Annotated in this window: 97 protein-coding genes, 1 tRNA gene and 15 pseudogenes (1 of these 113 cut by a window edge); 50 read left to right on the forward strand and 63 right to left on the reverse strand. The window is 36.9% G+C overall.

The genetic code is table 11. The annotated features are described in order from the left end of the window. Positions 1-1,087, forward strand: partial view of a glycoside hydrolase family 30 protein gene (locus H3Z85_17485; GenBank protein ID QPQ51119.1) — the 3' portion only. 353 nt of this gene lie to the left of the window's left edge; 1,087 of the gene's 1,440 nt are visible here — the last part of the coding sequence; the start codon falls outside the window, past its left edge; it ends in the stop codon at positions 1,085-1,087. Positions 1,088-1,285: 198 nt separating this feature from the next. Here H3Z85_17485 and H3Z85_17490 read toward each other — a convergent pair whose 3' ends face one another. Both H3Z85_17490 and H3Z85_17495 read right to left on the reverse strand, forming a co-directional pair. After that, complete coding sequence (locus H3Z85_17490) at positions 1,286-2,098, reverse strand: SDR family oxidoreductase (protein QPQ51120.1); 813 nt, start codon at positions 2,096-2,098, stop codon at positions 1,286-1,288. A gap of 120 nt (positions 2,099-2,218) precedes the next feature. Next, positions 2,219-2,518: a hypothetical protein gene (locus H3Z85_17495; GenBank protein QPQ51121.1), complete on the reverse strand. Its 300-nt coding sequence runs from the start codon at positions 2,516-2,518 to the stop codon at positions 2,219-2,221. 136 nt (positions 2,519-2,654) lie between these two features. On the opposite strand from H3Z85_17495, the gene H3Z85_17500 reads away from it, so the two are divergent. Together H3Z85_17500 and H3Z85_17505 are read left to right on the forward strand one after the other, a co-directional pair. Beyond that, complete coding sequence (locus H3Z85_17500; protein QPQ51122.1) at positions 2,655-3,212, forward strand: DNA-3-methyladenine glycosylase I; 558 nt, start codon at positions 2,655-2,657, stop codon at positions 3,210-3,212. Between the two features lie 253 nt (positions 3,213-3,465). Beyond that, entirely contained in the window at positions 3,466-4,743 is a 1,278-nt protein-coding gene (locus tag H3Z85_17505) for a hypothetical protein (GenBank protein ID QPQ51123.1), read from the forward strand. A gap of 82 nt (positions 4,744-4,825) precedes the next feature. Here H3Z85_17505 and H3Z85_17510 read toward each other — a convergent pair whose 3' ends face one another. From H3Z85_17510 to H3Z85_17520, 3 genes and pseudogenes are all read right to left on the reverse strand, one after another. Further along, a complete protein-coding gene (locus H3Z85_17510; protein QPQ51124.1) occupies positions 4,826-5,074 on the reverse strand; it encodes a hypothetical protein in 249 nt (82 codons plus the stop codon). A gap of 202 nt (positions 5,075-5,276) precedes the next feature. Continuing rightward, positions 5,277-6,130, reverse strand: a pseudogene (locus H3Z85_17515) (nucleoside phosphorylase). A gap of 22 nt (positions 6,131-6,152) precedes the next feature. Then, entirely contained in the window at positions 6,153-6,638 is a 486-nt protein-coding gene (locus H3Z85_17520; GenBank protein ID QPQ51125.1) for a hypothetical protein, read from the reverse strand. A gap of 230 nt (positions 6,639-6,868) precedes the next feature. On the opposite strand from H3Z85_17520, the gene H3Z85_17525 reads away from it, so the two are divergent. From H3Z85_17525 to H3Z85_17535, 3 genes and pseudogenes are all read left to right on the forward strand, one after another. Beyond that, positions 6,869-8,698 carry a cytochrome-c peroxidase gene (locus H3Z85_17525; protein QPQ51126.1) on the forward strand — a complete coding sequence of 610 codons (1,830 nt, stop codon included), beginning with the start codon at positions 6,869-6,871 and terminating at the stop codon, positions 8,696-8,698. A 149-nt stretch (positions 8,699-8,847) separates the two neighbouring features. Continuing rightward, positions 8,848-11,002, forward strand: a pseudogene (locus tag H3Z85_17530) (DUF839 domain-containing protein). Between the two features lie 52 nt (positions 11,003-11,054). Continuing rightward, a complete protein-coding gene (locus tag H3Z85_17535) occupies positions 11,055-11,954 on the forward strand; it encodes a leucine-rich repeat domain-containing protein (GenBank protein QPQ53934.1) in 900 nt (299 codons plus the stop codon). Between the two features lie 2 nt (positions 11,955-11,956). On the opposite strand, the gene H3Z85_17540 is transcribed toward H3Z85_17535, so the two are convergent. After that, entirely contained in the window at positions 11,957-12,280 is a 324-nt protein-coding gene (locus tag H3Z85_17540) for a translation initiation factor (protein ID QPQ51127.1), read from the reverse strand. 194 nt (positions 12,281-12,474) lie between these two features. On the opposite strand from H3Z85_17540, the gene H3Z85_17545 reads away from it, so the two are divergent. The 5 genes from H3Z85_17545 (at position 12,475) to H3Z85_17565 (ending at position 17,331) form a co-directional block, all read left to right on the forward strand. Continuing rightward, positions 12,475-14,016 (forward strand): 2,3-bisphosphoglycerate-independent phosphoglycerate mutase, encoded by a 1,542-nt coding sequence (locus H3Z85_17545; GenBank protein ID QPQ51128.1) that lies wholly within the window; start codon positions 12,475-12,477, stop codon positions 14,014-14,016. A 149-nt stretch (positions 14,017-14,165) separates the two neighbouring features. Beyond that, positions 14,166-15,143, forward strand: a complete 978-nt coding sequence (locus tag H3Z85_17550; GenBank protein ID QPQ51129.1) for an acyl-ACP desaturase — start codon at positions 14,166-14,168, stop codon at positions 15,141-15,143. A gap of 97 nt (positions 15,144-15,240) precedes the next feature. Continuing rightward, the gene (locus H3Z85_17555; GenBank protein ID QPQ51130.1) at positions 15,241-15,681 is read left to right on the forward strand and encodes a hypothetical protein; all 441 of its coding nucleotides are present in this window, start codon (positions 15,241-15,243) and stop codon (positions 15,679-15,681) included. Between the two features lie 73 nt (positions 15,682-15,754). Beyond that, positions 15,755-16,564, forward strand: a complete 810-nt coding sequence (map, locus tag H3Z85_17560; protein QPQ51131.1) for a type I methionyl aminopeptidase — start codon at positions 15,755-15,757, stop codon at positions 16,562-16,564. Then, positions 16,564-17,331 (forward strand): methyltransferase domain-containing protein, encoded by a 768-nt coding sequence (locus H3Z85_17565; protein ID QPQ51132.1) that lies wholly within the window; start codon positions 16,564-16,566, stop codon positions 17,329-17,331. Before map ends, H3Z85_17565 begins: the two co-directional genes overlap by 1 nt. Positions 17,332-17,371: 40 nt before the next feature. Here H3Z85_17565 and H3Z85_17570 read toward each other — a convergent pair whose 3' ends face one another. The 3 genes from H3Z85_17570 to H3Z85_17580 form a co-directional block, all read right to left on the reverse strand. After that, on the reverse strand, positions 17,372-18,079 hold the full coding sequence (locus H3Z85_17570; GenBank protein QPQ51133.1) for a T9SS type A sorting domain-containing protein: 708 nt from the start codon (positions 18,077-18,079) through the stop codon (positions 17,372-17,374). 123 nt (positions 18,080-18,202) lie between these two features. After that, entirely contained in the window at positions 18,203-18,535 is a 333-nt protein-coding gene (locus H3Z85_17575) for a multidrug efflux SMR transporter (protein QPQ51134.1), read from the reverse strand. A 332-nt stretch (positions 18,536-18,867) separates the two neighbouring features. Further along, positions 18,868-19,431, reverse strand: a complete 564-nt coding sequence (locus H3Z85_17580; protein QPQ51135.1) for a Crp/Fnr family transcriptional regulator — start codon at positions 19,429-19,431, stop codon at positions 18,868-18,870. 307 nt (positions 19,432-19,738) lie between these two features. On the opposite strand from H3Z85_17580, the pseudogene era reads away from it, so the two are divergent. The 3 genes and pseudogenes from era (at position 19,739) to H3Z85_17595 (ending at position 23,674) form a co-directional block, all read left to right on the forward strand. Beyond that, positions 19,739-20,613: pseudogene (era, locus tag H3Z85_17585) on the forward strand (GTPase Era). Positions 20,614-20,680: 67 nt separating this feature from the next. Continuing rightward, on the forward strand, positions 20,681-21,109 hold the full coding sequence (locus H3Z85_17590) for a DoxX family protein (protein QPQ51136.1): 429 nt from the start codon (positions 20,681-20,683) through the stop codon (positions 21,107-21,109). Positions 21,110-21,271: 162 nt separating this feature from the next. Further along, on the forward strand, positions 21,272-23,674 hold the full coding sequence (locus H3Z85_17595; GenBank protein ID QPQ51137.1) for a S9 family peptidase: 2,403 nt from the start codon (positions 21,272-21,274) through the stop codon (positions 23,672-23,674). An 89-nt stretch (positions 23,675-23,763) separates the two neighbouring features. Here H3Z85_17595 and H3Z85_17600 read toward each other — a convergent pair whose 3' ends face one another. Continuing rightward, positions 23,764-24,453: an HAD family hydrolase gene (locus H3Z85_17600; protein ID QPQ51138.1), complete on the reverse strand. Its 690-nt coding sequence runs from the start codon at positions 24,451-24,453 to the stop codon at positions 23,764-23,766. A 76-nt stretch (positions 24,454-24,529) separates the two neighbouring features. Here H3Z85_17600 and H3Z85_17605 point away from each other — a divergent pair, with 76 nt between their 5' ends. Together H3Z85_17605 and H3Z85_17610 are read left to right on the forward strand one after the other, a co-directional pair. Beyond that, entirely contained in the window at positions 24,530-25,093 is a 564-nt protein-coding gene (locus H3Z85_17605; GenBank protein QPQ51139.1) for a Crp/Fnr family transcriptional regulator, read from the forward strand. A gap of 136 nt (positions 25,094-25,229) precedes the next feature. Continuing rightward, entirely contained in the window at positions 25,230-25,733 is a 504-nt protein-coding gene (locus H3Z85_17610; GenBank protein ID QPQ53935.1) for an N-acetyltransferase family protein, read from the forward strand. Between the two features lie 46 nt (positions 25,734-25,779). On the opposite strand, the gene H3Z85_17615 is transcribed toward H3Z85_17610, so the two are convergent. The 12 genes and pseudogenes from H3Z85_17615 to H3Z85_17670 form a co-directional block, all read right to left on the reverse strand. After that, positions 25,780-26,601: a GLPGLI family protein gene (locus H3Z85_17615; GenBank protein QPQ51140.1), complete on the reverse strand. Its 822-nt coding sequence runs from the start codon at positions 26,599-26,601 to the stop codon at positions 25,780-25,782. 65 nt (positions 26,602-26,666) lie between these two features. Beyond that, complete coding sequence (locus H3Z85_17620; protein ID QPQ53936.1) at positions 26,667-27,986, reverse strand: MATE family efflux transporter; 1,320 nt, start codon at positions 27,984-27,986, stop codon at positions 26,667-26,669. 157 nt (positions 27,987-28,143) lie between these two features. Continuing rightward, entirely contained in the window at positions 28,144-29,328 is a 1,185-nt protein-coding gene (locus H3Z85_17625) for a sigma-54-dependent Fis family transcriptional regulator (GenBank protein ID QPQ51141.1), read from the reverse strand. 56 nt (positions 29,329-29,384) lie between these two features. Further along, positions 29,385-30,044, reverse strand: coding sequence for a YggS family pyridoxal phosphate-dependent enzyme (locus H3Z85_17630; GenBank protein QPQ51142.1), 660 nt, complete (start codon positions 30,042-30,044; stop codon positions 29,385-29,387). Positions 30,045-30,107: 63 nt separating this feature from the next. Further along, positions 30,108-30,920 carry a polysaccharide deacetylase family protein gene (locus tag H3Z85_17635; GenBank protein ID QPQ51143.1) on the reverse strand — a complete coding sequence of 271 codons (813 nt, stop codon included), beginning with the start codon at positions 30,918-30,920 and terminating at the stop codon, positions 30,108-30,110. Positions 30,921-31,256: 336 nt separating this feature from the next. After that, complete coding sequence (locus H3Z85_17640) at positions 31,257-31,985, reverse strand: DUF72 domain-containing protein (protein QPQ51144.1); 729 nt, start codon at positions 31,983-31,985, stop codon at positions 31,257-31,259. A 4-nt stretch (positions 31,986-31,989) separates the two neighbouring features. Continuing rightward, positions 31,990-34,838 (reverse strand): annotated as a pseudogene (locus H3Z85_17645) (copper-translocating P-type ATPase). A gap of 168 nt (positions 34,839-35,006) precedes the next feature. Next, positions 35,007-35,567, reverse strand: coding sequence for a helix-turn-helix transcriptional regulator (locus H3Z85_17650; GenBank protein QPQ51145.1), 561 nt, complete (start codon positions 35,565-35,567; stop codon positions 35,007-35,009). Then, positions 35,564-35,959 carry an acyl-CoA thioesterase gene (locus H3Z85_17655; GenBank protein QPQ51146.1) on the reverse strand — a complete coding sequence of 132 codons (396 nt, stop codon included), beginning with the start codon at positions 35,957-35,959 and terminating at the stop codon, positions 35,564-35,566. The genes H3Z85_17650 and H3Z85_17655 overlap by 4 nt, the downstream gene beginning before the upstream one ends. A gap of 97 nt (positions 35,960-36,056) precedes the next feature. Beyond that, positions 36,057-36,470: a hypothetical protein gene (locus tag H3Z85_17660; GenBank protein ID QPQ51147.1), complete on the reverse strand. Its 414-nt coding sequence runs from the start codon at positions 36,468-36,470 to the stop codon at positions 36,057-36,059. Positions 36,471-36,531: 61 nt separating this feature from the next. Further along, a pseudogene (locus tag H3Z85_17665) lies at positions 36,532-36,734 on the reverse strand (helix-turn-helix transcriptional regulator). Between the two features lie 3 nt (positions 36,735-36,737). Next, a complete protein-coding gene (locus H3Z85_17670; GenBank protein QPQ51148.1) occupies positions 36,738-37,268 on the reverse strand; it encodes a DUF2975 domain-containing protein in 531 nt (176 codons plus the stop codon). 248 nt (positions 37,269-37,516) lie between these two features. Between H3Z85_17670 and H3Z85_17675 the strand changes: the two genes are divergently transcribed. Continuing rightward, positions 37,517-37,870 carry an RNA-binding protein gene (locus H3Z85_17675; GenBank protein QPQ51149.1) on the forward strand — a complete coding sequence of 118 codons (354 nt, stop codon included), beginning with the start codon at positions 37,517-37,519 and terminating at the stop codon, positions 37,868-37,870. A gap of 159 nt (positions 37,871-38,029) precedes the next feature. Here the strand turns inward: H3Z85_17675 and H3Z85_17680 are convergent, their stop codons facing one another. From H3Z85_17680 to H3Z85_17690, 3 genes are read right to left on the reverse strand one after another with little or no spacing between them, the layout of a single operon-like run. Beyond that, on the reverse strand, positions 38,030-39,820 hold the full coding sequence (locus H3Z85_17680) for a DUF4153 domain-containing protein (protein ID QPQ51150.1): 1,791 nt from the start codon (positions 39,818-39,820) through the stop codon (positions 38,030-38,032). Positions 39,821-39,839: 19 nt separating this feature from the next. Then, entirely contained in the window at positions 39,840-40,340 is a 501-nt protein-coding gene (locus H3Z85_17685) for a BlaI/MecI/CopY family transcriptional regulator (GenBank protein QPQ51151.1), read from the reverse strand. A gap of 8 nt (positions 40,341-40,348) precedes the next feature. Then, on the reverse strand, positions 40,349-40,951 hold the full coding sequence (locus H3Z85_17690; protein ID QPQ51152.1) for an ABC transporter permease: 603 nt from the start codon (positions 40,949-40,951) through the stop codon (positions 40,349-40,351). 517 nt (positions 40,952-41,468) lie between these two features. Here H3Z85_17690 and pdhA point away from each other — a divergent pair. The 9 genes and pseudogenes from pdhA (at position 41,469) to H3Z85_17735 (ending at position 49,585) form a co-directional block, all read left to right on the forward strand. Then, positions 41,469-42,470, forward strand: a complete 1,002-nt coding sequence (pdhA, locus tag H3Z85_17695; GenBank protein QPQ51153.1) for a pyruvate dehydrogenase (acetyl-transferring) E1 component subunit alpha — start codon at positions 41,469-41,471, stop codon at positions 42,468-42,470. Positions 42,471-42,554: 84 nt separating this feature from the next. Continuing rightward, positions 42,555-44,161: pseudogene (locus H3Z85_17700) on the forward strand (2-oxo acid dehydrogenase subunit E2). A gap of 113 nt (positions 44,162-44,274) precedes the next feature. Further along, positions 44,275-44,942 (forward strand): annotated as a pseudogene (locus tag H3Z85_17705) (ABC transporter ATP-binding protein). Positions 44,943-44,960: 18 nt separating this feature from the next. Beyond that, positions 44,961-45,536 carry a murein L,D-transpeptidase catalytic domain family protein gene (locus tag H3Z85_17710; GenBank protein QPQ51154.1) on the forward strand — a complete coding sequence of 192 codons (576 nt, stop codon included), beginning with the start codon at positions 44,961-44,963 and terminating at the stop codon, positions 45,534-45,536. Positions 45,537-45,566: 30 nt separating this feature from the next. Continuing rightward, positions 45,567-46,244, forward strand: a complete 678-nt coding sequence (gene radC / locus H3Z85_17715) for a DNA repair protein RadC (protein ID QPQ51155.1) — start codon at positions 45,567-45,569, stop codon at positions 46,242-46,244. Continuing rightward, positions 46,241-47,152 (forward strand): hypothetical protein, encoded by a 912-nt coding sequence (locus H3Z85_17720; GenBank protein ID QPQ51156.1) that lies wholly within the window; start codon positions 46,241-46,243, stop codon positions 47,150-47,152. Before radC ends, H3Z85_17720 begins: the two co-directional genes overlap by 4 nt. Before the next feature lie 91 nt (positions 47,153-47,243). Then, entirely contained in the window at positions 47,244-48,419 is a 1,176-nt protein-coding gene (locus tag H3Z85_17725) for a hypothetical protein (protein QPQ51157.1), read from the forward strand. 24 nt (positions 48,420-48,443) lie between these two features. Beyond that, on the forward strand, positions 48,444-48,956 hold the full coding sequence (locus tag H3Z85_17730; GenBank protein ID QPQ51158.1) for a hypothetical protein: 513 nt from the start codon (positions 48,444-48,446) through the stop codon (positions 48,954-48,956). Positions 48,957-48,973: 17 nt separating this feature from the next. Next, the gene (locus H3Z85_17735; protein ID QPQ51159.1) at positions 48,974-49,585 is read left to right on the forward strand and encodes an inorganic pyrophosphatase; all 612 of its coding nucleotides are present in this window, start codon (positions 48,974-48,976) and stop codon (positions 49,583-49,585) included. Between the two features lie 84 nt (positions 49,586-49,669). On the opposite strand, the gene H3Z85_17740 is transcribed toward H3Z85_17735, so the two are convergent. Continuing rightward, positions 49,670-51,391: an amidohydrolase gene (locus H3Z85_17740; protein ID QPQ51160.1), complete on the reverse strand. Its 1,722-nt coding sequence runs from the start codon at positions 51,389-51,391 to the stop codon at positions 49,670-49,672. A gap of 135 nt (positions 51,392-51,526) precedes the next feature. Between H3Z85_17740 and H3Z85_17745 the strand changes: the two genes are divergently transcribed. Further along, the gene (locus H3Z85_17745) at positions 51,527-54,262 is read left to right on the forward strand and encodes a sodium-translocating pyrophosphatase (GenBank protein QPQ51161.1); all 2,736 of its coding nucleotides are present in this window, start codon (positions 51,527-51,529) and stop codon (positions 54,260-54,262) included. Between the two features lie 131 nt (positions 54,263-54,393). On the opposite strand, the gene H3Z85_17750 is transcribed toward H3Z85_17745, so the two are convergent. Continuing rightward, positions 54,394-55,533 (reverse strand): aminotransferase class I/II-fold pyridoxal phosphate-dependent enzyme, encoded by a 1,140-nt coding sequence (locus tag H3Z85_17750; protein QPQ51162.1) that lies wholly within the window; start codon positions 55,531-55,533, stop codon positions 54,394-54,396. Between the two features lie 85 nt (positions 55,534-55,618). On the opposite strand from H3Z85_17750, the pseudogene H3Z85_17755 reads away from it, so the two are divergent. The 5 genes and pseudogenes from H3Z85_17755 (at position 55,619) to H3Z85_17775 (ending at position 60,400) form a co-directional block, all read left to right on the forward strand. Beyond that, positions 55,619-56,658: pseudogene (locus H3Z85_17755) on the forward strand (M28 family peptidase). Between the two features lie 23 nt (positions 56,659-56,681). Further along, positions 56,682-57,044, forward strand: a complete 363-nt coding sequence (locus H3Z85_17760; GenBank protein ID QPQ51163.1) for a glyoxalase — start codon at positions 56,682-56,684, stop codon at positions 57,042-57,044. A 12-nt stretch (positions 57,045-57,056) separates the two neighbouring features. After that, on the forward strand, positions 57,057-57,557 hold the full coding sequence (locus H3Z85_17765; protein ID QPQ51164.1) for an endonuclease V: 501 nt from the start codon (positions 57,057-57,059) through the stop codon (positions 57,555-57,557). A gap of 152 nt (positions 57,558-57,709) precedes the next feature. Then, positions 57,710-58,891 (forward strand): acetyl-CoA C-acyltransferase, encoded by a 1,182-nt coding sequence (locus tag H3Z85_17770; GenBank protein ID QPQ51165.1) that lies wholly within the window; start codon positions 57,710-57,712, stop codon positions 58,889-58,891. A 210-nt stretch (positions 58,892-59,101) separates the two neighbouring features. Next, the gene (locus tag H3Z85_17775) at positions 59,102-60,400 is read left to right on the forward strand and encodes a T9SS type A sorting domain-containing protein (protein ID QPQ51166.1); all 1,299 of its coding nucleotides are present in this window, start codon (positions 59,102-59,104) and stop codon (positions 60,398-60,400) included. A gap of 268 nt (positions 60,401-60,668) precedes the next feature. Here the strand turns inward: H3Z85_17775 and H3Z85_17780 are convergent. After that, a pseudogene (locus H3Z85_17780) lies at positions 60,669-64,003 on the reverse strand (DEAD/DEAH box helicase family protein). Positions 64,004-64,149: 146 nt separating this feature from the next. Here H3Z85_17780 and H3Z85_17785 point away from each other — a divergent pair. From H3Z85_17785 to H3Z85_17795, 3 genes are all read left to right on the forward strand, one after another. After that, positions 64,150-64,947, forward strand: coding sequence for an SDR family oxidoreductase (locus H3Z85_17785; GenBank protein ID QPQ51167.1), 798 nt, complete (start codon positions 64,150-64,152; stop codon positions 64,945-64,947). Between the two features lie 71 nt (positions 64,948-65,018). Further along, complete coding sequence (locus H3Z85_17790; protein QPQ51168.1) at positions 65,019-65,933, forward strand: helix-turn-helix transcriptional regulator; 915 nt, start codon at positions 65,019-65,021, stop codon at positions 65,931-65,933. 192 nt (positions 65,934-66,125) lie between these two features. Beyond that, the gene (locus H3Z85_17795; GenBank protein QPQ51169.1) at positions 66,126-67,112 is read left to right on the forward strand and encodes a T9SS type A sorting domain-containing protein; all 987 of its coding nucleotides are present in this window, start codon (positions 66,126-66,128) and stop codon (positions 67,110-67,112) included. Between the two features lie 158 nt (positions 67,113-67,270). On the opposite strand, the gene H3Z85_17800 is transcribed toward H3Z85_17795, so the two are convergent. From H3Z85_17800 to H3Z85_17810, 3 genes and pseudogenes are all read right to left on the reverse strand, one after another. Beyond that, on the reverse strand, positions 67,271-67,723 hold the full coding sequence (locus tag H3Z85_17800; GenBank protein ID QPQ51170.1) for a DUF1569 domain-containing protein: 453 nt from the start codon (positions 67,721-67,723) through the stop codon (positions 67,271-67,273). Between the two features lie 30 nt (positions 67,724-67,753). Beyond that, complete coding sequence (locus H3Z85_17805; GenBank protein ID QPQ51171.1) at positions 67,754-68,374, reverse strand: GNAT family N-acetyltransferase; 621 nt, start codon at positions 68,372-68,374, stop codon at positions 67,754-67,756. Between the two features lie 45 nt (positions 68,375-68,419). Further along, positions 68,420-69,264 (reverse strand): annotated as a pseudogene (locus H3Z85_17810) (helix-turn-helix transcriptional regulator). A 209-nt stretch (positions 69,265-69,473) separates the two neighbouring features. On the opposite strand from H3Z85_17810, the gene H3Z85_17815 reads away from it, so the two are divergent. Beyond that, a complete protein-coding gene (locus H3Z85_17815; protein ID QPQ53937.1) occupies positions 69,474-70,619 on the forward strand; it encodes an MFS transporter in 1,146 nt (381 codons plus the stop codon). Positions 70,620-70,685: 66 nt separating this feature from the next. Here the strand turns inward: H3Z85_17815 and H3Z85_17820 are convergent, their stop codons facing one another. Together H3Z85_17820 and H3Z85_17825 are read right to left on the reverse strand one after the other, a co-directional pair. Further along, positions 70,686-71,075 (reverse strand): hypothetical protein, encoded by a 390-nt coding sequence (locus tag H3Z85_17820; protein QPQ51172.1) that lies wholly within the window; start codon positions 71,073-71,075, stop codon positions 70,686-70,688. Between the two features lie 21 nt (positions 71,076-71,096). After that, positions 71,097-72,491, reverse strand: a pseudogene (locus H3Z85_17825) (MFS transporter). A gap of 70 nt (positions 72,492-72,561) precedes the next feature. Here H3Z85_17825 and H3Z85_17830 point away from each other — a divergent pair. The 3 genes and pseudogenes from H3Z85_17830 to H3Z85_17840 all read left to right on the forward strand — a co-directional run bounded on the left by H3Z85_17830 (position 72,562) and on the right by H3Z85_17840 (position 74,838). Beyond that, a complete protein-coding gene (locus tag H3Z85_17830) occupies positions 72,562-73,410 on the forward strand; it encodes a helix-turn-helix transcriptional regulator (protein QPQ51173.1) in 849 nt (282 codons plus the stop codon). 173 nt (positions 73,411-73,583) lie between these two features. Beyond that, positions 73,584-74,078: a MarR family transcriptional regulator gene (locus H3Z85_17835; protein QPQ51174.1), complete on the forward strand. Its 495-nt coding sequence runs from the start codon at positions 73,584-73,586 to the stop codon at positions 74,076-74,078. Continuing rightward, positions 74,075-74,838, forward strand: a pseudogene (locus tag H3Z85_17840) (hypothetical protein). The gene H3Z85_17835 and the pseudogene H3Z85_17840 overlap by 4 nt, the downstream one beginning before the upstream one ends. A gap of 50 nt (positions 74,839-74,888) precedes the next feature. Here H3Z85_17840 and H3Z85_17845 read toward each other — a convergent pair. The 4 genes from H3Z85_17845 to H3Z85_17860 all read right to left on the reverse strand — a co-directional run bounded on the left by H3Z85_17845 (position 74,889) and on the right by H3Z85_17860 (position 78,247). Beyond that, the gene (locus H3Z85_17845) at positions 74,889-75,122 is read right to left on the reverse strand and encodes a hypothetical protein (protein QPQ51175.1); all 234 of its coding nucleotides are present in this window, start codon (positions 75,120-75,122) and stop codon (positions 74,889-74,891) included. Between the two features lie 121 nt (positions 75,123-75,243). Further along, entirely contained in the window at positions 75,244-76,299 is a 1,056-nt protein-coding gene (locus H3Z85_17850; protein ID QPQ51176.1) for a hypothetical protein, read from the reverse strand. 157 nt (positions 76,300-76,456) lie between these two features. After that, positions 76,457-76,915: an organic hydroperoxide resistance protein gene (locus H3Z85_17855; GenBank protein QPQ51177.1), complete on the reverse strand. Its 459-nt coding sequence runs from the start codon at positions 76,913-76,915 to the stop codon at positions 76,457-76,459. 42 nt (positions 76,916-76,957) lie between these two features. Continuing rightward, positions 76,958-78,247 (reverse strand): epoxide hydrolase, encoded by a 1,290-nt coding sequence (locus H3Z85_17860; protein ID QPQ51178.1) that lies wholly within the window; start codon positions 78,245-78,247, stop codon positions 76,958-76,960. Between the two features lie 297 nt (positions 78,248-78,544). Between H3Z85_17860 and H3Z85_17865 the strand changes: the two are divergent. The 4 genes and pseudogenes from H3Z85_17865 to H3Z85_17880 all read left to right on the forward strand — a co-directional run bounded on the left by H3Z85_17865 (position 78,545) and on the right by H3Z85_17880 (position 87,316). Then, positions 78,545-82,441 (forward strand): annotated as a pseudogene (locus H3Z85_17865) (response regulator). Positions 82,442-82,453: 12 nt separating this feature from the next. Continuing rightward, complete coding sequence (locus H3Z85_17870; protein QPQ51179.1) at positions 82,454-82,810, forward strand: response regulator; 357 nt, start codon at positions 82,454-82,456, stop codon at positions 82,808-82,810. Positions 82,811-82,817: 7 nt separating this feature from the next. After that, the gene (locus H3Z85_17875) at positions 82,818-83,813 is read left to right on the forward strand and encodes a HEAT repeat domain-containing protein (GenBank protein ID QPQ51180.1); all 996 of its coding nucleotides are present in this window, start codon (positions 82,818-82,820) and stop codon (positions 83,811-83,813) included. A gap of 64 nt (positions 83,814-83,877) precedes the next feature. Further along, positions 83,878-87,316: pseudogene (locus tag H3Z85_17880) on the forward strand (sulfatase-like hydrolase/transferase). A gap of 4 nt (positions 87,317-87,320) precedes the next feature. On the opposite strand, the gene yaiO reads toward H3Z85_17880, so the two are convergent. Together yaiO and H3Z85_17890 are read right to left on the reverse strand one after the other, a co-directional pair. Continuing rightward, on the reverse strand, positions 87,321-88,556 hold the full coding sequence (gene yaiO, locus H3Z85_17885) for a YaiO family outer membrane beta-barrel protein (protein QPQ51181.1): 1,236 nt from the start codon (positions 88,554-88,556) through the stop codon (positions 87,321-87,323). Between the two features lie 221 nt (positions 88,557-88,777). Next, positions 88,778-89,599: an alpha/beta hydrolase gene (locus tag H3Z85_17890; protein ID QPQ51182.1), complete on the reverse strand. Its 822-nt coding sequence runs from the start codon at positions 89,597-89,599 to the stop codon at positions 88,778-88,780. Positions 89,600-89,900: 301 nt separating this feature from the next. On the opposite strand from H3Z85_17890, the pseudogene H3Z85_17895 reads away from it, so the two are divergent. Continuing rightward, a pseudogene (locus tag H3Z85_17895) lies at positions 89,901-90,934 on the forward strand (alpha/beta hydrolase). A 172-nt stretch (positions 90,935-91,106) separates the two neighbouring features. On the opposite strand, the gene H3Z85_17900 reads toward H3Z85_17895, so the two are convergent. Genes H3Z85_17900 through H3Z85_17910 form a run of 3 tightly spaced genes read right to left on the reverse strand, consistent with a single transcriptional unit; the run spans position 91,107 to position 94,216 of the window. Next, positions 91,107-91,922, reverse strand: coding sequence for a SagB/ThcOx family dehydrogenase (locus tag H3Z85_17900; protein ID QPQ51183.1), 816 nt, complete (start codon positions 91,920-91,922; stop codon positions 91,107-91,109). A gap of 10 nt (positions 91,923-91,932) precedes the next feature. After that, positions 91,933-93,246 (reverse strand): YcaO-like family protein, encoded by a 1,314-nt coding sequence (locus H3Z85_17905; protein ID QPQ51184.1) that lies wholly within the window; start codon positions 93,244-93,246, stop codon positions 91,933-91,935. Beyond that, positions 93,239-94,216 (reverse strand): hypothetical protein, encoded by a 978-nt coding sequence (locus H3Z85_17910; protein QPQ51185.1) that lies wholly within the window; start codon positions 94,214-94,216, stop codon positions 93,239-93,241. The genes H3Z85_17905 and H3Z85_17910 overlap by 8 nt, the downstream gene beginning before the upstream one ends. 229 nt (positions 94,217-94,445) lie before the next feature. Here H3Z85_17910 and H3Z85_17915 point away from each other — a divergent pair, with 229 nt between their 5' ends. Then, complete coding sequence (locus tag H3Z85_17915) at positions 94,446-95,183, forward strand: hypothetical protein (GenBank protein ID QPQ51186.1); 738 nt, start codon at positions 94,446-94,448, stop codon at positions 95,181-95,183. Between the two features lie 83 nt (positions 95,184-95,266). On the opposite strand, the gene H3Z85_17920 is transcribed toward H3Z85_17915, so the two are convergent. The 12 genes from H3Z85_17920 to H3Z85_17975 all read right to left on the reverse strand — a co-directional run bounded on the left by H3Z85_17920 (position 95,267) and on the right by H3Z85_17975 (position 104,668). Further along, positions 95,267-95,962 (reverse strand): response regulator transcription factor, encoded by a 696-nt coding sequence (locus H3Z85_17920; GenBank protein QPQ51187.1) that lies wholly within the window; start codon positions 95,960-95,962, stop codon positions 95,267-95,269. Positions 95,963-95,983: 21 nt separating this feature from the next. Then, entirely contained in the window at positions 95,984-96,733 is a 750-nt protein-coding gene (locus H3Z85_17925) for a hypothetical protein (GenBank protein ID QPQ51188.1), read from the reverse strand. 2 nt (positions 96,734-96,735) lie between these two features. Further along, positions 96,736-97,020, reverse strand: coding sequence for a transcriptional regulator (locus tag H3Z85_17930; GenBank protein ID QPQ51189.1), 285 nt, complete (start codon positions 97,018-97,020; stop codon positions 96,736-96,738). 742 nt (positions 97,021-97,762) lie between these two features. After that, on the reverse strand, positions 97,763-98,071 hold the full coding sequence (locus H3Z85_17935; GenBank protein ID QPQ51190.1) for a FecR domain-containing protein: 309 nt from the start codon (positions 98,069-98,071) through the stop codon (positions 97,763-97,765). 146 nt (positions 98,072-98,217) lie between these two features. Beyond that, on the reverse strand, positions 98,218-98,553 hold the full coding sequence (locus H3Z85_17940) for a hypothetical protein (GenBank protein ID QPQ51191.1): 336 nt from the start codon (positions 98,551-98,553) through the stop codon (positions 98,218-98,220). A 148-nt stretch (positions 98,554-98,701) separates the two neighbouring features. Then, positions 98,702-99,001 carry a hypothetical protein gene (locus H3Z85_17945; GenBank protein ID QPQ51192.1) on the reverse strand — a complete coding sequence of 100 codons (300 nt, stop codon included), beginning with the start codon at positions 98,999-99,001 and terminating at the stop codon, positions 98,702-98,704. A 107-nt stretch (positions 99,002-99,108) separates the two neighbouring features. Continuing rightward, positions 99,109-99,291 carry a hypothetical protein gene (locus tag H3Z85_17950; GenBank protein ID QPQ51193.1) on the reverse strand — a complete coding sequence of 61 codons (183 nt, stop codon included), beginning with the start codon at positions 99,289-99,291 and terminating at the stop codon, positions 99,109-99,111. 170 nt (positions 99,292-99,461) lie between these two features. Further along, the gene (locus tag H3Z85_17955) at positions 99,462-100,232 is read right to left on the reverse strand and encodes a hypothetical protein (protein QPQ51194.1); all 771 of its coding nucleotides are present in this window, start codon (positions 100,230-100,232) and stop codon (positions 99,462-99,464) included. A gap of 209 nt (positions 100,233-100,441) precedes the next feature. Beyond that, positions 100,442-100,729 carry a hypothetical protein gene (locus H3Z85_17960; protein QPQ51195.1) on the reverse strand — a complete coding sequence of 96 codons (288 nt, stop codon included), beginning with the start codon at positions 100,727-100,729 and terminating at the stop codon, positions 100,442-100,444. Continuing rightward, positions 100,704-101,606, reverse strand: a complete 903-nt coding sequence (locus tag H3Z85_17965) for a hypothetical protein (GenBank protein ID QPQ51196.1) — start codon at positions 101,604-101,606, stop codon at positions 100,704-100,706. Before H3Z85_17965 ends, H3Z85_17960 begins: the two co-directional genes overlap by 26 nt. Before the next feature lie 163 nt (positions 101,607-101,769). Beyond that, a complete protein-coding gene (locus H3Z85_17970) occupies positions 101,770-102,822 on the reverse strand; it encodes a toprim domain-containing protein (protein QPQ51197.1) in 1,053 nt (350 codons plus the stop codon). A gap of 514 nt (positions 102,823-103,336) precedes the next feature. Beyond that, the gene (locus H3Z85_17975) at positions 103,337-104,668 is read right to left on the reverse strand and encodes a GAF domain-containing sensor histidine kinase (GenBank protein QPQ51198.1); all 1,332 of its coding nucleotides are present in this window, start codon (positions 104,666-104,668) and stop codon (positions 103,337-103,339) included. Between the two features lie 324 nt (positions 104,669-104,992). On the opposite strand from H3Z85_17975, the gene H3Z85_17980 reads away from it, so the two are divergent. Then, a complete protein-coding gene (locus H3Z85_17980) occupies positions 104,993-105,457 on the forward strand; it encodes a DUF3408 domain-containing protein (protein ID QPQ51199.1) in 465 nt (154 codons plus the stop codon). Positions 105,458-105,527: 70 nt separating this feature from the next. On the opposite strand, the gene H3Z85_17985 is transcribed toward H3Z85_17980, so the two are convergent. The 3 genes from H3Z85_17985 to H3Z85_17995 are packed head-to-tail and all read right to left on the reverse strand — an operon-like array spanning position 105,528 to position 106,963. Next, a complete protein-coding gene (locus H3Z85_17985) occupies positions 105,528-105,725 on the reverse strand; it encodes a hypothetical protein (protein ID QPQ51200.1) in 198 nt (65 codons plus the stop codon). A 21-nt stretch (positions 105,726-105,746) separates the two neighbouring features. After that, positions 105,747-106,640 carry an AhpC/TSA family protein gene (locus H3Z85_17990; protein QPQ51201.1) on the reverse strand — a complete coding sequence of 298 codons (894 nt, stop codon included), beginning with the start codon at positions 106,638-106,640 and terminating at the stop codon, positions 105,747-105,749. A 44-nt stretch (positions 106,641-106,684) separates the two neighbouring features. Then, positions 106,685-106,963, reverse strand: coding sequence for a hypothetical protein (locus tag H3Z85_17995; protein QPQ51202.1), 279 nt, complete (start codon positions 106,961-106,963; stop codon positions 106,685-106,687). A 309-nt stretch (positions 106,964-107,272) separates the two neighbouring features. Between H3Z85_17995 and H3Z85_18000 the strand changes: the two genes are divergently transcribed. Both H3Z85_18000 and H3Z85_18005 read left to right on the forward strand, forming a co-directional pair. Then, positions 107,273-107,974 carry a nucleotidyl transferase AbiEii/AbiGii toxin family protein gene (locus H3Z85_18000; protein QPQ51203.1) on the forward strand — a complete coding sequence of 234 codons (702 nt, stop codon included), beginning with the start codon at positions 107,273-107,275 and terminating at the stop codon, positions 107,972-107,974. Between the two features lie 38 nt (positions 107,975-108,012). After that, positions 108,013-108,330, forward strand: coding sequence for a hypothetical protein (locus tag H3Z85_18005; protein ID QPQ51204.1), 318 nt, complete (start codon positions 108,013-108,015; stop codon positions 108,328-108,330). 121 nt (positions 108,331-108,451) lie between these two features. On the opposite strand, the gene H3Z85_18010 is transcribed toward H3Z85_18005, so the two are convergent. From H3Z85_18010 to H3Z85_18030, 5 genes are all read right to left on the reverse strand, one after another. Continuing rightward, on the reverse strand, positions 108,452-108,625 hold the full coding sequence (locus H3Z85_18010; protein ID QPQ51205.1) for a hypothetical protein: 174 nt from the start codon (positions 108,623-108,625) through the stop codon (positions 108,452-108,454). 24 nt (positions 108,626-108,649) lie between these two features. Then, positions 108,650-108,976, reverse strand: coding sequence for a YegP family protein (locus H3Z85_18015; GenBank protein QPQ53938.1), 327 nt, complete (start codon positions 108,974-108,976; stop codon positions 108,650-108,652). A gap of 23 nt (positions 108,977-108,999) precedes the next feature. Next, on the reverse strand, positions 109,000-109,260 hold the full coding sequence (locus H3Z85_18020; GenBank protein ID QPQ51206.1) for a hypothetical protein: 261 nt from the start codon (positions 109,258-109,260) through the stop codon (positions 109,000-109,002). A 266-nt stretch (positions 109,261-109,526) separates the two neighbouring features. Next, positions 109,527-111,890, reverse strand: coding sequence for a S8 family peptidase (locus tag H3Z85_18025; GenBank protein ID QPQ51207.1), 2,364 nt, complete (start codon positions 111,888-111,890; stop codon positions 109,527-109,529). A 3-nt stretch (positions 111,891-111,893) separates the two neighbouring features. Next, entirely contained in the window at positions 111,894-112,988 is a 1,095-nt protein-coding gene (locus H3Z85_18030) for an ATP-binding protein (protein QPQ51208.1), read from the reverse strand. A 323-nt stretch (positions 112,989-113,311) separates the two neighbouring features. Here H3Z85_18030 and H3Z85_18035 point away from each other — a divergent pair, with 323 nt between their 5' ends. Then, on the forward strand, positions 113,312-113,503 hold the full coding sequence (locus tag H3Z85_18035; GenBank protein QPQ51209.1) for a hypothetical protein: 192 nt from the start codon (positions 113,312-113,314) through the stop codon (positions 113,501-113,503). Between the two features lie 28 nt (positions 113,504-113,531). Next, positions 113,532-115,106, forward strand: coding sequence for a recombinase family protein (locus H3Z85_18040; GenBank protein ID QPQ53939.1), 1,575 nt, complete (start codon positions 113,532-113,534; stop codon positions 115,104-115,106). Here H3Z85_18040 and H3Z85_18045 read toward each other — a convergent pair. Continuing rightward, positions 115,069-115,140 (reverse strand) — tRNA-Arg (locus tag H3Z85_18045). The genes H3Z85_18040 and H3Z85_18045 overlap by 38 nt on opposite strands. Positions 115,141-115,343: the final 203 nt, after the last annotated feature.

The following is a 115,343-nucleotide window of genomic DNA, read 5'->3' on the forward strand; positions in this document are numbered from 1 at the left end:
TACCAATATGAATTCCTGCGACTTTTCCAGTGACTCTTATACCTATGTAGAAGACAATGATACTTCTCTGAAGTCTTTTAACCTTGCGCACGATGAAAAGTATAAAATACCGATGATCAAGGAAGCTCAGAAAGCCATCGGTAATAATTTTACCTTTTATTTTTCGCCCTGGAGCCCTCCGGCCTGGATGAAGTCGAATAAAAGTCTCTATAAAGGAGGAAGACTGGAAAACCAATATTACCAGACCTGGGCGGATTATTATATTAAATTCATTAAAGAATATGAAAAAAGAGGGATTAATATCTGGGGATTAACGGTTCAAAATGAACCCATGGCCACCCAAAGCTGGGAGTCCTGTATCTATACAGCAGAAGAAGAGGGTGATTTCCTGAAAAACAATCTCGGACCAACGCTTTGGAAAAATGGATATAAAGATAAAAAAGTGATGATCTGGGATCACAACAGAGATTTAATCTATCAAAGAGCAACAACAACCTTAAGCGATCCTGAAACATCAAAATATGCCCATGGAATAGGATACCACTGGTACGAAACCTGGAACAACAAAACTCAGCTTTTTGATAATCTGGCGGAAACGCACAGAGCTTTCCCGGACAAGTTTCTGGCTTTTACAGAAGGCTGCAAGGAACAGTTTACTATGGATAAAATTGAGGATGTAAGCCTTGGTGAGCTGTACGGAAAAAATATGCTGAACGATTTCAACAAAGGAAATGCCATGTGGACCGACTGGAATATCCTGTTAGATGAAACAGGAGGCCCTAATCATAAAGGAAACTTTTGTTTTGCCCCGATCATTGCCAATACCAAAACAGGAGAAGTATTGTATACCTACGAGTACTATTATATCGGGCATGTCTCAAAATACATCAGGCCGAATGCTCAGAGGGTAGGAAGCTCTTCCAACAGAGCAGCACTTACCTCAAGTGCATTTATGAATGAAAACGGACAACTGGTCACCGTGATCATGAATGATTCAGACAACGATATAGAAACCAATCTCTGGATCGAAGGAATGGCTGCCAGATTAAAGGCACCTGCCCATTCTATTCAGACTGTAGTTTTATAATCTCATATTAATATTATTTTGTAGAAGAATCGGCGGCCTCTTCGAGGCCGCCGATTTGATTATTTTATTGTTGATTTTCATATGAATCATAGTCATACTGATTACCCAACCCCAAAAAAGAAACCCATGAAATTATAATCTCATGGGTTTTTATATATTCTAAAAACGAATTATCGTATCGTCAGATTTGAGAACAGATTAGTTTTCAGCATCATATTTACTGATTACTTTCTGAGTAACTCCTGAGCTGCTGAAACCTCCGTCATGGAAAAGGTTCTGCATGGTTACTTTTTTCGTAAGATCAGAGAATAAAGTGACACAGTAATCTGCACATTCAAGGGCAGTAGCATTTCCTAGTGGAGACATATCTTCCGCATATCCTAAGAATCCTCCGAAACCTTTCACACCGCTACCTGCAGTAGTCATTGTAGGTGACTGAGAAACTGTATTTACACGTACCTTTCTTTCTCCCCAATAATTTCCGAAAGTTCTCGCAATACTTTCCAGATAAGCTTTGTTGTCAGACATATCATTATAATCAGGGAATGTTCTCTGAGCTGCAATATACGTAAGAGCCAAGATGCTTCCCCACTCATTCATACAGTCTTTTTCCCAGGCAACACGCATTACTTTATGGAAAGAAACTGCTGAGATATCCCAACCTTTTTCCAACCAGTCGTAGTTCATTTCCGTATAGTGTTTTCCTTTTCTTACATTGATAGACATTCCGATAGAATGAAGGATAAAGTCAATTTTACCGAATTTTGCAACAGCAGCATCAAAAAGTTTTTCAAGATCTTCGATAGAAGTAGCATCAGCACCTATCACTTCAGAGCCTGTTTTTTCAGCTAAACCATTAAGTTCTCCCATTCTCAAAGCAATAGGAGCATTGGATAAGATGAATTCTGCACCTTCCTCATGGCATCTTTCAGCAACTTTCCATGCGATAGATTGTTCATTAAGGGCTCCAAAAATAATTCCCTTTTTGCCTTTAAGTAAACCGTATGACATAATTTTTTAATGTTTATTATAGTACAAATGTAGCAATAATTGTGGTTATGACATAATAAAAATGGAGCCTTATCAATTATAAGACTCCATTTTCTTGAAAATATTTATATGACTGAATTTTTAATTGGTTTTCTTGTTCCATTCTGCTTTCACATCCTCTGCTGCGTCTTTAGTTTTTTCCCAGGCTTCATCCGCTTTATCTTTGATGTCTTCCCAGGCGTCGGATACATTAGCTTTTACCCTGTCTAGCCAGTCTTCTTGATTAGCTTCCTGATCATTATCCCTCTTTTCATTAATATAATCTTTGGCTCTGTCTGCCAATTCATTGATTTTCCATTTTGCTTTATCTGCAGCATTTTGTAAAGAATTTTCTGCGTTTTTTACTGCATTTTCGGCTTTATTATAATCTGAATTGTTCATAATACTATAAATTTGGTTTGGTGCTAATGATTAAACAATAACCATTCCTAAAATTCAATCATTTTGTTAAACTTTTCACAATATTTTGTTATAACTTTCTAAATCAATGCTTCATTTATTATAACAATTAATATTTATGGAAAAAAAACGTTGTGGATGGTGCGAAAAAGATGATCTGTACAGAAAATATCATGATGAAGAGTGGGGTACGCCTGTATATAATGACCGTATTTTGTTCGAATTTCTGATTCTTGAAAGCTTTCAGGCGGGACTAAGCTGGTATACAATTCTGTCTAAAAGAGATAATTTCAGGAAAGCATTTGACCATTTTGATTATAAAAAAATTGCTGTCTACGATAGTCAAAAAATAGAAGAACTGATGAATGATGCCGGAATCATCAGAAACCGGCTGAAAATATTGTCCGCCGTTACCAACGCCCAGAAGTTTATGGAAGTGCAGAAAGAATTCGGAAGCTTTTCAGAATACATCTGGGGTTTCGTGAACGGAAAACCTTTAGACCAAAAGCCAAAAACTCTGTCTGATATTCCTGCTACCACTGATTTATCTGATTTTATTGCCAAGGATCTGAAAAAGAGAGGATTCAAATTTATGGGATCAACCGTTGTATATGCTCATATGCAGGCTACGGGTATGATCAACGATCATATTGAAAGTTGTTTCAAGAGATTGTGATAAATTTTATTTTGTTTAAATTTATGTGTGGTTTTTTATTAATGATATAATTGTGTTTTTTTAACTGATAACAACGTGTCTATGGTGTGTATGATGTGGATGTATTGTAAGTGGTTGATATTTAATTATTTTTCAATATTTAGTGAATAGAAATTTCATTAATCACAAGTGAGTGGATTAATTATGATATTTGTAATTTAATTAGGTATTTATTAAATATTTTGTATATTTGCATCCGCAAAAAACATAAGTGGTGCAAAAAAATTATAAACTTCAGCTTGGCCTTCTCTTTTTACTGATACATATTTTTGTCTGTGCTCAGGTGGGGATTGGTTTACCTGATCCGGATCCATCTGCAATGCTTCAGATTGCTTCAAAAAGTAAGGGAGTTCTTTTGCCAAGTGTTGCTTTAGCATCATCTACAGATAATACTACGGTTCCTGCTCCTGCAGACGGATTGATTGTATGGAACAATGGAAACGGAAATTTAAAGGAAGCCGGATACTATTTTTGGTACAGTTCCAAATGGAACAAATTCTCAACCAGTACATCTGAGACAAATAAAGGTGATGGTGGAACAGGCTGGAATACAACCGGAACAAATACAGGTAATTATTCAGGATCTGATACGAACCTTTCATTAGGAACGAAAACCCGGGATGATCTTATTTTTAAAGTCAATGCTTCCACAGCAGGAAGACTTGGAGTTGATAATTCTGTGAGTTTAGGGCTGGGAGCCAATGCAGGGCAAAACGGAATTGCAATAGGAAGCTCAAGTTCTGCATTTCAGGGTGTATCTATCGGGAGTGCTGCGTCAGTTTCAGCTAACGATGCCCTGGCAATCGGAAATAAATCAGCTGCCGGTGCATTTAAATCCATTGCTATCGGATATAACGCACAAACCAGTAAAAACGAATCCACGGCCATTGGAAATCAGGCTTCTGCCGGAGGCTTTCAGTCGATCGCAGCAGGGTATGGCGCGAAAACAAATACAAACAGCGAGACCGCTTTAGGATATAATGCTGTTACCAACAGTGAAAATTCAACAGCTGTAGGTTCTGGAGCTAATGCTTTAGGACAATATTCAACAGCGATAGGATATGGAGCAACTACCTCACAGGCCAATACCATTGTGCTGGGGAATAATAATGCAAATGTAGGTATTGGTACGGGGGCTCCGAATATTTCTGCAAAACTTGATGTGAACGGACAGTTCAAGTTAGGAGAAAAAGGAAGCGTACAGAAGAACCAGATTAGCTTTGAAGTGTGGCCGGATGTGTCTCTTAACAACATACCTCCGGGAAAATCTGCCACTTTGGAGATTCCTATTCCGGCAGCATCGAAACCGGGTTCCACGAGAGCCGTTGTCGTTGTTTCTCCGGCAGGAGATTTTGCAGGCAATTCAACGTTTTCAATTTCCAACCCAAGAATGACCTCTACTTCCGGTATTACGGTTAATCTGACCAATATTTCAGGAAGTGCAGGAAGCTTATACTCTGGCCATTTTTATATAATGATCAATGAGTTTTAATTTGAATAATAAGTTTTATTATAGTTGATATGGTGTGAAGGACTTCCGGTTTTGGAAGTCCTTTTTTATTAAAGCAGGTGTTTTAGTTTGATTTACGGGATTGAATTTCCTTTGTAACATCCTTTTTACTCTTCCATATAGCCCAGTTCATGGGAATAAAAAACAAAGGCAAGACACTCACAAAAGTGAATCCATGTTTTACCGTAGCATATACGGAGGTTCCGATCATACATCCGATCAAAACACAATAGGAAATATGTATACTTGATCGTTTTTTTTCTTCTTTAACTAATTCCTCAAGAGATAAATCAGAAAGCTTGGTCGTTTTCATATTAATGTTGGTTTTTAGGTTTTTAGTTTTTGCTAATTTAAAAAAAAGCACAAAGTACGGATTGAAAATTCATAAGAAAATGAACCGTGGCACACAAATATATCCTAAAGTGTGGTGAATATTTGAAGGGTTTTAGTTCAATACAATAAAAAAGCTATCCTCAGTGAGAATAGCTTGCATTTATAAAAAACGGAGTAATTTCTTACTTAATAATTCTGTCAAGTACCCAGGTAATCAGGTTTTTTTCAGACGCATGGTGATCTGCGGAGAATTCTCCACGTCTTCTGTTGGCAATAACATTGTTTACCGTGATTGCTTTATGCCCTAATAATTTTGAAAGAGCATAGATTGCAGAAGTTTCCATTTCAAAATTGGTAATTCCAAGATCATTTAATGTTTCTAAGAATTGATCATCCACTGCTTTCAGACGAAGCTGTCTCCCCTGTGGTGCGTAGAATCCGGGGAATGTCGCTGTATTCCCGTGGTATTTGGCATCCTTATAATATTCACCCATTTCCTCTGCCCAGTCAGAGAAGTAAAGCATAGGCTTGATTCTTTCGTACGGGAATCTCTCTAAAAAGCTTTTGGAGAACTCATTCTCAAAGTTATAATCCTGATAGAAATGCATCAAACCGTCTAAACCTACTACATTTTGTGTAACCAGCATATTGTCTACCTGCACATCAGGGTTTACACTTCCGCAAGTTCCCATACGGAATAGCTCAAGCGCTTTATGTTCTGTTTTGAATTCTTTGTTCTTAAGGTCGATATTCACCAAAGCATCCAGTTCGTTCATTACGATATCGATGTTTTCGGTACCAATACCTGTCGACATTACCGTAATTCTTTCTCCACGAAGGGTTCCTGTATGGGTATAGAATTCTCTTTTATTTTTTTGATCTCTACTGTATCAAAATAAGTTGAAACTTTTGCTACTCTGTCCGGATCCCCTACAAGAATAATTTTGTCGGCGATATCTTCAGGTAAAAGGTTCAGGTGGTATACACTTCCGTCTTCATTCAGAACGAGTTCTGAGGCAGCAAGTTTATTAAGCATAATATGTATATTTTTTGTTCTTTTAATTAATAACAATAGCTTCTTTATAAGGCGAGGCCATTACCTGGATGATAGAATCATAGTCCTCAACAATTCTTCTCTGTCCGCCCATTATTTCATATACTGTAATGGTTGTTTTTTCAAAATTTTTAGGATCCTTTCTCTGGGAAGTGATTTCGTAGAAATGATTATCTTTTTTTAAAATAGAGATCAGCTCTTCTTTTGTAGAATTGTTAGCCTGCAACATTCCCGGAAACTCCATGACAACATCTTTAAGATCGGTATAATTTTTATAACGTTTGGTTTCTCCATTGGAGTATACATACACATTAGGAACATTCTTATCCTTTTCAAGGCGCACCAGATAATAATCGTTGCCTTTTTTCTCCGCATAAACGGCCATTTCCTCAGGCTTCGTCTGTGTTTTTTCCTGAGTTTTTTTCTTTTGTGAAAATGCAGTCAGAGAAAGGAAGCTTGCTGCTAATGCAAACAATAGTTTTGTTTTCATAATTTTATTTTAGTTTTTTTGATGTTTTGAATTTAATGTTAAATATCCTCTCCCAATAACTTTCCTCATTATTTTAACGGTAGGTGGAATAAACCGATCTTTTAAGAATAATGAATTTGATTTCGGGGCTTAAAATTAGTGAAAAATATTTTACCTGAATCATAAACATTTTTTAATCTGCTATTAAAGTTCACATAATATGTGATTAATACTTTTGCCGCTAAAAATTCATGAGAACATATCCACTGCTTGTTGTTATCCTTTTGACAGGATTTGCAGTAATGTCTTTCAATCCTGTTGACCACGGAAAAGAAACGGAGACTACATTTATAAACAAGGGTTTAACTGATTTTAAAGGACAGCTTGAACAACTGAAAGCAGATGTGTATCAATTTTCTGAAGACCGGATCTCTCTCGAAGAACTACAAAAATCATTTCGTCGTACCAGAAATTCATTCAAGGAAATAGAATTTTATATTGCCTACCATTATCCTGAATTTACCAAGACGCATCTTAATGCAGCCCCTTTATTCCACATCGAAGCTGCAGGAACATCAGCTTATACACTTCCTCCAGAAGGTTTACAGGTTTTGGATGAACTTATTTTTTCAGAGGAAGCGGATGATGAAAAAGAAAAGATGAAAACCATTACTGATTTTTTATACAACAGCTATTCCGGTTTCTATCTAAGTGCTATGAAAAATGGCTTAAGTAAGGGTAACAATAAAACCTTGCCGTTGCGTATTGAACTTATCAGAATATATTCACTGGGAGTGACAGGTTTTGATACTCCGGGATCACTGAACATTTCAGAAGAAACCGCTCATGCGCTCTCAGGAATGCAAAAATACCTCAATGATGATGCTTATTTTAAAAACTATAACACCGGGAAAGTAAACCAAACCTTGTCGGATGCAATTATGTATCTCGCAGAAAATAAAGATTTTGAAACTTTTGACAGAATTCAATTTTATAAACAATACATACAACCTCTCTATCAGGAATTAGGTAGCTGGGATGGCCGGCCGGACGACCTGAAAGAATTCTCCGGCTGGAATGTAGGAAATAAGGACTTTTTCAGCAGTGATTTTCTGGATCCGTATTTTTATACGATATTAAAATCATCGGAAGATAATGCTCACCTTCGGCAGCTTGGTAAGTCTCTGTTTTATGATCAGAATATAAGCGGTAATGGTAAAATGAGTTGTGCAACCTGTCATCTTCCCGAAAACGCCTTTACAGATCTTAAAGCAAAATCTCCAAGCAATGTAGAAGGAAAAAATGTTCTGCGCAACTCGCCAAGCCTTTATAATGCGGTTTTTGCCAAAAGATTTTTTTATGATCTTCGCGCTTTTTATCTGGAACAGCAGGCTGAACATGTCATTTACAATGAAGAAGAATTCAATACCAGCTACGGGAGTATTATTCAAAAATTAAAAACCAAACCTGAATATAAAAAAGCATTCCGAAAGGCATTCAAAGACGGAGAAATTAATAAAGAAAATTTTTCAAAAGCCTTAAGTTCGTATGTTGCTTCATTATATTCCTTCAACAGTGATTTTGACCGTTTTATGAGAAATGAAAAAGAGGTATCCGATGATGTAAAAAAGGGGTTCAACCTATTTATGGGAAAAGCAGCATGTGCCACTTGTCATTTTGCACCTCATTTTTCAGGATTGGTACCACCGTTCTTTAATGAAAATGAATCAGAAGTGTTGGGCGTTACAACAAAACCTGTCAAACAGCTTCCTGTTGAACTTGACGGAGATATGGGAAGAGGAAACAGTCCTGTAAAAAAGGAAAAATCCTGGATCTATGATTATTCTTTCAAAACTGTAACGGTGAGAAATATTGCCCTTACAAAACCCTATTTTCATAACGGTGCTTTTAATACCCTGGATGAGGTCCTTGATTTTTATAATGAAGGCGGAGGTGAAGGATTGGGTCTGAAAATGAAGAACCAGACTCTGGCACCGGATAAACTTAACCTTACCCAAACAGAGATTCAGCAGATTATAGCTTTTCTGAATGCGCTTACGGATGTGAGTAAAGCAAAGTAAATTCATATTTGTGCTATTTAACAAAAAATTAATCCCATTAACATTAGGTTTTAAATTAATTAATATTCTTCCAGCCATATTTAAACTCCAATTAACAGACTAAGGGCGCTAAAAAAATAGTTTTGCAACGAATTATAAATCGAAGTATAATGAAGAAAAAACTACTAACAGTTGGTGCTCTGGCTTTATTTGCAGGGACTACCATTCAGGCCCAGACCCTAATCTTTGACAAAGGGGCCGCCTGGAGCTACAAAGACAACAATCAGGCACAACCGGATGCCTGGAAAGATAAGACCTATGATGTGTCTTCATGGGCAACTGGCAACGGGCCATTAGGGTACGGAGATCCTGTTACTACAGCCATCAATACAGGGCTTACTACAGCTTATTTTGCAAAAGACTTTAGTGTAGATCTGTCTACACTTTCAGACAACATGGAGCTTGGGGTAATGAGAGATGACGGCATTGTCGTGTATCTTAACGGGGAAGAAGTAGTACGTGACAATATGCCTGCAGGCACTATTACATTCAACACTTTCTCCAGTACAATAATCGATGGTGCAGCAGAGAATGTATACAATATCTTTTCTATTCCTAAATCAAAATTTGTAAACGGAGTGAACAGAATTTCTGTGGAACTGCATAACAGAAGTGCAACGAGTTCAGACCTTAGAATCGATGCTTATCTGAAAACAACGCCCAATACCACAACACCGGTAGCTTGTAACAGTACGCATATCAGCTGCTTCACTTCAATTGTTCCTACAGCACAAACCAACAAACTGATTATTCCTGCTGAGCATAAATATCAGCTTATCTTAAAAGAAGGTGATAATTACACAGAAGGTGGAGGTTTAGTAGGAGGGCAGAATGACTTCACCGGTTATGTGGCCAAAACAGGAAGCAGTACAAACGGATACCTTTCCGTGAACCATGAAACAAATCCGGGAGGAGTTACCATGGCAGAAATCAACTATAATGCTTCAACAAAACTTTGGCAACTGACGCGTTCAAGAGCAGTAAGTTTTTCTGATCCAAGTTTAGTACAAACAATCAGGAACTGTTCGGGTGGAGTGACGCCTTGGGGAACCATCGTGACAGCAGAGGAATCTGTGACCTCCAATGATGTGAATGGTGACGGTTATAAAGATTACGGATGGCTGGTAGAAATAGACCCTGCAACGGCTCAGGTTATTTCTAAAAATGCTAACGGAACAAAAGGTAAGCTTTGGCAGATGGGGATCATGAATCATGAAAATGTCGTGATCAATCCTGCAGGAACTGTTGCTTATTACGGGGAAGATGGAGGCACCCATATGGTATATAAATATGTAATGGATACTCCAAATGATCTTTCCTCGGGTAATCTTTATGTTTTGAAATTAGATCAGGGATTAACCACTGCTGGAGATCCGGTAGGAACTACTGCTACATGGGTTCAGGTCCCTAATAAGGATAAGGCAGATCAAAACAATACAGCAGCACAGGCGTTATCAGTAGGAGGTACAAAATTTAACGGAGTAGAAGATGTGGATATAAGTCCTCTGGATGGAAAAATTTACTTTACAGCTAAAGGTTTAGACAGAGTATACCGTTTACAGGATAACGGCACTACTGCTTCCCAGGTTGAAACATTTGTTGGGGGAGCTTCTTCCGTATATTCTTTCAATACTGCTCAGGGAATGAAGTCTGAGGCCTGGGGAGACGGAAACGATAATCTTACTTTCGACGAACTTGGAAATCTTTGGGTCCTTCAGGATGGTGGTAAAAACTATATCTGGGTAATCGCTCCCGATCATACACAGGCAAATCCTAAAGTAAGACTATTTGCTTCCATGCCGGCCGGTGCAGAACCTACCGGACTTACATTTACGCCTGACCATAAATTTGGTTTCTTCTCTATTCAGCATCCAAGCTCTACGATTGCTACAGATGTTGATGCAACAGGAAATACCATAGATTATAGGGGAAAATCAGCAACAATCGTTATTGCACTTAAAAACAACTTGGGAATAGAAGGTTCTTTAGGAACAATTGAAAATAAAACGACTGAAAATACTGTAACAGTAGCTCCCAACCCAACGTCAGGGATAGTGAAAATCAATTCTCCGAAAGGGTTAAAGGATATTTCCGTTACCGCGTATACGATGGACGGAAAAATCATCTACACGAAAAAAGTTTGCCGGATCAAATAAAGCATTGGATCTTGACTTTACCAGTGAGCTGGAAGTTTCCAGAGTTTTGATTTTAAATATCGAAGCAGAAGGAGGTTTCCAAAAAACAGTTAAACTTTTAAAAAAGTAATCCATAAAGCATGATTTCCGGCAACGAAGTTGCCGGAAATCATTTTATATCTATGAAAAAAATTGTAGTATTCATTGCCTGCTTATTTCTTTCTCAGGTAAAAGCTCAGATTGATCCTGTGAAATATCCCACCTATACCAATATCGAAGATGCTTTAAAAAGTGATCAAACGGTTTACAGCATAAGTTTCAGGGAAAAAGGATTATTCAACCTGCCTCCCGGAATTTCAAAACTGAAATCCTTATTCTTTTTGAATATTATGGGAAACAAGCTTGAAAAAATGGACCAGCAGATATTTGCTTTAAAAGAACTGGAAATTTTAAACGTCAATGAAAACAGCATTAAATACATCCCTGATGAAATAAGTCAGCTACAGAAACTGACGACATTCTCCATGAATCTCAATGGCCTTACCAGCATTAATCCTAATCTTGCAACATTGCAGCATTTGAAAGTCATTCATCTGGATGCCAATAATCTCAATGTTTTTCCTGAGGCCTTGATGGAGATTCCAACGTTAGAAGAAATAAATCTTCAGGGCAATCAAATCAGTTTTATTAAAGATAAAGTACATAAGATCACGAATCTTAAATTTTTAAATCTTTCTGAAAATCAGATCAATGATTTAGGGAATTTATCTTTTCCACAACATTTAAAATACCTTGAGCTGCAGCAAAATGCTATTGTAAAACTTCCTGAAAATTTGTTCAAAGCTCAGAATCTTGAATTTCTGAACGTCAGCGGAAATAATATCTCCATTATTTCTCCCGGAATAAAAGGACTGAAAAATATAGTCAGCATGAACCTGGCTAACAATCATTTAAAAGATATTCCTGTAGAAATCAAAGAATTGAAAAATCTTAAAACATTGATTCTTACAGGAAATCCTTTAGAAAAAACTAAAATTGAAAAATTAAAAAACTTATTGCCGGAAACCCGGATTTATTTCTAAATCTATCCGCCAACCCGTTTGGTTTTATACCCCAGATCATTAAGGATAGCCATTATTTTATCACGGTTATCTCCTTGGATGATAATCGTTCCGTCCTTTTCAGAACCGCCTATTCCCAAGGTGGTTTTTATCTTCTTTGATATTTTTTTTAAGTCCTCTTCACTGCCTTCCCAGCCCTCAACAATCGTTACTGGCTTGCCATTTCTGCCTTTTTTCTCAAATTTGCATACCAAAGGCTCTTTCTGCTTGAATTCTTCCTCAGGCATTTCAAAATCCTGCTCCTCATGATCAGGAAAAAGATTCTTTAATTGATCTCGTAAGTCCATACAGCAAAATTAAAAAGATTTGCTGAGTAATAAACAGAATCCTGATAAAAATTATGGAATAATTGTGTAATTGCTATAATAGGGAATACCAATTTTTGTTGTACTGTGAAAATACGGGCAGAAGAAATTTCAGGGATTCAATTCTTCTATTCATCGGAAATTCGATAAATTTGTATAACAAAAAGTTTTACAAAATGTCGAAAAAAGCAATATTAGCAATCCTTGACGGATGGGGATTAGGAACAAACCCGGACGTTTCTGCCATAGACAAAGCAAATACACCATTTATAGATAGCTGTTTCAAACAATTTCCACACACTACGCTTGAAGCAAGCGGCCTGGCTGTCGGGCTTCCGGAAGGCCAGATGGGGAATTCTGAAGTAGGACATATGAACCTTGGAGCAGGAAGAGTCGTTTACCAAAACCTGGTTAAACTGAACATGGCCGTTGAAAATGGAACTTTAGGTCAGGAAAAAGTAATTCAGGATGCTTTTGAATATGCTAAAAAAGAAAATAAAAAAGTACACTTCATCGGATTGGTTTCCAATGGAGGAGTACACTCACATATCAATCACTTAAAAGGTCTATTGACTGCCGCCAAAGAATTCGGGTTGAATGAAAACGTATTCGTACACGCATTTACAGACGGCAGAGATTGCGATCCGCATTCCGGATTAGGTTTCATTGAAGAACTTCAGAACCACATGGAAGCCACTACCGGAAAATTGGCTACGATCGTAGGTAGATACTACGCAATGGACAGGGACAAAAGATGGGAACGTGTCAAATTGGCTTATGATGCCCTAGTAGAAGGAGTAGGCCTCCAAACAACAGATGCCCTGGGTGCCATCAAAGCTTCCTATGAAGACAATATTACAGACGAATTCCTTAAACCTGTTATCCTGGTGAATACCACTGCCACAGGAAATATTGTACCTGTGGCTAAAATCATCGATAATGATGTTGTTATCTGTTTCAACTTCCGTACAGACAGAGGTAGGGAGATTACAGAAGTACTTTCGCAGAAGGATTTTCCTGATTATGCGATGCGTAAACTCAACCTGTATTATATTACGCTTACCAATTATGATAAAACATTCCAGAACGTTCAGGTTGTTTTTGATGAAAATGTGCTCACGGAAACCATGGGGGAAGTTCTCGAAAATAATGGTAAAACTCAGATCAGGATTGCTGAGACCGAAAAATATCCTCACGTTACCTTTTTCTTTTCAGGAGGAAGAGAAGAAGAATTTATCGGAGAAAAGAGATTGCTCTGCCCAAGCCCGAAAGATGTTCCTACCTATGATCTAAAACCTGAAATGTCAGCGTACGATATTACCAGTGCTATTGTTCCCGAATTGGAACAGGGAACTGCAGATTTTGTGTGCTTAAATTTTGCCAACACCGATATGGTAGGTCATACCGGAGTTTTTGAAGCCGCCGTGAAAGCCGCCGAAGTCGTAGACCAGTGCATCGAAAAAGTGGCAACAGCAGCGTATGAAAACGGATATGCTGTCTTCATTCTTGCAGACCACGGAAATTCTGACGTCATGATTAATCCGGACGGATCACCGAATACTCAGCACTCTACTAACCTGGTACCTTTCATCGTCATGGATAAAGATCATACCTGGAACCTGAAGCCTGGAAAACTGGGTGATGTAGCACCAACCATCCTTAAAGTAATGGGTGTACAAATACCGGATGCAATGACAGGAAACGTTTTGGTTGACTAATATTCAATAATAATCATAAAAAAATGCCGTTATACTTATGTAACGGCATTTTTTTATGATTTATGTCAGATAAGGTATGAGTTGCATACTTTATTATGCGTTAAATAATAAATAAATCATATCTTTGCTAATTAAAACTGAATAGTAAAATGTATCAAAAGCTTGTTAGGAAAGAAGTAATGGGATTATTGGAAAAGGAAGTAGGTTCTTTTCTTGAAAAATTTTTAACGCCAATCGAAAAGATCTGGCAGCCGTCCGATTATTTACCAGATCCTTCAAGCGATGAATTTAAACACGACTTAGAAGAAATTCAGACTTTTGCCCGTGAAATGCCCTACGATCTTTTCGTAACTCTGATCGGAGACTGTATTACAGAAGAAGCACTTCCTTCGTATGAGTCTTGGCTGATGGGAGTTGACGGAATCAATCAGGAAGAAAAACTGGGCTGGGCCAACTGGGTAAGAGCATGGACTGCTGAAGAAAACAGACACGGGGATTTATTAAACAAATACCTTTATCTGTGCGGAAGAGTCAACATGAGAGAAGTTGAAATTACCACTCAGTACCTGATCAACGATGGTTTCGATCTTGGAACCAGTATGGACCCGTACAGAAACTTTATTTATACCAGCTTCCAGGAAACAGCTACCAATATTTCTCACAGAAGAGTAGGAACTCTGGCCAAGCAATCCGGAAATGGGAAATTAGCCAAAATGTGTGGGGTAATTGCCGCTGATGAAGCAAGACACGCGAAAGCTTATAAGCATTTTGTGGCTAAAATTCTAGAAATTGATCCTTCAGAAATGATTCTTGCATTTGAAGACATGATGCGTAAGAAAATCGTTATGCCTGCTCACCTGATGAGACAGTCCGGACAGAAAGCAGGAGAACTTTGGGGGCATTTTTCAGACGCAGCCCAAAGATGTATGGTGTATACCGGTCAGGATTATATCAATATCATGAAAGATCTGTTGGATGAGTGGAAAATTGAGCATGTAAAAGGTCTTACTGAAAAAGCTGAAAAAGCTCAGGAATATTTAATGAAACTTCCTGCAAGACTTCAGAAGATTACCGACAGAGTTTCTACCCCGGATCTTCAGTTCCAGTTCAGCTGGGTTAAGAGCTAGTAATTACGACTTTTTTTAAAATATAAAAGTATTGAGTGCCTTTCTTTTTGGCACTCTTTTTTATTTCTTATCTTTGCAAAGCTAAAAAAAGAACAAAATGTTAAATAATAAAAAGATTGCTGTTGACTTTGACGGAACTATTGTAGATGATGCTTATCCGGCAATCGGGAAACCAAAAACTTTCGCTTTTGAAACCTTAAGAAGACTCCAGGCAGAGGGATATAGATTAATTCTTTGGACTTACAGACACGGAAAAACTTTGGATGAAGCAGTAGAATTCTGCAAGCAGAACGGAATAGAATTTTATGCTGTCAATTCAAGTTTCGAAGGAGAAGTTTTTGATGCTGAAAATCAATCCAGAAAACTGGATGCGGATCTTTTCATTGACGACAGAAACTTAGGCGGGTTTCCGGGGTGGGGCGAAATCTATAATATCATCCAGGAAAGAATAGAATTCCGTGTTGAAGGAAAAGAAGTTCTGGCCTATTCAAAAATAAAAAAGAAAAGAAAAAAGGACTTTTCTGGTAGAATAAAATAACAATTCAGAAGTGTACAATCGATCAATTACCTATTGCTGCACTGATACATTAATACATTGGTAAATTAATACAATGATTCAACTAAAAACGATAGACGAGCTGCGTCTGATGAAGGAGAGCGCCCGATTGGTATCCAAGACCTTGGGAATGTTGGCAAAAGAAATTAAACCCGGAATTACTACTTTATATTTAGATAAACTGGCTCATGATTTTATCAAAGATCATGGAGCTGAACCTGCATTTTTAGGATATGGAGGGTTTCCCAACTCTTTGTGTATTTCCCCGAATGAGCAGGTTGTTCACGGGTTTCCCAATAATGAAGTGGTAAAAGAAGGTGATGTTCTTTCCGTAGACTGTGGAGTTATTTTGAACGGATTCGTGGGTGATCATGCCTATACTTTTGAAATCGGCGAGGTAAAGCCGGAGGTTAAAAAATTACTCCAGGTTACCAAAGAATCTCTTTACAAAGGGATTGAACAATGTATCAGAGGTAAAAGAATAGGAGATATTTCTCACGCTATTCAGGCGCATTGTGAAAAAGAAGGATACGGAGTCGTAAAAGAGCTTGTAGGGCATGGCTTGGGAAGAAAGATGCATGAGGACCCGCAAGTACCGAACTACGGAAGACAGGGAAGCGGAAAAGTGATCAAAGACGGTTTGGCAATTGCTATTGAACCGATGATTAACCTCGGAACGGAAAAAGTAAAATTCCATAATGACGGCTGGACGGTAACAACTTTGGATAATATGCCTTCTGCACACTTTGAACATGATGTAGCGGTGATCAATGGTAAACCTGTACTGCTTTCAACATTTGAATATGTTTACGAAGCTCTGGGTATTGTAAGTGACGAAGAAAAGCCGTTCCAACTGGATTTTTAATGAAAAAGGTTACCAAGCTTTTACTGAATAAAATTCCACGTCCGATGCTTATTAAAATGAGTATCTGGGCTCGCCCGTTGATCTATCAGTTTTTCAAAGGTGAAGAATTCTATGACCCTATTGATGGAAGATCTTACCGTAAATTCCTTCCTTACGGATATGGAAAACAAAGGGAAAACGCATTGTCTCCGGGAACACTGAGCCTGGAAAGACACCGTCAGATGTGGTTGTATCTTCAGAATGAGACTGATTTTTTTATTAAAAGTTATAAAGTTCTGCATATCGCTCCCGAGCAGGAATTTCTGAGAAAGTTTAAGAGAATGAGTAACCTGAATTATATTTCAGCAGATCTCTATTCTCCGATTGTAGATGTGAAAGCAGATATTCTTGACTTACCCTTTCCGGACGAAAGCTTTGATATTATTTTCTGTAACCACGTGTTGGAACATATCGAAGACGATGCAAAAGCGATGAGCGAGCTGTACAGAGTGATGAAGCCCGGTGGATGGGGAATTTTTCAGGTTCCGATGAAAAACTCATTGGAAAAAACTTATGAAGATTTTACCATTACAGATCCGAAAGAACGTCAGAAACACTTTGGACAATATGATCATGTTCGCTGGTACGGGATGGATTATTTTGATCGTTTGAGAAATGCAGGTTTTGAAACTGATGCTAATTTCTATTCGCAGAAATTCTCTGAGGCAGAAATAAAAAAATACGGGTTGAGGAGCAATGAAATCTTGCCTGTAGTCTATAAAAAATAAGTAAACCCGTTCTCAAATGCTGAGAACGGGTTTTATTTTTTTATTCTTTAGTAAAGGGAAAAGATTGGTAGTTTTCTACGATTAAAATATATTGTCCTTTTTGTAAACTGCTGGTATCAATGGATATTTTACGGTCACCGGTTTTGGTTTCAAACACCAGTTTTCCGGACAGGTCATATATTTTTAAAGGAAGATTTCTTTCAAGATTTTCTATCGTCACAACTTCTTTTACAGGATTTGGATATGCTTTAAATGTTTTCTTGACTGCTTTAACCTCCTGGGTACTCAGGTTAGCACTGTTATTATAGTAAATCTTATTCCCTGAAGGATCTGTAATAACCAGCGTTTTCGTATTACCATTTGTTGTAATTTGGTAATTATACATGGATGCATAAGCGCCGTTGACATAAGTATCAATGTTTTTCTGGTCATAATTTCTTACAGGACCTGCATTCCCTCCGTTATAAAATAAAGCAGTAAATGACTGAGCCGTTTTCATGAGATTATTGCTGCCGGGTACGATAGAAAACAGCATGGTTGCTGTATTGTAGTACTTAGAGTTGATAACATAACTCAGGCCGCCTGCTGATGTAATTGTTGTTGCAGGAACTCCATTGTCAATTAAAGGAGTATTGGTAGTTTGTCCGCTGCTTGTTACCATCTTTGAAATATACCAGTTGTTACCAGTCAGCTCAGAAATTTGGGCAGATAATAGTCCACCTGCCAAAAGAAGTAGAAGTTTTTTCACGGTTAAAAATTTACGGCAAAGATATAAAAAGGATTTATAAAGCAAAACCGTCTCCACACTGAAGACGGTTTCAATTTAATATAGATAGATGTTTATGCCTTTTTGAAGGGTAAATGCACCGTTTTAATGGGATGAGGAAACAGCCTTTAATCCAACCACAGAACCGATTAAGGTCACAATAAAAAATATTCTCCAGAAACTTACAGGATCCTTAAAGAAGAAAATACCCATTAAAGCAGTTCCTACGGCTCCGATTCCTGTCCATACCGCATATGCAGTACCGATAGGCAATGTCTGAGTAGCTTTGATCAGCAAAAGCATACTGATAGTCATCGTTATCAGGAATCCTGTGTACCAAAGGTACATTTCCGTTCCTGATGTTTCTTTAGCCTTTCCTAAACATGAGGCAAAGGCCACTTCAAATAATCCTGCGATAACTAATATAATCCAATTCATTTTTTAAATTTTTCTTCTGCAAATTTCAGAATTTGAAGGGATAAAAAATTTTACAATTGTTAAAAAATGATTTTTTGAAACGGAAGAAGGATGCTGGAGGCTGAAGTAGTGGTAGTTTGTATGAATGATTATCTGTTTGCAATACTCTTAGAAACAATGATCAATATTGATATCATGAAGCTATTACATCAATAGAAACGGACTTCAGTCCGCTTTCCATATCAAAAATATCAAATCAATTGGCTTCAGCCAAAACTTAAAATATCCTGAATATAATAAAAGCCCCGATACGTTCACGGATTATAGGGAATTTCATCCTTACAACGTTCCTTTTATTTAATTTCCGCCCGGATCCTGCTCAGGCTTACCTGTGTAATTCCTAGATAAGAGGCGATATGCCCAAGCTGAACCCTTTTCAACAGATCAGGCTGGTACTGGATAATATCTTTGTAGCGTTCCAGCGAAGTTTTGAATTGTCTTGAGATGATCAGTTCCTCAGATTTTATCATTTCAGCTTCCGCAAGCTTTCTGCCCCAGTTCGCAATATGTATATCTTCATTGAACAGTTTTTTCAGGTTTACGGTTTCCATTCTGTAGAGATCACAGTCTTCTAGAAGTTCAATGCTTTCATAGCCCGGCTTTTCTTCCACATAGCTTTTCATGGAAAGCACAGATTGACCTTCACTTCCAAACCAGAAAGTAATGTCATTGTCTGATGTCGGAGAATAAGCCCGGGCAATACCTTTCCGGATAAAATAGAGGTAGGGGATCACTTTATCGGCTTCCATCAGGCAAAAACCTTTAGGATACGAAACTTCTGTAATGTGTTCTTTTAAACTCGCTTTAGATGCTTCAGGCAGAATGTAAATCTGGTCGAGAATCTGGTCTATATTCATAAAGATGAATTCTAATAGTCAAAAATATCAGTTTTAAGTAATGCAATACAATTATTTTATGGTTTTTGTGATAAAAATGAGTCTTTGCTACGATCTAACAGGGAATCTACTGCCAGCGATGATATCTTTAAAACGGGCACGTGTTTTTTTATATTTCGTACCTTTTATTTTCAAAATCTTAATTGCCCTAATTTCCTTCTATACCAGCATATACGACCCTATAAGTCTCTTTTTTCTTTTAAATGTTGAGATTAACCGTAAAGACCGATTTTGTTTTACTAACTTTGCAGTTCGTAATATTATTTTTATGCACAAAGCTGGATTTGTAAATATAGTTGGAAAGCCCAATGCCGGAAAATCAACACTGCTTAACCAATTAATGGGAGAGAAGCTGGCGATTGTAACGCAGAAGGCTCAGACAACACGTCACAGAATTTTTGGTATTTATAACGAAGAAGATCTTCAGATCGTATTTTCAGATACTCCCGGAGTACTGGATCCTAAATACGGACTTCAGGAGAAAATGATGGATTTTGTTAAAGACTCATTACAGGATGCCGATGTTTTCCTGTTTATTGTAGATGTTACCGATAAAGCGGAACCTTCAGAATTTCTGATTGATAAATTAAACAAAATTCCTGTACCTGTACTTCTTTTATTAAACAAAGTAGATCAGACCGATCAGGCAGGCCTTGAAAAACTGGTTGAGGACTGGCACAACAGAATTCCAAAAGCTGAAATTCTTCCCATTTCCGCATTGAATGCCTTTAATACGGAAATTATTTTACCTAAAATTAAATCCTTACTTCCCGAAAGTCCTCCATATTATGATAAAGACCAATTTACAGATAAGCCTGAAAGGTTTTTTGTGAATGAGGCGATCCGTGAAAAAATTCTTTTAAATTATGATAAAGAAATTCCTTATTCTGTAGAAGTCGTTACTGAACAGTTTAAAGAAAAAGAAGGAATTATCTTTATAGATTCTATCATCTATGTTGAAAGAGATACCCAGAAAGGGATTATCATCGGGCATAAGGGAGAGGCGATCAAGAAAGTAGGAACTGATGCAAGACTGGATCTTGAAAAATTCTTTTCAAAAAAATTCACTTAAATTTATTTGTAAAAGTGAAAAAGGATTGGAGAAAGAACGACCGCGATTTAAAAAATTTCGGGTACCGATAAACTAAAAAGCTCCCAAACCCCTTTGTATTAAAAGATTTTCATTACCTTAGTCTAAATTTTTTAGTAAATGAACTATAATAATTCAAATTCGAGCTCAATACTTAAAGATATTATTTTATTGGCAGTAAGGGTGTTCATTGGTTTTGCAATGCTGTCTCATGGGTTTCCCAAGCTTCAGACCCTGTTGGCAGGTGGTAAAATCGAATTCTTTGATTTTATGGGGATGGGACCGCAGATCTCACTGATTCTGACAGTTTTTGCTGAATTTGTATGTTCTATTTTACTGATATTGGGACTTTTTACAAGAGTTTCTTTAGGATTTCTGATTTTTACAATGGCAATAGCAGCTTTTGTGGTTCACGGATCAGACCCTTTTGAAAAAAGAGAAATGGCTCTTGTTTACCTCTCCGTATACTTGTTGTTAATAACATGCGGAGCCGGAAAGTTTTCTGTGGATTATATGATAGAAAAAAGGAAAAGAGCCTCAGACTGGTAAACATTTAAGTTTAAAATATAAATTGCACTTCAATTTGAAGTGCAATTTTTTATAATCCCTGACAAGGATATGAAGAAAGTAATTATGACACTATGTGGTGTGTTATTTTGTTGTTTTTATAAATCTCTTAAAATTCACTACATTCGTAGAAAATGAATTTTAATGAAGATAAAACTGACTATTTGCCTTCTGGCATTTCTCAATTTCTACGATGCACAGGAGAATATTACTTATCAAAAACCTTCCTCAGAAATCCTGAAACTGGCTGACTACCAAAGACCGCCAAGTGTCATGATGAACAATAAAAAGGACTGGGTGGTTTTTACCTACCGACCGACTTATAAAACACTGCAGGATCTTAGTCAGCAGGAAATGAAACTGGGTGGACTAAGAATTAATCCTGTTACCAATATTGCAAGTACTGCAACATATTTCAATGATTTGAAGATCAGAAAGATCAACGATAAAAATGAAATACAGGTAAAAAATATGCCTGCAGATGCGAAGATCACCTACATTTCATTTTCACCGGATGAAAAAAAACTGGCTTTTACCAATACAACCACTAAAGGAGTGGAGCTTTGGGTGATCGACTTGGAAAATGCATCTGCAAAAAAAATATCTGAAGACAACCTGAATGCTAACCTGGGAGTGCCGTATTTATGGGCTAATGATTCACAAAGTTTATTGATTAAAAAACTTCCTCAAAACAGACCTGCACTAATTGATGCGAGCAAAGATTTGCCGACAGGACCAATTGTTTCTACTGCTGATGGAAAAGTGTCTCAGAACAGAACTTACCAGGATCTTCTGAAGAATCCTCAGGATGAAAAAAACTTCGAAGTTCTTACCGCTTCAGAAATCAATAGCGTAGATTTTAACGGTAATCAGAAAAAACTAAAAGATCAGGATATGTATGCCAACCTGAGTTTTTCTCCAGACGGGAACTACCTGCTCGCTACAGTTTTTAAAAAACCGTTTTCCTATATCGTTCCACTGGATCGATTTCCTATGACGACCACGGTATACGATAAAAATGGGAATACGGTAAAAGTCGTAAACGAAGTTCCCCTGAATGAAATTATGCCAAAGGGTTTTTCTTCGGTAAGAACAGGAAAAAGGGATATGACATGGAGAAACGATGCACCGGCAACATTAGTTTTTGCTGAAGCGCGTGATGGCGGTGATCAGCATAAAAAAGCAGAATACAGAGATGAGATCTTTACCTGGGAAGCACCGTTTACAGCTGCTCCAAAATCTTTTTTTAAGACCAAGCAAAGATACGAAGATGTAGAATGGACAAACGATCATTATGCCATCATTTCAGAAAGCTGGTATGATACCAGAAATACTAAATCTTTCCTGGTCGACCTTAATAACGGAGAATCAAAGGTAATCGATGATAGAAATTCTCAGGATGTTTACAGTGATCCGGGACATTTTAATACCGTCAAAAACCACTATGGAAGAACTGTTATAGATATGAAAGGCGGAAAAGCGTATCTGATTGGGGCAGGGTTTACTAAAGACGGTCAGCATCCTTTTATTGATGAAATGGATGTGAAGTCATTGAAGAAGAAAAGATGGTATACTTCAAATCTTAAAAATGCTAAAGAAGCTATTGTTGATATTTTAAATCCTTCAAAAGGAGAAATTTTAACAACTCAGCAGTCGCCGAGCGAATATCCGAATTATTTTAAAAAGAGCATCAAATCCAATAAAGTACAGGCTGTAACCCATTTTGTCAATCCTTTCGAAAGTATGAAGGATGTGTATAAAGAAGTGATTACTTATAAAAGAAATGACGGGGTAACGCTGACGGGCACACTTTATCTTCCTGCTCACTATGACAGAAAGGCGAAAACAGAAAAACTTCCTTTACTGATCTGGGCTTATCCGAGAGAGTATAAGGATGCAAATACTGCCGGGCAGAGTACGCAGAATCCCAATGATTTTACATTTCCTTACTATGGATCTTTTGTTTATTGGGTAACAAAAGGCTATGCTGTTTTGGATAATGCTGCTTTCCCAATTATCGGAGAAGGAAAAACAGAGCCTAATGATACTTTTCTTACACAATTGGTGGCGAATGCTGATGCCGCAATCAAAGCAGTAGATCAATTAGGATATATCGACAAAAAGAAGGTGGCTGTAGGAGGACATTCATACGGAGCCTTTATGACGGCTAATCTGCTGACGCATTCTGATCTTTTTGCCTGTGGTATTGCCAGAAGTGGTGCGTATAACAGAACATTGACACCATTCGGTTTCCAAAGTGAGCAAAGAAATTATTGGGATGTTCCTGAAATTTATAACACGATGTCGCCGTTTATGCATGCAGATAAGATGAAAACACCGCTTCTTCTGATCCATGGTGATGCAGACAACAATCCGGGTACATTTACATTGCAGACAGAAAGATATTTCCAGGCTCTGAAAAACCTCGGAGCTCCGGTGAAGATGGTGCTTCTTCCAAAAGAATCCCACAGCTACCAGGCTAAAGAAAATATCATGCATGTTTTGTGGGAGCAGGACCAGTTCCTTGAAAAATGTCTGAAAAAATAATAATTAAATAGGCTGTTTTATCATAAAACAGCCTATTTTCATTGAAAAATATAATAAGGAGTTTTAGGTATTGCTACCTGAGACTGAATTTAAAGATACTGCATAATTTCATCAATACTTTTAAGTTCTACAAAATGCTCATGTTCCAGATTGCTCGCATGTTGCTCATGCGTCCATGTCACATGATACGGAATGTGTGCTGCAGATCCGCCGATTTCCAATACCGGTAAAATATCTGATTTTATTGAATTTCCAAGCATCAGAAAATTTTCCGGCTGGCAGTCGAGATGCTTTAAAAGTTTTTTATAATCGCTGTTTTTTTTATCACTCATAATCTCGATGTGATGAAAGAAGCCTTCCAGCCCTGAATTTTTAAGTTTGCGTTCCTGATCCAGAAGATCGCCTTTTGTGGCGACTACGAGTCTGTATTTTCCTTTTAGGCTTTCAAGCGTCTGTGTAACTCCGTCCAGAAGTTCTATGGGTTTTTGAAGCAATTCCTGCCCCAGTTCAATAGCTTTGCTTACTAACTGCAATGAGGCTGTGCCATTGGAGACCCTGTTGATGGTTTCCACCATGCAAAGCATAAAGCCTTTTACTCCGTAGCCATACAAATGCAGGTTTTGCATTTCCGTTGTAAAAAGTTCCTGTGATACAGAATGTTGTGGCAGATAATCTTCAAGTAATATACAGAATTCTCTTTCCGCTTCCTGAAAATAAGGTTCATTGATCCAAAGCGTATCATCGGCATCAAAAGCAATCGTCGTGATATGATTATTCATTTTTGTTTTGTAATTTTCCGTTTTCAAAATTCAACATAAAAAATAAATCAGACAAGGACATTTGTCCCGGATCACTATGTTACGCACCAATCACAGTTTTTTAAAGTATTTCGAACAGCTTTATCATCAGCAGGATCAGAAAAAAGATATTGTTCTGCAGTCTTTTTCTAAAGGCGAAAAAATATTAATACAGGACCAAAAGCCTTCCGGAGTTATGTTAATTAAAGAAGGAATTGTCAAATGCTTTTTTGCCGAAGAAAACGGGAAGGAATATATCGTAGAATTTCTGAGTACCGGTGAAATTATCGGAGAAGTGGAGATGATCAAAAATATCAACTGCCTGTGCAGTATTCAGGCAATGACGGAGATTGTTGTCTATTCAGTAGATATTCCTTACTGTAAATCTTTGATTCAAAAGGATATTACACTAAACAATCTACTACTGGATAGTTTTGCGGAAAGGATCATCAATACCTCAAGCAAAGCATCTTACCAGCAGCTTTATACAACAGAATATACTTTGGTGCAATTACTTGCGATGCAGGAAAAACAGCAGATTCAGCTTTCAAAAGAAGATATGGCTGCCTATCTGGGGATCACGGTGAGAAGCTTAAATAGGATCTTAAAGAATTTAAAATAAAATTTATATTTTCTACAAGTTGAGTTGATTTTTAAGAGGGGTTTGGTTTTAATTACTAATTCTCAATTGATTTTGTGTTATTTTTTAAGGGGTGTTTTAAAATTTATTACTTTTGTCCGGAAAATTAAACTATAAAATGGTGACTCTAAAGTTTAGAAACGCAGGTGCAGACGATTTACCGAAAATCGTAGAAATATACAATTCAACAGTGGCTTCAAGAATGGTCACTGCGGATATGGAAGAAGTTTCAGTTGAAAGTAAGCAAAAATGGTTTGCAGAACATAATCCTGAAACAAGGCCGTTGTGGGTAGTAGAAGACGCTGATAATGAAACGGTAGGATGGGTGAGTTTCAGTTCATTCCACGAAAGGGCTGCATATAGCGGAACGGTAGAAGTAAGTATTTATCTGGATGAAAAGTGCAGAGGAAAAGGATATGGGAAAACAATCCTTCAGTATTGTATTGATAACGCATCGAAATTCGGGATTCATCATCTGGTTGCTCTTATTTTTCTACATAATGAACCTAGCTTAAAGTTGTTCAGGTATTTTGGTTTTGAAGATTGGGGAACACTTCCTGATGTGGCTGTTTTGGATGGAGTGGAAAGGAGTCTGAAGATTTTGGGAAAAAGAATATATTAAAATACGAAAGCAGTCTGATAGAGACTGCTTTTGCGTATAAATTCCCTTAGTTGAAGACAGGTTCTTTATCCTTTTCAATATAAATATACCTTCCTTTGATGCCATTCTGAAGCATTTCTTTTTTCTTATTAAGTTCCTCTGCAGATTCTATACTTTCGTTTTTAAAGGATACATTTCCGCCGTTTTTTACCTTTTCAGAAAACATTCTTGTGGGATTCTGGTAAATATCCTCCACATATTTATTAAACTTTTCATTCGAGATAGGAATGGCAGGTTTACCGTAATGGGTTTCCAGAAATTCTTTGGTATCATAATCTGCAGCAAGTTTTTCGTTATGAATTACTTTGTATATAAAATTCTGATCCGAATCTTCCAGAATAAAGATCAAGCCGGGTAGTCCCCTGAATTTGTAAGGACCTTCCTTGATGTTAATGTCATTCGAAAACCAGGCATTCCAGCTTCTTCCTCCAAAATCCGTAGTTGCTTTCTGAAGCTTATAACCATTGTATTCTTTCATTTCCTGATGCAGCTGCCAGGTCATTTCATCATTTGTTTTTACTACAAAATAATCAAAGAAATCCCTGTACCAATTGTTTTTGAATGAATCAGGCTTCCTTTCGACAATTTGATCTGTTCTTGTACTGTAATGGGAAACCGATTGGTTGGCTTCTTTGTTTTTAGCGTCATAATCAGCAAATTTTTTATCATAAAATTTTACCGATTTCGGACTGATATCTAGGTTCATCAGATTGGTCATGTATTCTGCTGACGCATCTTTGCGGTATTGAAGTTCGTAGGTGAAACGGTTGGTTTGAGATTGATATAAAGAACCTGCATATAAAGCGAGCAGGAAAAATGTCTTTTTCATATGTATTAGTTAGCGGAGCCAAAAATAATAAAAAAACGCAGAGTTTATAGCTCTGCGTTGATATATTAATTGGTTTTTATCTGTGGGTTCTGTTTAATCCTTTTAGCGGACATATTCAGGAACCGCTTTACGAGGAATACGGCAGATATCGTCAGTCCTAATCCAAGGGCTATCCACATTCCGAAAGCTCCCATTTTCAATGTTACGCAGAAGAAATACCCTAAAGGAATGGTGATCACCCAGTAGGCGATAAAGGTATAAATTGACGGTATCTTAACGTCCTGCAATCCTCTCAGCATTCCCAATGCTGTAACCTGAATTCCGTCCGAAAGCTGGAATAAAGCAGCAATAATCATCAGTTTTGAGGCCAGGGTAATTACTTCCACCTCTTCCTTTTTGGTAAAGAAAGTTGGCAGTATATTTCTGCCCAGGATGAATACCAATCCACAGATACACATGAAAATAAATGCAATCTTCAGGTTGTTGATTCCCACTTTTCTCAATTCGACGAAATTCTGTTCACCCAATTTTCTTCCGATCATTACCGTAGATGCAACACTGAATCCAACACAAAGGTTGAATGTGAATGAAGCCATGCTTAAGGCGATCTGGTGAGAGGCAATGTCGTGAGCAGAAATCAGTCCGCAGATAAATGCAGCTCCTGCAAATGCCGTTACCTCAAAGAACATTTGTAAAGCAGTAGGTAATCCCAGTTTTACCATCTTATCAAACATTTTTTTAGAGAAATCCTGTATTTTTAAAGAAAAATCTTTGATATATCTTCTGGTTCTTTCTTCTTTAACCATTACAAAATAAAGGAAGACAACCATGAAAATTCTGGAAATCAGTGTAGCCAACGCAGATCCTTTGACTCCCATCGGCGGAATTCCCCAAAGCCCCTTGATAAATACGTAGTTCAGGGCGATGTTGATAATATTGGCAATAATGGTAGCCTTTGTAACGCCAATCGTATAAGACAAACCTTCAGATACCTCACGAAGCGTCTGGAAAGCCATGAACGGAATCATGCTTACCACCATAATACTTAAGAAGCTTACCGTATCCGGAATAATCTTGGCAGGCTGCCCTGAATGGTAGAGCAGAGGCATTCCCAGCAGCAGGATGGCCATCAGGATAACCCCCACCGACATATTGATTACAAAACCATGACTGAACACGGAGTTTATGGTAGCGTGGTCCTGTCTTGAATGGGCTTCCGAAACCAATGGTGGTATCGCAAATGAAAAGCCAAGGGCTAATACAAATATTGAGAAAAATACAGCATTCCCCAATGACACAGAGGCCAGGGCATCGGCACCCAAAAGTTGTCCGACAATAATATTATCAAATAAATTCACTGAAACCTGCCCCACCTGGGTAAGCATCACAGGCAGAGCCAAAGTCAGGCATTCTTTAGTGTAGTTTTTGTTTAAAAAAGCTCATAATATTTTAAGATTCATATAGTTTATAATTCAGATAGGGTCAAAAAAAAATTTGCAGCGAGTACTGCAAATTTTTATAAATATTGTAAATAATAGTGTATTATTTCCTTACAAAACTTGCAACGTCACTTTCAGAAACAGTGTTTCCACCAAGAATGATCAATCTCTCAACAACATTCCTTAATTCTCTGATATTTCCCGTCCACGAAAGAGCTTTTAAAGCATCAATAGCTTTATCATCAAACTTTTTCACTGCAGTACCATGCTCATCAGCAATCATACCGGAGAAATGTTCAACCAACAATTTAATGTCTTCTTTTCTTTCATCCAATGGCGGAACGTAAATTTCAATTACAGAAAGTCTGTGGTAAAGGTCTTCTCTGAACTTTCCTTCTTCAATTTCTTTCTGCATATTTTTATTGGTTGCTGCAATTACCCTTACATCAACTTTTATTTCTTTATCACTTCCTACAGGGGAAACTTTACTTTCCTGAAGTGCTCTTAATACTTTAGCCTGAGCAATAAGGCTCATATCACCGATCTCATCAAGGAAGATGGTACCTCCGTTGGCCTGCTCAAATTTCCCTTGCTTATCTTTGATGGCACCCGTAAAAGATCCTTTTACGTGACCAAAAAGTTCAGATTCAATAAGTTCAGACGGAATCGCAGCACAGTTTACCTCTACCATCGGGCCTCTTGCGCGCTCACTTTGATTGTGAATAGCATGAGCTACCAATTCTTTTCCCGCACCGTTAGGCCCGGTAATCAAAACTCTGGCATCAGAAACAGCTACCTTTTCGATCATATCCTGAATTTTTTGTAATGCAGGAGAATTACCGATCATCTGGTATTTTTTATTTACTTTTTTCTTCAGCGTTTTGTTTTCAGTCTGAAGGTTTTTGTTTTCTTTCTTCAACGTTTCTTTAACCAGGGCATTTTTTACGCTGGTGATCAGTCTGTTGATGTCAATCGGCTTAGAGATAAAGTCATATGCACCCTCTTTCAAGCACGAAACAGCGGAATCGATGTCTGCGTGACCCGAGATCATGATAAAAGTTGTTTCAGGCTTCAATACAAGACTTTGCTTTAAAAGCTCAGTTCCTGAAAGTTTAGGCATTTTGATGTCGGAAATCACCAGAGCGAAATCTTCTTTTTCTACCTGTTTGTAGCCTTCTAGGCCGTCTTCGGCGATAACAAATTCATAATCTGTAAGTTCATCAGAAAGAATACTGTGAAGTACTCCCGATATTGCTTTTTCGTCTTCTACGATAAGGATTTTTTGCATAGTCGCAAATTTAAATTTTTTGTTTCAATTATTAGCAAAAATCATACCTAAAAATTCTATTTTGAGTAATCTCTTCTGCCAAAAATTGCAGATCCAACCCTTACAGAGTTGGCTCCACATTCGATCGCGATAGGGAAATCATCACTCATTCCCATTGATAATGTTTTTAAAGGTTTTAGTTGATTTAATTCATCAAAAATATGCTTTAAGGTTGAAAATTCTTTTGTCACCTGTTGTTTGTCTTCTGTAAAACTTGCCATTCCCATCAGGCCTGTGATGTCAACATTAGGAAATTTTCCTTCGGTATAGGCCTGAAAAAGATTTTTTGCTTCAGTAATTTCAAGCCCGAACTTCGTGTCTTCAGCCGCTATTTTTACCTGAAGAAGAACTTTGATTATCCGGTTGTTTTTACCGGCTTCCTTGTTGATTTCTCCTAATAATTTCTCAGAATCTACACTTTGTATCGTATCGATAAACGGGGCAATATATTTGACTTTGTTGGTCTGCAAATGACCAATCAGATGCCATTGAATATCATCAGGAAGAAGAGGAGACTTTTCCATCAGCTCCTGTACTTTATTTTCTCCAAATACCCTCTGTCCAAAACCATATACCTCTTCAATAGCTGAAGCGGGATGCGTTTTTGAAACAGCAACCAATTGAACATGGCCGGGAAGCTGGTTTTTTATACTCTGATAGTTTTCTTTAATACTCATAGATGCAAATTTCCGAAAATTAGTTGACAGTACCAGCTATGAATACATTTCTTTGGCATTAAATCAATTCAGGACCTCATTGATTTTAGGATATTGTGAAATCTTTCTGAAGACAAACTTGTTGCTTTTCTGGAGCTTTTCTATAAACATATCAAGCTCGTTGATAGAATCTGTATCTCTCAGGTATTGATCGTGAGTCAGGAAAACCAAATGTCTGGACGTTTTTTCCAGGTCATTAAGGAAGATACTGTCAATTTTCTTCAACATCGCTTCATGGCTGCCTTTTAAAGTCATTTTCTTTGACGGCCTCCATTCAAGGTCCCAGCCGATTACCTTATAACCGGCATTTTTCAGTCGATTAGCGGCTGCGGTGGAACTTTTAATATCGGTTACATTAATATTATTAAGTCTCCAGATATTTCTTCCCGGCGTTCTGGCAATTTTATCAGAAAGTTTCAGGCTGTCTTTAGCAATATCAAAATCATGAACAACTGCCTCGGGATTTTTATAGAAATCCGAATACTTGTTGTGCGCATGCGTAAAGCTGTGATTGGCAAGTTCAACCAGGGGATTTTGTTTTAAAAGCTCAAAATCATTCTTCTGCTTTGTACTTCCATAGGTATGTTTGCCTACCAGAAAGGCGGTAGCGCATACATTTCTTTTGTTTAATATTTTTAAAAGGTTTTCTGTACCCTGATTTGGGCCGTCATCAAAAGTAAGATATATTACTCTTTTATCCGAATCTGTGTTTTCATCATCTATCTTGGGGACTGCTTCTGCGGTAGGATGTTCTTGTGAATATAAGTTTTCTTTCACATCATTCTTGAAGTTACAGCTGTTCAATAAAAATGAAGTTGCACTCACCAATGCAAACATCCCGAGAAAAGTCTGATTTTTTGACTTTTCCGCAAAATTTTTTTCATAAAGATAATGGCGTTTTGTTTTGTTAAAAATCGTTAAAAATAACAATTGAATGTTAACAAATTATATGCCATGTCTCCTTATTATTTTCCTTTTTAAGCTTATTTTAAGAACTCTGTAGTAAGGAAATCTTTTATTAATCTGTAGATTGTGATTTTATATTTTTGAATCTTTAATTCTTAACATTTATAAATGTCAAAACCATAGTTATTCTCTATATATGTTGCTGTTTTGTTATTTTCTTTGTTTTAGAGAATTATTTTATTTTAACATATTGGTAATATAAATACCTTATTCCAGAATGCTCTTTAAAAACATGGCATTGTGTATCGCGGACGTTCCCCAGGTATTATTAAAGAAAATAAACGCTTTTTGAGGGTGGTTTTTGATTTGCTCTGCCAAATGGCTGAGGAAGTCATCGCTGTAGGAGGATTTATATAGTACAGGCTTACCGTGAAGCCTGTAGTAAAGCACTTCAGGGTGGTTGATAATCACTTCTTCGGACAGTTTCCCAGGGAAACTTACTCCTGAGAAAATGATTTTCATTCTTTTTAAAAGACTGAAAATCTCTTTTTGCCACCAGGATTCATCCCGGAATTCTATGACATTAAGAAAATTACTATCGATATTTCTTATGATCCGGTCTGTATTTTCCTGAGTATTTTTAAATGACGGAGGAAGCTGATAAAGAAATCCCGACAACTTGTCTTTAAGATGGTCGTGAATATGTGTACAGAATGCTGTAATTTCTTCTTTTGATTCTGAAAGGCGATTTTGATGGGTGACCGATTTTGGGATTTTAATAAAAAACCTGAAATGATCCGGTGTCTCATCATGCCATTTTAAAAGTGTTTTCGCAGTGGGTTTTCTATAAAATGTAGAATTGATTTCTACGCAATTAAAGTGCTCGGCATATAAAGAAAGAAAATCTTTACTTGGGGTATTCTCAGGATATAAAGACCCTTTCCAGTCGTTATTATAAAACCCCGAGCATCCTATGTAAAGATTTTCTTTTTTCATACTGTTATTTTATATCCAGATCCACCGAATTTAATCTCAATGAATTAAGGATCACTGAAAGAGAACTGAAACTCATAGCAGCTGCAGCAATCATTGGTGAGAGAAGTATTCCAAAAAATGGATACAATAATCCTGCCGCAATCGGAACTCCCAATACATTATAAATGAAAGCAAAGAATAAGTTTTCCTTAATGTTTTTAAGAAGTTTTTCACTTAGTAGCTTTGCTTTTGCAACTCCCAGGATATCGCCTTTCAATAAAGTGATTTCTGCACTTTCAATGGCAACATCAGTTCCTGTTCCCATAGCAATTCCTACGTTGGATTGTGCAAGAGCAGGAGAGTCATTGATTCCGTCTCCGGTCATTGCCACAATTTTCCCTTGTTGCTGAAGTCTTTTTACTTCATTCAGCTTGTCTTCGGGAAGGCAATTGGCTTTAAAATGCTTAATTCCCAGCTCGTCTGCAACTGCTTTTGCGGTGTGTTCATTATCTCCTGTCATCATGATGACGTCAATTCCTTCACTGATCAGCTGTTTCACCGCTTTTTTTGAGCTTTCCTTGATTTTATCGGTAAAGCTGATAAATCCTAATACATTCTGATCCTGTGCGATATAAGAGATGGTGTGGGCTTTGGATTGTACTTCTACCGCTTTTTGTTGTAACCTTTCCGGGATCATAATCTGATGTGAAGTGAGCAGGCTCTCATTTCCCAGATATGTCATTTTACCGTTGATATTTCCTTTGACTCCTTTTCCTGATATATTTTCAAATTGTTCTACCTTTTCAGAAGAGATATTTTCGTCCTTAGCTCTTTTAATGACAGCATTTGAAAGCGGATGTTCAGAATTTTGGTTCAGAGAGTAGGCTAGCTTTATGATCTGATTTTGTGCTCCCGAATCCGTCACTTCAATATATTCTACAGACGGTTTTCCCTCGGTTAAAGTTCCTGTTTTATCGGTGATCAGAACGTTTACTTTATTCATTTGTTCCAGGGCTTCGGCATTTTTAATGAGAATACCGTTTTTGGCTCCTTTTCCGATTCCGACCATTAAAGACATGGGCGTTGCCAGTCCGAGTGCACATGGGCATGCGACAATTAAAACGGCAACCGCATTTACAAAAGCAAATAAAGTTCTTTTTCCTTCCGGTCCGAAAAATTGCCATAAAACGAAGGTAAGTGCAGCGATGAGGATCACAGTAGGCACAAATACTTTTGAAACCTTATCCGTGAGTTTCTGGATTGGGGCTTTGCTTCGGCTGGCTTCATTCACCATTTTAATAATTTGTGAAAGAAGAGTTTCTTCACCTACTTTTTCAGCCTTCATGATGAATACCTGATTACCATTGATGGTACCTGAAGAAACTTTGTCATCCACATTTTTTTCAACGGGAACGGGTTCTCCGGTAATCATACTTTCGTCTACAATAGAATTACCCTCCGTAATCTTTCCGTCCACAGGAATTTTTTCTCCGGGTTTTACTTTTAAAAGATCCCCGATTTTTACCTGAGAAAGCAAAACTCTTTTTCTTCGCCATTCACAATAAGATTGGCTTCGTCCGGAGAAAGATTCATCAATTCTTTGATCGCATTTCCTGTTTTTTTATGGGCTGCAGCTTCCATCAACTGCCCTAAAATAACTAAGGTAAGAATCACACATACCGCCTCAAAATACAAAGGGATTTCATGATTGTGTCCGCGGATTTCATGAGGAATAATATCCGGGAAAAACAGTGCTGCTATGCTGAAAATAAATGCAGCAGCCACCCCAAGGGCAATAAGACTGAACATGTTGAGATTCCAGGTTTTAAAAGAAACCCAGCCCCTTTTCAACAGGAACCATCCGGAATAAAACATGACCGGAAGTGTTAAGGCTAGCTCGATAAAGCCCTGAATCTGATGAGAAAACGGAAAGTCAATAAACATTCTACCCATCGAAAGAAAAAAGACCGGAATCGTGAATGCTAATGAAATAGTGAATTTTCTTTTTAATATATTGTAGGTTTCATCTTCTTCGTCGTCACCGCTGTCGGGCATTCTTACAAGATCCATCCCGCAGATAGGGCAGCTTCCCGGCTCGTCGCGGATAATCTCCGGATGCATCGGGCAACTGTACTTAGCGGTTTTCTTTTCCGGGTATTTTACAAGGTCCATCCCGCAAACAGGACAGCCTACGTTTGAATCATATGTTTTATCACCTTCACAATACATCGGGCAGTAATATCTTCCGGCCATTTCGTCGGTAACTTTAGGCGCTTCATGGTGGTGGCTGTGAGTATGTGAGTGTGAGTGTGAGTGACTTGTGTCTGCATTTTTGATAAGATCTTCAGTGATCTCTTCCAAATGCATGTGACATACAGGACAATCTCCTTTTTCGTCATATACTTTATCTCCTTCACAGAACATAGGACAATAGTAATTTCCTATATGGTCTTTAAAGTTTGCGGGAAGATGGGTTGCGGAGTACGTAGGTTTATGATTCGGGTCTTTTTCAAGTTTTTCTTCAATCGGAACGAGATACATTTTACATACCGGGCATCTTTCTCCCTGTTTGAAGTATACTTTTTCACCTTCACATTCCATTGGGCAATAATAGACGGAGGAAGGGGATACCCGATCCTGAGGTTTTATGAAAGCTTTTTCCGGTGCACCGGGATCTTCGAGTCTGTATTTTCCTGCTTCTGACAGAGCATTATTGAGTGCAGATAGTTCTATTTCATGATCAGAAGTGATGGTTGCGGTATTGTTTTCAAGATTCACGTCGGCTTTAATGCCCGGCACGCTATTCAGCTGATTGGAGATTTTTTTCTGACAACCTGAGCAGGTCATCCCGAGAATTTTATACTGTCGTTCCATGATTCTAAATTTATACTACAAAGGTCCAAAATGGAAATCTAAGGTTGTTATAAATTTAAGGATAATAGTTATAAAATTTAGATCGCTGAATGTTGGGGTGGGAGAATGTTAGAGTGGGAGAGTTAAGTATTAGATACAACTCTCCGAATCTCGTACTCTTCAACTCAGCTACAGGCTGTCCAGCGGTTTTCTGTGATGATCTTTAAGTTTTTTGAATTCTGTAGGTGTAAACCCTGTTACATTACGGAATTGAGTGGATAAATGCTGAACGCTTTTATAACCCAGTTTTCCGGCAATTTCAGTAAGGTTGAACTCATTATACAGAAGGAGTTCCTTTACTTTTTCAATCTTTTGTAATATAAAGAATTGTTCTAAGGTAACATTTTCATTTTGCGAAAAGGTTTTGGAAAGGGAACTGTAGTCCTTATGAAGCTTCGAACTTAAAAATTCTGAAAGCAGGAAATCCTCATCAATGTCCAGTTCACCAACTTTTACGATAATGAGGTTCTTAATTTTTTCAATAAGCTGGTGGGAAGAATCCATAATTCGCTCGAAACCACTTTCAAGAAGGCGCTTTTCAATATCCCGCATTTTTTCAGCGGGAATATCAGAGGCCATTTCAGCCTCACCCAATATCACAGAATGAGTACTGATACCGGCAGTATTAAAAATGTTTTCAACGGCAGCAATACATCTGTTACAGACCATATTCTTTATGAAGATCTTCATGCTCCGGTATTTAATCTGTCTTTTACAAATTCTATTTGTGTCTTACCGTGAGGAGCCGGATTGCCATCTGCATCGAGATTGACCATGACAATTTTCTCAACGGTAATAATTGTTTGGTGGGTCATCTTGTTTCGGACGTCGCATCTTAACGTCACTGATGAGGAACCAAAATGAGTGGCTTCAATTCCTATTTCTATAATATCTCCCTGTTTTGCTGAACTTACGAAGTTAATTTCAGAGATGAATTTGGTGACTACTTTGGTATTTTCCAACTGGATGATGGCATATAACGCTGCTTCTTCGTCAATCCATTGTAAAAGTCTTCCTCCGAAAAGTGAATGGTTTGGATTTAAATCTTCTGGTTTTACCCATTTTCTGGTATGGTAGTTCATATATATTACTAATTTGTTGTGCAAATTTAAGCTTAAAAGCTGATGTTTTCAATAGAATACTATGTATTGATCTGAAGAGAATTATTTATTTTCTCAATCATTTTCTTTTGGAGCGCATTGCTTTTGTTTTTACCACAGAAGAATCTGTTAACAGTTTCCGGTATTCTGTACTTTCTATTGGGATTAAAGCTACTTTTCCTTCTGAATTATGATGAAATCCAAATCCATATCGTTTGGCCAAAGGAGAGGACCGGAGGCAAGCCTGACCTTTGGAAAAGAACTTTTGTCTCTCTTCGTCTTTTTCATTTTCAGAAATATCATTTTTTATAGCATAGCATTCAAAAATAATATCATCGGAAGAATATCGGTAGGGATTTTTGATGATTTTTTCATATTGTAGGCCTGCTACTGTTTTTTCTTTCTTTTCAGGAGGTATTTGTGCATGATTAACAGGGCAGTCTTCTGATACCTCAATGAATGTGTTGATGTAATTGGTGGTATGTTTTTTCATGGTAATAGATCAGATAATAAAAAATCCGAATCACAAAGATCCAGATTTTTATATATAATTTTTATTCTTTATACTCTAAAATTTCACCCGGCTGGCAGTCCAGTGCTTTGCAAATGGCTTCAAGGGTACTGAAACGCACGGCTTTTGCTTTTCCGGTTTTTAAAATAGACAGGTTAGAGAGTGTAAGGTCTACTTTTTCAGACAGCTCATTTAATGACATTTTTCTTTTGCCATAATCACATCTAGATTTACTATTATCGGCATGATCTATATTGTTAGGTCGTTTTCAGTTTGTATTTCTATTCCTCTTTTAAATACCTGTGCAATAATAAAAATGATTCCGCCAAAAAACAAATATTCAGCTCCGGATCCTATAAAATCATAGATATTGGATAACGGAATATCCTTTTTAAAAATATTTTCACTATAAGAAATAGCTAGTAAAGAAAGAATTCCGATGGCAAATGCAGAGTAGCTTATTTGGGTAATAAGCTGTATGATCGCTTCGCTGAAAGGGGCTTTAAGATTGAGCTTCCGGAAAATCCGGATCACCAGAAATGCAAGGTAAGCTTTATATCCTGCCAAGAAAATAATAAAAGACATCATCAATTTGTATGCATTGACATTGGTCTGGTAAAGTTCAAATAGATTTAATCCTTCGTACAGGTTTTTAGCGCCATCAGGATTATAAAGTGTCATAATAAATGTAAAAGTCAATGCACCTGCTTTGATGCATGATCCAATAAATAATATCCAAACTACAACACTTAAAACAGATAAATTTTTTTTTGTTTTCATGTTAATTATATTTTAATGTGAATCAAATATCAGTAAAAATTTATTGAAAAACAATAAATTTTTACTTTTTTCCAATTAATTTGATTTTTTGATTCAACATAATGTGAGAAATACTCAAAAAAAGCTTTGATTTGAAATATTTAATTGTATCTTGCATACGTTTATATTTGGAATCAATATTTGTTCATTAATTTATGTTGCTTTTCTTTTATATACCAAATTTTTATTAATTTTTTAATTTATTTAAAATGAACATTTTTGTTTCAAACATCAATTACGCAACTAAAGAGTATGAGTTGCACGATCTATTCGCAGAATTTGGAGATGTATCATCTGCCAAAATCGTTACAGACAGAGAAACTGGTCGTTCCAGAGGTTTCGGTTTCATAGAAATGGGTGATGAAGAAGGAAAGCAGGCTATTGAAGCTCTTAACCAAAAAGAATTCAACGGAAAAACACTGAATGTATCTGAAGCTAAACCAAGAGAAGAGAAGCCAAGAAGAAGCTTCGATAACAACAGAGGTGGAGGTTATGGTAACAACAACAATAGAGGCGGAGGCTATGGTAACAACAACCGTGGCGGAGGCGGAAATCGTTGGTAAAAATATAGAGCGGCTTTTTAGCCGCTTTTTTTTTATATAGTTTTCTGATATGGATACTTTATTTCCCGGAAATATATATTGAAAAAACTCAGTTTTTTCATTTGTAAAGTTCAGAATTCTAATCATAAAAAAGGCTGTTTCTACATGAAACAGCCTTTTTTATTTTGGTTTGATCAAGATATATACATCACCGCAATAGATGTTATCCCTCTTGTTGTAAAAGTCTTTTTCTTTCGTGACTTGCTTTAGAATAAGCTTGATATGGTATTTTCCCAGATCATCTTCCACCTTAATATCCGGTACATAGACCGTTCCGGTTTTGCCTTTGTTTTCCTGAAAAAGCTTCATGATCTCAGGGCCTGCTTCTATTTCTTCTTTGTTGTTGAGTATAAGTTTAAAGGAGGACCTTTCAGTGAGTTTATCAATGATTTTAAATTGATCCTCATTCAGTTTTTGCGGATCCTGATTATAACCGGTTACGTTCAGCAGATACTGATAATCATCAATTTTAATGGCTTGTTGTTCAGAAACCATGACAAGTCGTTCCGTGTCATACGAGTCTTTTCTTGTGGTCGTATTTACATGGGTAAATTTTCCCTCAACAGTAAATCGTATCGAATAAAAGTTTCCAGCTTCAATGCTTTTAGTCAAATCTGCATGGTCTTTTTTGTCCAGCAATCCCAGTATAAATTCACTTTGCTTTCTTTCGGCTAAAAATTGAAATTTATCAGCAATTTCATTTCTGATGGTATCGGTAATTTTTTGCTCAAAATTTATTTTGCCGTTATCCAGTAATTTTTGTTGGTTCAAAACCTTTAGCAGTTCCGTTCTCTGACTTCTCCGTGCAACACTGAAGGCATTGATATAGGGGAAAATCATGGCAAAAGCTCCAAAAAGAAATAAACTGACCGGGATAAACTTGATCGTCGCTTTTTTGTTTGAAATAAAATAGATGACCACGCTTAATAACCACAAGGCCAGAAATAAAACGAAATACCTTGGTTCTGTATAACCGTATTCCAGAATTCTGGTGAAAATAGCAATAAACAGAAGAGCAACCAACGGGATAATTGTATAATAGAATGCCTTGGAAAAAATCTTAACCCAGGACTTTGCATTGGCTTCCTTCAATGGATGAACGAGAAGCAATGCCAGTATTCCTACCATACTATATGCTAAAATAAGATAGGAAACCCAACCTCTCGGCAGCTGCCAGTGAATCAGAATTTTGAAAGAGTAGAAGTAAAGGATAACTGCATAAATAAGCAGTAACGGAATTAAAATAAACTGCGTGAAAAACTTTAGAACAACAGGATAACTTGCATCTTTTTCAAGGGTAGGTAATCCTTTTTCATTGAATAAAAGAAAGATGAAACAACTTCCGGTGATAGCCATTACAAAAAATGTATTGGCATACAGTTTATCATTGAAATGGAAATCAAAAAGTTTGTCAATCGCCAGTATTGCCAGTTCAACACCACCTGTTAAAACACCTGTAAATACAGCTGTAAGGAATATATTGACGAATAAATTTTTATTGTATTGCCAGAATCCCAATTCTTTGTTTTTTTCCAGAAACGGAATAAAAGAAACCAGTAAGTGCATTAAAATACCTGTGACAACAATAAGGTAGGAATAATCGTCGGTGAAATAACTTTTCTTGTTGGGTAATATATTGTAAAAACCAATAAGAAAAGCAATTCCGGCTAATTGCAGCAAAAGTTCTTTTCCAATTCTTTGCGAAAGCATTGTCATCGCAAACATCAAAGAAATTCCCAGGCATGCACAGATGGTAAATTTTAAACAGGAAGCATATAGTTCGAATTGATTTGATGTATCAATCATACAAATAGCCCCGGTTGAGGCCAGTATAGCCATCACCAGGACGACAGGATAACGGAAAATGATTTCAGTTGTCCGGTTTAAAGTTTCCCGAAATTTTGTTTTCATGATTTGGTGTTTCAGTGATTTATTCTTTCTTTTTTTTCTTCTTTTTGTCTTTTTCCTTCTCTTTTTCTTTAGACTTGGCTTTCTTTTCTTTTTTCGGATTTAAAATTTCTTCTGCAAATTCGTACTTTGGCTCCTCTATCTTTACAGGCTTGGCGGGTTTAATCTCAATTTTAAGATCAAAATATCCCTTTAAGTCATCCTGGGTCAATAGTTTTTCATTAAAAAGGAACTCAAGGATTTCTTTTCCCGAATCATTAAAGAAATTGTGTGAAAGTTCTTTCAATAAAAACTTTTTATAGTTTTCAAAAGGAACAATGACTGTATATTTAAAAATTCTCCCTTCTTTAACGGTTGACAAATAACCTTTTTCAACTAATATTTTTAAATAGGTGGAAACCGTATTCTGGTGGGGTTTCGGTTCCGGATGCTGCTCCATAACGTCCTTCAGATAGAAAGATTCCATTTTCCAAAACAGCTTCATAAAGTTTTCTTCTGCGGCAGTAAGATGATTGATTTTCATAGAATTTCTTAATGTTGAAATTGAATATTGCAATAAAGATAAATAAAAGATACCATAAAAGCTATTCCAGCGCCCATAAATACTTCTCTCACGGTGTGTCTTTTTAAAATAATTCTGGTAATTCCCACCAGGATAGCTACTCCCAGCCACGCCAGACCCATTTTCCAGTCTAATGAAAAAAATAGGGCAGCTACAAATACATTGAACGCAGTATGCATAGAGCTTTTAATAAAAAGATTACTGATCTGAAGTGAAAAAAGTAGGATTAAAATAAACAGCATGACCAGGTCAATATATCCATTCCTTATATAATGAAAGATAAGGTAGGAAATAACACAGACGGCAATAAATATATAAAGCGTTTTTCTCTGAATCCGGTTGGAGACGTCCATATTGGTATATCTCCCGGTTTTTACATTCCATACAAGCCAGATAACGGTTGGAACAATGATCATTAACAATACAGGAACGAAATAAAGAAGAGAATCATTAAGAGTGTACTGTTTGATACTCATATATATAAAGAATATCACCAAAGACACCAGAGGGTTGAAGAAATCGGATATAACTTTCGAAATTTTGTGTAACAATGAAGATTTTTTTTCTTCCATATTCAAGTTTAAGCTCAAATATAAGACTATAACCCCAAAAAACAAATGAAGACAGCGCACTGAAGCGCCTGAGGAATTCTCAGAAGTGATCTCTTTTATAGGCTGAAAAAGCAAAACTGCATGGGGATTTTGTTAATAATATTGTAGACAGAACTCTTGGGTTCACAGAATTTTCTCCCAATACCAGCTATTAAAATAACCAAAACAATATGTTAACGATAATTAAAGAGGAAAGACGATGAGAATAAAACTGGATGTTTTTTTAATGTTCCGGTCTCATCTGATATTTCAGAAAACCCGCACAAGCAGGGTGATTCTTTAATAATACAAATCAAAAAGTAAGAGGTATATCTTCACTTTGCGAGCTTTTCTATGGCTCGAAAATTAAGAATAATCAGTTCGGCCTGCAAATAGATTTCAGAGAAAAATCGAAAAGTTACTTATGCATACAATAAAAACAAAGTTTTTTTCATAATTTTGCTCAACTATTTCATAATAAAAAAGCAAGAGCTAACACATGAAAGAATTTTCTAAAGAGGTATACCTGAAGTGGTATGAAGATATGACAATGTGGAGAAGGTTTGAAGACAAATGCCGTTCTCTTTATCTAAAACAAAAGATCAGAGGATTTTTACATTTGTATAACGGTCAGGAAGCGATCCCTGCCGGATTCACACATGCAATGGATTTAACCAAAGACAGTATGATTACTGCATACAGATGTCACATCCATCCAATGGCGATGGGCGTAGATCCTAAAAGAATCATGGCTGAGCTTTGTGGTAAAGCTACCGGAACATCCGGAGGTATGGGTGGATCTATGCACATTTTCAGTAAAGAACACCGTTTCTATGGAGGACATGGTATTGTGGGAGGACAGATTCCTTTAGGAGCAGGTATTGCTTTTGCAGATAAATATTTTGACAGAAAAGCGGTGAATATTTGCTTCTTCGGAGACGGAGCTGCAAGACAAGGTTCTTTACATGAAACGTTCAACATGGCTATGAACTGGAAACTGCCTGTAGTATTTGTTGTAGAAAACAACCAGTATGCAATGGGAACTTCTGTAAAAAGAACAGCCAACCACGAAGATATCTACAAATTAGGATTAGGATACGAAATGCCTTGCCTTGCTGTAGATGCAATGGACCCTGAAAAAGTAGCCGAAGCTGCTTACGAAGCAATTGAAAGAGCAAGAAGAGGAGATGGGCCAACATTTATCGAAGCAAGAACTTACCGTTACAGAGGACACTCTATGTCTGATGCTGAGCCATACAGATCTAAAGAAGAAGTAGCTGTTCATAAGAATGATGATCCGATTGAATTGGTAAAACACAGAATTCTTGAAAACGGATGGGCTACAGAAGCTGAACTGGAAGCTATGGATAACAAATCAAGAGATTTTGTTGACGAATGTGTAGAATTTATGGAAAACTCTCCTTATCCTGAGGCTGAGAAAATCTATGAATATGTGTACGCTCAGGAGGATTATCCATTCCTAGACAAATTAGAAAACTAAAAAATAAAAATTAATTTGAAATTTGAAGTTTGACATTTCTGAAATCTCAAATCTCAAATCTCGAATCTCAAATCAATATAGATTATGGCAGAAGTAATTACGATGCCCCGCCTTTCGGATACGATGACGGAAGGGAAAGTGGCGAAATGGCATAAAAAAGTAGGAGATAAAGTAAAAGAAGGAGATATTTTAGCTGAAATTGAAACGGACAAAGCAGTTCAGGATTTCGAATCTGAAGTAGAAGGTACTCTTTTATACGTAGGTGTAGAAGAAGGCGCTGCTGCCGTTGTAGATTCTGTTTTGGCAATTATCGGTAAAGAAGGAGAAGATATTTCAGGATTAACAGGTGGGGCTGCAGCTTCCACAACGGATTCTGAAGAAAAAAATCAGAAGAACAACCAAAAGCTGAAGCTCAGGTTGCTGCTGAACCGGCTGCTGCTGAAGTTCCGGCAGGAGTAGAAGTAATTACAATGCCGAGACTTTCTGATACAATGACAGAAGGTAAAGTGGCGAAATGGCATAAAAATGTAGGAGATACAGTAAAAGAAGGTGATCTTCTTGCTGAAATCGAAACAGATAAAGCAGTACAGGATTTCGAATCTGAATTTAACGGAGTATTACTGAAGCAAGGTGTTGCAGAAGGTGATGCTGCTCCTGTTGATTCAGTATTGGCAATCATTGGGCCTGAAGGAACCGATGTATCGGCTGTAGGAGCTCCAAAAGCTGCTGCTCAGACTTCTGAAAAACCTGCTGAACAAAAAACTGAAGCTAAAACAGAAGAAAAAGCTGCTCCGGCTGCAAACTCTTCATCTTCAGACAGAGTGGCCATTTCTCCATTAGCTAAGAAAATGGCTCAGGATAAAGGCGTTGATATCAACACTGTTCAAGGTTCAGGAGAGAACGGAAGAATCGTTAAAAAAGATATCGAAAATTATCAGCCTGCTGCTCAATCGGCTGCTTCAGCTCCGGCTGCAAGTGCTGCTGCTCAGGTTGCTGTGAACTTCGTTCAGGGAGAAGATACAGAGACTCCAAACTCACAGGTAAGAAATATCATTGCAAAACGTCTTTCTGAAAGTAAATTCTCTGCCCCTCACTATTATCTGATGGTGGAAATCAACATGGATAAAGCAATTGAGGCAAGAAAAGAGATCAATTCTATTCCGGATACGAAGATTTCATTCAATGATATGATCATTAAAGCTACCGCTATTGCTTTGAGAAAACACCCTCAGGTAAATTCAAGCTGGGCAGGTGACAAGATCATCCACAGAGGAAATATCAACGTAGGGGTAGCAGTAGCTATTCCGGACGGATTGGTTGTTCCAGTATTGAAAAATACAGACCAGATGTCTTACACGCAGATTTCTGCAGCGGTAAAAGATATGGCTTCCAGAGCTAAGAGCAAAGGTCTTAAAGCTAACGAAATGGAAGGATCTACATTCTCAATTTCTAACCTTGGAATGTTCGGAATCGAAACATTTACCAGTATTATCAACCAGCCAAACTCTGCAATCCTTTCAGTAGGAGCGATCATCGAGAAACCAATCGTAAAGAACGGTCAGATCGTAGTAGGAAACACCATGAAACTTTCGTTAGCGTGTGACCACAGGGTAGTAGACGGTGCTACAGGTGCTCAATTCTTACAAACATTAAGAACATATTTAGAGAATCCATTAACATTGTTACTGTAATTTCTAAGATATAAAATAGTAAAACCTCCCCAATCGGGAGGTTTTTTGTTTTTGTACTAATAATGTTATCCCAATATGTTGTAAAATCAACAATATGTTACTATTTTTGAATCATGATTAAAGCAAAAAATATCCATAAATCTTATGGGAATTTAGAAGTACTGAAAGGGGTAGATATTCATATCAAAATGGGCGAAGTGGTTTCAATTGTAGGAGAATCCGGAGCAGGTAAATCTACATTGTTGCAAATTTTAGGAACCCTGGATCATCCTACGCAATCGGGTAAGTATGATACTGAAATAGCGATAGCAGGAGAATCATTTATTAATATGAATGATAAACAGTTGTCTAAATTCAGAAATCAGAATATCGGCTTTGTATTTCAGTTCCACCAGCTTCTTCCGGAATTTACCGCTTTGGAGAATGTATTGCTTCCTACAAGAATAGCCGGAGCCAACGAAAGAGAGGCGATTGAAAAGGCATACGCTTTATTTGAAGATCTGAAGATAGAGCAGAGATTAAATCATAAACCCAATCAGCTTTCCGGGGAGAAGCGCAAAGGGTAGCCGTGGCAAGAGCTTTAATCAATTCACCCAAAATTATCTTTGCTGATGAGCCGACAGGTAATCTCGATTCTAAAAATGCTGATGATCTTCACAGGTTGTTTTTTGACCTTAGGGACAAGTACAATCAGACCTTTGTCATTGTAACGCATAACCCGAATCTTGCAGAAATTACAGACCGTAAACTCATCATGAAAGATGGAATGATTATAGAATAGCAGCCAACACATTCAACGATGAAAAAATTTATTTTTCTTTTTATAATTATGATTTCCTGTTCAAAAGCTGAATCTCAGCAGTTGGATACCACCGCGATACCCGGATCGAAAATTGAGGAGATTAAAAATTATTTAAAAGGAAAAGACTATAATCAGCAGTTGGCCGTTTTTATAAATTTTAAAATAGCTTCCGGAAAGTATCGCTATTTTATCTATGATCTCAGGACAAACAAAATACTACAGAAAGCAGTCGTATCTCATGGTTCAGGTTCTGTAATTCCCAGGTCAGAAGCATTGCAATTCAGTAATGCTGAAGGATCTTATCAGTCTTCATTAGGAAAATATGCCATTGGAGAAAGCTATGAGGGAAAGTTTGGAAAAGCATATCGGTTGAAAGGATTAGATCCTACAAACAGCAATGCGATGCAGCGGGCTATAGTTCTTCACTCGTACGGATGCGTTCCGGATAAAGAATCCCAGAAACCGGCTTGCCTGAGCCTAGGCTGTCCGATGCTCTCTGAGAATGCTTTTAAAGCATCTGCCCAATACATTGATCAGTCAAAACAATCCATTATCTTGTATGCATTTTATTAAAACATAATCTACTATTTATAATTCCGTGCTATGCCTATAAAATTTCTTGCAGAAGATGACAGACCAAGGGAAAAATTTTTGCAAAAAGGCAAGAATTCGCTTTCCGATTCTGAGTTGTTGGCGATCATAATGGGAAGCGGCAATAAAGAAGAAAGTTCCGTAGAGCTGGCCAGAAGGATTTTGACTTCGGTAAATAATAACTGGCACCAACTGAGCCTGCTTTCTGTCAAAGATTTGATGAAATTTAAAGGAATTGGAGAAGCAAAGGCTATTTCGATTGCCTCTGCCCTGGAAATCGGAAGAAGAAGAGCCGGACAGGAAATTCCTGAAAAATCAATTATAGGAAATAGCCATGACGCCTATGCCATCCTAAAGAACCAACTCTCAGATTTAAGAACTGAAGAATTTTGGGCTATTTTTTTGAACAACAGCAATAAAGTCATTCATATTGCACAACTGACTCACGGAGGCATAAGCCAGGCTATCGTTGATGTAAGAATACTTTTTAAAATCGCTCTGGAGCACTTTTCTACAGGCGTTATTATTGCTCATAACCATCCTTCAGGCAGTGTAAAACCAAGCAGGGATGACCTCAATATTACACAAAAGATTAAAGAAGCTGGACAAACATTAACCATCCAGCTTTTAGATCACATTATCATTACACAAGATTCCTATTTTAGTTTCTCCGATTCAGGATTATTATGATTAAAAGATTAAAATACCATGAAATCGATTTTGTAAAATATTCTCAATGTTTAGAAAATTCTGAGCAGAGAAAATATACGGCAACAAAAGATTTTCTGGATATCACTTCAAAAAAACAATGGGAAGTTTTAGTGTACAACGATTACGAAGCAGTAATGCCCGTTCCCTTTATCCGGAAATATGGAGTGAAAATTGTGCATAATCCTAAACTCTGTCAGCAACTAGGAGTGTTTTCTAAGAAAGATGATGTACATCTGAACGAAGTCTTTCTTGAATATCTGGAAAAGAATTATCTGATAAGTACCTATCAATTTAATGATGTCAATCAATTTCTAAGAGAAATAAGAAGAAAGAAAAATTTTTTATTATATCCGGATTCTTATGAAAAAATATACGAGAGATATTCTCCCAAAAGAAAGAGAAAACTGAGAGGTGGGGAAGAGATAACAGATAAAATTGCCACTAAGGATGTTCATTATAAGGATGTGAAAAATTTTATTGAAATTCATGCAATAGGAGCCAGTAAGGAAGCTGATTTACATGAATTTATAAGAATTTTTAAAGATTTGTATGAATTAAATCGCCTGAAGTTTTCAGCTTTCTATTACAATAATAAAATCATTAATGTTATTGCTACTTATACCGATTGTCATATGGTAGCACTTTTAGGTACATTTAATGATAAAAATTATGTGAAGTTATCAGGTGCATCCATATTGATTGATAAGGCTATAAAGGAAACGATTGAAACAAATACCTTTGATTTTGAAGGTGGAGAACTTCCTAATATTGAAGAGTTTTTCAGAGGATTTCGGCCGGAACTGAGGCCATATGGGATAATTGAAAATTCAAAGAAAAACCTCGTCAAAAAGTTCATATATTTTCTTTTAACCGGTAAAAAATTATAAATTACAAAATGTTGTCGGGATTGATGCAATCTATAAGTACAATACGATCTATAGAAACTGGGTGATGGGAAACTATATTAAAGTAATATTTATGAAAAAAAAGAAAAATCTTCTTGTTTTTATATTCTCGATCTACGTAGGTCTCATGTCATACTATCTGTATACCCACCAGTATTATAATACGGATATGGAGGCTTATATGGGCTTGATTTACAAAGTGGAATATCCTGACATGAAGATTGAAGAAATCCATCATAAAGTATATTCGGAGATAAAAGAAAAGAATCCTGATTTCGCGGGATTGGGTCCGGTTGATCCAATGGTGAAAGAGGTGGCAAAGGGAGAAAGCACCTACTATAAATTCTTATCGGAAAATCCTAAAGCCTATGAAGAAGAATTACAGCTTTTCGCAGTAAAACCATTCTATAACTTTATCAATGTATTGTTTTTTAAACTTGGTTTTAAAGCCTCGACCTCTACTTTTTTAATTTCCATTATTGCTTACGCTCTTATTCTCGTTCTCATTTTTTGTTTTTTAATCCAAATTTTAAAAAATTATACCCTAGCCACGATAATAACGGTTTTATTATCATTGTTTAAACCAATTCTCGAAGCAAGCAGGCACGCTTCTCCGGATTCATTGTCCTGTTTATTGCTGTTGTTAAGCTTTTACACTTTTCTGATCAAAAAGAATGTTTTTTACACAACGATTTTTGCGATGTTATGTGTCTTTACCAGACCTGAGTATTTCATTTTGTATTCATTTCTTTACCTTCTTGTTTTCTTTTACAGCGATAGATTAGTACTTAATAAAAAGATTTTATCCCTATCATACGGTTATTTGCTGGCATCTTTCCTCCTGATTCAGTATTTCAATCAGGTGTCCTGGTCTGTTTTATTTATGAATCAGTTTACCCGGGTTCAGCTGTATCCGCTATCAAATCCTGATCATTTTCAGTTTGCTGATTATCTTCAGTTTATCAAAGGAAATATCATGTTGGAATTTAATGCATCCTATTTTCCCCTTTTATTGATCGTGCTGGTGATTATTTTAGCCAACAACTTTTCTCTCAGGAATAGAAAGAATCAGGTTCAATGCCTGTTTTTTGTGATTATTTACGGATCTGTTTTCCTAAGGTTTTTGATTTTTCCTTCTTTGGTAAACAGAATGATGATAGGCTTTTATCTCCTGATCATCCTGTCTATGATCTATATACAGAACTCTAAGGTGGATATCTTTAAAAACACTTTAGAACACGGAAAATAATTAGTAATTTTGCAATCTAAAATTATGGCGAGTTTATCAGGATATCTACCGTATGCATTTGCATTGATTATTGCAATTCCTTTTCTGGTTTTGCTCAGACAATTTGTACATTCCTATATTACTCTTAAAAATCAGGAAATCAAACTGCTTACCGTGAAGTCCAATTCAGAAAACAAAGCCCATTCCTATGAGAGAATGACATTGTTTCTGGACAGGTTAAAACCCTCCAATCTTATCCAGAAATTTGACAGGGAATTAGCCGTTCATGAGTTTATTTTTCTTACTGAAAAGACAATCAATGAAGAATTTGAATATAACTCGTCTCAACAGCTTTATATCACAAAACATTCCTGGAAAAATATCGTAGATTCTAAAAATGCAGTTATAGAGCTGCTTCACAGAACTTATGACGGATTGAAAGGAGAGGTTCAGCTGGATGAATTCAAGACGATTTTCATCATGAATTATATGGAAGGCAACGATTACATTGTGGAAACCATAGAAGATTTAAGAAAAGAAATTTTAATAATAACTTAAAAAATAACAGATAAATAATGATTCCAAATTTTAAAGCACATCCATGGCACGGAATTTCTGCAGGAGAAGATGCGCCAAATGTTGTAAACGTATTTGTGGAAATTGTTCCTTCAGATACTATTAAATATGAAGTAGATAAAGAAACAGGATACCTAAAAGTAGACAGACCTCAAAAATTCTCTAATATCATCCCGGCTTTATATGGTTTTGTTCCAAGAACATACTGTGATCAGGAAGTAATGAAACTTGCTGTAGAATCAGGCGCTACGGATGTTACAATGGGAGATCATGATCCTCTTGATATTTGTGTTTTAAGTTCTCATAACATCCATGCCGGAGGTTTATTGATGGAAGCTATTCCGATCGGAGGTTTCAAAATGATCGACGGAGGAGAAGCTGATGATAAAATTGTAGCAGTAATGATCAATGACCATGCTTTTGGGCACTTCAGAGATATTGCTGAATTACCGGAAGCTGAAGTAAAAAGATTAATGCATTATTTCCTTACGTATAAAAACCTGCCGGATGAGCCTGCAAAATGCAGAATTCAGAAGGTTTACGGAGCTGAGCATGCAAAAAAAGTAATCAAAGCTTCTCAGGCTGATTATGCAGATAAATTCGGAGGATAATATTTCCTTTCCAAAGCATACAAAAAAGCAGATGAATCTTCATCTGCTTTTTCTTTGTGAGTATTTTATTCTGCCTCAACCGATTTAGTTGCTTTTGTATACGGAATTTCCTTCTTTGATGGTTTCAAGAACTTTAATGTTTCTGAGATTTTCAGGAGTTATCGTTAAAGGATTCTGATCCAGAATGACAAAGTCTGCCAGTTTACCTGCTTTAACAGATCCTTTTCTGTTTTCTTCCTGCAGTTGATAAGCTCCGTTGATGGTAATAGCTTTCAGGGCTTCAAGAGGAGTGATTCTTTCATTGGGACCTAAAATCATTCCTGACCTTGTCTTTCTGTTTACCGCAGCATATACAGCGGTAATTAAATCGGGTGGAGTAACCGGAGAATCATGATGGATGGTAAATGTAATTCCTGCTTTTAACGCTGAGTTGGCAGGACTTATAAAAGAAGCTCTTTCAGGACCAAAAACACTCGAATAGTGCCAATCGCCCCATAAATAAGTATGAGTAGAAAAGTAAGAAGGAATTACTCCTAATTCTTTTATTTTCTGAATATGATCAGGGCGGCTGTTTTGTACATGAATTAAGGTTGCCCGCAATTCCGGTTTATAAATGTTTTCATCTTTTAACCTTTTAATAACCCGGATTGCCTGATCTATTGCAGCATCTCCGTTCACATGAAGCTGTGCGGTTATATGGTTTTGGAAAAGTGTTTTCAGATCGTTATATAACGTTTCATCCGTAAAGATGGGAAATCCTTTGTAGTCTTTAGACCGGCCTTCCGGCGGAACCAAATAAGGCTGAGTAAGCCAGGCTGTTTTACCTTGTGGAGAACCGTCATCCGAAAATTTGAACCCGGCCAGTTTCAGATGATTTTCATATTTCATATACTTAGGTTTGAAACGATCGAATTCCTTTTTGAAATATTCATAATCAGGAAAGTAAACGACATCGGCTTTAAAAAGATGTTGAGCCGCTGCTTTTTCTAACAGACCAACGCTTTCTCCCATAGTTCTTCCATCACAAACAGTAGTCTGTCCATAGCTGAGCCATTCATCCTGGGCTTTCATCAGATTTTCCATGGCATGGGTCTCAGTGTCTTTGCCTTTATTCATTTTTTCAGTTAAGGTTAATAAAGCAGTGAAACTCGCGTTCTCTTCTAATTTCCCATTCAGTTTTCCTGTTTCTTTATCCCTGCCGATGTGTCCTCCTTCAGGATCTTTCGATGCTTCTGTTATTCCCAGAAGTTGTAGCATTGCGTTGTTTGCTACGCTGGCGTGCCCTGAGGCATGAATAACAATAATAGGATTGGTTTTACTAATGATATCCAGTTCTGCTTTTGTAGGATGACGGTGCTCTCTCATAATGGCATCATCATAACCATTTCCGATAATCGGCTGCTTATCTGTAATTTTATTTTCTTTAATGTAGTTCTTAACCGTAATCTGTAAATCTTTAATTGAATTCACTGTTCCATAAGGTTCCGGAGATAGGTCTACGGCATCCATCGTCCCGGCTCTTGAAGTAAGATGTCCATGAACATCTATAAACCCGGGAAGAAGAGTTTTCCCATGGAGATTAATCATTTTGGTGGCTGGCTCTGAAAAACGCTCTGCGTCCGATTTTGTTCCGGCAAAAAGTATTTTACCGTCTTTTACTGCTACAGCTTCAACCTGGGGAGAAGAATCTTCCATTGTTATGATAGGACCTCCAAAATAAAGTATCTCAGCTTTTTCTTGTGGAATCTTATGGTGACAGCTGCTTATTCCTGCAGACAAAAAAAGAGTATATAATATCCTTTTCATAAACAATTAATTCAAATAATAGTGAGAAACAAATTTACAAAATAATAGATTATTATTAGTGAATTTTATTATGTGTTTATAATTTCATTATATTTATAAGCCTAATCTCAATTTTTTAATATAAAATAATAAACTATGGATCTATTTGTGTTAGTGCCAATTTTTGGTGTCATAGCTTTGCTTTATACATTTCTTCAGAGCAACTGGGTCAATAAACAGAATGCCGGAAATGAAAAAATGAAAATAATCAGCGGCCATATTGCAGATGGTGCAATGGCTTTTCTAAAGGCTGAATATAAAATCTTAATGTACTTCGTGGTGGTGGTCGCCATTTTACTTGCTGTAATGGGATCAAGCAATGCCAACTCACATTGGAGTATCGGAATCGCTTTTGCAGTAGGAGCGGTATTTTCCGCATTAGCTGGTTTTATCGGGATGAAAATTGCTACCAAAGCCAATGTCAGGACGGCAGAAGCCGCAAGAACTTCACTGTCGAAAGCGCTTAAAGTATCTTTTACAGGAGGTTCCGTTATGGGAATGGGGGTTGCAGGACTCGCTGTTTTAGGATTGGGAGCATTGTTCCTGATCATTAAACAGATTTTTGCACCTGATGCCACAGTAGATTCTCACGAGATGGAAAGAACAATTGAAATCCTTACCGGATTTTCTCTTGGAGCAGAATCCATAGCACTTTTTGCAAGAGTAGGAGGTGGTATTTATACAAAAGCCGCAGATGTGGGAGCAGACCTGGTAGGAAAAGTAGAAGCCGGTATCCCGGAAGATGATCCAAGAAACCCCGCTACCATTGCAGATAATGTGGGTGATAATGTAGGAGATGTGGCAGGAATGGGGGCGGACCTTTTTGGATCTTATGTAGCCACCGTTCTGGCGACAATGGTCTTAGGAAGAGAAACCGTTTCTGATGATTCCTTCGGAGGATTTGCCCCGATTCTTTTACCCATGCTTATTGCGGGAACTGGAATTATCTTTTCAATGATAGGAACCTTATTTGTAAGGATTAATGATAATGAAGGCTCATCTACTTCCAGCGTACAAAATGCCCTGAACTTGGGGAATTGGGGAAGTATTATTATTACTGCAATAGCATCTTATTTCCTGGTAACCTATATCCTGCCCGAAAAAATGGTGCTCAGAGGCCACGAATTTACAAAAATGGGAGTCTTCGGAGCGATAATGGTGGGTTTGGTTGTAGGAACTTTAATGAGTATCATAACAGAATATTATACAGCCATGGGTAAAAGACCGGTTTCCAGTATTGTGAGACAGTCTTCTACCGGACATGCTACCAATATTATCGGAGGGCTTTCCGTTGGTATGGAATCTACTTTACTTCCGATTATTGTGCTGGCAGGCGGAATTTATGGCTCTTATCTGTGTGCCGGACTTTATGGGGTTGCTATCGCAGCAGCAGGAATGATGGCTACTACAGCTATGCAATTGGCAATAGATGCCTTTGGACCTATTGCGGATAATGCAGGAGGTATTGCTGAAATGAGTGAACTTCCCAAAGAAGTACGGGAGAAAACAGATATTCTGGACGCCGTAGGAAATACAACTGCCGCTACCGGGAAAGGGTTTGCAATTGCTTCAGCAGCTTTAACGGCATTAGCGTTATTTGCAGCATTTGTTGGAATTGCAGGTATTGACGGTATTGATATATACAGAGCCGATGTTTTAGCCGGTTTATTCGTAGGCGGAATGATTCCGTTTATCTTTTCCTCTTTAGCGATCACAGCAGTGGGACAGGCTGCGATGGCGATGGTTGAAGAAGTGAGAAGACAGTTCCGCGAAATTCCTGGAATCTTAGAAGGAAAAGCACAACCTGAATATGAAAAATGCGTGGCGATTTCTACGGATGCATCTATCAGGAAGATGATGCTACCAGGTGCTATAGCAATCATATCACCCTTATTAATTGGATTTATATTCGGACCTGAAGTATTGGGAGGATTTCTTGCCGGTGCTACTGTTTGTGGTGTTTTGATGGGAATGTTTCAGAATAATGCAGGAGGCGCCTGGGATAATGCCAAAAAATCATTTGAAAAAGGGGTAGACATTAATGGACAGACTTATTATAAAGGTTCAGAACCTCACAAAGCTTCCGTGACGGGAGATACAGTGGGAGACCCGTTTAAAGATACTTCCGGTCCGTCAATGAATATTCTCATTAAGTTGATGTCAATTGTTTCACTGGTGATCGCCCCAACGTTAGCTGTTTTACATAAAGATAAAATTGAAGCGAACAGAAAAGCAAAAATCGAAGCTTTAACCGGGGTTTCTGCTGACCATTCTGCTACAGGAAATGTTGATCAGTCAGTATTACCTTTGAATCCTGCAGAAATTAAGGGGCACTTGAATGAAAATGGTGACTTTGTGTATGAAACAGGAAGTATTCAGAAATTAAAATTAAAAGGCGGTAAAACAATAGCCATTGGAGATGGTAGCCAGATCTATCAGTTATACAAATCCATTGATCAGAAAGATAAGACTATTGTAGATCCCAATAAATGGTATACCATCGAAAATCTTTATTTTGAAACCGGTTCAAGTGATTTAAAACCAGGTTATGAAATGCAGCTCAACAATCTGGCTGAGATTTTAAATGCTTATCCTGATCTGAAAATAAAATTAGGAGGTTACACGGATAACAGTGGCAACGAAGAAAGCAATCAGCAACTTTCTAATCTGAGAGCACAAACGGCAAAACTGAAATTACTTGAGCTCGGAGTTTCTGCAGACAGGGTAGAAGCAGAAGGGTATGGCTCACAACATCCCATTTGTGAAGCTAATGATACAGACGAATGTAAAGCCAAAAACAGAAGGATTGATGTAAGGGTTCTGGCTCTTTAATATCTTCCAATAAAATAAAAAGCATCGCAATAGCGGTGCTTTTTTATGTTTTGAAATGTACGACTAATGCCTATGGCTCTACTTGGTAAAAAATTACCCTGTTTTTTAACCTGAAAAAGAATTTGTTGTCCCTATAGATTTTTTCTCAGATGTTCCAGCGCCTGGATGATCAGCTCATCTTTTTTAGCAAAACTGAATCTGATATAGTCTGAATTTTGTCGTGAATTATAAAATGCAGAAAGCGGAAGGCAGGCTACTTTTTTCTCAATGGTCAGCCATTTCGAAAACTCTACATCACTCATTGTCTTAGAAATATTTCTGAAATTAACGATCTGGAAAACACTTCCTTCCGCCTTTTGTTCTATTTTCAGGGGAGTATCGTGCATCATTTCATTAAAGATATCCCTTTTCGCCTGCATCAGCTTTCTGTGACCGGAAGGATCAAATACTTCCAGATATTTTGCCAAGGCATATTGTGCAGGTGCATTGGCACTATAGGAAATATACTGCTGGTGACACTGAAATAATGAGGTCAGCTCCGGTGATGCTATCATATAACTGACCTTCCAGCCGGAAGTATGAAACATTTTTCCAAATGAAAAAATACAGAATGTCCTTTTTTTAAGCTCCGGGTGCAAAAAAGAACTGTAATGCTCTTCTCCGTCATAACAATACGTATCATAAATTTCTTCTGAAACCAAATAAATCTCCCGGTCTTTGATCAGTTCATACAATGTACTCCAGTCAGTCTGTTTCCAGATTTTTCCGGTTGGATTTTGTGGTGAATTGACAATGATCGCTTTCGTTTTTTCTGAAATACAGCTTTTAAGATTTTCCCAGTTTATGACAAAATTATCATCAAGATCACAATATACGGGAACCCCGCCATTTATCACTACGGATGGACCATAAGTATAATAGGAAGGTTGTATAATGATCACTTCATCTCCCTGATTTAAAACAGATGTGAGGGCTGTATGTAAAGCAAAGGTTGCACACGGAACAATAGTGATTTGCTGAGAAGAAACCATCATACTGTGTTTACGTTTTGCATTGAACCTTATGATACTTTCGATTAATAAAGGGTTGCCGGAAAGAGGTTCATAATTATGAGTATCCAGGTCTGCAGCTTCTTGTAGAAAGGCTTTCAAACGTTCGTCAATGTCAAAATCCGGAAGCCCCAGAGACAAATCAAAACTTCCATGTCGCAACGCCAGCTCAGACATCTCTGTAAAAAAGGAATAATGAGTAAAACCGTCAATTCTTTTCATCTATTGCATTTAAATCAAATATAATGAAAATAACATTTCAAGGAATATTAAATAAAAATTGTTACTTTTAAGAAATTTATTCTTTATGAAAAAACTACTTATTCCGTTGTTTTCCCTGGCTGTAATGACCAGCTGCGGAACAGCCAATGTTTCGGACGGAACAACTTCGCAACCGACATTTTCCAAACAGGACAAAGCCTTTTCTAATGCTTATAAAGAGATCAAAGTTGAAGATTTAAAAAGAATCTCTACGTTATCGCTGCAGATGATATGGAAGGAAGAGATACCGGAAGCAAAGGGCAGAAAAAAGCGGGAGAGTATATCGTGAATTATTATAAGAGTCTGGGAATTTCTCATCCTAAAACATTAGATTCTTATTACCAGAAGGTTCCTTCTGCATTTATGAAGAAAAGAGGCGGAGGTAACCTTCCGGATTCCGAAAATATTCTTGCTTTTATAGAAGGAAGTGAAAAGCCTGAAGAAATTGTAGTGGTATCTGCCCATTACGATCACGTAGGAATTAAAAATGGAATCGTTTATAACGGAGCAGACGATGACGGAAGCGGAACTGTCGCAGTAATGGAAATAGCCAAAGCCTTCCAGCAAGCCAAAAAAGCAGGAAAAGGGCCTAAAAGGTCAATGCTCTTCCTTCATGTTACAGGAGAGGAACATGGTTTGTTCGGATCTGAATATTATTCTGAAAACCCTGTATTCCCATTGGCTAATACGGTGGTGGACCTTAATATTGATATGATCGGAAGGGACGATCCTGCAAACAGGGGAAAACAATATGTGTATGTAATCGGCTCGGAAATGCTGAGCTCTCAGCTTAAAGTCATCAATGAAGCTGCCAATAAGAAAACAAACAATTTGGAGTTGAATTATAAATATGATGACCTTAATGATCCGGAACAGCTGTACTACCGTTCAGACCATTATAATTTCGCCAAACACAATATTCCGGTAGCATTTTTCTTTGACGGAATCCATGAAGATTACCATAAATCAACCGATGATCCGGAAAAAATTGATTATCCGCTTTTACAGAAAAGGGCACAGCTTATCTTCACGACGGCCTGGGATATTGCCAACCGCCCTGAAAGAATAGTTGTAGATAAAAAATAACCTGCAATGACTTTAAAAATAAAATGCCACAAAATATAAGATCAATCAGACCGTTCATCGGAGCCGAAAACTTTGAAATCAGTAGAAGATTTTACAAGGATCTTGGATTTCAGGAAGTTGTTCTTGAACCTAAATTGTCTTTGTTTAAAAGGGAAGAAGTCGGTTTCTATCTTCAGGATTATTATGCTAAAGAATGGGTGGATAATACAATGATCTTTATGGAAGTAATCAACACTGATGAATTCTGGAAAGAATTATTGTCGCTGAATCTTACTGATACCTATGAAAATGTAAAACTAACCCCTGTAAGGATCATGGAATGGGGAAAAGAATGTTTTGTACACGATCCGTCAGGAATTTTGTGGCATTTTGGAGAGTTCTTCTAACAAAAATTAAGCATGATTTACGCATTTGATACCTACTATTATGAAGACTATGCCAATACGGTATGTATTGCATTTGCAGACTGGAGCTCTGAAAAGGAGGTGGAAATTTTTACTGAACAAACCTCCGTACCCTCCGGTTACGAGAGTGGGGCTTTTTATAAAAGGGAGTTGCCTTGTATCGTAAGCCTGCTGGATAAAATCGTATTAAGACCCGGAGATATCATTATTGTTGACGGCTACGTGACCCTCGATAATGAAGGCAAAATTGGTCTTGGAGGCTATCTCTACGAGGTATTGAAAGAACAGTTTCCTGTAGTGGGTATTGCAAAAAACGAATTTACAACTCCGGATTCCCAAAGGAGAAGCGTTGTCAGAGGTGAGAGCAAAACTCCGCTTTTCCTTACAGCAAAAGGAATTGATGTAGATGAAGTTAAATTAAAGGTAGAACAGATGCATGGAACGTTCAGAATACCGGCTTTATTGAAAAAGCTTGATCAGTTAACCAGAGAATAACATCAATACAATATATTCCGGCACCGACCGGGATATATTTTTATTTTTAAATATACTGATCGGTATATTTTATTTATATTTGTAGTACCCTTACAAACGGAAAAATTTTTTAACGCAAAATATACCAATCGGTATTTTATAATTTAATATCTATGAAAGAAGTATTTATCATCGCAGCAAAACGTACCCCCATTGGTGGTTTTATGGGGAGTTTATCAGGTTTATCAGCCACCCGGCTGGGAGCAATCGCCATACAAGGCACCTATGAAAGCATATCACTTCGACCGGATGCCATAGACAGTGTGTATATGGGCAATGTATTGGGAGCAGGTATAGGCCAGTCACCGGCAAGGCAGGCTGCCATTTTTTCTGACATTCCTGTTGATAAAGACGCCACTACAATCAATAAAGTCTGCGCTTCAGGAATGAAAGCCACAATGATAGGCGCCCAGCAAATTCAGCTTGGATTGGAGAATACAGTGATGACGGGTGGAATGGAAAGTATGAGTAATGTACCTCACTATACGTATCTCCGTCAGGGAAAGAAACTGGGAGACTCCCAGCTTACTGATGGCCTGATTAAAGATGGTTTATGGGACGTTTATAATGATTTTCACATGGGAAGTGCCGCAGAGTTGGGAGTGAAGAAATACGGACATACAAGAAAGGAGCTCGATGATTATGCCTTATTATCTTATCATAAAGCACAGGAGGCGACTTCTCAAAATAAATTCAGTAATGAATTGGTTCCCGTGTCTGTTGAAGGAAAAAAAGGCAGTATGATCATCAGTAAGGATGAAGACATTGATAAGCTCATTCCCGAAAAGATTTCTGTACTAAAACCTGCTTTTGAGCCCAATGGTTTTTTAACTGCTGCTAATTCCAGTAATTTGAATGACGGTGCTGCAGCACTGCTACTGGGTTCTCAGGAAACTATTGACAAATATCAGATTACACCACTGGCCAAAATTATAGCTTACGCTGATGCCGCACAGGCTCCAGAATGGTTTACCACTTCACCTTCTGTTGGCATCAACAAAATATTGAAACAAACAGGCCTAAGCTTGTCAGATATTGATTATTTTGAAATCAACGAAGCCTATGCCTCTGTAATATTATCCAATCAGAAAATCCTGGGCTACGACCTTGATAAAGTAAATATATATGGTGGAGCCGTAGCTTTAGGACATCCCATAGGAGCTTCCGGAGCAAGGATTATAACCACTTTGGTCAATGTATTACGTCAGGAAGGTGGAAAATATGGAATTGCTGCCATCTGTAACGGTGGTGGAGGTGCTTCCGCTGTTCTCATCGAAAATTTAGGTAGCTCTTAATATCCTTATTTTAAATTTTATTCAGAATGTGAGCTTTTTCTAAGTATGAAAGGAGTTCACATTTTTATTTTGTTTCTTTTGACCCAGTTTTGTACGTTGTTATGATACTTTTCCGTATAAAATGTTAATTAACTGACAAAAATCATTACATTCTTATTTTTATTCATTCTAAATAAATATAAATTTGTTTCATCAAATAATAAGAAGATAATGATAAAAACAACTACTCTTTCATGTATTGTACTTTGCTCGTTGGTGAATGCACAATATTGTATGCCGACGTTTCAATATGGGGCAGACAGTAATATGATCAGCAATGTTACTTTTGCAGGCATTAGCAATTCGTCACCGGTTCAATCAGGAAATATACAGGTTTATGAGGATTTTACCTCAATTTCTGCAGACTTGCTATCAGGAAATTCTTATCCGATATCGGTGACAGGTCCTTCGAGTACATTTCCCAGTGATGTAGTTGTTTTTATAGATTTTAATCAGAATGGTAATTTTGACGACGCCGGTGAAAGTTTTTACATCGGAAGACTGCAAGCAGCCAATCCTGCCAATGCATTTACGATTAATAATAATATAACAATACCCGCCGGTGCAGCAAGTGGGCCTACCAGAATGAGAGTGGTCAAAAATACCAATGTGCAGGCCTATTCAGATTCTAATGCCGCCAATTCTATCAGCTCAGCCTGTGACCCAACTTTGAGAGCAGGGCAGACGGAGGATTATACCGTTAATATTAAAGGAAACGATCCCGGTTTTCCAGCTCCTTACTGTGGTGCAGAAAATGTAAGCAGTCTTACGGTCAGTGAGATCAGTAAAGTAGAATTTGCGGACATAGTAAATGATAGTGCTATGAATGGCAATTCAGGTGTTCTGGAAAATTTCACGACCACTGTTTTTAATGTCAACAGAGGAAATACATATCCGATAACCGTTACAGGAGGCACACATGGTCAAGCTACGGTTTCTGCTTACGCTTATATCGATTTTAATCATAATAATGTATTTGATGCTGATGAAGTATTTAATATCGGATATCTGGACAATTCTGACCCGGTTTCAGGACAACAGTCCGGTACTGTATCCGGCACTATTGTAATTCCTGTCAACGCATTACTGGGCAATAGCCGTTTCAGGTTGGTAAAGGCCTATGAATCCAGCTCATGGATGGGAACTTTGGAAAACCTTCCGTGTCCTTCAGGATGGTTTATCGGGCAGGCAGAAGATTATACGATCAATATCCGGCCGGACAATCTTGCAACAGCTGAAGTGTCAAAAAATACCAGTACAGAGGTGTATCCTAATCCTACAACAGGAATGATAATGCTTAACAGAATCAAAGGGCTGGAAAAATATGAAGTTTACCATATATCTGGTCAGAAACTGCTGGAAGGTAATTCTGACGTAATCGGTATAGAAAATTTTGTTCCGGGAACGTATTTATTGAAAATTCAGACAAAAGATAAAAAGATAATCACTGAAAAGATTATCAAAAAATAAAGACACATCTAAATCATATCCATATCAATTTTTGTTTTTTTTAATCGACAGACTTCGCGTCTGTCGATTTTGTTTGTAAGTCTATTACCGAAAAAGCCATAAAAATTAATTTGCCACGAATGCACGAATAAAAAAGCATTCGTGGCAAAAAGAAACTTAAACTTAGGTGTCCCAAAAACTTTTGTAGTTCTACTGTGGTTTATTAAAAAGTTTAAACAGCCGTTTGAATTTCAAAGTTTTACAAGTAAATATGGTGTCTTTTGCATTCCTAATCCGATTCCAGGAGATCCAAAAGATCTTGCTTGGAAAGTCCTTGAAACCTTGTTTTATCCGTTGTAAGCAGATTTTGTGCCAGTTGTTTTTTCTTATTCTGAAGTGTCATGATTTTTTCTTCTACCGTATTGGAACATATCATCCGGACGGCAATGACATTTTTGGTTTGCCCGATACGGTAGCTACGGTCGATGGCCTGATTTTCGGTAGCCGGATTCCACCATGGATCGATCAGGTAAATATAATCTGCTTTTGTAAGATTGAGCCCCACACCGCCGGCTTTTAAGCTGATCAGAAATACACGGATGTCTTCGTTTTCCTGGAAATTACTTACTTTTAGTCCTCTGTCTTTTGTTTGTCCCGTTAAATACTCAAATAAAATTCCATGACGCTCCAGTTCTGCTTTTACCAGGTCGAGCATGCCGACAAACTGTGAGAATACTAGAATTTTATGATCTTTTGATTTTCCAAGAATCTGTTCCATCAGGATTTCAATTTTCACCGCATTATCTCCTGAATATCCTTCCTTCATAAGTGCCGGAGAATTACAGATCTGTCTGAGTCTCGTAAGCCCTGTAAGCACGTGCATGCTGTTTTTATTAAGGTCATCGTCATCATTTGCCGCAATAAATTCACGAAGTTCTTTTTCGTAAGCATCATAGATTCGGCGTTGTTCAGCATTCATTTCACAGTAAATAACTGTTTCTGTTTTCTCGGGAAGTTCTTTAGCTACCTGCTTTTTTGTTCTTCGGAGAATGAAAGGTTTAATTTTTTGCTGTAGCTCAAGAGCGCGTTTGCTGTATTCAAATTTGTCAATGGGAATGGCATAAATATCTTTAAAGTACTGTTTGCTTCCCAATAATCCCGGGCAGGCAAAAGAAAGCTGGCTGTATAAGTCAAAAGTACTGTTTTCAATAGGTGTACCTGTTAAGACAATTCTGTTTCTCGATTGAAGCAGGCGCGCCGCTTTATATCTTTCGGAGTTCGGATTTTTGATGGTCTGGGATTCATCAAGAAAGACATAACTGAAACGGAAGTTTTTAAGAAAACGTATATCGGAAAGTAACATTCCGTAGCTGATAAGGACCACATCATATTCAGGGAAGTGGGCAATACTTTTATTCCGGTCTGCTCCATAATGGCATAGCACTTTGATTGAAGGGGCAAATTTCCGTATTTCTTCCTGCCAGTTGAAAAGGAGAGATGTAGGCACTACAACAAGGTGAGTGTTGTGGCCGCGTTTTTCCTTTTGAGATAAAATGAAGGCGATGATCTGGAGTGTTTTTCCCAACCCCATATCATCTGCAAGGCAACCGCCGAAGTTAAAGCTGTCCAGAAAATTAAGCCAGTTTAGCCCGTCATGCTGATAGTCTCTGAGTTCAGCATTAAGTTGACTGGGAACCGGTGTTACAGGAATATTTTTTGCTGTTGAAAACTGAGTTGAATAAGAGTTAACCTCATCGTATACCTCCCGGCTCAGTATTTCTTTATCGAAAAGAGCCGTTATTTCAGTAAAGTTAATTTTCGGGATTTTTAATAATTCTTCGTCGATTTCTCCGGCCCGGAAATAGGCTGAGATCTTATCGATCCATTCTTCCGGAAGGATGCCCAGAGTACCGTCATCCAGCTGCACAAATTTACTCTTATTGCGAATGGTCCTGTGAAGCTGCTTTAGTGTGGCTTCTTTTGGCCCGAAACCTACTTTGAGTTGAGCATTAAACCAATCCAGTCCGCTGGTTATTTGGATATTGATTTTTGCCTTGTGGGAATTTAATTTATTGTTTTTTAATTCGTTAAAGCCAAGTATGATGATCCCTTCATTTCTCCACGTTTCAAATGCCTGCAGAAACCAATTGTCATCCAGGAACTTATCCCTGTGAAGATAGAAGTATTGATAGCCATCCATTTGTTCTTCAAAATCCGGATGTTGCTGCATAATGAGAGAAGTAAAGCATGCTTCTGCGGCATCATTTCTATCAATTTTAAACAAATTGCCATTCTGGTCGGTATCAAAAAGTTGTTTCCTGGAATAGACGGGAACTTCAACATCGCCATATTTCATGACCGGTGTTATTCCTATATAATTTTCCTGTTGACGAAGATAAACTATCTTTTCTATACTAAATTTTTTTGTTCAAGCTGTACTTTTGTTGCCGCTTGTATATAGCTGTAATTTATATGAATACGCTCTTCTAATACTGTCAGGATATTCCTCATGAATTCCTCGTATTTTGAGGAATGAACCAGTAAAATTTCATTGTTCGCCTTAAAGAACTTAATAATCCTAAGCATGTCAGGATCGTCTATCAGGCTGAAAGTGTTGCGGTTATAGACAAAATATTCATTTCTTAGAACAATATTTTTAAAAGGAACAGAGAGGTCATTGAATTGCAGTTCACCGGTTATTTCAAAGAACGGATCTTTCTTAAATACAGATAATTGTATACTCGCATCTAAAGTGTTAAGTTCAGTGCGGATAAGAGACTTTGCTAAGATGGTTTCTGCAATTTCCCGGTCGTGATAATATACCTCAAAGTTCATGGGATTCTGAGCAATGAGTTTCAATGCTTCAAATTCTCCCGGGTTATAATCTTCGTTATAATTGTTCTGGAAAGAAGTGATGGCGGTGTAAAACTTAATTTCTTCGGGTTTCTCAGCTCTCCAGATGAGCTGCATGGCATCTACAGATACTACAGGATTTTTAATTTTCCCTGTTTGTGTGGTTTCTGCTTCCATCAGAGAAAAAATAAGGTGGTTATAATACCGGTGCTTACTGATGACCAGTATTTGCTTTTTTCCCGTTTCCGTCAATGCCAGTTCATCCAGTCTGGAAGTAGGTTGAGGTAAAAGTTCTTTTTGAAGTACCAAGGTATTTACCGGAAACATTTCTTTTATTCTTGGGATAATCGTGGTTTTCCGGTCAGAATATTCCAGTTGGAAGTAGACATCAAGGTCCTGCTCATTTTCCAGGCCATATTCTTTTGCCTTTGAAATCAGTATTTTTTTACGAAGTTGATCATCAAAAAAGATCCGGAAATTTTTCTCTTCCAGAATACAATGAATGATTTCTGCCTGATGAGAGCAAAGTTGGCTTTTAGTCTCATTGCAGGTACATGAACAAAGTAAAGAATTATTTATTTTGCTGATACTCACTATAGGGAATTCCTGTAAAGAGGTCTTTGTAAATGTTCCCGTATTGTTTTCCAGGCTGACAGGATAGACCTCGTGAAAATCCCTGATTCCGATAAATGTACTTTCTGGGGTATGTTTCAGAAGATCATACACGGAAAGAGTAGTGATATTGATGTTATCAAGAATATATTCGGCCATACAAATTAACTGGGACAAACTTACAAAAAACAAGTGAAAAGTGAGAATGGGTGCCACCCTCATTTTGGCTACAGCTTTCCCCGTTTTGGCAACTCTGCGATTCTTTCTAATGATGAACTTTGTCCTGTAATTTAAAACAAAAAAAAATGAAAACAATTTTTATAACAGGCACTTCTACAGGATTGGGAAAAGCAACTGCCCAATTATTTCAGAGCAAAGGATGGAAAGTTATAGCCACAATGAGAAACCCCGAAGCCGGTGAAGATCTTGCTGCGTTGGAAAATGTAACGGTACTTCCTTTGGATGTTACCAATCCTGAACAAATACAGTCAACCGTTAAAAAATCTCTTGAATTGGGAGACGTGGATGTTGTGTTTAATAATGCAGGTTACGGTCTTATGGGACCACTTGAAGCTGTGACAGACGATCAGATTGTAAGACAGATCAATACCAATTTATTGGGTGTGCTCCGTGTCACCCAGGCATTTATTCCTTATTTCAGAGAGAAAGGAAATGGTACATTTATTTCCACCACATCGATCGGCGGATTGATTACTTTTCCTTTAAATTCTATTTATCATGCTACAAAATGGGCATTGGAAGGCTGGAGCGAGAGTATGGCTTTTGAACTTAACAAATTAGGAGTTGATATTAAAACGGTTTCTCCGGGAGGTATAAAAACTGATTTTGTAAGCCGTTCCCTGGATTCTGCGTCAAATCCTGCCTATGAAGAAATGATCGGCTCTTTATTTTCTAAGATGGAAGGGATGATGGAAGCAGCCTCTGCACCGGAGCAAATTGCAGAAATAGTGTATGAAGCGGCGACGGATGGTAAAAAACAATTGAGATATGTTGCAGGAGAAGATGCGAAAACTTTGTATGCACAACGTCTTGAATTGGGCGATGAAGCTTTCAGAGCCCAGCTAGGACAGCAGTTTATGTAATTTTTAAAATAACAGACAGCGCAAATATGATGATGCGCTGTCTTTTAGTCAAATAGTAATACTTTTATACTATGGAAAAGAAAGAAAATACCCCGCTTAAAATTTCGTCCATCTCCGAGATGCATGATTTATTACATCTTCCTAAACCTCTTCATCCACTCGTAAGCCTGGTAGACAATAGAAAGATGAGTATTGAAAAAGAGTTTTTGACTAAAAGCTTTTTGCTCAATTTCTACAAGATTTCTTACAAATATTCTACCGTGGGTAAAATGGGGTACGGACAGGGATATTATGATTTTAATGAAGGAGGTATGATGTTCACAGCACCCGGACAGATTCTCTCCGCGGATGTGGATGCAGAATATTGCGGTAATACTTTACTGATACATCCTGATTTTCTCAGAAGCTACCCGCTGGCAAAGAATATTAAAAACTTTGGATTCTTTTCTTATGATACCAATGAAGCCCTGCACTTGTCTGATCAGGAGAAAATCATAATAACAGGCCTTTTGGACAGTATTAAAAATGAATTGAATACAGCAATTGATGAAGTAAGCCAGGACGTTATTGTTTCATATATTGAAGTATTGCTCAATTACAGTAACCGTTTTTATAAAAGGCAGTTCATCACCCGAAAAGCTATAAACAGTGATCTGTTAACGAAAATGGACACAATACTTGAAGACTATTTTAATCAGCAGGAGACCTTGCAAAAAGGACTTCCTACCGTTGAGTTTCTGGCCTCTTCCCTGAGTGTATCTCCAAATTATCTGAGTGACATGCTCAGAAATCTTACCGGCCAAAATACACAACAGCATATTCATGAAAAGCTGATTGAAAAAGCTAAGGAATATCTTACTTCCACCAATTTTTCGGTTTCGGAAGTCGCATATGCGCTGGGATTCGAGCATCCACAGTCATTTAATAAGCTTTTTAAAAAGAAAACTGACAAAACACCTTTGAATTACAGACAATCTTTTAATTAAGATATCGCCCGGATTTTACCGGTTTTTTTTATTGGGGTAACTCTTATACAGTATAGCGATTTATCACAAACAAAAAAAATACCTGATTTTAGGTATAAAAAAATACTTTCTTTTGAGGATTGATAGCTTTTTAAACTAAAAATAAATTTGTGGTAGGAATAAATACCTTACTCAAATTTAAAAATATACACTATGAAAAAGCTAAACTTTTCTTTATTTCTTGTTGCCGGAATACTGACCAGTGCCCAGTCTTCAATAACAAGAACAGCTATTGATAAAATCAACGTTCCTTTAACCTTCAGAGCCGGAGATGTTGCGTCTACGGTAACAGCCGGAGCCTCAGGAGCCAATGTTACGTGGGACTTTTCAGCGTATACCGTTCCCAATACCTCTACAAGCACAACCAATGTTTGTCCCGGAGAATCTAATTGTTTTAGATTCCCAAATGCTAACAGGATTACAAAACCTACGCTTGCAGATTCTTATAGTTTTACTTCTATGAGTGATACTGAGGCTTCAACAGTAGGCATGTATGCGGGACCATCATTTGGTGATGTTACGTCGACTTATACGGATCCGTTGATTGATTTTAAATTTCCCATCACTTATCTGCAACAATTTACCGATACCTATCAGTTTAATACTGTTTCCGGAGGTATAGGAAATTCAACGGAGGCCGGGCAGGTAGATTATACGGTGGATGGCTATGGGACCATTATCACTCCGGTAGGAACTTTTTCTAATGTGTTGAGAATAAAAAGAATGAGGACCGCTACCCAAACCCCGGGGCCATTTACCTATACCAATGAATCTTATATGTGGGTCAGCCCAAGCAACGGAATTGTATTTAATTTTGCCATCAACACCTTTACGTTAAACGGAACCACCAATGTTACGAAAAGTGTTTCCTATCCGGAAGCGGGTTCATTGTCTACAACGGATGTGGAGGCTAAAAAAGAAAATATTTCTGTGTATCCTAACCCAAGTGCCGACATGATCACTCTGACATCAAAAGAAGACTTTAAAAAGATCACAGTGACTTCCATGGATGGTAAAGCTGTCATAAGAACCGGAAATGTTAAGAATATTGATATTTCAAAGCTTCCCAAGGGAGTATACATCCTTCAGGGAGAATTGAAGAACGGAAATTCAATGTCTAAGAAAATTATTAAAAAATAATAACGTATTGTTTATAGTGACTTAATACAAAAAGATTTAGAATCCACCCCGAAAACGGGAAGTGCTATAATGAATGAAGCAGGGAATGGGCGGTTTTGGTGAATAAGCCTGTTCTCTGCTTTTTGAGTATATCGAAAACATCTTGTAGGAAACCAGGATCAGACTCCAAATTGTCTTAAATGATGATCCATGTGTTTATAGGCTGCAATTCCCCACTCATAGGTTGAAATATTGCCAAATGCAGGATGGGGAATCGTTAAAGGACGGGTGGTGACGGAAAATAATTCAATTAAAAGAATAAAGTCAGTTTTTTGTTTTTCAAAATCATCACTGTCAACCTTTCCTTTGGTATCATGTCTGGATTCACCTTTACTATTCTTTTTAAAACCGGGAGCAATGTAAAGGGCCAGTATTCGTAAAACAAATTGTTGCAGCGTAGTTTTATTTTTTGCTCCGCTTTCCTGTAAAATTTGCCTGTTACAGGAGTTACAGTGAAGAAGCATCTCCGTAGCCGTCATTTCTCCCCAAAGAGGAATATGTGAAGCTGAAAGATTTTTTACTCTTGCAATGATAGCAGCAGCAGCTTCATGTTTTAACAGATTTTTTCTCATGGTGATGGTGGTTGTCAACAGTGTAATCGGTTATCCCTCTTTCGTAAGTCCTCTTTTCGCATTCATCTGCTTTTCAATTTTTACCTTTGCTTCTTCCCACTCATCATCCAATATGCTGTAATATGCTGCATTTCTGGTAGTACCGTCATTCTGGATACGATCTTTTCTTAAAATTCCTTCAAAGATACCACCTATTTTTTCAATGGCTTTTCTCGATCTAAAATTGGTATCTTTAGTTTTAAGTTGAACCCTGTTTGTTTTTAATATTTCAAAACAATAGGTGAGGAGCAGTAATTTACATTCAAGATTGAGTGTTGTCCCCCAATATTCTTTAGTAATCCAGGTCCATCCGATTTCCAGCTTTTTATCGGAAGGATAGATTTCAAAAAAACGTGTCGAACCGATTAATTTGCGGGTTTCTTTATGACGTATTACAAAAGGATATTGATTTCCGTTTTCTCTTTCAGACAATGCCCGTTCGTAATTTTGATAAAAGATTGTTTTATCAGAGCAGTCTGTGGGAATCAGTTCCCAAAGTTCCTTGTCTGAAGCAGCCTCGTATAATTCTTCAAAATGCTCTTTCTCCAAAGGAATCAATTCAACGGTTGTTCCTTCTAAAACAGTGGGGTGAGTGATCCATTTTTCTTTCATGGAAATAGTTTTTATGGTAAAACAAATGTACAAAAATAACCAGATTTATTTCTTAATACGATAGTTTTCGCGATACGTATTGGCCGTTATTCCTGTGCATCGTCTGAAATATCTGCAAAAAAGGGAAGAGTCTACAAATTGCAGCCGGTTGCTGACTTCTTTAATAGAGAGCGAAGTTGTTTTCAGAAGTTCTTTAGCATATTTGATCACCTGGTAGCTGATCCACTGTTTAATCGGTTTACCTGTTTCTTTTTGATAAAACTGCTTAAATATTGAGGTGAAAGGTGAAGCTGATCAGAATAAAAAATAACACTCCTCTGCAAATGCCCATGCTCATTAAGCAATTTGAAAAAATGCTCTACAATATCCTGACTTCTGGTTTGCAGCAGGCTGTTATTCTTTATGACAGGAAGATAAAGTTTCGAAACCAATTCCAGTAATGCATACAAAAGGTACTGTACAGATTCCGGTGTGCTTTCGTCTTCAGTTTTAGAATGATAATCCTCAATTAATTTGATCGTTGACCCAATGAGTCTTCCCGAAGTATTCCCTGTCTGAATAACCGGATGAAATCTGATTTCGTCACTGGCCAGAAGTACGGTTAGAAAACTGTAAGTACTGATGAAGTCTAATGAAATAAAAAATACGGTAAAATCAAGATCGTTCGTATAAGAAATATCTGTCACATCCGTGTCCGGAAGCAACATCATGACTGAACTCTTTTTAACCTCAAAATCGCAGCCATTGCTTCTGATGCTTATTTCACCTTTTGATACAAAGCACAGTACAAGCTTATTCAGTTTATGGGCACTTTGCTGAAACCCGGACACCGTATTTGTTGTATACTTTTCAATATATAGTCCTTCAAAATTTGGTTTAATATCTAACATGGCCAAGACTGGTAATTTTCTGAGATCAGCTGAACTTTGAGTATCGCTTTAATTAATTGAAGGCAAATGTAGGCACTTACTTTTTCTTTTGGAATACATTGTTTAAAATGGAATATAAAATGACAAAAATGGAATATATTTTATTAGGTCACTCTAACTACCTTTGCCGTAGAAATTTTATTAAATGTTGTTATAATGCAAGATAGAGAATCGTACAATGCGAAAATGCCTGCAGCCTGTTTTTTACTTTTTTTGCCCACGGGCTCGTTTTTTCTTCATGGGCCAGCCGGATCCCTATCATTAAAGAAGCGCTTTCCATCAATGAGGCACAGCTGGGAACACTTTTGCTTTTAATGCCCATAGGTCAGCTTTCAACAATGGCGTTGGCCGGAAAGCTGATCAGCATAAAAGGAAGCAGTTGGGTGATTAGGAGATGCTTTTTGCTCTATCCTCTTTGCCTTTTACTGATTGGTTTATCACCATCATACTGGGTGCTGGCCGTTGTTTTGTTTTTCTTCGGGGTATCAGGAAACCTATGCAATATAGCGATCAATACTCAGGCTATTGAAATAGAATCTCTTACCCAAAGAACACTGTTGTCATCGTACCACGGAGCCTGGTGTTTTGCAGGGCTGACGGGAGCCCTTATCGGTTTACTGATGATTACGTTGAATATAGATACGCTGTATCATTTTATATTCAGTTTTATTCTTGTGTCGGGATTATGGTGGTACAGTAAAAATCATCTTACCCATATTATTCATAAGGTTGAACCGCAAAAGCAATCAATTTTTAAAGCTGTCAATCCTACATTGGTTGGGTTGGGTATCATAGGGTTTTTAAGTATGGCAATAGAAGGTGCGATGTTTGACTGGAGCGGAGTGTATTTTCAGACTATTGTAAAAGCGCCGGAAAAGTTTGTAATCCTTGGATATACGAGTTTTATTTTAATGATGACTTTAGGTCGTTTTGTAGGGAACCGTATTATTGAAAAATATGGGAAAAGATTCGTTTTACAATGCTGTGGTATCCTTATGAGTTGTGGTCTTTTCCTCAGTGTTTTCTTTCCCGAACTATGGGTTTGTATCATTGCATTTATGATTATCGGTCTGGGAGGCTCTTTAAGTGTGCCTTCCATCTACAGTACTATTGGCAAGGTGAATACAGTGGCTCCCAGTATTGCCCTTTCTTTCGTTTCCAGTATTTCATTTTTAGGATTTTTGATAGGCCCTCCGTTGATCGGATATATTGCTGAGGCTTTCGATCTCAGGTATTCTTACGGACTTTTTGCCTGTTTTGGAATATTGCTGTCGATTATGGCAAGACAGATGGATATTTTTAAAATTAAAGATTAATAGACACAATAATAAAGCTACCTTCAGAGGTAGCTTTATTATTGTAGTGGTTTGAGTAAAAAGTAATTATATCCAGTTTTCTACCAGGTGCAACCACAAGGCTCTTTCCGGATTCAAAAGAAAAACAGCGGAAGACTGTCTTTTGTTGGATGTATTTCCCGTCATCTGAATTTCTGTATAAGTGGCCAGTCCATGGTGATCGGAATGCTCAACTTCTATATTTTCGACATACACTTTACGTTCAGGAAATTTCCCGTATACCGTGGGAAGCCAGTCGGAAAACGCAGCCAATGTAACCGTATCACCATTTCCGTTGATCATTTTAAATTCCGGCAAAAACCCTGAAAGGAGTTTTTGATAAAGAGCCTCACGGTCTTCAGATCTTCCCTGAAACCACTTTTCGATATCCTGATGGAATTCTGTTATTTCCCGGGTCATTTTTTCTTTGCTGTTCATAGATTTAAATTTATAAATATTTTACTTGTTGGAAGAAAGCTGAAGGATATATTTTTTTAACCTGAAATTGGCCCATATCCCGATGGCCTGTACCATTCCTATTAATGAAATGGCTAATGCAAATGCTTCGTAGAATTCTACAATTTCAATCATATTGAAAAATAATGTGCCAATTATCGCTCCGCCTGTCACGCTTCCTATCTGTATTCCAATGCTGATCAATCCGGAGGCTTGCCCTGCTTTATCTTTAGAAATGAAGGAAATAGCAGTACGCATCATAACCGGCATCATCGTTCCATGCCCTAATCCTGCGATAAATAAAGTGATATGAGTAATAAAGGAAGGTTTTTGCTGAAAAAGAAAGCTAATGCACTGAATACAAAACCACTAATTAACAATCCCAGTCCGATATTAATCAGTTTGTGGGAATCCAGTTTCATCCTCGATATGGTTAATGGTCCAAGGAAAAAGGCCAGTCCATACGGAACTATAGCCAGCCCTGTCTGCATGGAGTTCTGATGCAAAAACTGCTGCAAATAGTACGGATAGCAGATAAATAAGCCGGCTGTAAAATTATAAAGAAAAATCATCAGCAGACTTAGTGCAAAAGGTTTGTACTGTAATAAAGTCGGGTCAATCAGGAAAGTTTTTCCTTTGGTAAGCAGAGTCATTTCATACCTTAAGAAAATCAGTAATACCACAAAACCAACGAGCATTATTCCAAAAATCCACCACGCCCATTGATATTTTTGTCCGAAAATAAGCGGGCAGATCAACATCAGCAAGGCAACAACCAACAAGAATGAGCCGATAAAATCGATTCCCGCTTTTTCCTCTTTTGGACTATTTTCCATGGTAAAATGGATTCCTAAAATGCAGATGACAGTTACCGGAACATTCACAAGAAACACAAGTTCCCACGAAAAATGCCCCCAATGCATACTGAGAAGAACACCCCCGAGCAGTTGGCCGATTACTGAAGCCAATCCGAATACAGAACTGAAAAAAACTTACGGCTTTAGGCTGTTCTTTACTGCTAAATAAAACCTTTATCGAAGCCAGCACCTGAGGAGCCAGAAGAGAAGCTCCCAAACCCTGAAACAGCCGGGAGATAATCAACCATGTGATATTTGTCGAAAATGCACAGGCAAGAGAAGAGAACAAAAAAGTATACAATCCCCATGTAAAGACTTTCTTACGCCCATAAATATCACCGAGACGACCTCCACATACCACAAGGGCAGCATAGGTGAGTCCGTAGATAGCAACCACCATTTGCAATTGGTGATCACTGGCCTTAAAGGCATTTTTGATAGAAGGCAAAGCCATATTGACAATAAAATAATCTAACGGAGAAAGAAATGCCCCGGCGATCAGGAAGTAGAGAGCCTGCCATCGTTTCGGATATGTACTCATTTTTTTAAAACAAAATTAACCTCTTTATATTCTGTTAAAATTGTACTTTTGGAGGAAAATTCAGTGTACAATGATAGGTCTACATTCAGAAGGTATTGAGGTAAATGAAGTAACGTTACAAAATGAAGAAGTTGGTTTTAAGACAAAATCATTCCTCTCCTTCGTCTATATCCTAAGAGGAGAGGGAAGTCTTGTACATGATGAAAGACGCATCAGTTTTTCGGAGGGAAAGCTGTTTATCATTCCGCAGCACGAAAACTATTGTTTCAAAAGTGAAAATGCAAAATTGATTGCCATACATTGCCCGATCGGGTTTATTGATAAAATACGGCTTGAAGCAGATCGTATAGAAAGCTGTGAAAACCTTTATAAATTGCAGTATATCAGTAATAATTACCATGCAAAAGCAGGATGTGTCTTTCGCGATAAGCATGACGAAACTTTTGCGGCCACCCTGATTGTACAGATCGCAAGAGAGGTTGGAAATAAAGTTGATGACTATCTGATTATTCGTAATTGTATCTCTATTTTGCTGAACCTTGTTGCCCGAAACATCATTAAAAGTGAAACATCAGACCTGCAGAAAAACAGGAAAGCATTTTCTATTATGAAGATTATCACTTACATTCAGCAGCATATAAAAGATAGGGAAAAAACCGGCATTCAGGCTGTATCTGAGCATTTCGGAATTTCCGGGAATTATTTCGGAGAGTATTTCAAGCAGCAAACGGGTGTTTCTTACCAAGAATATTTGTTAGATTACAGACTTAAGCTGGTAGAAACTTACTTAAAATACAGCAGCACCAGATTGAGCGAGATTGCTTATGAACTTCAGTTCAGCGATGAAAGCCATCTTTCCAAGCTTTTTAAAAAACACAGGGGATTAACGCCGGGAGAATACAGAAGGAAACAAAAGTAGCAGCTTAAAAAAAAATACCAATACCTAATTAATTTCTCTTACTACCATTTTACTTACTTATTGTTAGTGTTTAAGTGATTCATGATCAGTGAATTATATTTATTTAAAAAATTAATATAGTCAACTATATAGTTAACTGTGTTTTTTATATATTTACAACGAAAAACATGAATATGGATTTTGATTTTATCAGAGATTTAGGATATAAGGCGTTGGACAGCAGGCTGAAAAGAATCAGCGACCGGATGTCACATGATGTGAGAAAGTTTTATAAAGAATTTGGAATTGACGTAGAACCCAATTGGTATCTGGTCTTCATGTTGTTGCAGAAAAGGGGAGAGATTTCCATTACAGATATTGCAGAGCCTTTGGGGTATTCTCATCCGTCCGTGGTGATCATTGTCAAAAAAATGACAGACAAAGGATACCTGATTACTAAGAAAGATAGAACAGATAAACGGAAACAGATCATCTCCTTATCTCCTAAAGCCATCGATATGCTGCCTCAGCTGGAACAGGTTTGGGATAGTTGTGAAAAAGCTATCCTGAAGCTTATTTCAGAGGATCTGACGCTATTTTCGTATCTCGATGCTATTGATCTGAAATTGAAAAATGAATCCTTTCATAACCGGTTTAAACAAGAATATTTAAAATCAATTAACCTATGAAAACACTCCTCTTTATTACTGCACTGCTATTCTCCAACCTGATGATCTCGGCAACAGAAACGAAGGTCATGATCAGGGCAAAAGCCAGAGATGCTAAATTTATCGGAACCTCTTTGGGAGGAGCACATGTTATTGTCAGAAATAAGCTGAACCGGCAGATTCTGGCGGAGGGCAATACAACAGGAAGTACTGGAAATACAGATCTGATCATGAAAACGGCTAAGGTAAGGGGAAATGCAATTACTGATGACCAGACTGGTGGTTTTATGGCCACAATCAATATCGATGAACCTACTTTTGTCAATATCGAAGTCGTTTCTCCGTTAAACAGTAAGCAGTCACAAGCAGTAATCAGTACAGAATTATGGCTGATTCCCGGCAAGAATATTTTAGGAGAGGGAATTATATTGGAAGTCCCGGGATATATTATTGATATTCTGAAACCCAGAACGCATCAGTATATTTCATTGAAAACCATCAGGGATAAGCCATTCCGGTTTCAGGCTAATATCGTGATGATGTGTGGGTGTGTGATCGAGAAAGGAGGAGTCTGGAATTCAGATGAAATTGAGGTAAAAGGCATCCTGAAAAAGACGGGAAATTTGTTCATAATGTCGATATGTCATTAGTTTCTACCAATTTATTTGAAGGAAGTTATCCTATTGACGCTCCCGGTAATTACGAACTGGTCATGTACGCTTATCACGAAAAAACAGGGAATACAGGAGTAGATAAAGTAAACTACGTTATTTTTGAATAGTCTGAAATGAAAATCATTTTTTCCCATATTGAAGGTAGAATTATTTATCCTTAACGACCCTGGAATACTTCAATAATGGATTGTAACAGTTCTTTATCCACAGGAGAATTTGAAGAATTTTCCTGTACAAGAGCTCTCAAATTACCTTCATCATCGCGTTCAAATGCAACTTCATTGCCATCTATATCAACATAAAGTTTGTAGCCATAAGTGAATGTGGCCAGTCGCCCTTTGAAAACAAGCTCTTTTCCTTTATACTTTACAGGTATTTCAAATTCTTCCATTATATTTTGTTTTTAAGACAAACAGACTTTAAAAAAATATTCGCTTCCTTCTGTGATTAGGAATTTCAGAGGGTAAAGATACAATCTTATTATCTTTATTAACAAGGGTTATCATTAAATACTATGAATGTAAAAGTATCCACCCCGTAGATTTACAGCCATAAAAATTATCTTCCACAAAAATGATTTTCCCAAGATTATTGGCATTGCAGGTATTGGTTTCCAATGTCGGACTTTCCGCATTGATCTTAATAGAACCTTTGACCTGTACTTTTGAATCACTGGCTGTTGTTTCAAAATTATTGATACCGACCCCGACTTTTCCGTTTTTTAATATGGTAAATGCATCATTGTTTGCGCCACTAAGGCCGTTTCCTACAATCAACAACCGGTTGGTGTTCTGATAAGCTTCTGTAAACTGATTATTATAGGTTTCAGGAACAGGAGTATAAAAAGTAGTGTATGCTCCCAAGGCCGTTTCGTAGCCGCTATATGCTCTTGTCTTATTTCCGAAAGCTGTTGAAAGTATACCGCTTGCTACTGTCTGTAGACCCCAGGCTGTAGAATTACTGCCGGAAGCTGTATTCCCGATCTGGCTGACGAGGTTGCCTCCCCATGACATGGAATTACTTCCTGATGCTGTATTGAAACCTCCGAAAACAGCTGATCTTTCCCCGGAAGAAGTATTCATAATTCCGCTAGCAAAACTGCTAATTCCTGTTGCTCCCCTGTTAGTAGACGTATAAGCATAGGACAGATCTACCGCATTCGACCCCAGGGGACCAAAATTGGAGCTGTTGATGTTTTTAAATAAACGGAAAGCTGAAGAATACTCGTCATTCTGAACCGATCCTTTTGTCTGTACCAGTGCTGATCCTAATGGCATCCAAAAACCCTGATTCCAATAATAATATCCGGGATAATATACATACTTCATCTTCTCTGATGAGGTATTTTTATTTCCATCCTTAATATAAACCAACATAGTGTTCTGCTCATCAGTCAGGGCCATATTAAAAGCTTCAGCTGAAGTAATACTGGGAATAATAATACCTTTAACACCGGAATTTGCAGAAGAACCCACATGAAGGCTGGCTTTCGGATGATCTGTATGGATTCCCACCTGTGAAAATGTGAGTATGGAAGTATTGATGGCTATCAGGAGAAAAAATTTCATAAAAAGAATGCATAGATTCGTTCATGCAAAGGTAAAGGTGCCGGCTATTTTATACAAGAGAAAGCTTGTTGTTCTTTTGTATTACCTTAAATATAAATAATCCTTCATTTCTAAAATGGAAATGAAGGATTAGCTGAATTAATATGATGCTAAAAATTTACACTGACACGCTAATCTGCATATTGATATTGCCACGGGTCGCCTTGGAGTAGGGGCAGGTCTGGTGTGCCATTTCCACTATTTTTCTGGCGTCATCTGTTGCAAGTCCGGGCAGATTGATCTGCAGCTTCGCCTGCAGGAAAAAACCATCTTCGTTGGTAGCCAGATCTATAGAAGTATCTGCTGAAACATTCTGAGGAAGAGAAATTCCCAGCTTGGCTGCATTGAATTGCATTGCTCCTATAAAACAGGCAGACCAGCCTGCCGCTAATAATTGTTCCGGATTTGTCCCGTTTCCTTTAGCACCCGGAGGCGTCAGTGAAATATCAAGTTTACCGTCATTGCTTTGAGCAGCTCCGTTGCGCCCGCCTGTTACGTGAACAATACCCGTGTACAAAACATTGCTGATTTTTACGACTTCTGTATGTTCTACCTGTTGAATTGTGCTGAATTCCATATTTTTAAGTATTGAGATGAAACTATATTTTTTTTGAATATTTTATCTTAGTGATTTGAAGGCGGCTCTCAGTTCTTCGGTAAAGATCTGTGGTTGTTCCCATGCAGCAAAATGACCTCCTTTAGAAGCTTTATGATAATAATAGAGGGTAGGATATGCCTGTTTCGACCATGATTCGGGAGCCTGATAGATTTCGTGAGGAAATACAGAAATGGCAACCGGTACTTTAATGTCTTTGGTCTTCTGAGCTTCGGCGCTGAAATTATTTTTATTATTTTCCCAATAGAAACGGGAAGAGGAAGCTCCTGTGTTCGTAAGCCAGTACAGGGTAATGTCATCCAGAATTGCATCGCGGCCTATTACATGTTCAGGATGGAGATCACTTTCACTCCATTCTGCTATTTTCTCGTACAGGAATGCTGCTAACGCTGTCGGAGAATCAGAAAGCAAATAACCTGTTGTCTGCGGACGTGTCACCATCATCCCTCCATAGGCAGCATTTCTTCCGAAAAATGTACTCATCGCATGGTAAGCCTCAGCCTCCGAAGCAGAAAGACCTGAGGGCGCAGGATCTCCCGCATTAATAGGCTTTACCAGTTCAGACGGAATAGTTGCCGGCATGGTAAGATGAATCCCGAGAAGTCCTGAAGGAGCTTGTTTAGCTAAAGCATCAGATATTACAGAACCATGATCACCACCCTCAGACACATATTTCTTATATCCAAGTCTCTTCATCAGTACATCCCAGGCACGAGCCACACGGTCAGGATTCCAGCCCACCTCAGTAGGAATTTCTGAAAAACCATATCCGGGAATAGCCGGTATCACCACATCAAAAGCATCACTTGCTTTACCTCCGTACTTTACAGGATCTGTCAGTGACTCTATGGTATTGATAAATTCCAGAGGAGAACCCGGCCAGCCGTGCGTAAGAATTACCGGTAATGCGTTGGATTCTTTTGAGCGGACATGAATAAACTGAATATCAATCCCGTCAATTTTTGTAACAAACTGAGGAAGAGCATTCAGTTTATTCTCTACTTTCCGCCAGTCATAGCCATTTCCCCAATAATTGACCAGTTCCTTTAACTGAGCTAGCTGGATTCCCTGGGAAGCATCTTTCACCGTTTCCTGATCCGGAAAACGGGCTTCTGCGATACGTTTTTTAAGATCTTCCAGCTGGGATTGCGGAATATTGATATGAAAAGGGCGGATACCGGTATCAGATTCTGCTGTAGCAATTTTAGTTTTCAGGCTTTGTGCCTGCGTTATGACAGGAATATTTACTGTAAATGCTGCTGCTAACATCAGCGTGGAAATTGTTGTTTTCATTGTTTTTTTGTTGTATTAGATTTTAATAACTGTTTTCTTTTTGACAGGACAAAATTATATCGTCAAAGAGCCTATGGAAACGGAGAACCAGCTCAGATAGTCATATTTCATCGTGAATCAGACATTACGGATGGTCAACCGGAAAGATCAGAAGACGAACAGAATCAGAAGAATAGGAAAAAGGCAGGATTTTAAATAATCTCAATAGGGTGATATAGGATTAAATATTTATAAAAAACACTTATAATATCAATTTTCTAAGTATATTTAACCTAATAATTAATTATTGTTGATAATATGAATAATCATCCGGTTCCTGAGAATGAAAAAGAAAGAATTAAAAGACTGGAACTGTTTGATCTTTTGAGTCTTCCCAGGGAGCCCCAATTAGATGTTTTTGCAGAAACTGCCTGTTTGGTTTCAGGATGTGCCAACGCACTTATTGCCATTATGGAAAGCCAGACTCAGGTGATACAAAGCTGTGTAGGTATTTCTTTAGAGACGGTAGATCGTCAGAATACACTTTGTCAGTATTCTATTGCCAGCGGACAGGTAGTGGTCATCAACGATACGATGCTGGATGAAAGATCATGTAATAATCCTTTGATTATAGCCGGGGAATTCGTTTTTACGCAGGTATTCCATTACTTGATGATGAGGGATTTGCATTGGGAACCATATGTATGTTCGATTATGTTCCAAAATCTTTATCGGAAGAACAAATCACTACTCTTGAAAAGTTAGCGGTAGCCGTAACCAAGATGTTGATGGGGGAGGAGAAAAAATATCCAGGCAGAATATTTTCAACAGATTTTTGATATTTCCAATAACCTGATCTGCGTTTTAGATAACGACTTCACCTTCAAAGATGTAAATTCGGCTTTTGAAAAAGCTTTCAGAATAGACCGTAGCCATGCTGCTGATCTGAATTTTTTAACCCTTTTGGGGGAACAAAACCCTGAATTGAAAGTCAATATAGAAAATGCTCTTCAAACCGATGAAGAACTGTTTTTCACTACCTCAAACAGGATCAGCGGGATGAATACTACCATCATTGAATGGTATATCAAAAGAAATCAGGGACAATCTGAAATTATCTGTTTCGGGATCAATATTACCCAGCATATTGAGGAAAAACTGCAGTTGGAAAGCTCTGAACGCCGCTTTAGAAGTTTCTTCGAGAATGCAATCGGCTTAATGAGCATGCATGATATGGAAGGTAATATTCTAGAGGTTAATGAAAAAGGAAGAGAAACCTTACATTATTCTGCCGAAGAGGTAAGAAGGCTGAATTTAAAAGATCTGGTTCCCGAGAAGAACTGGCCTTTGCTGGAAAATTACCTCAAGCGGATCAATGAAAATGAAGAAGATTTCGGAACCATGATTCTGAAAACTAAGGAAGGAGAGGAGCTGATCTGGATGTACCACAATCTTGTGGAAATCAATAAAGACGGTAAGCCTTACGTGGTAAGTACCGCCCTGAATGTTACAGAAAGAATGACACTGGAAAGAGATCTTCTGTATGCCAAGAAAATGCTTGAGCAGACCAGTGATGTGGCTCAGGTAGGAGGATGGGAGGTTAATCTTAAGAATAATTCCGTATTCTGGTCACGAACAACGAAAGAAATACATCAAATAGATCCCGAATTTCAGCCGGATTTCAATAATGCGCTGGGTTTTTATAAAGATGAAGACCGCGTAAAAGTAGAGTATTTATTCAACAGAGCTGTTTCAGAAGGGATTCCGTATGATGAGGAGTTTCAGCTGGTACGTCATGACGGTGTTACCATCTGGGTAAGGGTAAAAGGAATTCCGGAATTTGAAGAAGGGGTATGCAACAGGGTATTCGGGATTATTCAGGATATTGATGCCTTTAAGAACATCTATCTTGAACTTGAAAGAAAAGAAGCGATGATGCAGTCTTTCGTGACATATGTTCCTGTGGCAGTCGCAATGTTTGACAGAGACCTGAACTATTTATCCGCAAGCACCAGCTGGAAGGATGAATTTGCAATGAATCATCTGGAACTGATAGGAAAACATATTTTTGAAATTTCACCCAATGTTCCGAAAGAACGAAAAGAAATATATTTTAATGCCCTTAGAGGTAACGCCTATAAAAATGAAGATTTTACTCTGGAAACGGAAAAAGGATTCGAGCACTATAATATTGAAGTAAGCCCATGGTATCTTTCCGATGGAATTATCGGAGGAATTATTGTATCGGTTCAGAACATCACCCAGACGGTAAAAACCAATGACGAGCTTAAGCAGGCCAAGAAAATGGCTGATATGGCCAGTAAGGCAAAATCTGATTTCCTGGCTAATATGAGCCACGAAATCCGTACCCCACTGAATGGTGTGATAGGATTTTCGGATCTTTTACTGAAGACACCATTGAATGAAGTGCAGACGCAGTATCTTAATTATATCAATGAGTCCGGGGAGAATCTGCTCACCATTATCAATGATATCCTTGATTTTTCAAAAATAGAATCCGGCAAAATGGAACTCCTTATTGAAAAATCTAACGTATATGAAGTCGTCAGTCAGGTCATTAACGTGGTTCTTTATCAATCCCAGAAAAAAAACATTGAGCTGCTTCTGAATATTGAACAGGGGCTGCCAAAAACAATGTGGATGGATGAGTCCAGGTTAAAACAGATTCTGATTAACCTTCTTGGAAATGCCGTGAAATTTACAGAGCAGGGAGAAATAGAGCTGAAGGTAGAAAAGCTTCACATGAATGATAAAACGATCTCTCTACGTTTCTCAGTCCGTGACACGGGGATCGGAATTCCGGAAGAAAAGCAACAGCATATTTTTGATGCATTCACTCAGGAAAACAGCTCCATTAGCAAACGATACGGAGGAACAGGACTTGGACTTACCATCTCAAACAATATTTTAGGATACATGGGAACCCATCTTCAGCTGAACAGCGCTCCACAGAAAGGATCGATGTTTTTCTTTGATGTAGAGCTCCCATATGAAATGTCTGAGAGCAATGATGATGTAGAACTGAAAATACAAAAAGTTCTGATCGTTGATGATAATGAAGCCAACAGAACTATTCTTAAACACATGCTGGCCTATAAAAATATCGAATCAACACTAGCGGCCAACGGAATGGAAGCTCTGCGGATTCTGCTTGCAGGCGAGCGTTTTGATGTGATTTTAATGGATTACCATATGCCGGTGATCTCCGGTCTGGAAACGATAGAAAAAATCAAGGATTTATTCAATCAGCAGAATGAGACTTCGCCGCTGGTCATCCTTCATACGTCTTCGGAAGAGCATGATGTTCTCAATTCTTTCCGTCAGGAGAAAAATTCGCATTTCCTGTTAAAGCCTATTAAATCTGAAGAATTATACAGAACCCTTCAAAAGGCAGTGGAAGATAATGATAAAGCAATACCGGTTATTATTCCACAAGAAGAAAAACCTGCTTTATCTGTAGCTGACCTTCAGGTCTTACTGGTTGATGACAACCCCGTCAATATGGTGCTTAATCATAAATTGATGAAATCCCTTATTGCTGAGGTACATCTCACAGAAGCCGTCAACGGTCTGGAAGCTTTAGAACATTGCAAAATAAGGGAATTTTCCCTGATTCTGATGGATGTACAGATGCCGGTAATGGATGGTATAGAAGCTACCCGGCAGATCCGCCTGTTACCGGGATATGAAAATATTCCTATTATAGGGGTATCGGCAGGAACGATATTGGGTGAAAAAGAAAAATGCCTGGAATCCGGGATGAGTGATTTCCTTCCCAAACCATTACGCCAGGCTGACCTTATGGAAATGTTGAAGAAGCATCTTTCCAATCATCCTAAAGAAAGCGAAAATAATATAAAAACCGAAAATTACCTTGACCTCACGCTTCTGAATGAACAAACAGGGGATGATGAGGATTTTAAAAGAGTATTTTTAAATCTGGTTATCAACGAACTGAATGAGGCGGAGAAAAATATACAATCAGCTGCTTCGGAAAAGAACGCTGATGAGCTGAAAAAAATACTCCATAAACTGAAAGGAACCGCAGGAACCGCCGGATTGATCAAACTGGCCTCAATGGTGGCCGATTGGGAAGGCAAGACCCATCAGAATATGGATTTTTCCACTATGAAACAGGAGATCTTCCATGAAATATCCGTAGGACTGGAACTGATACAAACATTAATACAATAAAAAACGAAAACTATGTTGATTCTGATCGCTGAAGACGATGAACTGATTCTAAAAACGATTGAACACAAATTATTGAAAGAAGGACATGAGGTCATTCTTACCCGCAACGGAAAAGAAGCCATTGAAACATTAAAAGAAAAGGATGTAGATCTGGCGATCACCGATATCATGATGCCTTTTGCCTCAGGAATTGAAATACTTTCCGCCATACAGGCTATGGGAAAACAGGTGCCCGTGATCATGCTCTCAGGCATGGGGCAGGAAGATGTAGTGCTGAATGCCTTTGATTTGGGAGCTTCTGATTTTATCGTGAAACCATTCAGTCCCAACGAACTGATGTTAAGAATCAAGCGTTTTATTCCCAAATAAGATTGATATGTTTTTAACGACCTCCATACATTTTCTTTTTCTGATATTTCTCGCCCTTTTATCATTGGTAGTAGTGCTGATCATATTGGTGCTTTTATATGGTTTTTTTCAATATAAACAGTCGGTGAGAGCATCCGGATGGCTGAAAATTATCAATCAAAAAATATCGGAGGTCATTGTCTACGATGAGGATGAACTACCTTCTGACCAGAGCTTCCGTAAGTTTTCGGAGAATCCTTCATTCAGAAATCTTTTTCTGCATCAGCTGGTAGATTCCGAAAAGAAATTTTCAGGAACAGCAAAAAACAGAATAAGAGATATGTTCAGGCAGTATGACCTTCATCATGAAGCGGTCAAAAAACTGGATCAGAAAAAGCCACACCTGATTGCAGGAGGTATACAGGAGCTTACGGTAATGGATTCAAAAGAATCGCTTTCCAAAATTGCTTCCCTGGTAGCACATCCTTCCGAACAGGTTTATCAGGAAGCTCAATACGCAATGGTAAGTTTGAAAGGCTTTGAAGGACTTGGTTTTTTGAATACAACCCGGGGAATCATTTCAGAATGGCAGCAGCTACGGCTCCTCCTTTCCATCACCAGCGTACCTGACAATTCTGGGGAAGCTATTGAAGCATGGTTGACAAGTACGAATGATTCTGTGATTATTTTTACTCTTAAGCTATTGAGGAAATTTCAGCTGCTTTCTTTTTATCCTTCAGTTATAAGTCTGATGGAACATCCTTCGGTTGAGATAAGGGTACAGGCCGTACAAACGCTTCTGTCGCTGGAAAATTCGTCAACTATTGCCTCTTTGATAGAAATGTATCCCCATCAGCCGGTTGAAGTTCAGCTTGAGATCCTTCGTACCATGAAAATCTCAAAAGATAGAGATAGTACGGGTTTATTAAAAAAGAGCTTTCGGAAAGTACTGTTTCCGGAATTAAGGTGTATGCCGCGGAAACCCTTTTTGTGTTGGGTAACCGGGATTATCTGGAACAGTTGATGCACGATGAAACATCCTCTGAAGAATTAATTCATATTATAAAATACGCACTTCGGGAAAAAATATGTTAGAATTTTCACATATCGTTTATGAAATCGTCATATGGCTGTTTTTGCTGTATGGAACTTCTGTAGCCATCATCTATGGCTGGATAGGAATATATGCGCTGGGTGCAGTGCTTCGTTATAAAAAAGAAAATACATTTACCGATTATAATATTATCGCGGCCAATCCCAATGCGCCTGTCTTCAGTCTTATCGCTCCTGCATATAACGAGGGAATGACTATTGTGGAAAATGTAAGGTCGCTGTTGTCCCTGTATTATCATAATCTTGAAATTATTATCGTCAATGACGGAAGTAAGGATGATTCGTTACAAAAATTAGTTGATGCCTACGAATTGGAATGTGTTTCTTTTTTCGTTCAGGGAAAAATTGAAACCAATGCCATCAGAGGTATTTATAAAAGTAAAAATCCTGCTTTTAAAAAACTTATTATCGTTGATAAAGAAAATGGAGGGAAGGCTGATGCTCTGAATGTGGGTATCAATGTTTCCTCAGGAGATTATCTGGTCTGCATTGATGTTGATTGTATCCTGGAACAGGACGCTGTCCTGAAGCTGGCTAAACCTTTTTTACAGCAAACCGATAAGAAGATCATAGCTTGTGGCGGAGTCATTCGTCTTGCCAACAATTGTGTCATTGAAGACGGTAAGGTGGTCAGTGTCAATATGCCCAGAACTTTACTTGGGAAAACACAGGCTTTGGAATATATAAGAGCTTTTGTTCTGGGAAGAATGGCCTGGTCTAGAGCTTCAGGATTGATTTTGATTTCCGGTGCCTTTGGTGTTTTTGACCGGAAAATTGTACTTGAATGCGGCGGATATGACCGGACTACAGTAGGAGAGGATATGGAGCTTGTCGTACGCATGCGAAAGTACATGGAAGAAAAGAAAGAGCCCTATGAGGTCTGCACAATTCCTGATCCTTTATGCTGGACGGAAGTTCCGGAATCCAAAGATATCCTCCGGAAGCAAAGAAACAGATGGATGCGCGGAACCATGGAAACGTTATGGAAACATCGTAAACTTATGTTCAATCCAAAGTATGGAAAACTGGGAATGGTAAGTCTTCCTTATTGGTTCTTCTTTGAATTCCTAGGCCCGTTGGTAGAATTTTTAGGGTATATCATATTTATTGTCTTTCTTTTATTAGGAATCATCAACTGGCCATTTTTTGTGATTCTTTTTGCACTGGTGGTTTCGATGGGGTTTCTGTATTCAATGTATGGGATATTGGTAGATCTCGTGAGCTATCAGGTATATACCAAAAGGAAAGACTTTCTTACTTTGATCGGAACTGCTTTTTCAGAACCTTTCTATTTCCATCCTATTGTCGTAAAAGCGGGCGTAAATGGTTTTATCGATTACTTTAAAAAATCACATGGATGGGGAGACATGAAGCGACAGGGCTTCAATCAGACCACCCAGAATTTACCTTTTAAACAAAGGATTTCCGCAATCCTCCAAAACGGACTTAAAAAATGGGGTATGTTTTCCATGGTGTTCCTTTTATTATTTTTTGCAGGGGTTGGTGTCGAATGGCTTTGGTATCGCTATACTTTTCCCGGTCTGAACACCAATATAATTGTTGGAGACCTTTTTCTGAGAAATATATTATTTGCCTTCAAACTGATATTTGGACTGGGGATTGTTTACCTTATTATTAATTGTATCAGGGAAAGCTGGGCAAAGACGGTAGCGCTCATCCTGTTGTCTTTTGTGGTAATCATGCAATATATCCTGTTTTTATATTTTTGGGAAACTCAGAATACGCTGGGGGCAGATTTTTTATATTACAGTAAAGATGAAATACAGCAGATTTTGAAGGCCAGCGGAATGTTGAGTTTCAAAAACTTTGCATTATTGGGAATCCTTCTTGCAGCTACGATCATACCCCCTATGGATCGCAGGGAAGTCGGCTTTTAAATCCATCTATGCAGGAGCTGTATTCTTTGGTCTTGGCTTTACTGCATTTTTTATTCCCGATAACCTTTTAGAGTCTAAAGAACTAAACAAAGCCAATACTTTTAGCCAGACTGCAGCAAAAAGTAAGTGGGAATACTTCTTGATATCCAATGAAGAAAATTTTGTCAATGATCATCCTGAAATTGCCGATTTACTGGAAGATTCAGAAAGTTTTACCGCTAATTCCGGGACTTTGAACAAGGCATTTCCTTTCTGGAGAAAAGAAACAACTCCGGATTTCCTGGGACCTTATTTTAACCGTTCATCAGAAACGCCCAATCTGGTTTTTGTGGTACTGGAAGGATTCGGACATGCATATACTTCACCGAAAGGATATGTTGGGAATTTTACTCCCTTCCTGGATTCTTTATCTCAAAAAAGCTTATACTGGGAAAATAGTCTCAGTTCGGCAGGAAGAACATTCGGTGCCTTACCCTCGTTAACGGGTTCGTTGCCTTTCGGGAGAAACGGATTCCTTGAAATAGGACAGACCCCAGAAAATTTTAACCTGTTTAATATTCTGAAAGCAAACGGATTCGGGACAGGCTTTTATTATGGAGGAAATGTGTCATTTGACCGATACAGAGAATTCCTGGAGTACAGTAAGGCAGATCATATTGTGGATCAGTCGTCATTTGCGGGTCCGTATCAAAAGCTTCCTGCTAACAATGGAGGCGAAAGCTGGGGATATGAAGACCAGGCGGTTTTCAGCAAAATGCTTGAAACTCAGAAACCACAGAAGAATCCTTATTTTAATATGATTCTTACCCTTTCAACGCATAATCCTTTTCTGATCAATAACAGGGATTATTATGAAAAGATCTACAACCAGAAGATGCAGTCAGGTCTGTTGTCTCAGGATCAGAAAAAGTGGGCGGGAGAATTTAAAGATCAGTTGATTTCTGTTGTTAATGCCGATGATGCTTTAAAGAAATTCTTTGACAAATACCGCAAGCGTCCTGATTTTGCTCATACGATTTTTATGATTACCGGTGACCACAGTATGCCGGAAATCACTTTGCAGTCAAATATTGACAGGTTCCATGTCCCATTGATTATTTATTCACCCTTGCTGAAAGAACCGAAACGTTTCCAGAAAACGGCAAGCCATTTTGATGTGGCCCCTTCGATATTGGCTTATTACAGAAATAACTATAAGCTCCATACTCCTGCCACGGTCACATGGGTGGGAAAAGGTTTTTCTCCGGACTCAGAACCGATAAAAACCGGTGTTCCGATCATGCAGAGTAAAGACATGATGGTGGATTTTGTTTTTGGAAAACACTACATTCATGATGGTCAGCTGCTGATGATCAATGAGAAAGGATCTGAACCTTATCAGGATGCCGCAGCCTTGAAAACAATCAATCAAAGTTTTAATCAGTTTAAAAGTATGAACTCAAGTTTTTATGCTTCTAAAAAATTAATGCCGGATTCAGTAATGGTTAACTTCAAGAAAAAAAGTATATCAAAATAAAATCTTAAAATCTTCTCGTATAGCCTAAAGTAATATCAAACTGGCTTCCCTTTGTATTCGGCAGGTATTCCTGATTGTAATACATCGTTCCTACGGAAAAAAGATTGGATTTTAGGGCAAAATTATATTCAGCCCCGATTTTAAATGTTTTAAGCTTGTAGGTATCATTCTCCAAAAGATTATTACGGTTTTCTTCCGGGCTGATTCCCGTTCCGATCTGGAATGCGAAATAATCCTGGGCACTTTTAGTATAATATCTTACCGTTGCGGTATAGGAATGGGAGATATTGTGATGATCCGGAGTGATATAGGTACGAAGATTGAACCAGAAATTTTTGTAATATTTTCCTACTGAAGCTGTGTACATCCAGATGTTATCGCTGAAATAAAGTTGCCTGTATCCTAATTCCGCCTCAAAACTATGAGGGAGATTAGCGTTTAATGAAACTCCCGTACGGTATTTCGGAAACAATCCCACATCATTGGAATACCCTCCGCCTACATACAAATAGAACATTTTGGACAGTCTCGGATAGGCTTCCAGCTCAATCTGGGTACCACTTTGGGCAAATTTATTAGCATAATTTCCTCTTAAAATGACCGAGCCGATAGGAGTTACCCTTTTATAGCTTACCCCTACAATATGCCAGTCATTATCAAATTGTTTGTCAAAGTGGGAATAATTATAGGTGATGCTTACTGCATTTTTAGAGGCTACTTCGCTGATTCTTACAGCAAGGCTCGTGGCTTCGGTATTTTTAGGATTAATAGCTAAAACGGCTTTAATCGCTTTTTCAGATTCGGCATATTGCTTGTCTGCATTATATACTTTTGCTTTTAGAAGCCATAGTGCTTCAGATTGAGGGTGATAAGAGATTCCTTTATCCAGGATCTCCAGAGATTTGGCATATTGATCATTCCAATATTCCAGAGAGGCGTAGGAGATAAAATAATCTTCATCTTTAACCTCTCTTTTTCCCAGTTCATCAAAGATAGCTCGGGCAGAATCAAGATCCTTGTTCCACGTATAAATTCTTCCTAAGAAAATGGAAATATCAGTATAGTTGGGAGCTTTTTCAAGTGCCTGTTTGGCCAGTGAAATAGAGGCAGGATAGTCTTTATTGTCAAAAGCTTCGGTTCGGGCTTTCGTAAATAATTCATCAGCTGACAGGTTTTGCTGACTATATACCTGTAAAGGGAACAGGGCCAATAAAGCGAAATATCCAAATTTTATCTTCATGAAGTGGTTGATTAATTTTTTAAAGGTATTCTAACTTCTTAACAAATATATTGAACTTTTACCGATACTAAAAGAGATAATACCCTGATATGTATTTTTTTCCTCAATAATAATGCAGTATGACTACTGAATGGATAAAATTAAGCTTTCAACCAGGATTCTCTTATTAAAGAAAAAGGTGAATCGGAATGATTCACCTTTTTTAGGATGTAAGAAGCTTTTTAGGATTGGATAAACTCCAGTAGATCCTTATTGATGGTCTGATGTTCAGTCGTAGGCATTCCGTGAGGAAAACCTGGATAGGTAATCAACTTTCCGTTTTTCAATAATTTGGCAGATTTTATGGCAGAATTTTCGATCGGAACAATCTGATCATCTTCACCATGAAGTACCAGAACCGGAATATCCACAGCCTTCAGATCTTCTGTAAAATTAGTTTCTGAAAAAGCTTTGATTCCATCATAGTGAGCAACAATTCCTCCCATCAATCCCTGTCTCCACCAATTTCTCTGGATTCCTTCTTTTACATCAGCACCTTCTCTGTTATATCCGTAGAAAGGGAAAGTTAAGTCAAAATAAAACTGATTTCTGTTATTCAGGGTCTGTTCTCTGATGTTGTCGAAAACTTCCATAGGAACACCGTCAGGATTAGTCTCACTTTTTACCATTACCGGAGGAACTGCACTGATTAATACAGCTTTTTTTGCTCTTCCGTTGGCATATTTATTCACATATCGGATCACTTCACCACCTCCCGTAGAATGGCCGATGTGAACAACGTCTTTCAAATCAAGGTATTCTACCAGTTCTGCAGCATCAGAAGCATATTGCTCAATTGTATGATTATAGATGTTCTGGCTTGAACGACCATGACCTCTTCTGTCGTGAGAAATTACTCTATATCCTCTTTGAAGAAAGAAAATGACCTGTGCATCCCAATCGTCTGATGATAGAGGCCATCCGTGGTGAAACATCAATACGGGTCCTTCTCCTTGGTCTTTGTAAAAAATCTCAGTTCCGTCTTTTAATTTTAATGTGCTCATTGTTTAATTTTTTTAATGTTTATGATTAATTTATTTGATAATTTTTTGTTGTCTTAATTCTTTAGCAAATATATGGTGACTCCGTTTCACAGAAATTAATCTAGTTTAATTTCGTTCATTTTGACGAAAAAAAATGGGGCAATATGTTTTTTAATCTTCTCTTGTTTATAATTTGATCACTGATGTCCGGTTCAGCCTCTGAAAATCAGTTTTTACCCTTCAATATGACCTGTTCAAAGTATTTAGACCTCTGTAAAGACCCGTTTCGGTATAATTTTACCCTAATAAAAGATCAATAATTATGAATACACCATTGAATTTCAGTAAAAAAATACGATTTGTCTTATCCTTCGTTATTGTTATGGGACTGGGACTGATGTCTCTCAAAGCGCAGACTTATACTTCTGAAGATGTCGCATCAGCATTCACGAATACGAAGAAAATCAGAGCCGGATTGCTGGATGTAGGATATGCGGAAGTAGGTCCTAAAAACGGAAAACCAGTTATCCTTCTCCACGGATGGCCTTATGATATCCACAGTTTTGAACAGTCTTCTGCGATACTTGCTGAAAAAGGATACCGGGTTTTGGTTCCGTACTTAAGAGGATATGGTACCACCACCTTTGTTTCTCAAAATACAAAAGAAATGGCCAGCAAAGCGTTGTTGCACTGGATATCATAGCTTTCATGGATGCTCTGAAAATACATAAAGCAATCATCGGCGGCTTTGACTGGGGAGCGAGAACAGCTGATATTATTGCAGCATTGTGGCCTGAACGCTGCTCCGGTCTGGTGGCTGTAAGCGGATATTTAATAGGAAGTCCACAGGCAAACGAAAAGCCTCTGTCTCCTAATGCCGAGTTTTTATGGTGGTATCAGTATTATTTTTCAACTGACAGGGGATATAAAGGCTATAAAGCCAATACTGAAGCTTTTAATAAACTGATCTGGAAAACCGCTTCACCCAAATGGACTTTCGATGATGCAACGTACGAAAGGTCTTCAAAAGCATTTAATAATCCTGATCATATTGATATTGTAATCCACAATTACCGCTGGCGTTTGGGATTGGCGAAAGGGGAGAAGCAATACGATATATTTGAAGCTAAGCTTGCAAAATCTCCCTCCATTTCAGTTCCGGCAGTTACTTTGGAAGGTGATGCAAACGGGGCAGCATATCCTTCACCTGAAAGTTACGCTTCAAAATTTACCGGTAAATATACCCATCATACACTTACCGGCGGAATTGGGCATAATCTACCTCAGGAAGCACCAAAAGCATTTGCTGATGCGATTGTAGAGGTTGATGGGATGTCGCGGTCCATAGGGAAGTAATTGAGTTTTTTATAATTTTTTTGGATGCAATTGGGGCTATATCTCTGTAACGTTTTTATGTAAAAGGAAGTTTGTAGACCCAGAAGTTCAAAGTTCGAACTCTTTACTTCAAGATTTAAGAAAACTTTCTTCAATAACAAATAATTCTATTAGAATTATTTAAGGGAATAAATTAATCCTTTTGTATATGACCAATCGAAACAGCATAATGTACAATCTTATTTACGCCATCAGCATTTATTAATGTATTGAGTTCATTGTCTATGTAACCACCTATGCAAATAGATCCTAAATTTTCCGCACCTGTACCAATAAGAATATTTTGAGCAATATGTCCAACTTCAAGCAAAGCAAATCGATAAGCTCTCTCTTTATACTTAAAATTAATTCTTGGCATGTTGGCGCAGAGGAGAAAAGTTACGGGACTATTTTTTAATGTTTGTTTCATGGGAGACATTGCCTTACATAATCTTTCGAATAGTACATCTTTATTATTCTTTTCGATTTGAATAAGGTTATTAATAATTGGTGAATATAGATATATTCCAGGTTCGAGATTATCTATATTTTTAATTATACAATATATCTCAATAGGATAAAGTCCTCCAGGTGAGGGTGTTGACCTCAATTTCCACGTAGAACCATCGGATTCATTGGTTTGTAATGTAACACCGTTGGCAAAATTCAAAATTTTTGATAGGCTGTACAAATCTATTGATTTATCAATAAACTTTCTGTTGCTTCTTCTATTTTTTATTATATCACATAATATATCCCCTTCATCCCTAAAAGAGAAATAATCATTTAAATTTATAGAATCATAACCATTGTAATTATAGTTAGGATTTGAGATCATTTTTCTGATTTGAGGGGAAGTATTTACGTGGTTAACCCAAGCATAAAATTCCCTGTCTATATTACGCATTTTTGAATTTTCATGATATAGCTCACTCAATGAAAACATATTATCATCTTCTTCGTATGTCATATTTTTACTATTATGGGTATGGATGTGGATAAGTATTAAGTTTAATCTTTTCATTCTCATTAATATAACCTGTATCAAAAGGAATATTTTTCCATCTATCTCCTCCCAGATATTGATACTTATGTTCTCCGTCCATTGCTTCTAGAGCAGGTATAAGAACTTTTACTATGTGTACATCGCAGTATTCGGCTTCTAATGAATTCATATCAACGGCAAGGATTTCATAATTCTTTTTATCAAAATCTTTGATTAGTAGTCCAAGTGTTTCACGGAGGTTACAAGCATCATAGTTATATGCTATTGGAATTTCACTAAGTTTAATTTTTTCCTTTACAGGTAGAAATGTAAAGGCTTCTGTCATATCATTATATGCATAAAGCTCCATACGTGACTCAAATGAGTCTATATTTTGAAATTTATCCATAATTGGAAAATCAACATTTCCTTTGTAATCCTTCCATACCAAACCTTGTACAAGCTCAAGAAGTGTTTTTAGTGCTGCGACTTCTGGATTTGGATGTGCCGCTCCACCTACAACACGAGATTTAAATCCTTTTCGATGATCTACCAAAACACCAAAAAAGGAGGGCATCTCAAAATCAAATTGAGTTAGATAAAGATTAAATTCTAGTCCAGGACGAATAAACTTCTTATTAAAAATCTCAAATATTGAAGAAAATTCATCTATTTCAACCTTTTTACATGGTATTTTTCCTCTCCACATAATCATAAAAGAATCTCTCTCAATAAGTTCTGCAATTCCTTTTAGTAAGGCTTCTTCTTTCGTAGTTGCACAAGCTGCTCCAGTCGAGACCGATGGACTTATCATTTGTTCTCCTAAATCCTTAAAATGATAATAATATGGAAGATAAACTAATGATGCTGGAACGTATTTGGTTACTTTTTCCGTTAGGCTATCCGCAAGTGTCCAAACAATTTTAGCATTATCATCAAATATTGTGAATGGTTCAATATCTTGCTCTTTGCTGAATAATGACCATTTTTCAGGTTTCACGTGTAATATTGACTTCTTTCTTAACTCCCTGCTTGAATTCAAAATTAAATTCTCAGACTTAATGATACTGAGACAATAACGTTCTAAAGTTTCGCCTATTGCAGATATCCTTGCAGAGTCCAGAGTCAAGCCTGCACCAGAACCGTTAATTTTATAAGACACTGGAAGTCCATATTTTTTGAGATCACATGATGTGGCTGCTGCTACAAAAATTTCAGGATGGTTTAATTCATTCTCTATTTCACTTACATAATTTATCAAACCGCTGTTGGCGTCGTGTAGATCGAAGAGTTTATTTTTCTTAATCATAGTATTCCCAGAGTTTTGTTTTAGGTTTTATATGATTTGTTCCACATAGGGGACAACGTGGTAATTTAAAAGCAATCTCAGTATGTGTTTTACATTCATGAAGGTTATAATTCCATACTCTATTTTTAGAAATAACATCAAGAAAACCTGAATAAAATTTGATTATTTCCAGACTAATGAAATCAAATCCTGGAAATAACATGAAATTTTTAAAATCAGATTGATTTTGATTGATTTCGGATTGTGCAAATGGATTTCTTGAACCTGCTTTCCTTAACAAATAACAGTTATAGCAAGATGTTTCATTATGAATGTAGAAAGGTCCTATTCTAACATCAGGAAAATTCAATTCGTAAGGAAGAAAATTAATTCCATTGGTTATACATATTTCATTAATTCTTAAAGCATCTTCCTTGGAAAAAAACTTTGGTATATAAATAATAATGTCTGGTTCTAGATTTTTTGCTAGATCATTTAAATTTTCCCATTCTTTATCATTTTCGAAATTTGTTATATATCGATATATCGACTCAATTCCAATCATTTTGAGTCTTGAAGTCAATTCCTCTATCCATTCTTCACATCCTAAAAGAAGTGTATTACTTTTTTTTATACGATTCTGATGTTTTACTGCGGAGTTGGAAAAAGGTGTATAAAAAGTTTTTTTGTCATAACTGTAAGTACTTAGTGCTTTCAATTGTGGCATAATTGTTTCAAGTTCTTGACTCTGAAATGAATTTAATTCACTTTCATTAGATTCCTTTATACTACCTGTTTCGTGCAATCTATTAATTAAACGTGTTATATTAGATATATGATGTCCTTTGGTGAGTAATAATACGATTATATCATCTAATAGATTTTTTCCGTTTGCGTAAAATCTAAAATCTTGGATCAATAAATTTGATTCATCAGTCAAATCCTCGCTAATTTTATTATTAATAACTGGCTTAAAATAATATATTCCCATTTCATTAATTTTATTTTATTCCAAATTATAATATTAGTTTCAAAGAAGGTTTAGATTCTAGCTATTAAAAACTTCGCAAAGATTGCATTTTTATTTACAGATTTTTACATTTTATTCTACAATCTAATTAGTTCATTTTTTAGTGATTTATACTTTCTTTAATGTTTAAATATTCAATTATCTAAATTTGAATGCTTTATATTTATATTTTAATTTAAAACTTAATATTATGGCAAATTACAAAACTATCAGTAATGCTGAAGCTAGAAGAATTACTGAAACACAGAGTGAAAAAAATCCTATTTTTAATAAGCTGAAGGAATATCTGGCTGAAAAAAAATTGGGTTTTAATTATGATAGAAATATCGGTTTTGTTGGGGTTAATCCTAACCATCCTGATGCTTCTTATACTATGATTGTAACTCCTACGTTTACGGAATTTGATTTTAATACTTCTCCATCACACGTAGCAGCAAGTATTATTAGCTATTATATTGGTAATAGTGTAAATCATACTGCTGCAATAGCAACAATTAATCATGACCCTCTTGATATTGCTGATATAGCATTGCTTGAAGTGGGTAAAGAAGGTAGAGTAGTTGAGACAAATGTTGATAGAAAAGCATTAGAGAGTGAAGATGCTGATCAAATCGCAAAACAAATGAGTATCAGTCATTTTGAAGGAGCAAATATTAAACCGATGGCTGCAAGTGTTCCATCTGATGATCAACGTGCTATGGTCGCTTATATATTGGACAATCTCTTAAATGATAAGTTTGCATCCCCACTTTATCCAGAAGGAGGTGTTCAAACTCTATTAAAAGAAACTTCATTAACTCAGAAGTTTAATAGAGCAGTTGAATTACGGGCTAGTCTTTTTGAAGTTGGATTGGAAATCACCGTGTGTACCTCAACAAGTTCAAACGCTTGTACTAGTACTTCCTCATCTTTTACCATTGATATCTAAAAGTTTTTAAAGCATAAAAAAAGTAAAAGAGAAAAAGAGGCAGTCCACCTTTGGACAGCCTCTTTTATTTTATGAATCAATTTTTAAATATTCATGTCATTTTCTTGAAACAAGCCTATAGAGGCTGCGAACAAAGCAAGACCAGTTCTACTATTATGACCAGTCTTATAGAAAAGATCTTTAACAATTTTGTCTATAGTTCTAGGACTTACGTACATTCTTTCTGCTATTTCTTTATGTGTAAGTTCATGTGTACTATAAGATAAAAACTCAAGATCACGCTCAGTTAAAAATATATTTTTCTTAATTGCATTGCGATAATGTAGGAGTACCGCATTCTTTATATTGTTAGGTAAAAATGTGCCTGTTTCTAGTAACTCGTCCAAAGCTATTATTAAGTCTTCTTTTGAAGAATCTTCTGTAATATAACCATCGGCTCCGTACTCTAACATTTTTGTTATGCCCAGCGTATTTGTGCATGATGACATAATAAGAATTCGTATTTCTGCATAAGATTTTTTTAGAGTTTTTATAATTTTATAGATGCACATGCCCAGCTTGTAAATATCAATAATGACAACGTCGGGTTTGTAATCAGTTTTTCTTATGTAATTCTCAAAGTTAGTAAAATTCATAAAGTCTAAAGTTTCTTTATACACTTCAGTTTCTTTTAAACTTAAAACTATACCTAAACGATGAAATGTTGAATTTGCAATAACTGCAGTCTGTATATGTAGATTTTTAACATGGACATTGCTTTCCGAGATAGAATTTATCATGGTTGAAGTTATTGTTTTTGCCTAATTTAGGTTTTTTTCATCTAAAAGAAAAGAAATATTGTAACTTTTATTATTATACCATTTATTTGTAACACTTAAATTATCAATTTTCAAAACAGCTGCTTTGTGTAAATTATCAAACCACACATAACTCTCAATTCGAACTTTTGTCGCATTGTCACCAACCCCATCATTGAACTCTTGAATAAATTTTAAGCGGATAACATTCTCATATTTTTTATCTTTCAACACAAGGTGTCCAGTTCCATCGACTAATGTAGAATAATTGTTTGTACCAGTGATTTTGGTGTTGCGGACTTCATATTCACGTTTTGCAATGCCTGTAAAAGATTCTCCAAATTTGATAGGTTTTTTTAGAAATTTATATGGAGTTACATATTTCATTTCTAGTCCTTGTGCTGTAATAACTCCCCATACTAAACTTTCATTTTCTGTTCTTTCAATGAATACCCAAGACCCATCACTATTCTTTTCTGCTATTGTTGCTTTTGGGTAATCTAATTTATGAGAGGTTTCATCAATTTTTATGATTTGTTGAGCAGCTGTATCTTTTACTTTAAATACAAGATTTCTAAAATCCCAAGTAATATTTTCGCCCGAACTTCCGGGATTAATTTCTGTTGAACTTTCTGCATTTAGATAAATAGAACGGTGACCAGGTACGAAGTTTTCAATATTTGAAAAATCGCTGTTCTGAGCAGCACAATTAGCTGAAATACATAATAAAATTTTTAATAGTATATTTTTCATATTTATAGATTTAGATAATTTTTAATATTTTGAGTATATTCTTTTAGTGCTTCCATACCTTCCTCAGTTATTTGGCAAGTAGTGAGCGGGTAGTTGTTTTTGAAACCTTTTTTTATTTCGATATATCCATTTTTTCTGAGTTTATCAAGTTGTAAACTTAAATTTCCTGAAGTGGCTCCTGTTTTTTCTCTTAAATAAACAAACTCAGCTTCTTCTACGCTTGCAAGAATTGAAATTATCGCAAGCCTTAATTGAGAATGCAAAATTGGGTTTAAATCCTTAAACATATTTCTTTTTCTTTATTTTATAAAACATTGCAAAACCAGGAATAATACAGGATAACATTATGCCGATACATGTTGCTAGAAACTGATTAGAAAAATTTAATAAGGGAATTACTGCTGAAATAATCATAGTAAGAACACCACATATCACAGATAAACGAAATTTTGTAACACCTCCGGTGATAAATGAGGCTAAACCGAATAATAACATAAGTAAACCCAAATACAGACTTTGGTCAAATATTTTATAATTTATCATCCATAAGCCTATACACAATCCTATTCCTCCCCATGTATACATAAATAGACTATCATTGACGGGTTTAACAATTTCTTTTTATTCATTCTTTTACTATGCCATATGGAGATCATAGCACCTATAAGAAATAAGAGTGTTGAAAATCCTAATAGCATTTTAAAGAATTCAAATTTTCCACCTAAATAATGCAGAAAAAAGTATATAAACAGTATTATTCCCCAATTAATTAAATAAAAATAGGCGTCTGTTTTTTCAAATCTCGTTTGCGATATAGCATTCTGAATAATATCTAAGCTTTTCTTAGGATCTAATTGTTCATTTTCCATAAGTTTTATAATTTAATTAAATGCAAATGTAAAGTAGTTAATTAAATTAACCAAATAAATTTAATTTTTATTTAAAAGATTTTATGAACAGTAATTGTATGTTTAGATTGTGGTAATAAATATCTATGAAGGATTTGTTGTTTATAAAAACTGAAAAACGTTAAATCAAATTTAAAGTCAAGCTTGTTAGTATATCCCGATAATGTTGTGACGACATCTTCAGGACTATAGGAATAGAGATTAAATTTAGTCCCCAAACTTTTATACTCTGCTCTACGGTTTTAACAATAAAAGGGCGCCTGGAGTTATGAGCTACCTCAAAATAAGCCTCTCCCTTCATATTAATCTCTCGTGTTGAACAGCTGAAGCTTACGGGAAAAGAAATGGACGATTCAGAATTAAGAATCACTTTTGCACCGTCAGGTAAATAAAGACTATACTGTCCTCCCCTGGGAACAGTAACCTGCACAGTTTCGTTATTCTTAGTATCGGCAATTTTTTCACCTCCCGAATAATGTATCGCTTTTTCATCGGTTATAATTCCATTTTTACGATCTGATAAGTTGTAGGATTTACCAGAAGACAGTGAAAGGACAGCTGTATGTCTTGCCGGTATTATGTCATCTTTTGCAATGCTGGAAGTAGTTTTTTGTAACTCTTTCGGATTTCTGATAAAAAGACATAGGAAAATATACCTACCATAAGAAGTACTGCGGCTGATATATATGGAAATATCCTTTTGACCAACGTTTTGCGGGTATTATTTCTTCGAGTAATTTTATAAATATGGATGTCGGTACGGCTAAGTGTTTTCTCAAGGCCTACAGGATTACTGGCCTCATCCTGCTGTTCCTGTTCTATGGCTCTGAGAATAAGAGAGTGGATATCTTTCGGGTTACCAACAAGGGAAAAATGATCAAGGAGCCTTTTATATTCTTCTTTGGTAATCATCCCGATAAATATTTTTCAAAAAGTTCCTGCATATCCGGATGTGTTTTTAATATTTGTTTTAGGATAATATGGAATTAGGCTATAAATCAATAGCTCTGGAAAGCATAAAAAATAGAAATCATATATAATCTCCTGTATTTCAGTGAGATTATTTTTGAGCATTATAAATTATTATTGAAAAAAAAACAGGGAGTGACTTATTATAATTTTTGAGAAAGAATTTATTGGCTTTTGTGATGTGATCATTAACAGCTGCTTCAGAAATAGAAAACATACTGCTTACCTCTTTATAACTTTTGCCTTCCAGTTTACACAGGCTAAAAACAGCTTTTCTCTGTGGGGGAAGCTGATCAATGGTACGCATAAGCTCCTGATCCGCCATAATCTGAGTGCCAAGTTCCTGCGGATCATGTTCTGTAATGACATTGAGCCAAAAACGCTCTACCAATTCTCTGTCATGGGCCAGTTTTCTGAAATATTCAGCTGATAGATGGGTTGCTATAGTATGAAGATAGGCAGCAAAAGAAAGATCGGTTTTATTCTTTTTCGGTGCTCCTAAACACTGACGAAAACTTCCTGTAAAATTTCCTGGGTATTGTCCCAGGATTTTAAAATTCTAAAAAGTTTTCTTGCCAATGTCTCTTTATACTTGTCGTAGAGGAGTTCAAATGCAATTCCATCGCCCTCCCGAAGCCTAAGCAGCAGTTCCTTTTCATCGATAGCATCATGGGATTTCATAACGGTATAAAGCTATTGGTAGAGTAAAAGTAAAAAATCATTCTGTGATTATTGAATTATTTTTCAATAACAATCACCTAATGTATGAGTTTCATATTATAGAGAATTCAGGTCTTTATTGGGTAATAGATCAATATTGTGCCGCTGACCTAAGCTGATCATATGCGCGATCAGACTTTAGAGAATCTGGAAACTTTAGTAAGATCAATACCGTACCTTTTAAAAGTTTTATACAGCGTTGAATATTTACCAAACTTCTGATGTAACGCAATTTCTTTTAATGTCTTGGAGGTAAAAAGAATCTCCCCTATAGCTTCTATTACTTTCGTTTTCATATAATAACTATAGAAAGTATCACCCCAATACGATTTGGAATCTCTTTGAAGCTTATTAAAGCTTATTTCTTTTTCTTTGATCCATTCTCGGAGTGAAGGGTTTAGAAGAGGGTCATACTGTTCTAATAGTTCAGATAAATAAGCGTAGCGACCAGGAGAGATGATGACTGTATCTCTGACAACGGAGCACTCTGATAAACACATAAACAGTTGTTGTGCACTATTAACCCATAATATGCCACTGACTGAATAAAAGTCAGGCAAAATAACAAAGTGCCTATGAAAAGCAGCGGGAGACTCAAGAGGTATACTTTTATCTTTAGGAAGATAATCAAATACTTGAGAAAGTACCGGATCTTTTGGGATAACTTCACTTAGTGATTTAGTGTCGCCATATACAATCCGATTGTAAAATGGTATTTCTTTTGGGAGCCATCCGAAATTCTTAAAGCATTCTACATATAGCTGTGTTACATACTTGACCTTGTCAGCTAAATGGCAGGTATTATCAGTATAAACTGCTGTTTTAACAACAGGAAGTTCAGAAAAACGCGCCATAGATTGCTCCATGAGCTTGTCGAACAATTGAATAGTATGTGCATTCATTTGACCTCCTTCTTAAAAATTCCTCGTCATTTATTAATTAATACAACTCTAAGACTTTGTAATGTAAAAGCTTATCAGTATCTAAATTATATTTTTATAATCAAACAAGGAAATATTTATAAGAAATTATTGTCAGCAAATACGATCAGAACTTAATGGGGCTTATAAAGCTGATGGGGTACATGAAAACCGTTATCGTCTTTTTACTATTACCTGATATTCCTTCTTTTCTTTTTTTTCCTAGGTACCGGAATGTATTCCGGATCAATATCATTTCCGTCTCCCAGCCTTAACAGTGAAAACAGACCTGCTGCTAATTCAGTTATGGTAAATATCTGTTCTAAAGCGGAAAATGGAATATGATTTTTTTGAGAAAACTCTTTGCATATTTCATTCATCTCCCGCAAAAGATCCTTATCATCCCATTTGTTTGTGAGAGGATTTTTAAACCGATGAGAACGGATCGCCTTTTCAAGTGCATCTACAACAGAATCCAAATATTTTTTTCTTTTCCAAAGCAAAAACATCTGCATTTGTCAAAAGTGCTGTGTTTTTGCCTTTAAGCTGAACATTTTCTTTTTTTAGATCTGTTATTTCTTTGTGAAGCTCTGTAATCTGTCTTGTTTTACTATCAAGCTCATTACTGTTTTTTAGTAATTCCGTGTTATACAACTTAAAAGTATTGCCAAAATTAGCGATCGTCTCTTTGGTCTTGATTTGCTGCACTCCAAAAAAATTAGTGTCATTAACAATAAGGTCGTTGAACTTTCCAGAACCGAGATGCTTTTTCATTTGATCTACTTTCTCTTCCAATGCTTTTAGTTCCTCTTCTTTTTTTTGTATTTTGAATTCAACCGCTTCCAGTCTCCCTATTGATCCTGAAATCCCTCTTTCCATACCCAAACACTCAGCAGCCAGATCCTGCATTTTAGAATAATGGAAAGATTGGTGTTTTAACGTTTTACCCGTCTTCGGATCCTGCCAGTCTGCAACAAGATGCGCATGGAAATTTGGTTTCCACTCTTTTGATTCTTTATCAAAGTGTCCTTCATCTTTATGGATGGCGATCTGAAATACTCGTATTCCGAGTTCCTGTTCCAGTCTTTTAGAGAGATCATGAAGGTCTTGAATCGTTGTATCTTCTTTTATAACCACTACTGCTTCACGCACAGGCATAGCATTTTTCTGTAATTTTCTTCCTGATTTTTCTTTACAGTAAGCTTCTATTTTTTGAATCCTGTCCGTTATTTTATCTTCCTGCCAGTATTGATTTAGGGGAGTCAGCTCTTTGCGGATATAATCAAAAGTTTTCCTGCGGAAATTATGAACTTCAGAATCGGATTTAACAGCTTTAAAATTGATGGATGTTTTCATAAAAGTTGGCTTAAACTAATTTTCATAACTTTGGATCAACATAAATGTCTAGTTTATATTGTTGATTGATTCAATTCAATCGTCTTCTGATTGAGCATTCTAAAAGACTGCTTTTTTAGCCCCTGCGGGCGAAGTAGAAACTTTGTTGGAAGGGTACCGACCTTCAAAGTTGCGAATGAGCTCCTAACTTTTGCAGACAGTTGGTAAAAAGCACAGTGCTACATTCTCCTGCGCACACCTTTTTTATCCTGTTTGTTTCGTCTCTGCACTCATTTTGTTTTTCTATATGTTCGTTTTTCGATGCAGTTGTTATCTGTGTATTGATTGTCTCATGAGGATGATTCTTTCTTTTTGCGATGAGATACTCGTTTAAGTCTTTATGCTCCGAATAGATGTGGGAGAAGTCTTTGGCATGGGGGACGCGATCAATGATCGTATCCCTGCACCCCATTCCGGTTTTATCATTGTCCAAAAACAGGCTGATCTCTGAATACGAATCAATCACCGTTAAAGCCTTTTTAAGCATTGCCGTAGAATTTAATATCAGCAGATCTCCCTGAAAAGATTTCTGCATTTCGATAAAGGACAGGGCATCGGTAAACCCTTCAAAAACGGCCACTTTCCGGTTAGGGATGTTGTTTCCGGTTTCGTTACTATTGATTGCCGCAGGATTCGAAAAGAAAGGTAAAACCGAAATATCCTTTTTAAGTAAAGCCCCTTTGTAGAAAGCATTTCTAAGCTCCCAACCGTCAGAGTTATTCTTAAATCCTATCGCATAAAGCTGTTTATTTTCTATGGTAAACCACAATTCTTTGATAAAAGGATACACTTTCGCACTTAAGCCCCGCTCATGGAGATAGGATAAAAGATTGGGATGAGCAATATCCATAATCCTGTCTATACGGTAATTAGGATTGGATTTTAATGTCTTGTTTTGCTGGTGAAAAGAAGAAAAGTTTTGATCGGATGCCCACGCTAAAGCTTCTTTTACCGATGTATTTAGGTATTTCTGAATAAAATCGGTAGTAGTACCGCCAGCTCCTTCTGAAAAGAGATACCAAAGATTATTCGGCTTATCCACTTTAAAAGAGGCACGGGATTCAGGACCAAAAGGACTGAGATACCATGCTTCTTTTTCATTTTGTCGGGTTGGAAGGTGTCCGAGAAAAGCGAGGACTTCTTCCAGCCCTATGGAATTTAATTGCTTACAGTTCATTTGCTATATCTATTTTTCAGAATATAGCAAAGCGAATAAAGTGAGGGGGAAGTATGACATTGAGTGGCTGTATTTGTCCTTCGGTTTCCTAATCACTCAATCTTATAATTACTGCATTAAGTCAATAAAGGAAAAATACTGCCCGTCAATACATCCTTAAAATAATACTGGAATTCATTGAGTTAATTTGTCATATCGCTGACATTATAGCTTTATATATTGCTGACAAATTAAATCATAAAATTATATGAAGATGAAATCATTACACGCTAACATGATGACTTTATAATTTGTGATGCTCCTAAAATGGTAATTAGCTGTAACGTAAAATAACTGACTGTATTACGAGTTGAAACTATGACAGTATAATATTTTTAGAGAAAACGGTATGTATATATAAAAAGAGAATGAGCGATTAATCGATCCCTACTTTCTATCGGCTGAGATGATAGGAATTAAGGAGATAATTGCAGAAAAAGTTGATCTTCAGAGAGAATGGAGATATGGAATAGATTTAATCTTTAGGGAGCTCTAGGAAGAAAGAACTTCCTAAATCCTTTCCGGCACTTTTGGCCCATACCTTTCCATGATGCAGATCGGCAAGTATTTTTGCAGAATAAAGACCAAGACCATGAGACCTTTCATTTGCGGTAGGTCTTGATGATAGACAGGAGAATTTTTTAAAAAGTAAGCCAATTTCAGAGGGGCAAATCCCCTGGCCCTGATCTGTCACACTAAAAACCACCGTATGTGGCTGTTCCTCACATTTAAGGGTGATTTTTGAACCTGCTGATGAATATTTAGATGCATTGCTGAGAAAATTGCCCAAAATATCGATGATACGCTGTTTGTCTCCCGTAATGTTCAAATTGCCAGTGCTGAAAACGTCCAGATGTTGTTCTTTATTTTTTAGAATATGGCTGAAATTTTTGCTTAAACAATTGATGATGTCACCCGTTTCAAAGGAAACGATCGAGAGATGCATATATTTCCCCTCTGAAAGATCATCTTTAAGCATGTTGCTGATATTATATTCTATCGATTTTGCTTTCTCAAAAATGGTTGAAGCAAATTTATATCTCGATTCGGTTTTCGGCGTTTGCCTCTGGATCTGTTGAGCCGAAAGAGTAATAACTGTTAGTGGATTAAATAAATCATGAGCAACATGGTGAAAGCGGTCATCAGCCACTTTAGCTAACATACGTTTTGCTTTCATAGACTCTAATTTATCCAGCGCCAAAGACACCAGTTTTTTAAGGATAGAGCACTGTAAATCGGTGACTTCCTTTCTTGGTACACTGTCTATAACACAGACAGTACCGATTCTATATCCATCCTCGGTCACTATGGGTGCTCCTGCATAGAATCGTATACCTCCATCACAACAAACATATGGATTCTCTCTAAGATCATCATAAAGATGGGTATCATATATAATCGTAATATCATCAGATAGAACGGTAAGGGAACATAGACTGTGCTGTCTTTCTACATGATTACTGGGAAATGAGCTTAGATTAGCTTTAAAGAAAACTGTTTCGGAATCAACAAAATTGACGAAGGCTCCTGATGAACCAAAAATATCTGCTGCAATACCTGCAATTGTATCAAATGCGGGGTTATTATGTGTTTCCATCACACCATATGTTGCCAGTTTAGTGATTCTGGCCTGATCGTCTTCGGGAATATAGGATGACTGAGTAAAAATTTCCCCATAGCTATTTATTTTTAAAGGTAAATATAAGTAAAAGTTGGGTATTCTTAACCAGGGATTTAAGGGTATCTCATTGAGTATGTTTAATCCTCCTGTGAGAATGTATTTATCCCAGAATTCCGTACTGGTCATACTTCATTAACTTTTCTAGGACAACGAAGGACAAATACTGCCTTTCAATACATTTGAACAATAACATTTGAATTCATTGAGTTAATTTGTCATATCGCTGGCATTATAACTTTATATATCACTATCAAATTAGAATTGTAAATGATATGAGGCTGAAATGAAAACCTATTCATATGATGACATTATAATTTGTTATGCTTAAATAGTGATCCTAAGATCTAGCGTAAGCTGATTATAGAACTGGCTGAAACTGTAATACTGTAAAAGTTCACAATAAAAAAATGCATAGCCCGCAAATATTACAAACATTTAATCTTTCAATGTATGAAAAATGAAAACCTAAATCCTCAAAACAAAGAAAATGATTCTCATGAGCAAGAAGGAAATTCAAATGAGAATGATAAAAGGTCGGAAACAAATAATATTACCCAGCCTGTAACTGATGATGATTATTTAAAGCGTGCGATGTCAGCTGACATCCCAAATGATACTGAACCGATCAGAAATCAATCACGTGTCAGTGGAACCAGGCTGTCAAAGTCTTTGAGAGTAACGGAGAAAGAATATTTTGAGACCTTCTTTAAAATTCCAAAACAAAACGCAAGCAAAGGAAGAACTGTATACATCCGTCCTGAATTCCACCAGAAGTTTTTAAAGCTGATAGCAGGACTTGAAATTGACCGGCTCACCATGTATGCTTACGTTGATAATATTATTGAGCATCATTTTAAGGAATTTGAAGAATTAATCCACAAGATATATAAGGACAGAAATAAACCTCTGTTCTAACGATTGATAGCAGACTAACAGAAATATTATTTATGGATGATATAGATAGCAAATGTAGTTTTAAAAAAAATTATTGGGTACTTTTTACCAATAATGATTTAATAAAACTGCCGAATTCCTCCACAGCGTCGCTTGACGCTCCGGTGGAACGTTTCAATATTTTTAGGTTCTGATCAGTAAAAACAACAAGTGGTATGGCAGAATAATCATACTGTGCATTTAATTTAAGATCATCATCTCTATTGATGATAAACTGATCCCAATCCATTTTTTTCAACTTTTAAGGCGTTCAGCCAGTCTTCTTTTTTCTGTCAATAGAGATACTGGCAATATAAAAATCAGGAGATTTAAATTCTTTCTTTATTTTTCTTATCTGAGGAATTTCCGAGCGGCAGGGAATACACCAGCTGGCCCAAAAAACAAGCATATTCAATTTTTTATTTCGATTAATATTTGCTTTTACTACGCTGTTGGGTCCTTTTAGGCTTAATGGATCAGTTGTTTCGTCTCCTTCCTTCATGTAGCTCGCATACTTCTGCAAAATCTTTGCCTGGGAAGAAGACTGTACCCTCTGATCAAAGTGACTTATAAGTTCTTTCAATTCGGATCTATGGTAGAAACTTTTATTTTTTTCTATTTCACCCAATAGAAAAAAAGAGGATGGATTCTCCAAAACCCTTTCCTTAATGCGACCAAACATGATTCTGTGTATTTCTGCGCTGCTGTTTTTTATCGCACCGATATTGCTGTGTATATACTTCTGGAAATAATCATTTTGTGGTCCTGCATTGATTTCAAGATGCTTGGTATCGAAAATTGATGTCACGCCTGTCCAGTCGCCCTTGATCGTAATGGTTCCATCGTCGGTCATAAATGCTGCCACCCCGTTTCTTTTCCCATTTATGCTGAGCTTATTATTCCTATATGCCAATTTCATCATTTCATTTTCTTTGGTCATATATGCGATACTCGCTAAAAAAGGTTCCTTGTTATCTTCAATTATGAACTCAAATTTTCCATTTTTATAATCTGTGGAATCCACTCGTTTTTTCGAGTCATATGCATCGATAAGGTATACTTTATCAGCAGGAATTCCTGTGACTTCTCCTATGATTTTGGATTGAAATCGGTCGCTGCACGATAGCATAATCCCACTCAGTAACAATATTGTTAATGGCCTCATTTTTCTTCATTAAATTCTAACTTCATTTTGCTGTAATCGGAATATTACATGGGAGGTTTAGTACATCGGCTTACCCCTCCGTTTGAGGTTAGAGGTAAGGGCACTGGTTTATCAAATCTACAGTAACATCCATTCGGTCCTGTATCACATCTTCCCTGAAAAGTTGTAGAAATGTTATATTGATCGGTATAGACCAGTATACATGGTTGAGTGTCGTAACATTCCGGCTTGGTTCCAGGAATATCGCCCCCTGTAATACATTTCAATTGCTTTCGGGATAATGATCTCAGCACATTATTGATTCCGTAATCGATCTTTTTCATAATTTAAGAATTTTAGGTATTCATTAGCGGTTAATACTTTATCGATGAATAATTATGGTTTTCATTGATTAATGACTCATTAATAAAAATACTAAAATTATCACAAACATATTTTATTTATTATGTAGAATATCAGACTTTTTCATAATAAAGTCTGACTTGATATTATTTCTTTTTATTGAAAGGGAAAAGTTTGCCAATATTCTATTCAATACACCATTAGGATAATTAAAGACATAAGAGGACAGTAACTTCCAATTTAGAGAAGCGGATCATTTTCGGGAATAAATTCCCAAAAAATGATTCCTTATGCTATACAAAGAAACTGTCAGCAGAGAAATGTGGGAACTACTCCAGAAATTAATGAAAGATGAAAAATTTAAGGATTACATCCTAGTCGGAGGTACAGCATTATCTCTAAAAGTCGGACATAGAAAATCAGTAGATATAGATTTGTTCACCACAAAAGATTTTGATTCACAGGAGATGCTTTATTACCTGAATCAAAACTATGGTGCCATCATTACGGAAAGCAGACTTTTTACCAATACAGTACTTACCCATATTGATGATATAAAGGTTGATATCGTTACCCACAAATATCCTTTATTAAATCCTGTAGAAATGAACGAAGGTATTCGAATGATCTCTAATGAGGATATTGGAGCGATGAAGCTACATGCCATTTTTCAGAGTGGAAAAAGGTTAAAAGATTTTGTGGACATGTATTTTCTCTTGGAAGAGAAACCACTTAAAGACTATCTTCAGGCATATGAAAAAAAATATGACGGTCATGATTTTTTAGCTGCTTATGCACTTTCCTTTTTTGGCAATATTGATTTTGATAAGGCTTTTGATGTTTCAATGATGAAAGGAAAAGAGAACAATTGGCCAAGAATGTCAGAGCGTTTGAAAAAAGCAGCTGTTAATCCTGAACTGAAATTTGAGATAAAACTTAAACAGGAAAATGGAAAGAAGCCACCAAAAAAGGGTAGAGGTTTTCGCCGATAATTATTGCATAAACTAATGAAATTCAGTAAATTTATAGTATGAAAAATAGGGTAACCAATGCAATGAAACCCAATCTGCACGCAAAATTTTTTTGGGATACGGATATAAATAAAGTGGACTGGCAAAAAATGTATGTTGCAGTTATCACTCGTATTATTGAAAGAGGGGGGCAAAGAGAAGTTGACGAGATCATACGTTTTTATGGTCGGGAAAAAGTTCTCAAAACCTTAAAAGATGAAATCTTCTTTCTTCCCAATTATGCGATAGACGATGCTATAAAATTTTTTCCTGAGCTCAAAAAAGAGGAAATGTATTGTTATCTTAATCGTAGAAATAAACCTTACTACTGGATATAGAGCGTAATTTCTACTACCTTATTGTAAAGAAATTTTACTAGGTTTTCAGAAAAAAGTCTAGATATAAAAGGTATAATTAATATAAAGAGACCATAATACAGATGCATTACGGTCTCTTTGATTAATTTTCTTTACGAACACCTTTGAATGGTGTTCCATCCTTTTTGACGTCCATAAATCTCCCTGTTTCTGAATCTCTTTTTACCCAAGTTTCAGTCTTTGGATTATATGTTTGGCTTCTGCTTCTAACGGCGCCATTTCTATGTCCGTCACCATTTGGTGGATTTGTTGCCATCGTGTTTAAATTTAAGGTTAATGATTAAGTTAAATCCTCTATTATTGCATTCTGTGCATATCTTTTTACACTTACTATACCACTATCCCGCGCATACGTCGATGAATACATTTCACTTGTTCCCAATACTTGGTAATTATTTGAGTTTTGCGTGAAATAGGGCTCATTCCTAATGGATAATAATCTTCGAAAGTTAGAATCTGCAAGACTCGCTTTACTACTGACTATTCCACTATGGCAGTTTTGCTTTGTTGTATAGGTTTCACTTGTTAATAGAGTTTCTCCATTTGGTGCTTTTAATACCCACCAATATTGTCCGTTTAACGCTTTTCGAATAATGTATTTTGCCATTTTTTCTAATTTTAATTTTTTAATTAATTGTAATTGTACCTTTTCCAAGGGATTCTGGAAGGGTGAACATTTGCCAAGAAGTTTACTATATCTTTCCTTCCTTGGTATCTTGGAATTCCACGATTATTTTGAGCCATCAAAATAACTGGCAATCCCGGAAAAATACTTTGAAAACCTCCTCTTGTACTGTTGCATTCTGTAGAACTATCTAAAACATGCTCTTTAACCACTACAATTGCAAATGTTACTCCCTGCTCTTTAATTACCGCTCCTTCGAATGTCATAAAATGTAATTTTAATTGTTAATAATTCATCCCGTCAATTACGGAGTTAGGATTTATCCGGTGTGTACTTTTACTGAAAAATTTATTAAAATCAATGTTTATGAAAAAAAAACATTTACTTTTGCAAAACGAAACTTATTCAGTATTGGAATGCCAAAGGGTTACCAACCCCGATAAGCTACACACTGCTTTTCACATTCCGGTTAAATTATCGGTCTTAAAAGCTCCAACTTTTAAGACTTTTTATTTTTTTTTTTTGGTAATTATTATCCATTTAATCTTAGTCTAACTTCCTCTCTAATTTTTACGTTGCTATGAACAAAGCTAAAATTGTTCAAAAGCTGTGTAACCTCATTATAAATATTTCCTCTCTTTTTAGTGTCTTTTATTGTTACTATCAAACAAAATTCTTGGCTTGGTGTAGTTTTTTCCATTTCACATTTGCTCTCTGTAAAATGTCTGAACAAACCTTCCAGCTTTAAGTACCAGTTTTTTGGAGTCTTCAAATATTTATCTTTGTTTGCTGGGGTAAAGTCATCAAAATTGACACTCCATTTTTTTACGGGCTGAAATTTATCACCGTATGAAACCAACATTCTTTCAGTTGCAAAAGAAGTGTCAAAGTCTTTCATTGCTTTCTTGCTGTAAACACTTGTCGCTAAAACATTCTGTCTGCCTTCTGCGCCAATTGGATTCTTCACTCTGGGCTGGGTAATATCTTTTTCAACTTTTTCATCATAGCTCCCCAAGTAAACATCAATATTGGATTGACAATATTCAGCTCCTTGTGAAACTTCTAAAATTGGAGATGTTACCAAGGTGACAGTTAATTCACCATAATAATATCCATCATCATCAATCATACTTTGAGGAAATGGAAAATCAAGAATATCAATGAACGATCCTTTTTCTAATGTATCCTGAAGAATTAATGTTATTTCATTCGGTTGATTAAATAAAATATCATTAATATTTGAAGGCATTCCAAATCCTGTTGAATTAATTTTTTCTGCAATTGACATTTTCATTTCCTCCGGATATTTTGAAGAATGTATTACTAATGCTTTTAATAGAAGAGAATTAAATTCCTCGTTTAACATTGAATCTACACCGGCTGTAATGGCTGCTACACGGGGTGTGGAAAAACTGGTTCCAACCTGGTGTGCTAAACTTCCATCTATTGCAAAGGATTTGACAGGATTTATCACTAGTTTATTGCTGATATCTAAACCTGCATTTCCTCCAAAATGAACTAAATCTGGTTTTATTAAATTCGATGGCCCGGGGCCAATTCTGGAGAAAGGGGAAGAATTATTTTTTTCGGCAAAATCTGTTTCCAATTTATCATGAGCAATGGAGCCAACTACAAGACCTCTAACAGTATCAGCAGAATTTGCTATTCTGCTTTTAGGTGCATTAATTCTAAAATTATTGCAATTGCCCGCAGATTTGCAGATTAAGACGTTGTTCTCTTCTTGGATTTCATCTAATGCTTTAGCAAAATCTGAAAATTCATATAAATCTGCTTCTCTATCTGTTCCCAAGGATAAGTTCCATATTTTTATTTCATTATGGTCAGTTATTGCTTCTCTAATATTTTCGATTAATTCATCCTCAAATATTTTTTGCTTTTTCAAATCGGGCATTACTATTGCTTCAAATAGCTTACATCCTTCAAAGCCGGTATACTCCTTGCCTTCTAAATTGTCACCATATAATAAAACACCCGCAACGAAAGTCCCGTGCCCTTTGTTGATATCATCTTCATGATATTTAGTAAAGCTTTTAGTGTGTAACCATGGATTAAGATGGGGAATCTTTGCAATTCCTGTATCAAGAACTCCTACTACCGGATAATTAGTGCCTTCTTTTGGTTGTTTTATTTCAATAACATTTTCCTCAGTTAATTCATCTAAGGTCAGACTATATGTAGGCATTTCTGTTATCAGCTGTATACCGTCAAAGTCACGTAATTCCTCAAAACCATCAGCAGTAACCCTACTAATTCTGAAAATATTTAATTCATCGGAATATTCTGCTTTTTGAGAATCAATATCGTTGTCTCTACAGTACTTTTCGAAACTTCTAATCAGTATATTGTTTAATTCCTTATTTCCATAATTGAATAGTTTTACTTTATATACTTGACCTTCATCTTCTTCCTCAATATCAATTTGAGGCTTAAATTCTTCTATATTATTAATTGCGGAAATTCCCACAAGAGTGGTGTATGTAGGAAATGCTAGTTTGGCATCGGAAAAACGGTTTAATATATTTTTCAGGTCAGATTCATTGTCTATTTTAATTAGTACTTCATCTTCTCCACTTACACCTATGATATTTAATTTACCAACATTAAAAAGATTTCCAATTTCTTTTCTATAGGTTTTTGCTAGTGCATCGCCGCTTACCTTAAGTTTTACTACAGAAGGTATATAGTTGTTTTTTTTAACTTTTTCAGCTAAAGACATAGAAACATCCATAAGAACAGATTTGATATATTCAGATTTTTCCCATAGTTGTCCTTCCGAAGCCCATTGAGGTATTATTCGTTTTCCTCCACCTTCAGTGTCCATTTCATCTTTTTGCCTCTTTTGAAAGAATTTTATTGGTAAATTTTTATTATCCATGGCTTAAGCTTGCTTATTTAAAAAATTTCTTACTTGTCTTAAAGATATCTTCATACGATCTGCTATTGTAGCTTGTGGAACTCCGTTTTCATTTAGAAACTCTACCAGCTTTTCAATGGTTATATTTCCATTATTATTGAACTCGTATAATTCGATGAGAATCTCCTCGTATGAAAGCATCCCTTTATTTTGGATGATAGTATGAGCTTTTGCATTGTTTATAATAGACTTTATATCTGATGGAGTTCTACCTTCCAAAAGTTTAACTAGTCTGTCTTTTCTTTTGTCATCATTAATAAAATCAGTTTTAAAATCATCAACGAAGTTTTTTATCAGCTCCTCAATTTCATTCTCTCTAGGAGCCCCTATTTCAATTACAGTGTTGAATCTCCTCCAAATGGCTTTGTCTAGGATTTCCGGATGATTTGTTGCTGCAATTAGAATATTATTTTTAGAAAAGACATCGATATTCTGAAGTAAGCTATTAATCACTCTTTTAAGTTCACCTAATTCGTATTGGTCATCCCTCGCTTTGGCAATGGCATCAAATTCATCAAGAAATAGAATGCAAGGCTTGTTTTCAGCAAATTCAAAAATTTTCCTAATATTTTTCGCAGTATTTCCCAAGAGAGAAGAGACGATTGCATCAAATCTCGCGATAACTAACGGAAGTCCTGTACTTTCAGAGATATATCTGGCCACACTGGTTTTACCAACTCCAGGTTTTCCAAAAAGCAAAAGAGTATTAGAAGTTTCTATTCCGCTCCTTATTAATTCGTTTTGATGATTTACAAGACTGACAAAATCATTAATTTTATTTTCAACAAGTTTTGGCAGTACTATTTTATTTTTTTCCTTAGCTGGAATATCTACATCAACAATACTTAAACGGCTTTCTTGGTCAACTGGGGTTGTAAGAAGTTCGTCCATGGTTAATGTTGTAGCAGGTCCTTTTTCAAGTGTTTTAAGGATGAGTTTTGCCAACTTTTGGTCGCCATCTCCATCAAGTTTATTAGCAAGCATCTTTGAGTAATTTAAGACTTTTTTAGTGTCTTTGCTTAGGCCTCCTTCAATTATCCTTAGTATCTCAGTGTACATAATTTTTTGATTGTAAATTCGATTTTGTGAAACAAATATACCAATAAGTGTAATATAAAACAAGTGTATTGTAAAATAATTTTGTAAAATCGTGATATTATAATTTAAATACGTGATAATTGTTTTGAAATAATTGATGTGATATATCTTAATCTGGGTTTGCATAGAGCTGATATTTAGTCTTTAAATAGTTCAATGTGGAAAATGTAGGACAACAGAAGCCACAAAGTGCATTGTGAAAACACCGCATATAATCATTATATATTTTTATTGTGGCAGTTCACAAATCACAAGCTTGTGGATTGTATTAAAATAATATTGCAATGGAAGCAGGAAATTATTTTGAAGACAATGAAAGCAAGTCTTCAAAGAAATTGACTCCTGAAAGGGTAGTCAGCATACTTGAAAAGCATGGCACAAAAGTCTCTGTTGAAGAAGCTGGAATTATACTTCAATTTATGCGAAAAGTTGCATATGTCGCAGTGAATCAGTATCTTTCAGTTAAGAAAGACTGACGCTTAATATTCACTAAACACTTTTATTATGGGAAAGATTGCAGACTTATACATACGTGTGTCAACAGATGAGCAGGCAGATAAAGGATATTCTTTAAGGGATCAGGAAGATAGGCTGAGAAGATACTGTGAGCTGAAAGAAATCTCAGTGAGAAATGTTTATATCGAAGATTATTCAGCAAAAACTTTCAACCGACCAGAATGGAAGAAATTAATTACCGCCCTGCGTAAACAGAAAAATATTAAAAATGTAACCCTGCTTTTATTTACCAAATGGGATAGGTTCAGTCGTAATACATCACAAGCATATCAAACTATTGACATATTACGATCACTGAGATCTGAACCTCAAGCAATAGAACAGCCTCTTGACATGTCCATTCCCGAATCCAAAATTATGCTTTCGCATTATCTGACCATTCCTGAAGTGGAGAATGAAAGAAGAGCTTTAAATGTGTTTTACGGAATGCGTAGGGCACGGAAAGAAGGGCGTTGGATGGGTACGGCCCCTTTAGGCTATGTGAATAAAATTACCGAAGACCATAAAAAGTATATTGCAATTAAAGAAGTTGAGGCAGAAATCCTTATATGGGCTTTTGATAAAATATTGGAGAATAGCTTCAATACGAATCAGATCTGGAAAATGGTCAGGGAAAAGGCTAAGGGAATGTCCCGATTCAGTAAGAATAATTTTTGGACGGCAATCCGAAATCCCATTTATTGTGGTAAAATCTTTATTCCTGCCTTCAAGGATGAAGAAGCGTATTTTGTGAAGGGGCTTCATGAACCTATTATCAGTGAACTGAAATTTCGAGAAGTTCAGGATGTGTTAGATGGTAGAAAGCGTGATTTCACCAAACCGAAAATCGTTTCGATGGATAATCTTCCACTAAGGGGATTTTTAAAATGTCCAAAATGCGAACGGATGTTAACGGGAAGTGCTTCAAAAGGAAAACTGGGAAGGTATTACTATTATTACCACTGTTCTTCTCAGTGCGGTGTAAGGTTTCGGGCGCCTGAGGTTAATGCAGCTTTTGAACGACAGTTATCGGAACTTCTTCCAAGACCGGGGATGTCAGAGGTCTTTATCGAAACAGTATTAGAAGATTTCCAATCAAAGACTAAGAAAGAGAATATTGAAAGAAAACAGATGCTGAAACAGGTCGAAGATTTAAATGCACGTTTGCAAAAAGCCTTGATTCAAAAAGTTGACGGCACTTTGGATGATGATGATTACAACTTTATAAAAAAAGACACCTACGCTAAAATTGAAAGATTGGAATTTGATCTTAGCCATTTATCAGATCAAAATACTGAAATTAGTAGGTTATTAAAAAGTGAGCTTGCAAAGATCATAAATCTTTACAAATACTACGTAGAAGGTGATATGGAGCAAAAAAGGCAGATTATTAGTTCGATGTTCCCTGAAAAGCTTGTGTTTGACGGAGAAAAGCATCGAACACCTAGGATAAATTCGGCAGTTCAGCTTATATACTCTAAAGAAAGGGAAATTCGAGGAAATAAAAAAGGGACAAATCTTTCTTTTTTAGATTTGTCCCAACAAGTAGCCCCACCAGGAATCGAACCTGGATCTAAAGTTTAGGAAACTCGTATTCTATCCATTGAACTATGAGGCCTTTATCAAATAAATGTACATATAATTTTTGTTGAATGCTCTTTTTAAGAACAAGAAGTTTAAGAAAACTATTATGATAAGGTGATATAAAATAAAAGAATCTGCTCTTTAGGAGCAGATTCAGTAGATAAAACATCTCATTTTTTTAATTAGACAACAATAAAAAGCACAGCCGACAATGCTGTGCTTAAATTTTTATTTCAA

This window comes from Chryseobacterium indologenes (assembly GCA_016025055.1).
GTDB lineage: Bacteria > Bacteroidota > Bacteroidia > Flavobacteriales > Weeksellaceae > Chryseobacterium > Chryseobacterium indologenes.

What these genes read in the sequence shown, in the direction of transcription:
- H3Z85_17490 (QPQ51120.1), bottom strand. Translation starts at nt 2,098, where the DNA reads ATGTCATACGGTTTACTTAAAGGCAAAAAGGGAATTATTTTTGGAGCC.
- H3Z85_17495 (QPQ51121.1), bottom strand. Translation starts at nt 2,518, where the DNA reads ATGAACAATTCAGATTATAATAAAGCCGAAAATGCAGTAAAAAACGCA.
- H3Z85_17500 (QPQ51122.1), top strand. Translation starts at nt 2,655, where the DNA reads ATGGAAAAAAAACGTTGTGGATGGTGCGAAAAAGATGATCTGTACAGA.
- H3Z85_17510 (QPQ51124.1), bottom strand. Translation starts at nt 5,074, where the DNA reads ATGAAAACGACCAAGCTTTCTGATTTATCTCTTGAGGAATTAGTTAAA.
- H3Z85_17520 (QPQ51125.1), bottom strand. Translation starts at nt 6,638, where the DNA reads ATGAAAACAAAACTATTGTTTGCATTAGCAGCAAGCTTCCTTTCTCTG.
- H3Z85_17525 (QPQ51126.1), top strand. Translation starts at nt 6,869, where the DNA reads ATGAGAACATATCCACTGCTTGTTGTTATCCTTTTGACAGGATTTGCA.
- H3Z85_17535 (QPQ53934.1), top strand. Translation starts at nt 11,055, where the DNA reads ATGAAAAAAATTGTAGTATTCATTGCCTGCTTATTTCTTTCTCAGGTA.
- H3Z85_17540 (QPQ51127.1), bottom strand. Translation starts at nt 12,280, where the DNA reads ATGGACTTACGAGATCAATTAAAGAATCTTTTTCCTGATCATGAGGAG.
- H3Z85_17545 (QPQ51128.1), top strand. Translation starts at nt 12,475, where the DNA reads ATGTCGAAAAAAGCAATATTAGCAATCCTTGACGGATGGGGATTAGGA.
- H3Z85_17550 (QPQ51129.1), top strand. Translation starts at nt 14,166, where the DNA reads ATGTATCAAAAGCTTGTTAGGAAAGAAGTAATGGGATTATTGGAAAAG.
- H3Z85_17555 (QPQ51130.1), top strand. Translation starts at nt 15,241, where the DNA reads ATGTTAAATAATAAAAAGATTGCTGTTGACTTTGACGGAACTATTGTA.
- map (QPQ51131.1), top strand. Translation starts at nt 15,755, where the DNA reads ATGATTCAACTAAAAACGATAGACGAGCTGCGTCTGATGAAGGAGAGC.
- H3Z85_17565 (QPQ51132.1), top strand. Translation starts at nt 16,564, where the DNA reads ATGAAAAAGGTTACCAAGCTTTTACTGAATAAAATTCCACGTCCGATG.
- H3Z85_17575 (QPQ51134.1), bottom strand. Translation starts at nt 18,535, where the DNA reads ATGAATTGGATTATATTAGTTATCGCAGGATTATTTGAAGTGGCCTTT.
- H3Z85_17580 (QPQ51135.1), bottom strand. Translation starts at nt 19,431, where the DNA reads ATGAATATAGACCAGATTCTCGACCAGATTTACATTCTGCCTGAAGCA.
- H3Z85_17590 (QPQ51136.1), top strand. Translation starts at nt 20,681, where the DNA reads ATGAACTATAATAATTCAAATTCGAGCTCAATACTTAAAGATATTATT.
- H3Z85_17595 (QPQ51137.1), top strand. Translation starts at nt 21,272, where the DNA reads ATGAAGATAAAACTGACTATTTGCCTTCTGGCATTTCTCAATTTCTAC.
- H3Z85_17600 (QPQ51138.1), bottom strand. Translation starts at nt 24,453, where the DNA reads ATGAATAATCATATCACGACGATTGCTTTTGATGCCGATGATACGCTT.
- H3Z85_17605 (QPQ51139.1), top strand. Translation starts at nt 24,530, where the DNA reads ATGTTACGCACCAATCACAGTTTTTTAAAGTATTTCGAACAGCTTTAT.
- H3Z85_17610 (QPQ53935.1), top strand. Translation starts at nt 25,230, where the DNA reads ATGGTGACTCTAAAGTTTAGAAACGCAGGTGCAGACGATTTACCGAAA.
- H3Z85_17615 (QPQ51140.1), bottom strand. Translation starts at nt 26,601, where the DNA reads ATGAAAAAGACATTTTTCCTGCTCGCTTTATATGCAGGTTCTTTATAT.
- H3Z85_17620 (QPQ53936.1), bottom strand. Translation starts at nt 27,986, where the DNA reads ATGCTTACCCAGGTGGGGCAGGTTTCAGTGAATTTATTTGATAATATT.
- H3Z85_17625 (QPQ51141.1), bottom strand. Translation starts at nt 29,328, where the DNA reads ATGCAAAAAATCCTTATCGTAGAAGACGAAAAAGCAATATCGGGAGTA.
- H3Z85_17630 (QPQ51142.1), bottom strand. Translation starts at nt 30,044, where the DNA reads ATGAGTATTAAAGAAAACTATCAGAGTATAAAAAACCAGCTTCCCGGC.
- H3Z85_17635 (QPQ51143.1), bottom strand. Translation starts at nt 30,920, where the DNA reads ATGTTTGCATTGGTGAGTGCAACTTCATTTTTATTGAACAGCTGTAAC.
- H3Z85_17640 (QPQ51144.1), bottom strand. Translation starts at nt 31,985, where the DNA reads ATGAAAAAAGAAAATCTTTACATAGGATGCTCGGGGTTTTATAATAAC.
- H3Z85_17650 (QPQ51145.1), bottom strand. Translation starts at nt 35,567, where the DNA reads ATGAAGATCTTCATAAAGAATATGGTCTGTAACAGATGTATTGCTGCC.
- H3Z85_17655 (QPQ51146.1), bottom strand. Translation starts at nt 35,959, where the DNA reads ATGAACTACCATACCAGAAAATGGGTAAAACCAGAAGATTTAAATCCA.
- H3Z85_17660 (QPQ51147.1), bottom strand. Translation starts at nt 36,470, where the DNA reads ATGAAAAAACATACCACCAATTACATCAACACATTCATTGAGGTATCA.
- H3Z85_17670 (QPQ51148.1), bottom strand. Translation starts at nt 37,268, where the DNA reads ATGAAAACAAAAAAAAATTTATCTGTTTTAAGTGTTGTAGTTTGGATA.
- H3Z85_17675 (QPQ51149.1), top strand. Translation starts at nt 37,517, where the DNA reads ATGAACATTTTTGTTTCAAACATCAATTACGCAACTAAAGAGTATGAG.
- H3Z85_17680 (QPQ51150.1), bottom strand. Translation starts at nt 39,820, where the DNA reads ATGAAAACAAAATTTCGGGAAACTTTAAACCGGACAACTGAAATCATT.
- H3Z85_17685 (QPQ51151.1), bottom strand. Translation starts at nt 40,340, where the DNA reads ATGAAAATCAATCATCTTACTGCCGCAGAAGAAAACTTTATGAAGCTG.
- H3Z85_17690 (QPQ51152.1), bottom strand. Translation starts at nt 40,951, where the DNA reads ATGGAAGAAAAAAAATCTTCATTGTTACACAAAATTTCGAAAGTTATA.
- pdhA (QPQ51153.1), top strand. Translation starts at nt 41,469, where the DNA reads ATGAAAGAATTTTCTAAAGAGGTATACCTGAAGTGGTATGAAGATATG.
- H3Z85_17710 (QPQ51154.1), top strand. Translation starts at nt 44,961, where the DNA reads ATGAAAAAATTTATTTTTCTTTTTATAATTATGATTTCCTGTTCAAAA.
- radC (QPQ51155.1), top strand. Translation starts at nt 45,567, where the DNA reads ATGCCTATAAAATTTCTTGCAGAAGATGACAGACCAAGGGAAAAATTT.
- H3Z85_17720 (QPQ51156.1), top strand. Translation starts at nt 46,241, where the DNA reads ATGATTAAAAGATTAAAATACCATGAAATCGATTTTGTAAAATATTCT.
- H3Z85_17725 (QPQ51157.1), top strand. Translation starts at nt 47,244, where the DNA reads ATGAAAAAAAAGAAAAATCTTCTTGTTTTTATATTCTCGATCTACGTA.
- H3Z85_17730 (QPQ51158.1), top strand. Translation starts at nt 48,444, where the DNA reads ATGGCGAGTTTATCAGGATATCTACCGTATGCATTTGCATTGATTATT.
- H3Z85_17735 (QPQ51159.1), top strand. Translation starts at nt 48,974, where the DNA reads ATGATTCCAAATTTTAAAGCACATCCATGGCACGGAATTTCTGCAGGA.
- H3Z85_17740 (QPQ51160.1), bottom strand. Translation starts at nt 51,391, where the DNA reads ATGAAAAGGATATTATATACTCTTTTTTTGTCTGCAGGAATAAGCAGC.
- H3Z85_17745 (QPQ51161.1), top strand. Translation starts at nt 51,527, where the DNA reads ATGGATCTATTTGTGTTAGTGCCAATTTTTGGTGTCATAGCTTTGCTT.
- H3Z85_17750 (QPQ51162.1), bottom strand. Translation starts at nt 55,533, where the DNA reads ATGAAAAGAATTGACGGTTTTACTCATTATTCCTTTTTTACAGAGATG.
- H3Z85_17760 (QPQ51163.1), top strand. Translation starts at nt 56,682, where the DNA reads ATGCCACAAAATATAAGATCAATCAGACCGTTCATCGGAGCCGAAAAC.
- H3Z85_17765 (QPQ51164.1), top strand. Translation starts at nt 57,057, where the DNA reads ATGATTTACGCATTTGATACCTACTATTATGAAGACTATGCCAATACG.
- H3Z85_17770 (QPQ51165.1), top strand. Translation starts at nt 57,710, where the DNA reads ATGAAAGAAGTATTTATCATCGCAGCAAAACGTACCCCCATTGGTGGT.
- H3Z85_17775 (QPQ51166.1), top strand. Translation starts at nt 59,102, where the DNA reads ATGATAAAAACAACTACTCTTTCATGTATTGTACTTTGCTCGTTGGTG.
- H3Z85_17785 (QPQ51167.1), top strand. Translation starts at nt 64,150, where the DNA reads ATGAAAACAATTTTTATAACAGGCACTTCTACAGGATTGGGAAAAGCA.
- H3Z85_17790 (QPQ51168.1), top strand. Translation starts at nt 65,019, where the DNA reads ATGGAAAAGAAAGAAAATACCCCGCTTAAAATTTCGTCCATCTCCGAG.
- H3Z85_17795 (QPQ51169.1), top strand. Translation starts at nt 66,126, where the DNA reads ATGAAAAAGCTAAACTTTTCTTTATTTCTTGTTGCCGGAATACTGACC.
- H3Z85_17800 (QPQ51170.1), bottom strand. Translation starts at nt 67,723, where the DNA reads ATGAGAAAAAATCTGTTAAAACATGAAGCTGCTGCTGCTATCATTGCA.
- H3Z85_17805 (QPQ51171.1), bottom strand. Translation starts at nt 68,374, where the DNA reads ATGAAAGAAAAATGGATCACTCACCCCACTGTTTTAGAAGGAACAACC.
- H3Z85_17820 (QPQ51172.1), bottom strand. Translation starts at nt 71,075, where the DNA reads ATGAACAGCAAAGAAAAAATGACCCGGGAAATAACAGAATTCCATCAG.
- H3Z85_17830 (QPQ51173.1), top strand. Translation starts at nt 72,562, where the DNA reads ATGATAGGTCTACATTCAGAAGGTATTGAGGTAAATGAAGTAACGTTA.
- H3Z85_17835 (QPQ51174.1), top strand. Translation starts at nt 73,584, where the DNA reads ATGGATTTTGATTTTATCAGAGATTTAGGATATAAGGCGTTGGACAGC.
- H3Z85_17845 (QPQ51175.1), bottom strand. Translation starts at nt 75,122, where the DNA reads ATGGAAGAATTTGAAATACCTGTAAAGTATAAAGGAAAAGAGCTTGTT.
- H3Z85_17850 (QPQ51176.1), bottom strand. Translation starts at nt 76,299, where the DNA reads ATGAAATTTTTTCTCCTGATAGCCATCAATACTTCCATACTCACATTT.
- H3Z85_17855 (QPQ51177.1), bottom strand. Translation starts at nt 76,915, where the DNA reads ATGGAATTCAGCACAATTCAACAGGTAGAACATACAGAAGTCGTAAAA.
- H3Z85_17860 (QPQ51178.1), bottom strand. Translation starts at nt 78,247, where the DNA reads ATGAAAACAACAATTTCCACGCTGATGTTAGCAGCAGCATTTACAGTA.
- H3Z85_17870 (QPQ51179.1), top strand. Translation starts at nt 82,454, where the DNA reads ATGTTGATTCTGATCGCTGAAGACGATGAACTGATTCTAAAAACGATT.
- H3Z85_17875 (QPQ51180.1), top strand. Translation starts at nt 82,818, where the DNA reads ATGTTTTTAACGACCTCCATACATTTTCTTTTTCTGATATTTCTCGCC.
- yaiO (QPQ51181.1), bottom strand. Translation starts at nt 88,556, where the DNA reads ATGAAGATAAAATTTGGATATTTCGCTTTATTGGCCCTGTTCCCTTTA.
- H3Z85_17890 (QPQ51182.1), bottom strand. Translation starts at nt 89,599, where the DNA reads ATGAGCACATTAAAATTAAAAGACGGAACTGAGATTTTTTACAAAGAC.
- H3Z85_17900 (QPQ51183.1), bottom strand. Translation starts at nt 91,922, where the DNA reads ATGACATACGAAGAAGATGATAATATGTTTTCATTGAGTGAGCTATAT.
- H3Z85_17905 (QPQ51184.1), bottom strand. Translation starts at nt 93,246, where the DNA reads ATGATTAAGAAAAATAAACTCTTCGATCTACACGACGCCAACAGCGGT.
- H3Z85_17910 (QPQ51185.1), bottom strand. Translation starts at nt 94,216, where the DNA reads ATGGGAATATATTATTTTAAGCCAGTTATTAATAATAAAATTAGCGAG.
- H3Z85_17915 (QPQ51186.1), top strand. Translation starts at nt 94,446, where the DNA reads ATGGCAAATTACAAAACTATCAGTAATGCTGAAGCTAGAAGAATTACT.
- H3Z85_17920 (QPQ51187.1), bottom strand. Translation starts at nt 95,962, where the DNA reads ATGATAAATTCTATCTCGGAAAGCAATGTCCATGTTAAAAATCTACAT.
- H3Z85_17925 (QPQ51188.1), bottom strand. Translation starts at nt 96,733, where the DNA reads ATGAAAAATATACTATTAAAAATTTTATTATGTATTTCAGCTAATTGT.
- H3Z85_17930 (QPQ51189.1), bottom strand. Translation starts at nt 97,020, where the DNA reads ATGTTTAAGGATTTAAACCCAATTTTGCATTCTCAATTAAGGCTTGCG.
- H3Z85_17940 (QPQ51191.1), bottom strand. Translation starts at nt 98,553, where the DNA reads ATGATTACCAAAGAAGAATATAAAAGGCTCCTTGATCATTTTTCCCTT.
- H3Z85_17950 (QPQ51193.1), bottom strand. Translation starts at nt 99,291, where the DNA reads ATGAAATCCCATGATGCTATCGATGAAAAGGAACTGCTGCTTAGGCTT.
- H3Z85_17955 (QPQ51194.1), bottom strand. Translation starts at nt 100,232, where the DNA reads ATGAATGCACATACTATTCAATTGTTCGACAAGCTCATGGAGCAATCT.
- H3Z85_17965 (QPQ51196.1), bottom strand. Translation starts at nt 101,606, where the DNA reads ATGAAAACATCCATCAATTTTAAAGCTGTTAAATCCGATTCTGAAGTT.
- H3Z85_17970 (QPQ51197.1), bottom strand. Translation starts at nt 102,822, where the DNA reads ATGAACTGTAAGCAATTAAATTCCATAGGGCTGGAAGAAGTCCTCGCT.
- H3Z85_17975 (QPQ51198.1), bottom strand. Translation starts at nt 104,668, where the DNA reads ATGACCAGTACGGAATTCTGGGATAAATACATTCTCACAGGAGGATTA.
- H3Z85_17980 (QPQ51199.1), top strand. Translation starts at nt 104,993, where the DNA reads ATGAAAAATGAAAACCTAAATCCTCAAAACAAAGAAAATGATTCTCAT.
- H3Z85_17985 (QPQ51200.1), bottom strand. Translation starts at nt 105,725, where the DNA reads ATGGATTGGGATCAGTTTATCATCAATAGAGATGATGATCTTAAATTA.
- H3Z85_17990 (QPQ51201.1), bottom strand. Translation starts at nt 106,640, where the DNA reads ATGAGGCCATTAACAATATTGTTACTGAGTGGGATTATGCTATCGTGC.
- H3Z85_17995 (QPQ51202.1), bottom strand. Translation starts at nt 106,963, where the DNA reads ATGAAAAAGATCGATTACGGAATCAATAATGTGCTGAGATCATTATCC.
- H3Z85_18000 (QPQ51203.1), top strand. Translation starts at nt 107,273, where the DNA reads ATGCTATACAAAGAAACTGTCAGCAGAGAAATGTGGGAACTACTCCAG.
- H3Z85_18005 (QPQ51204.1), top strand. Translation starts at nt 108,013, where the DNA reads ATGAAAAATAGGGTAACCAATGCAATGAAACCCAATCTGCACGCAAAA.
- H3Z85_18010 (QPQ51205.1), bottom strand. Translation starts at nt 108,625, where the DNA reads ATGGCAACAAATCCACCAAATGGTGACGGACATAGAAATGGCGCCGTT.
- H3Z85_18015 (QPQ53938.1), bottom strand. Translation starts at nt 108,976, where the DNA reads ATGGCAAAATACATTATTCGAAAAGCGTTAAACGGACAATATTGGTGG.
- H3Z85_18020 (QPQ51206.1), bottom strand. Translation starts at nt 109,260, where the DNA reads ATGACATTCGAAGGAGCGGTAATTAAAGAGCAGGGAGTAACATTTGCA.
- H3Z85_18025 (QPQ51207.1), bottom strand. Translation starts at nt 111,890, where the DNA reads ATGGATAATAAAAATTTACCAATAAAATTCTTTCAAAAGAGGCAAAAA.
- H3Z85_18030 (QPQ51208.1), bottom strand. Translation starts at nt 112,988, where the DNA reads ATGTACACTGAGATACTAAGGATAATTGAAGGAGGCCTAAGCAAAGAC.
- H3Z85_18035 (QPQ51209.1), top strand. Translation starts at nt 113,312, where the DNA reads ATGGAAGCAGGAAATTATTTTGAAGACAATGAAAGCAAGTCTTCAAAG.
- H3Z85_18040 (QPQ53939.1), top strand. Translation starts at nt 113,532, where the DNA reads ATGGGAAAGATTGCAGACTTATACATACGTGTGTCAACAGATGAGCAG.